Origin of the sequence: Streptomyces sp. NPDC005551 (assembly GCF_042871785.1) — a bacterium.
GTDB lineage: Bacteria > Actinomycetota > Actinomycetes > Streptomycetales > Streptomycetaceae > Streptomyces.
Genome location: NZ_JBIAJE010000010.1, coordinates 1 through 111605 on the forward strand (window position 1 = coordinate 1; position 111605 = coordinate 111605).

Below are 111605 nucleotides of genomic sequence, written 5' to 3' on the forward strand. Positions count from 1 at the left end.
ACCCCACCCCCCCCCCCCCCCCCCCCCCCCCGCGGGGCGGGCCCCCCCCCCCCCCCCGGGGGGGGCCCCCCCCCCCCCACCCCCCCCCCCCCCGGCGGGCCCGCGGCGGGGGGGGGGCCCCCCCCCCCCCGGCGCCGGTGCGTGCCCACGGCGGACGTCCGGCCGTCACGGAGCGTTCCGGCACCTGGTCCGTACCGGCCTCCACCGACGCCGAGCCGCTAGGCTCGGCCCCCCATCGGCGGGCGCCCGCCCGACTTCAGGCCAGGGAGCGAAACGTGCTGATCACCCACGACACCCGGTGCGCGCTCGACACCGTGGTGGATCTGGTGAACACCGCGCCGGAGGACGACGCGGCGGACCGCCTCCCGGACCTCGCCTCCCTCGAGGACTTCGTGCGCAACCACGACATCAGCGACGTGGGGGTGCTGACGGAGCAGGATCTGGCGGCCGTGCGCCAGGTGAGGGCGCGGTTCACGGGCATCTTCGCGGCCGACGACGCGCGCGCCGCGGCCCTGCTCATCAACGAACTGGTCGCCGCCGCGGGAACCACACCGCGCCTCACCGACCACGACGGCTACGACTGGCACGTGCACTACTTCGCGCCCGGCGCCTCCGTCGCCGACCACCTCGCGGCGGACTGCGGGATGGCGCTGGCCTTCTTCGTGGTCGCCGGGGAACAGGAACGGCTGCGCCGCTGCGAGGCACCGGACTGCCGGCGTGCCTTCGTCGACCTCTCCCGCAACCGATCCCGCCGGTACTGCGACAGCCGGACCTGCGGAAACCGCCTGCATGTGGCGGCCTACCGGGCGCGGCGCAAGGAAGCGGCCGGCTGACGGAGCCCTCGGCGGGTGGCGCCAGGGGCTCCGTGTACGGCTCAGAGCAGCAGCAGGTCGTGCAGCGAAGCCATGAGCAGAAGACAGCCGATCACCGCCAGAAAGATCATCAGCGGTGGCTGGGAAAGCGCGAAGAGACAACCTCGCCGTTCCTCGGGAGGGGCGGCGGTGTCGCTCTGTGTTGTGTCCAGCATCTCGCGGTGATGATGACCTACGGGACACCCCGCAGGCGATCAAGACACCCGAAATGACCGGGAGTTCACTGATCTTCGCGCAGCAGGACGCCGGAGGTGATCACTTCCGCGGGTGCATGTGATCACTTGAGCGCTGCCCGCCTACCGGCCGTCTCCGACCGGCTCCGTGCTCCGTGCTCTCTCAGATGCCGTGCTTCTTCAGGATGGCCTCGATGTCGCTGAAGTCCTCCTGCGGTGCCGCCGCCGGGCGCCGCGCGGGGGCGGGCCGCCCGGTGGGGCGCGCGTTCTGCCCCAGCGAGGGCGCGGACGCCTCGGGGGCCACCGCCGTACGCCGCGCGGCCCGCGCCGCCTTGCGCTCCTCGCGGGTGCCGCCGCCGCGGCGCTCCACGGCCCGGGTGGTCAGGAACAGCAGCCAGGCACCGCCCAGCACTGCGAAACCGGCCCACGCGGTCGGGCTGAAGGCGGTGTCCGCGGCCCAGCCGACGGCACCGGTCATCACCAGACCGACGGGCACCAGGGAGTAGGCGGCGATGCGGGCCGCGGCGAGGAAACGCTTGCGGTACGCCGTGACCACGGCGATACCCAGCCCGGCCGCGGACACGGCGGAACAGACGGTCTCGGCAATCATCCGGTCCTCCGGGCGGGGTGCGGGCGGGCGGGAAGGGCTACTGCGTCCCTTCCATCCTGCACCGAGCCCGGCCCGGCGTGCCACGGTCCGGGCGGACCTCAGGGACATCTCCGGGTCGGCGTCCTCCCCAGGTCCCGGTCGGGCACCGGCACCGCGGAGGCCCCGGTCGGGCACCGGCACCGCGGAGGTCCCGGTCGGGCACCAGCGCCGCGGAGGTCCCGGTCGAGCAGCGGCGCCGCGGAAGTCCCGGCCGGGCAGCGGCGCCGCGGAGGTCCCGGTTGGGCAGCGGCGCCGCGGCTGGAAGACTGGGGACCATGAACGACTCCTCCGCCGCCCGCCCCGCCACCCCCGTCCTGGACCTCTGGTGCGAACTGCAGTGCCCCGACTGTCGCACGGCCCTGGACGACCTGCGCGCCCTGCGCGCCCGCTACGGCGACCGGCTCGAACTGCGGCTGCGGCACTTCCCGCTGGACAAGCACAAGCACGCCTTCGCCGCCGCGCAGGCCGCCGAGGAGGCCGCGGAGCAGGGCAGGGCCTGGGCGTACGTGGAGGCCGTGCTCGGCCGCGTCGAGGAACTCGACGGCGGAGGTGAGCGGTTCCTCGTCGAGGTGGCCCGTGAACTCGGCCTGGACGCCGAGGAGTTCGACACCGCGCTGATCGACGGCCGGCACATCCTGATCGTCGACGCCGATCAGGCCGAGGGCAAGGCCATCGGCGTGACGGGCACGCCCACCTACGTCATCGGCGGGGAGCGCCTCGACGGCGGCAGGAGCCAGGAGGGGCTGCGCGAGCGCGTCGAGGAGATCGCCGACCGGCTGCTGGCGGAGCAGGAGGCCTGATCCCGTCCGCCCCCTGCCCTACAGCAGGTTCTTGTACAGGTGGTGGGCGGTCGTCCGGTAGCCGAGGGACTCGTAGAGCCGCTCGGCCGGCGTGTTGCCCGCGAAGACGTTGAGGCCGATCACGGGCCGGCCGGCGGCCACCGCCTGCGCCTCGGCCAGCAGCATCAGCGTACGGCCGTTGCCCCGGCCGCGGTGGGCGGCGTCGGTCTCGACGTCGAAGACGAAGGCGCGGTCGTCCTGAAGCGCCAGCCACAGGGTGCCGACCGGAGCTCCCTCGTGCTCCAGGACGCTGATCAGCACGTCCTCGGTGTCCGTCCCCCGCGCCAGCAGCTCGTCGTGGTCGCGCCGCGACTTCTCGTACGCCTCCGCCTCGGGCACGCCGCGCTCGATCCAGATCCGCGCGTAGCTCTCCCTGGCCCGCGCCTCCCAAGGCCCGTACTCCTCCTGGGACATGGGGCGGGCGCGGCTGCCCGCGGGCAGCCGCGGGGGTTCGGCGCCGAGCCGCTTCTCCATGCCGCGGTTGCGTGTGACGTACCCCAGCGCACTCGTCAGCCTGAGGGCGGCCACGGCGTCGGCGGGAACCGACACCTCGATCCGCCGGCAGCCCCAGCCGCGGGCCACCTCCTCGACGGCGAGGGCGGCCACCGTGCCCCGCCCGCGCCCGCGGTCCGGCTCGTCGATCCACAGGTCGGCGGCCCGGGCGACGCCGGATCCGAAGAGCGCGTGGGTACTGAGGTGTATCGCGCCCACGGGACGGCTGTTCACGCACACCTGGTAGCGGCGCGAACGCGTCCCGTCGGCGTGGTGCTGGAGCGGCTCGGTCGGCCGCAGGGTGGTGGTCATCAGGGGTGTTGTACCCGCCCGGCGGCCGGACGTCATCCGGATTTGCCGGCGGTTCGGCTACGGGTCGAGGTCGTTCCCGGCGTGCTCCTCGAAGATCCGCATCGCCTTGGCGGTCACCGGGCCCGGGGTGCCCGGCAGTTCACGCCCGTCGACGCGGTGCACCGCCTGCACGTCCCGCAGCGTGGACGTCAGGAAGATCTCGTCGGCGCGCTCCAGGACGTCGAACGGCAGGTCGGTCTCCCGGGCGCCCGTCCACTCGGCGGCGAGGGCGCGGGTGATGCCGGCGAGGCAGCCCGAGGCGACCGGCGGAGTGTGGATCTCGCCGTCGAGGACGACGAAGACGTTCGACCCCGTGCCCTCGCACAGCTGCCCCGCCGTGTTCGCGAACAGCGCCTCGGATGCGCCCTGTTCGCGGGCGCGGGCCAGGGCGACCACGTTCTCCGCGTACGAGGTGGTCTTGAGGCCGGTGAGGGCGCCGCGCTCGTTGCGGGTCCACGGCACGGTGACGACGGCGGTGGAGTCGGGGCGGCGGGCGGTCCCGCCGAGCGCGACGATCAGTGTCGGGCCGTGCTCGCCGCGGTCCGAACCGAGCGGGCCGTGGCCGCCGGTGTAGGTGATCCGCAGGCGGCCCAGCGCCATCGGGTTGGCTTCGACGACCGCGGCGCAGGCGCGGCGCACCTCGTCGAGGTCGGGGTCGGGCAGGCCGAGGCCGCGGGCCGAGCGGGTCAGCCGGTCGAGGTGACGGGTCAGGGCGAACGGCCGCCCGTCGGCCACCTTCACCGTCTCGAAGATGCCGTCGCCCACGGTCAGTCCGTGGTCGAGGACGGAGACGCGGGCGGACTCGATGTCCTGCAGCCCGCCGTCGAGCCAGATCTTCACGAAAGGGTCCCTCCACTCGCCTCGTACGTCCCCGACGCTACCGCGAGCAGTCGCGACGCCTTCAGCTCGGTCTCCCGCCACTCGCCTTCGGGGTCCGAGCCCCAGGTGATGCCGGCCCCCGTGCCGAACCGCAGGACACCCTCGGCGCGGTCGATCCAGAAGGTGCGTATGCCGACGGCCAGCTCCCCGGTGCCCCGGTCGGCGTCGACCCAGCCGACGCCGCCGCAGTAGGGGCCGCGCGGCGCGGTCTCCAGGGCGTCGATGATCCGCAGGGCGCTGGACTTGGGGGCGCCGGTGACGGAGCCGGGCGGGAAGGCCGCGGCGAGCAGCTCCGGCCAGCCCGCGTCCTCGCGCAGTTCCCCGCGGACGGTGGAGACGAGGTGCACGAGTCCGGGGTGCTTCTCGACGACGCACAGGTCGGGGACGGTCACGGTGCCGGTGGCGCAGACCCGCCCGATGTCGTTGCGGACCAGGTCCACGATCATCACGTTCTCGGCGTGGTCCTTCTCCAGGAGGTCCGCCTCCGTCCGCCCCGTTCCCTTGATCGGCCCGGATTCGACGGTCCGGCCGTCGCGGCGCAGGAAGAGTTCCGGGGACGCGGTGGCGATCTCGACGCCGTGGGCGGGCAGGCGGATCGTCCCCGCGTACGGCGCGGGGTTTCCGCGGGCCAGCAGCGCGGTGAGCGCGTCCACGTCGGCGCCGGGGGCGACGGGCGCCGAGAGCACCCGGCAGAGGTTCGCCTGGTACACCTCGCCGGCCGCGATGTGCTTCCGGATCCGCCGTACGCCCTCGGTGTACGCGGTGCGGTCGAGGGACGACGTCCAGTCACCGGCCGCCGGCCCCCGCCACTCCCCCGGCACCGGCGCGGGCACCTCTTCGGGCCGTACGTCGCCGAAACGGGCGCAGGTCAGCCGGCCCTCGAAGTCGGCCGCCACGGCCCAGAAGCCGGTGGATTCCAGGGCCGCGGGGTCGCTGGTGACGTCCAGGAGGCGGGTCGCCACGAGGCCGCCGAAGCGGGCGAGAGCAGGGAGGTCGTGCACGCGGTCGAGTCTAGGGCGGGTGACCTGCGGGTGGGCCCGGCCGCGTCCCGGCGCGGACGCACCGCAGCACGCTGCACAAACGCGTTTTTGTACTGGCCCGGGAATCCGCTAGAGTTCAACACGTCGCCGGGACGCGTGAGCCGACCGGAAACGACACGCGGACGTAGCTCAGTTGGTAGAGCGCAACCTTGCCAAGGTTGAGGTCGCCAGTTCGAACCTGGTCGTCCGCTCGTAGGAAGAGGGGGATCTTCCCGAACCCCCGCACTCCTGGTGGAGTGGCCGAGAGGCGAGGCAACGGCCTGCAAAGCCGTCTACACGGGTTCAAATCCCGTCTCCACCTCCAAGGACGATTAGCTCAGCGGGAGAGCGCTTCCCTGACACGGAAGAGGTCACTGGTTCAATCCCAGTATCGTCCACTGGATCTTGTCGAAGATCCGATCCCGCGCGATTAGCTCAGCGGGAGAGCGCTTCCCTGACACGGAAGAGGTCACTGGTTCAATCCCAGTATCGCGCACGCAGTACACCGCACCATGTCCCGCGCGATTAGCTCAGCGGGAGAGCGCTTCCCTGACACGGAAGAGGTCACTGGTTCAATCCCAGTATCGCGCACCAGCCGAAGCCCCCGGCCGTCTCGACGGCCGGGGGCTTCGTCGTGCCCCGTCTCCGGCCGGGGACGGCGAAGGGCCCTCCCGCGCGGAGGGCCCCTCTTCGGTTCAGGACGAGAAGAGCATGTGCCCGAAGCTCTTCTGGCGGTGGTGGCCGCCGTAGTGACCGCCGTGGCCGCCGTGGCCGCCCTGCGGAGCGCCCCACGCCGGCGCGGGGGCCGAAGGGTACGCCTGCGGGACGCCCGGGGGCGGCGGAGCGGGCTGCGACCACTGGGACTCCAGGCGGGTCAGGGACTCCAGCTCGCCGTAGTCCAGGAAGATCCCGCGACAGCCGCTGCACTGCTCGATCTGGACACCATTGCGGTTGTAGGTGTGCATGGGCGCGTGGCACTTCGGACACTGCATGCTCGGCTCAACTCCTCGTCGTCAACGCTGCTTCGCTCTCCATCAGGACAGACACTGCCCGGCCTGCGGTCGGTTGCACCCTACTTCGCGTGATCACGTGCGGACTCCGGCGGGCGGGGGGCCATGCGGTCGCACGCGTCGACCACGGCCTGCTGAACCTCGTCCAAGGGGCGCCCCGCCGCCACGGACTTGGCGATCGCCAGCGCCGCGGTCTGCACGGTGAGCGCGCGGGCCGGCACGTCCAGCGCGGGCCACGGGTCGCCCTCGGCGGGAACCGCCGGGCCACCGGCCTGCCGATAGGCGGTCAGGAAGCGGGTCCACTCGTCGGGCGGCAGGAGACCGCAGGCGTACCAGGCGGCCGGGCGGGCCAGGTCCCAGGCCGGCACGCCGTGGCCGAGGTCGTCGACGTCGATGAGCAGCCAGGGGCCGGTCGCCGCCGGGTGGCGCACGAGCTGGCCGAGGTGGAGGTCGCCGTGGCAGAGCGCGGTGGGCGCGGCCGGCATCGGGGCCTCGGCGCGGGCCCAGGGCGGCAGGCCGGCCCAGGCGCGCAGGACCGGTTCGGCGGCGGGGTGCGGGCCGGCCGCCGTGAGCCTGCCGATCGCCCGGGCCGCCTTGGCCGGGCCGCGCATCACGGGCAGTCCGGCCGGCACCGGCGTGCGGTGCAGCCGGGCCAGCAGGACGGCGGCCTCCTCCCAGGGGGCCGCCTCCGGAGTCTCCGGGTCCACCGGCGTGCCGTACGGCCAGAAGGTCACGGGGCGACCGTGCAGGGTCACGGGGGCCGGGTGCAGGGGCGGCAGCAGGACACCGGAGAGGCCGGGGTGCGCGGCGACGGCCAGACGCCGGGAGAGCTCCCGCGGGTCGGTACCGGAGTCGTGGGCCTTGGCGACGGTGTCGCCGTGCCGCACGACGGTGCCGTCCGCCCGGTCGGCGAGGACGGCTTCGGCGTGTGCGCAGGCGGCGCCCCCGGGGTGGGCCGCGCCGCGCGCCCGGGCGGTCAGGGCGGGCAGCACGTCTGCGGTCACGGGTCCCCCTCGGATGCGTTCGGTTCGAACTGAGCGTACGCAGACGCCGGGCGGCTCGGGACAGGGCGGTGCGTCCCTGGCGGCGGTAGCCGTGCGCCGCTGGATCGGTTCCCAGGGCGGCAGCCCGGTCCCGGCGGTCGCGCGCCCACGGCGGCGGCCGCCCCGGACACGGCGGCGCGTCGCTCACGGGGGCCGCCCCGTCACAGCGGCGCATCCCCTACGACGGGGGCCCCGGAGGGCGTGGGTCAGGGCGTTGGTCCCGGTACCGCGGTGCGCTTCAGGGTGGGGCCCGCCCCTGGCGGCCGGTGGGACGTGGGCATGGCAATGCCCGCGCAGCTCCCCAGCTGCGCGGGCATCTGTGCCGTCCGCCGCACCCCCGTCCCCACGGGGTTTCCTGGCCGGATGTCCCCGCCCGGACCGCTCTTCCGGGCCCGGGGCGCCGCTCAGCGCCCCAGCATCACGCCCACGGACGACGCTTGTGTGACCACTGCTTCCCAGCCGCCGAACACGACCACGAGCAGGGCCGCCAGGGGAAGGACCATCGCTGTCGCCACCAACGGGTGGCGACGGCCCGGGCTGCCGCCGAACGCGGCGTACGCCTTGCGTCCCTGCGTGCGGATCGCCGTCCGCGGTGCCGTATGGGCCATGGTCCCTCTCCTGACCGAGTTTCTGTCGTTCTTGACGGCGGCGGGTGGCTGACCTCGGGGGACGAGTGCTGCACCCGCCGCTTGACCTCAAATCTAGGGGCCCGGCGGGTGCCGGTCGTCATGCCCTCGTACCGATTGCCGGGCCTCCCGGAGGATGAGCGATGACCTGCGACGTACTCCCCTGGGTGGAGATGAGGTCCTAGGTCTCAGGGTCTTCCCGGAGGGGACGTCCGGTGTGTCCCTACTCTTCCGAGGTGTCCTCTCTCGGGATCGGCTGCTCGACGAGGGCCAGCACCCGATTGGCCATGAAGCGCGCCGTGCGCACCACTGATCCACTTCGGGTGACTTCGCTCACTTCCACGACACCCCGGCGCACCGCCGTCTCCACCCGGCGACCCGCCCTGCTCGCCACCACCTCGTACGTGCGCGTCGTGTCCCCGGCGTCCACGACTATCTCCACACGGTCACCCTTCACGGGTTCAATCCCCCTTCTGCGACGGATGGTTGGGACCCCAGGCAGCTCGAAGCCGGCCTGGCCGCGCGTTCCCTGACCACCTTTCAAGTTTCCCACCCGGCACTGACAATCGATCGGGTCGCGAGGGCGCGGCCTATGCGCGCGCCCGGCCGTGGAAACGTAAGCTGTGGCTCGTCAAACGGACCGGGCAGCGGGGATGGACATGGCGATGATGCGCCTGAGGCGCGAGGACCCGCGTGTCGTCGGCTCGTTCAGGCTTCACCGACGGCTCGGCGCGGGCGGGATGGGCGTTGTCTACCTGGGCTCCGACCGGCGTGGCCAGCGGGTCGCACTGAAGGTGATCCGGCCCGACCTGGCGGAGGATCAGGAATTCCGGTCGCGGTTCGCGCGCGAGGTCTCGGCGGCCCGGCGGATCAGGGGCGGCTGCACGGCGCGGCTCGTCGCGGCCGATCTCGACGCGGAGCGGCCGTGGTTCGCCACGCAGTACGTTCCCGGCCCCTCGCTGCACGACAAGGTCGCCGAGGAGGGACCGCTGAGCGCCGCCGACGTGGCGGCCGTCGGCGCCGCCCTGTCCGAAGGGCTCGTCGCGGTGCACGAGGCCGGTGTCGTCCACCGCGACCTGAAGCCGTCCAACATCCTGCTGTCCCCGAAGGGCCCCCGGATCATCGACTTCGGGATCGCCTGGGCGACGGGTGCCTCCACGCTCACGCACGTCGGTACGGCGGTCGGGTCGCCGGGGTTCCTCGCGCCCGAGCAGGTGCGCGGCGCCGCCGTCACTCCGGCGACCGACGTCTTCTCCCTGGGTGCCACGCTCGCCTACGCGGCGACGGCCGACTCGCCCTTCGGGCACGGCAGTTCCGAGGTGATGCTGTACCGCGTGGTGCACGAGGAGGCCCAGCTGCACGGCGTTCCCGACGCGCTGGCCCCGCTCGTGCGGGCCTGCCTCGCGAAGGATCCCGAGGAGCGGCCCAGCACGCTGCAACTGTCGTTGCGCCTCAAGGAGATCGCGGCCCGGGAGGCGCAGGGACTCGCGGACGTACGGCCGCCCGCCCCGCGCACGGACCCGGCCCGGCCGAGCGGCCGGCTCGCCGAGCAGTACGCCGAGCAGCGCACCCAGCGCCGCCCGCAGGGCACACAGGGGTCACGGGGCACCTCCCAGCCCCGCACGGGCGGCGGCTCGCGGCCGGGGTCGCGCCCCGCGCCCTCGCGCGACACGACCCGCTCCGGCAGGCGGCCCGCTCCCCGCAGCGGCGCCGGCCGGCCGGGCCCGCGTACCACCGGCACCGGTCGGCGGCCCGCCAATCCGCGGCTCCTGCGGCAGCGGCTCTTCGTGTTCGTCGTGGTGACGCTGCTGGTGGCGCTGGGCATCGCGGTGGCCCAGGGCTGCCAGGGTCCGGCGCGGGGACTCGAAGACGGGGACGCCCGCACGGACGTACGTCACGAGCTGTCGTACGCGCCTCCGGACGGCGGACACCGGATCGCCCCGAGGTAGCGGGACGCGCCTCGGGCGGGACCCGCGTCGGGCGGGGCGCGCGGCCGACGGGACGCTCAGGCAGGCGGGCGACCCGTCGCCACGGCGTAGAAGGCGACCGCCGCCGCCGCGCCGACGTTGAGCGAGTCGACACCGTGGGCCATCGGGATGCGCACCCACTCGTCGGCGGCGACCAGTGCCCGGGTGGACAGGCCGTCGCCCTCCGCGCCGAGCATCAGGGCGACCCGGTCCATCCTGTGCGGCGCGGTCTCGTCGAGGGTCTTGGCCTTCTCGTCGGGGGTGAGCGCGAGGAGGGCGAAGCCCGCCTCGCGCACCGACTCCAGGCTCCGCGGCCAGGAGTCGAGCCGGGCGTACGGAACCGAGAAGACGGCGCCCATGGAGACCTTCACCGAACGCCGGTACAGCGGGTCCGCGCAGTCCGGGGAGAGCAGCACCGCGTCCATGCCGAGGGCCGCCGCCGAACGGAAGATCGCACCGATGTTGGTGTGGTCGTTGACCGACTCCATGACGACGACCCGGCGGGCCGACCGCAGCAGTTCGTCCGCCGTCGCCAGCGGTTTGCGCTGCATGGAGGCGAGGGCGCCGCGGTGCACGTGGTAGCCGGTGACCTGCTCCGCGAGCTCCGGGCTGACCGCGTACACCGGGGCCGGCAGCTCGTCGATGACGTCGCGCATGACGTCGACCCACTTGGCGGAGAGCAGCATCGAGCGCATCTCGTAGCCGGCGTCCTTCGCGCGTCTGATGACCTTCTCGCCCTCGGCGATGAACAGGCCCTCGGCCGGTTCGCGCTTGCGGCGCAGCTCCACGTCGGTCAGGCCCGTGTAGTCACGCAGACGCGGGTCGTCGGGGTCCTCAATGGTGATGAGATCGGCCACAGGGTGATACTGCCTTGTCCTGGATGCGGTGCCAACGGCTCGGAACGGGTGCGTTACCCGCGGTTACGTGGAGTGTGCTACTCGGTGAGCCCGGGGGCCGGGACGTCGGACGGCCCGGAGGACGCCGCTCCGAAAAGGTCCGTGAGCAGTCCCGCGCCCGCGTTCACGACCTCCCCGACGACGATGACCGCCGGGGGCCTCACGTCCTCGGAGCGTACGGTCTCCTCGACCGTCGCGAGGGTCGCGTCGACCCGGCGCTGGGCGGCCGTCGTGCCTTCCTGCACCAGGGCGACCGGGGTGTCGGCGGACTTGCCGTTCTCCATGAGCGTGCGGGCGATGGCGCCGATCTTGTCCACGCCCATCAGGACGACCAGCGTGCCGCGCAGCCTGGCGAGCGCCGCCCAGTCGACCAGGGAGCGTTCGTCGTCGGGGGCCACGTGACCGCTGACCACGGTGAACTCGTGGGCGACCCCGCGGTGCGTGACCGGGATGCCCGCGGCGCCCGGGACCGAGATCGAACTGGAGATGCCCGGGACGACCGTGCACGGGATGCCCGCCTCGGCGAGCGCCTGGGCCTCTTCCATGCCCCGGCCGAAGACGAAGGGGTCGCCGCCCTTGAGCCGGACGACCGCCTTGCCCTGCCTGGCGTGCTCGATCAGCGCGTTGTTGATGGCCTCCTGGGCCATGAACCGGCCGTACGGGATCTTCGCCGCGTCGATCACCTCGACGTGCGGGGGGAGTTCGGCGAGCAGGTCGCGCGGGCCGAGACGGTCGGCGATGACCACGTCGGCCTCGGCGAGGAGCCGGCGGCCGCGCACCGTGATCAGGTCGGGGTCGCCGGGGCCGCCGCCGACGAGGGCGACGCCCTGGGCACGCTTGCGGTGGTGGGGCGCCACGAGGGTGCCGTCGCGCAGGCCTTCGACGACGGCGTCACGGATGGCGGCGGTGTGCCGGGGGTCGCGGCCCCGCGCGTCGGTCGTCAGCACGGCGACCGTGACGCCCTCGCTGTGGCCGGTGGCCGGGGTCCAGGCGGTGGCGGCGTCGGCGTCGTCGGAGCGGACGCACCAGACGCGGTGCCGTTCGGCCTCGGCGGAGGCACGCACGTTGGCCGCGGTGTCGCTGGTGGCGATCAGGGCGTACCAGGCGTCGGTGAGGTCTCCGTCCTCGTACGGCCGCCGCGTCCAGCTGATCTCGCCCGCGTCCGCCATCGCCTCGACGGAGGGAGTGGCGTGCGGTGACACGAGGTGGACGTCCGCGCCTGCCGCGATCAGGGCGGGGAGGCGGCGCTGGGCCACCTGGCCGCCGCCGAGGACGACGACGCGGCGGCCGGCGAGGCGGAGGCCTACGGGGTAGGCGGGGTGTTCGGCCATGGGAGGTCGGCTCCTTGCGGGGCGGTGCGAGACGGGCCCCCTGCGCCTTCGGAGCGGGCCTGACGTGCGGATTTTAAGCTGCGGGTCCGTGTGGTGGCGCGGGTGGGTGCGGATTTCCTCCCCGCACCCTGGCCCGCCCGAAACGGGGGCGGTGTCCGGGCGGGGCGGTGTCCGGGGTGTCCGGGGGTGGCGCTCGGTGCCGGGTCGGCGGCCCGGGGCGAAGCTTTGGTACCGGGTCGGTGTTCGGGGGTCCCGCTTTGCTACGGGGTCGGTGTCCCGGGGGGTGCCGCTCGGTGCCGGGTGGGCGTCCAGAGTGGCGAGCCGGGGCCGGGCCGGTGTCCGGGGGTGTCGAGCCGGCTCCGGGCGGCCGTGCCCTTCCCGTACCGCCCATGCGAGGGGGCAGGACAGGGCACGGCGCCCCCGGTGCTACTTCTCGGTCACCCCGGCGGAGTCGAACGTCGCCACTTCGTGCATCGCCCGCGCCGCGCTCTGCACCACCGGCAGCGCCAGGAGCGCGCCCGTGCCCTCCCCCAGCCGCAGGTCGAGGTCGACCAGGGGACGCAGGCCCAGCTTGTTCAGGGCCGCCACGTGGCCGGGTTCGGCGCTGCGGTGGCCCGCGATGCAGGCGGCGAGCACCTCGGGGGCGACCGCGCGCGCCACCAGGGCGGCCGCACCGGCACTGACCCCGTCCAGGATCACCGGCGTTCGCAGGGACGCGCCGCCCAGCAGCAGGCCGACCATGGCGGCGTGCTCGAATCCGCCGATCGCGGCGAGGACGCCGACGGGGTCGGCCGGGTCCGGCCGGTGCAGCTCCAGGGCGCGGCGGACGACCTCCGTCTTCCGAGCCAGGGTCTCGTCGTTGATGCCCGTGCCGCGACCGGTCACCTCGCCGGGGTCGGCGCCCGTGAAGACCGAGATCAGGGCCGCCGACGCGGTGGTGTTGGCGATGCCCATCTCGCCGGTGAGCAGCGCCTTGTTGCCGGCCGCCACGAGGTCGCGGGCGGTCTCGATGCCCACCTCGATGGCCGCCCTGGCCTCCTCGCGGGTCATCGCGGGACCCGTGGTCATGTCGGACGTGCCGGCACGGATCTTGCGCGGCAGCAGACCCGGGGTCGCGGGCAGGTCGGAGGCGACACCCACGTCGATGACGCAGACCTCGGCGCCCACCTGGTTGGCGAAGGCGTTGCACACCGCGCCGCCGCCCAGGAAGTTGGCCACCATCTGGGCGGTGACCTCCTGCGGCCAGGGAGTGACGCCCTGGGCGTGCACACCGTGGTCCCCGGCGAAGATCGCGACGGCCGCGGGCTCCGGGATGGGCGGCGGGCACTGGCGGGACAGTCCCGACAGCTGCGCGGAGATGATCTCCAGCATGCCGAGTGCGCCGGCCGGCTTCGTCATCCGCTTCTGGCGCTCCCAGGCCTCGCCGAGCGCCTTGGCGTCGAGGGGGCGGATGTTGGTGACGGTCTCCGCGAGCAGGTCGTGCGGCTCCTCGCCGGGCAGCGCGCGACGGCCGTACGTCTCCTCGTGGACGACCCACGACAGCGGGCGGCGCTTGGACCAGCCGGCCTGCATCAGCTCGGGCTCGTCCGGGAACTCGTCGACGTAGCCGACGCAGAGGTAGGCGACGACCTCCAGGTGCTCGGGCAGCCCGAGGGCGCGGACCATCTCACGCTCGTCGAAGAAGCTGACCCAGCCGACGCCGAGGCCCTCGGCGCGCGCGGCGAGCCACAGGTTCTCGACGGCGAGCGCGGAGGAGTACGGGGCCATCTGCGGCTGCGTGTGGCGGCCCAGGGTGTGGCGGCCGCCGCGGGTCGGGTCGGCGGTGACGACGATGTTCACCGGGGTGTCGAGGATGGCCTCGATCTTCAGTTCCTTGAACTGCTTCGCCCGGCCCTTGGGCAGCGACTTCGCGTACGCCTCGCGCTGACGCGCCGCGAGTTCGTGCATCGAGCGGCGGGTCTCGGCGGAGCGGATCACCACGAAGTCCCACGGCTGCGAGTGGCCGACGCTCGGCGCGGTGTGGGCGGCCTCGAGGACGCGCAGCAGCACGTCGTGCGGGATCGGGTCGCTGCGGAAACCGTTGCGGATGTCGCGGCGCTCGCGCATCACGCGCAGCACGGCCTCGCGCTCGGCGTCGTCGTAACCGGGCGCGGCGGGGCCGGTGGACTCCCTCACGTCTTCCACTGCGGCCGTGCTCTCTTCCTGGTCGGCGCCCTGGGTGTCCAGGTCGTCCGCCTGCTGTGCGACTACGAATTCCGGGTCCGCGGCGGGCGGCTCCGGTACGGGGGACGCCTCGGTCTCGCGTGGGGCGGGCACGGCGGCGTCGGGTTCCGCGGCCGCCGCGGGGGCGGTGGCGGGCTGCGGTTCGTCCGTCGGCTCGGGGGCCGGGACCGGGGCCTCCGGGACGGGCTCGGCCGCCGCGGGCTGTTCCACCGGTGCTTCGGCTTCGGCGGCCAGGGGCTGGTCCGCCTCGGCTTCGACCGGTTCCCCGGTGAGGGGCTCCTCGGTCGGTGCCCAAGCGGGTGCGGTCACCGCCGGAGCGACAGGTGCCGGCTCCGGGTCGGGGGCCGGGGCCGTCTGCTGCTCCTGCGGGGGCAGGGGCGGCACCGTCATGGCGTGCGGGGGTGTCGGGGCCAGATGCGGCGTCGTCGGCACCGAACCCTCGACGGGGACGAACTCACCGACGAGCCGGTTCGCGTGCCTGCCAACGCTGTGTTCCCGGTGGTCCGCGGCGGGCACAGGCTCCGGGAACACGACCGCTTCGTCCGGCAGGACCTCGCCCCGCGCGTGACCGGCCGGGCCCTGACCCGGGACGGCGTGGGGCGCGCCGACGCCCGCCGGGACGGCGTGCGGCTGTTCCGCGACGGGTTCGGGGATCTGCTGGACGTACGGCGCCGCCGGTTCGACGTCCGCGACCGGCTCGGCGTACGCCGCGTCGACCGCGGGCACGGGGTCCGTCCCGGCCGGCGGCTGCGGTGCCTGCACGGGCGGCTGCTGCGGGTCCCCGGCGGGCCCCGCGTCGACGAACGGGGCGGCGGCGTCCGTGTCCGGGGCACCGGCGTCCGGCAGCACGGCCCCGGTGGGCGGAGCGGCCCCCGTGTCGGCCGCGTCCGTGTCCGGCGCCGCCGGTTCGGTGGTCCGCGGCTGTACGGGGGGCGCGATCCGGGGCTCGTACGCGGACGAGGCGTCGTGCGAGTTCAGGAGGGCCTGCGGATCCGGGAGGGGCTGGAGGTCCGGGGCGGGCTGGAGGTCCGGCGCCGGGTGGGGGTGCCCGGACTCGGCGTGCCGCGCGAGCTCCAATTCCTCCCCCTCAGGGGCGGACGGCTCGGCAACGGCGGGTCCGTGCAGGTCGGCCTGCACCGGCGGCAGCGGCTGCCCGGTCCCGACCTCGGTCACGTGCCCGGCGTGCGGGTCCTGCGGGTCCGGCGAGCCGTCGAGGTTCTGCGGGATCGCCGGTGCGTGCGGGTCCTGCAGGGCGGGCGACCCGTCGGTGAGGACGGCACCGTCCAGGGCCTGCTGGTGCAGATAGTTCTCCGGCGCGAGCGCGGCTTCACCGGCAGGCACGGCTCCGGTCTCGGGTGCCGGTACGGCGTCGAGGACCCCCGACGTGTCGATCCCTGCGGGCTCAGCGGTGCCCGCGGAATCGTCGGTGCCTACGGGCTCAGCGATGCCAGTGGGCGCGTCGATGCCTTCCGGCGTCTCGGTGCGTTGCGGCGATTCGAGCACCGGGGCCGCGTCCGGAGCGGCCTCGTCCGGAGCGGCCTCGTCCGGAGCGGCCTCGTCCGGAGCGGGCTCGGCGTGCACCGGCTCGGCGGGCGCGGCCTGGGGCGCCTCGATGTCGTCCGGGGCCTGCGCGGCTTCGGTGCCGTCCGGGGCCTGGGCGGTCTCCGCGGGCGGCGCGGTTTCCGGCTCCGGGGACGCGTCCGCGACCTGCGCCGGTTCCGGCGCGGGCCCGGCCTCCGCGGTGGGTGCCGCCTCCGGGACGACCGTTTCTGCGGGGATCCCCCCGGTGGCCGGCTGCGGCGCGGCACCCCAGGGCGCGCCCTGCTGCGGGACGTCCCCGAGCTGCGGGACGTCGGGGTACTCGGACCCGTTGGCCGGCGGGCCGGCCCGGCGTACGGGCGCGGGGGCGGCCGGCGCACCCGCCGGGCCGCGGTCCGCGAGCGAGCGCACGGGGCTGGACGAGCCGTCCGGGGTGGGCGGACCGAGGTGCAGGGGACGGCGGGGCGGCGCCGGCTGGGACGCCGGAGCGGCGGCCGTCCGGACACCGCCGAGATCGACCGACCCGCTGTCCCGGCCGCCCGTCTCGTGCGGACCGGGCTCATGCGCGGCCTGCGGGACGAACAGCGGGTGCGGCTCGGGGGGGAGGGGCATCGGGGCGGGTGGTGCCACCTCGTTGCCCCACGCACCCTGTGCGCCCGGCATGAGAAGCAGATCGTCGTCCTCGGCGGGGACGCCGGAGGGGTCGAGGTAGGTGTACGCACCGAGCGAGGAGACGCCCGGCTGCTCCACCATGCCTGCGTTCTCAGGCAGTCCCTCGCCCGGGACCTGGCCGGTGTCGGTCATGCGTACCCCTCGCCCATCGGTTAGTGCTCCTACGACCAGCTCGCCCGGAACGGCGCACCGACCGCCCCCCGCAGAGAAGAACGAGCGTGCGTGCCCAGCGGCACGAACGACCCGCCCGCAAAGGAGACAAAGCCATTAACTGGCATTGTCGCGGTCGTCCCGCCGTCGCGACAGCTTGATCCGCCACGGTCCACTGTGGACTGCGCCACGTTGCGCGTCCTCCGGTCGACGCCGTACCACACCCGACCCAAAAGGGGCGCGTTTTCCGGACATTGGCCGACGAAGCGCCGGGCACAAGTGCGGTACCACGATCGGCCAGCCTACCGCGCGCGGTATGACAAGCGGATCACGGGGCGCGGTCGGGCAGACGCCCGGTGAGCAGGAACGCGACGCTCCGCTCCCTCTCCGTCCAGGCCCGCGTGTCGAGGTCGACGGCCTGGAGAAGGGCGCACTCGACCTGGTAGCCGTGCTCGCCGAGGTCCCGGCCGATGAGTTCGGCGGCGTCACGGGTCGCCGCGTGGGTCACGATGCGCTGCGGTCGGCGGTCGGCGACGGCGGAGACCACCGCCGCTCCCCCGCCTCCGACACGGACGACGTCGGGTTCGGGGAGGTTCTCCAGGATGTGCGGGGCGGTGCCGGGCACGACCTGGACCTGGACGCCGAAGCGGCGGGCCGATTCGTCGGTGCGCGCGCAGGCCGCCGGGTTCCGGTCGACCGCGATGACCGCGGCGCCGGTGCGGGCGGCCTCGGTGGCGAAGGCGCCGCTGCCGGATCCGATGTCCCACACCAGGTCACCGATGCGCGGTCCGAGTCTGGCGAGTTGCGCGGCGCGCAGCAGGTCCGCCTCGCCCTCGCCGAGTACACCGCCGTACGCCGTCGCCGGCAGCGCCCAGCCGCGCGGGCCCGCGCCCGGCTCGCGTCCGGCGATCCAGCCGCCGCCCTCGGCCGCGGCCACGAAGCCGCCGATGACGATGACGACGTTCGGATCGCGCCAGGTGTGGTCGGCGGCCTTGTCCGAGGTGACGACGCTGACCTGCTCGCGGCCGGTGCCGAGCTCCTCGCAGATGACGAAGGTGCGGTGGACTCCTTCGAGGAGCAGACCGAGTTCCGCGGGGCCGGCGCCGGGTGAGGTGAGGACGGCGACCTTGGTGTGGGCGCGGCATACGTTGACGGCGCGTCGCAGCGAGCGGGGGTGTGCCACGACCACGTGGGCGTCGTCCCAGGGCATTCCGGCGCGGGCGAAGGCGGTGGCCACGGAGGACACGGCGGGGACGACTTCGACCTCGAGTCCGAACTCGGGAGCGCGCAGGGTGCGGACGACTCCGAAGAAGCCGGGGTCCCCGTCGGCGAGGACGACGGCGGTACCGCGGTGGTTGGCGATGCGGCGGGCGGCCAGGGCGACGCTGCCGAGGCGGACGCGCTCGGCGGTCGCGGGCACTTCGGGGAGTTCGAGGTGGTGGCCGGCTCCCGCCACCAGCGTGGCGGCACGGAGAGCGGACTGCGCCGCGGCGGTCAGCGGCGAGCCGTCCCAGCCGATCACCGTGACCCGGTCGGCCATCGTCGTCAGTCTCCAGGTGGTTTTCGCAGCGTGTCGGGGGGCTGCCCGCGCACGGGCTCCGTGAGGGTACCCGGTGGACCTGGGCGGTGCGGCGACGGCCCCCGCCACGGGTGGGAGCGGTCCCGCGGTTTCAGTTCCAGTCGGAGTACGACGTGAAGCCGGTCGTCTCGGCGAGTTCCTCGGCGACGCCGTCGAGGTCCTCGGGGAGCAGGCTCCACACGATGAAGTCGGTGCGCAGGTCGGCCCACGTGCCGTCCTCGGTGCGGGTGCGCGCTATGCAGGCGTTGCGCAGGACGCCCTCGCTGATGCAGCCGATCTTCTGGGCGACCTGCTGGGAGGCCGTGTTGTCGGCGGCTGTGCGCAGCTCGATGCGCTCGAACTCCTGGTCGCGGAAGAGCCATTGGGCGGTGGCGAGGGCGGCTTCGGAGGCGTAGCCCTCGCCGCGGGCCCAGGGCGCGATGATGTACGACAGTTCGGTGGAGCGAACGTGCCAGTTGGTTCTGCCGAGTTGGACGATGCCGACCAGCCGCTGGGTGAGGAACTCCGTGACGGCCAGGTCGAGTCCGCGGCCCGCAGCGCGTTCGGCGGGCGCGTACTCGGCGATCCAGCGGCGGGCGCCGTCCTCGGTGAAGGGCTGCGGTACGGAGGTCCAGGCGGCGACCAGTTCGTCGTTCATCATCTCGGCCAGGGCCGGGACGTCGTCCTCTTCGAGCGGGCGCAGCACCAATCGCTCCGTGCTGATGGAGATGCCGGGGAAGGTGCTCGTCATGCGCCGCTCCGTAACCTTCGGAAGCTGTCGGGCCGTCGGATGTCGTCCGGCCTGCTGAACTGCCCAGCATGCAGCATGGAAGCACCGAACCGCATCACGGGGTCCACTCCCGGTGAAGAGCGGACCCCGTGGGGTGACCGGCGGGCCCGGCCGGGGGCGACCGGCCGGGAGCGGCCCCGTGTCGGGGATCAGAAGGACGGCAGGACGGACCCGGCGTACTTGTCCTCGATGTACTTCTTCACCTCGGGCGACGTGAGGAGCTTGGCGAGCTTCTTCACGCGCGGGTCGTCCTCGTTGCCCTTCTTCACGGCGAGGAAGTTGCCGTAGGGGTTGTTCTTCGCCGACTCCAGGACGAGGGCGTCGTCGGCGGGCTTGAGGTCGGACTCGATGGCGTAGTTGCCGTTGATCACCGCGGCGTCGACGTCGTCCAGGGAGCGGGGCGTCTGGGCGGCCTCGAGCTCCTTGAACTTCAGGTTCTTCGGGTTCTTGACGATGTCGCCGGGGGTCGCCTCGTTGCCCACACCCTTCGCGAGGGTGATGATCCCGTTGTCGTCGAGGAGCTTGAGCGCCCGCGCCTCGTTGACCGTGTCGTTCGGGACGGCGACCGTCGCGCCGCTCTTGAGCTCGTCGGCCTTCTTGACCTTGTGCGAGTACAGGCCGAGCGGCTCCAGGTGCACCGTGACGACGGGCACGATGTGGGTGCCCTTCTTCTTGTTGAAGTCGTCGAGGTAGGGCTGGTTCTGGAAGTAGTTGGCGCCCACGGACCCGTCCTCGGTCGCCGTGTTCGGCGTGACGTAGTCGGTGAACTCCTTGACCTCCAGGTCGAGTCCCGCCTTCTTCGCCAGGTGGTCCTTGACGTAGGTGAGGATCTCGGCGTGCGGGGTGGGGCTCGCGGCGACGATCAGCGGGCCGCTGGTGTCGGAGGCGGAGTCCTTCTCCGAGCCGCAGGCGCTGAGGCCGAGGGTGAGGGCTCCGGCGGCGAGGACGGCGGTGGTGATCTTGGCGGTGTTACGCACGAAAAGTGCCTTTCCTTATGGGTGAAGCGGCCCCGTCTGGGTGGGACGGGGAGTCCGGGGTCAGCTCTTCCTGACGGCGTCGGTCGCGACCGTGCCGGGGAAGATGCCACTGAAGGGGCGGAAGAGCAGCAGGGGGCCGGTCCTGGCACCCCTGCGGTGCAGGGCGCGCGCGGCGAAGTCGCCGCCGAACTGGAGGAAGGAGATCGCGACGGCCAGGACCGCCACGGTGATCCACATCAGGCCGGTCTCGAAGCGCTGGTAGCCGTACCGGATGGCGATGTCGCCGAGTCCGCCGGCGCCGACCGTGCCCGCCATGGCGGAGTAGCCGATGAGCGCGACCACCGTCGTGGTGGCGCCGGAGATCAGCGACGGGAGGGCCTCGGGCACGAGGACGCTGCGTACGGTCTTCCAGGTGCTGCCGCCCATCGACTGCACGGCCTCGACCAGTCCGTCGTCGACTTCGCGGACGGACATCTCGACGAGCCGCGCGTAGAAGGGGATCGCGCCGACGGCGAGCGGCACGATCGCCGCCTCCCGGCCGATGGTCGTCCCGGTGACCGTGCGGGTGAAGGTCATCAGGGCGACCATCAGGATGATGAACGGCATCGAGCGGGCGATGTTCACGACCTGCCCGATCACCTTGTTGGCCACGACGTTCTGCAGCAGTCCCCCGCGGTCGGTGAGGACGAGCAGCAGGCCGAGCGGCAGGCCGCCGACGATCGCGATGAGCGTGGACCAGCCGACCATGTAGAACGTGTCCCAACACGCCTGGGTCAGCAGTGGCTGCATCTCCGACCAGGTCACTTGGCACCTTCCTTCACGAGCGCGGACTGCTGGTCCGCCTGGCCGACGAGGTCGATCTGCAGGCCCTGCTCCCGCAGGAATCCGATCGGCACGACGTTCTCCTCGTAGGGGCCGGGCAGTTCGATGCGCATCCGGCCGACCTGCTTGCCCGCGACGGTGTCCATCGCGGCGCCCAGGATCGATATGTCGATGTTGTAGGTGCGCGAGAGCTGGGAGATGACGGGCCGGGTGGCGGCCTCGCCGTGGAAGGTGACGTCGATGACGGTGCGGTCGTCGGCGGAGGCGTCGCCGCTCACCGGGAAGAGGGCCGCGGCCATCTCGGAGCCGGGGGTCGCGAGCAGCTCGGTGACCGTGCCGGACTCGACGATGCGGCCGTTCCGCATGAGGGCGGCCGAGTCGCAGACGGTCTTGACGACGTCCATCTCGTGGGTGATGAGCAGGACGGTCAGGCCCAGCTGCCGGTTCAGGTCGCGCAGGAGCTGGAGGACGGACCGGGTGGTCTCGGGGTCGAGGGCGCTGGTGGCCTCGTCGGAGAGCAGCACCTTCGGGTCGCCGGCCAGGGCGCGGGCGATGCCGACGCGCTGCTTCTGTCCGCCGGAGAGCTGCGCCGGGTAGGCCTTCGCCTTGTCGGAGAGGCCGACCAGGTCGAGCAGGTCGAGCGCCTTGCGGGAGCGCTCCTTGCCGGAGACGCCGAGGATCTCCAGGGGCAGTTCGACGTTGTCCTGCACGGTGCGCGAGGACAGCAGGTTGAAGTGCTGGAACACCATGCCGATGTGGCTGCGTGCCCTGCGGAGCTCCCGGCCGGCGCGCGGGCCGCGGCCGGCGAGGGCGGTGAGGTCCTGCCCGGCGACGGTCACGGTGCCGGCGGTGGGGCGCTCCAGGAGGTTGACGCAGCGGATGAGGGAGGACTTGCCGGCGCCGGACTGGCCGATGACGCCGTACACCTCGCCTTCGCGTACGTGCAGATCGACGCCGTCGAGGGCGGTCACCTCACGGCCGCGCGAGCGGTAGACCTTGGTCAGGCCCGTTGTCGTGATCACTGGGTTTCCGTCACTGTCGTGTGCGGGGCGTGGGTGTGCCCCGGCACGGGTGCATGCGGTCGGGAACGCGGCACGGTTCTCGCGAGGGGCGGTCGAACCGGGGAGAACGTGTGCGCGGGGGCCGGCTCGGTCACGCAGGAGCTACGGACACGGCACAGCCGTCTCGCTTCGGGGCGCGAGGCTCAGGGGTGGTGCGGGGGCCCTCAGAAGGCGCACATTCGACACATACAACGAGCACCGGGCGTCGTGGTCGCCTCGGTCGCAAGGATGCGGCTGCTCGTCGTGGTCATGCGATCAGTAAAGCAGACGTATGCCTGGGGACCCGCACCGCTGTCCGAATAGCGGACAGCCGTGGACGCCGGACGCACCCGAGGGCGCCGGGCGCTCCGCCCGCGCGTGACCAGCGCGGACGCGACGGACGGCCCCCGCGCCGAGCCCGAACCCGGCCCGCGTGCGGCACGGCTGTGGCCAACACCACGGAGCCCTGCCGGGGCTCCCCCCTTCCCGTGGCACGCCGGGGGCGGGGGCATCGGGCCTTTTGGCCCGTAATAGGGTCGCGGCATGCTTGATGCCCTGACGGTCGCGACCGCCGTCGCCGCACTCCTGCTCGCCGCCTGGTGCGGCTGGGCCGCCTACCGCGATCAGCCCACCAAGGACTGGCACTTCATCGGCATGGCCGTGGTGTCGTCGCTCGCCCTGGTGCAGCTGGTCGTCGGCATCGTCCAGCTGTCGCGGGGCGAGAAGCCGGAACAGGGCACGACGATCTTCGTGGCGTATCTGCTCGGCGCCCTCGCGTGCGTCCCCGTCGCGGGGTTCATGTCGCTGGCCGAACGCACCCGCTGGGGCTCGGTCACGGTCGCGGCCGGTGGCGTGGTCCTCGCCGTGCTCGAAGTGCGGCTCTATGACATCTGGGGAGGCTGAGGTGCCGGCCGCCGACGAGAACGGGAACGTGCCCCCGCCCGAGGCGCCGGCCGGGCGGAAGCGGGTCCGGCTCATCCGCGGGCCCGGCATGCTGCTGGTCTGGCTGTACGGCGTGATGGTGGTCGGGGCGGTGTCGCGTTCCGCGGTGCAGATCTCGACGGAGTTCGACAAGGCCCCGCTCGCCTACTCGCTGTCCGCCGTCGCGGGGCTGGTGTACGGCTTCATCACGTACTCGCTCGTCCGGGGCGGCGAGACGGCCCGCCGGGCGGCGCTGGTGTGCTGCGCCGCCGAGCTGGCGGGCGTGCTGATCGTCGGGACCTGGACGCTCGTGGAGCCGTCCGCCTTCCCCGACGCCACGGTGTGGTCGGACTACGGGATGGGCTACCTGTTCATCCCGGTGCTGCTGCCGCTGACGGCGATGTACTGGCTCCGCAGGGCCCGCAACGCTCCTGATCAATACACCTAGGCGCTGGCGGCGAAGGCGCTCGCGTCGGCGTCCTTCGCCAGGGTGATGAGGGTGAGGCGCTCGTCGACGCGCCTCGTGGAGACCGGGGCGTAGCCGTGCTTGCGGTACAGGCGCAGGTTGTGCTCGCTGCGGTGACCGGTGAACAGCTGGTAGGACTTGGCGGCGCCGTCCGCGCCCAGCCGGGTCTCGATGGCGGAGAGCAGGCGGCCGCCCAGGCCGTGGCGCTGCATGCGCGGGTGGACGATGAGCTTGCCGATGCGTGCCGTCCCGTCGGCGTCGACGGTGCCGCGCACCGAGGCCACCACCTCGTCCCCGAGCCGGGCCACCAGCACCGCGCCCCGGGCCAGTTCGTCCCTGAGCGAGTCCAGTGACTGGGTGAGGGGTTCGATGCGGTAGTCGCCGTACAGCTCGGCCTCGCTCTGGTAGCAGAGGTACTGCAGCTTGAGGATCTGTTCGGCTTCCTGGTCGGTCGCCCCCGAGATGGTCACGCTCATGCCCATGTGTGCATGCCTCCCGCTCACCTGTTTACCGGTTGTCCCCCACTCCTATCCCCGTGCTTCGTGGGCCGCAACCTCCGGGGAGAGCAATCGACGCAGACATCCCAGGCATCTGGAACGTTCCGGTCCCAGGCTCCCCTGTGAGATACCCAACTCGCCTGCGATCTCCCGGTAGGTCAGGTCCCGTGGGGAGAGCAGCGCCGCCATGAGGCGGGGGCAGCGGCCGGGCAGCCGCCGGACGGCGTCGTGGAGGGCGCGGTGCCGGGCCGCGCTGAGGGTGTGCTGTTCCGGGCCGGGCCGCCGGTCGTCCGCGGGTTCGGCTCCGTACGGCCTTTCGAAGCGGGCCGTACGGCGGCTGCGGCGGGTCTCGGCGCGCACGGCGCGGCGCAGCCACCGCTGCGGGTCGGCGGGCGCCCCGTCCGTGCCGAGGCGCTCCAGGAGCCGCACCCAGACCGCCTGTTCGAGGTCGCCCGGCTCCGCTCCGGTCGCGTGCGCCTCGGCCGAGGCCTCCGCGGCGAGCAGCGGGCGCAGGGTGGCAACCATCTCGTGTGTCATGTGCGGCACGACGCGGCCGCCCCGGCGCGAGGTTGCCGGGGCGGCCGGGTGTCACCCCATCCGGGGTGGGACGCTCATCCGTTGACGAAGTCCTCGCGGGCGAGGAGTGCGGTGTCCGGGTTGTCGGAGAAGACGCCGTCGATGCCGGTCTCGAAGTACGTCCGGAAGGCGCCGAAGGCGTCGCCGTAGGCGTTCGGGTCGGTGCCCTTGCGGAAGTTCGCGGGCAGGAAGGTGTTCTCGTTGCGCATCGTGTACGGGTGCAGGATCAGGCCCGCCGCGTGCGCGTCGCGGACCAGTGTGGTCGGCGTGGTGAGGTTGCCGCTCGCGTCCTTCGGGATGATCAGGTCGAGCGTGGGCCCGATGCCCTGTGCGTACGACGCGATCTCCTTCAGGCCCTCGGGCTTGACCAGGTCGGCGACCGTGCGCGGGTCGCCCGTGTCGACGAAGTCCCAGGGGCGGCTGCCGGCGCCGGACAGGAGCACGGCGAGCGGGTTGCCGACGAGCTTGTTCATCCGCTGGATGCTGGTCGGCTCGAAGGACTGGATGATGACCGGCGAGTTCTTCCTGTCCTTGCCGTGCTTGCGCAGCAGCCTGGCGAGCCGTTCCTCGGTGCCGAGGCCCAGTTTGCGGAAGTAGGTGGGGTGCTTGAGCTCGGGGTAGATCCAGACCTGCTTGCCGCGCTTGCGGGTCTGCTCGTCCTGCCAGCGGAGCACCTCTTCGAAGGTGGGGATGTCCCAGCGGCCGTTGTAGAGGGTGTTGCGCTGCCGGGTGCTGGGGATGCGTTCGACCGCGCGGAGCGTCTTCAGCTCGGCGAGGGTGAAGTCCTCGGTGAACCAGCCGGTGGTGGTGACCCCGTCGAGGCTCTTGGTGGTCCTGCGGTCGGCGAACTCGGGGTGCGCCGAGACGTCGGTGGTGCCGCCGATCTCCGGCTCGTGGCGGCACACGAGGTGTCCGTCCCTGGTGGGCACCAGGTCGCCGGCCTCGACGACGTCCGCCCCCAGGTCGAGGGCCAGCTCGTACGAGCCGAAGGTGTGTTCCGGCCGGTAGCCGCTGGCCCCCCGGTGTCCGATGACGGTCGGCCTTGGCAGGTTCCGGTAGCCGCCTCCGTGCCGCTCGCCGGCTCTCGCCGTGCCGGGCAGCCCGAGGACCGCCCCGCCCGCTCCGAGCACCGCCGCGCCGAGCAGTGCCCGTCGCGCCGTGCCCCGCTCCTGCTCGTCCGATTCCTGCGTCCCCATGAGCACTCCTCCGCCGTACCGTGCCGCACCTGTTCGAAGCGGGACGATCGTAGGTGCCCGCGGGTGACGGGAGGGAGACCCCGGACGGAACACGTGGGTGACTCCGGATGTCCTGCGGGGTGCGTGAGTTGACGGTTCGCCGGGTTGGGGGCCGCGGGCACGGGTACCCGGTCGGTGGCTGCCCCGGCGGTGCTGGTCGCGTGGGGCGGCCGAGTCCCGGGGTTGCGGGTGGGGCCGGCGGCGGCGGGTGTCACCACGGGGAGTCCCGCGCCTCCCGGGTCGCCCGGGGGGCGGCGACTCGCGCGACGTCCGTCACATGTTTTCCCGCCCGGCGGCCCTTCCCGGGGCGCCACCCGCAGGTAAACATGCGTCAACACCGCGTATCCGTTCGGTGAACCCGATGTGCAATCACCGGGCGGCCACGAGTATCGTCCTCACCTGCACATACTTCATACCGATCCCTTGACACAGGAGGGCCCGTTGTCCCGCTTCGTGCTCATCAAGGCAGTGCTCGGACCGATCATGCGCCTGATGTTCCGCCCACGGGTGGAGGGCGTGGAGCACATCCCCGGCGACGGTCCCGTCATCCTGGCCGGCAACCACCTCACGTTCATCGACTCGATGATCCTTCCGCTGGTCTGCGACCGGCAGGTGCTGTTCATCGGCAAGGACGAGTACGTCACCGGCAAGGGCTTCAAGGGCCGGCTGATGGCCTGGTTCTTCACCGGCGTCGGCATGATCCCGGTCGACCGGGACGGCGCCAACGGCGGCGTCGCGGCGCTGATGACCGGCCGTCGCATCCTGGAGGAGGGGAAGGTCTTCGGCATCTACCCCGAGGGCACCCGCTCCCCCGACGGCCGTCTCTACCGCGGCCGCACCGGCATCGCCCGGCTGACCCTGATGACCGGCGCTCCCGTCGTCCCGTTCGCGATGATCGGCACCGACAAGCTGCAGCCCGGCGGCGCCGGCATCCCGCGCCCCGGCCGTGTCACGGTCCGCTTCGGCGAGGCGATGGAGTTCTCCCGGTACGAGGGCATGGACCGCGACCGCTATGTGCTGCGGGCCGTGACCGACTCGGTGATGACCGAGGTCATGCGCCTCTCGGGCCAGGAGTACGTCGACATGTACGCCACGAAGGCGAAGGCCGCGTAGCCGCTCGGCTCATGAAAGGGGGCCGCACCCGCCGGACGGCGGGTGCGGCCCCCTTTCATATGCGTCCCGGAGATGCCCCTGCACAGGCGTCCCGGGAGGTGCGCCGCGGCCCTACGGCGTGCTCTCCAACCGCTGGCCGCGCAGCAGGAACCAGGCCGCCGCCGCCGCGGCGAGCAGCACGGCGGCGCCCACACCCGCCGCGAGGGTCAGCCCCTCCACGAAGGCACCGCGGGCCGCCGACATCATCGTCCCGGCGGTGTCGGCCGGCAGTTCCGCCGCCGCCTCGGCGGCGCCGCCGAGGGATTCGCGCGCCTCGGCCGGGGTGCCCGCGGGACCGGTGAAGTCCCGGTAGACACCCGTCACGATCGAGCCGAGCACGGCGATACCGAGGGCGGCGCCGAGCTCGTACGCCGTCTCGGAGACGGCGGACGCGGCGCCCGCCTGTTCCTTCGGCACGGAGGAGAGGATCACGTCGGCGGTGACGGTGAACGAGAAGCCCGCGCCGATGCCGACGACCAGGAGTGCGGCGCCGATCAGCGGATAGCCGGTGGACTCGGTCAGCAGGGTGAGGGCCGCGAGTGCCAGCCCCACCGCGGCGAGGCCGCCGGAGACCACGGCGCGCACCGAGAACCGGCGGGCGAACGTGCCGGCGACCAGACCCGCCGCCACCGCGCCGACGGCGGCCGGGACTTCGGCGAGGCCTGCCTCGAACGGTGCCCTGCCCTGGACGAGTTGCAGGTACTGGGAGAGGAAGAAGACCAGCCCGGACAGGCCGAGGATCGTCAGCAGGTCGGCGAGGACGGCTCCGGAGAATCCCCGGTGCCGGAAGAGCCGCATGTCCAGCAGCGGCGCGGGCAGCGTGAGTTGGCGGCGCACGAACCGGAACAGGGCGGCGGCGCCGAGCAGGCCCACCACCGCCGGCTGCCAGGTGAACCCGTGCGTGGCCGCTTCCTTGACCGCGTACACGATGCCGATCATGCCGACCAGCGACAGGACGACGCTGGCGAGGTCCCAGGGGCCCGGGGCCGGGTTGCGCGACTCGGGCAGCAGCCTGCTGCCGACGAGGACGAGCACGATCATCACGGGCAGGTTGATGAGGAAGACCGAACCCCACCAGAAGTGCTCCAGCAGGAAACCGCCGACCACCGGCCCGACCGCCGTGCCCGCGGAGGCGGTGGCGCCCCAGATGCCGACGGCGAGGCTGCGTTCGCGCGGGTCGTGGAAGAGGTTGCGGATCAGGGCGAGGGTGGCGGGCATCAGGGTGGCGCCCGCGACACCGAGCAGTGCCCGCGCAAGGATCAGCAGCTCCGGTGTCGTCGCGTAGGCGTTGAGCACGGATATCGCGCCGAACGCCGTGGCGCCGACGAGCAGCAGCTTCTTCCGTCCGATGCGGTCGCCGAGGCTGCCCATGGAGACGAGCAGGCCGGCGATGACGAACGAGTAGACGTCGCCGATCCAGAGCAGCTGGGTGCCGGAGGGCTGCAGGTCTTCGCTGATGTAGGGCGTGGCGAGGCCGAGGACGGTCGCGTCGACGGCCACCAGCAGCACAGCGAGGACGAGGACGGAGAGGGCGAGCCAGCGCCCGGGGCGCCGTCCCACCTCCGCCGCGACGGCCTGCTGTTCGGTGCTGGTCATGGTTCCACTCTCCGTAGTGCGCCGCCGAGCAGCAGCTCGACGATCATGAACTGGAAGTCGTTGGCGGCCACCCGGCCGTCCATCACGGCCCAGGCACCGGATCCGACGAGCCCGTAGAGGGCCTCGGTGAGCCAGGCGGGGGTCAGGTCGATGCGGAACTCGCCGCTGTCCTGGCCGCGCCGGAACAGCGCGGCGATCCTGGCGTCGAGCCGGGCCCAGCCCTCGTGCCGGGCGTCGCCCTCGAACAGCTGGTTCTCGGTGACCAGGAAGGCCAGCAGCCCCGCCACCGGCTCGATCTCCTTCACCAGCCGGCGTACGGCGTCGCTCGCGGGCCCCTCGTCCAGGCGGGCCGCGTCCAGCGCGGACTCGCACTCCCGGATGCCCAGGTCTTCGAGGGCGCGGACCAGCGCGTCCCGCCCGGCGAACTGGCGGTGCAGCGTGGCCCGGCTGATCCCGGCCGCCCTGGCGACCTCGTCCATGGTGGCGGTGGCCTTGCGGGTCAGCAGGGCGGCGGCGCTGCGGAGTACGTGCTCACGGTCGACGGCCATGAGACAAGAGTAGACCATGTGAGACATTCATGTCTCACCAGAGGCATGTGAAGCTCACCGCATGGGGCCGGCGGTGAGCGGGGGCTCAGTGCCAGGGCAGCTGTCCGCGCCGCTCCCAGTAGGCCCGGGGGTCCTCGGCGAGGGTGTCCAGGCGGGCGAGCCGGTCCTCGTCGAGGTCGACGACGGCCGCGTGCAGGTTGGAGGCGAGCTGCTCGCTGGTGGCGGCGCCCGACAGGACGACGCCGGCCCAGGGCCGGTGCAGCACCAGGGCGAGGGCGACCGCGTCGGCGGTCAGGCCCGTCTCCCGGGCGATGTCCAGGAGCACGCCCGGCGCGTGCGGCGCGGCCAGCCGGCCGTTGGCCATGCCTTCCTTGACGATCACGGTGAGTCCGGCCGCGTGCGCCTCGGCGAGCGCGGGCCCTGCCGACGTCTCCAGCACGTTGTACGTGGCCTGGACGGTGCGGAAGAGGGGCTCGCCGCCGACCGTCACGGTGAGCGCGGTGCGGATGGCGTCGGCCTGCGCGGGCCCGCTGGTCGAGAACCCGACGGAGACGCCCTGCGCCGCGGCGTCGGCGAGCCGTGCGTGGAGTTCCTTGTCGGTGAGGGCCGGGCTGTCCGGGGTCACCGAGTGGATCTGGTAGAGGTCGAGACGGTCGCCGAGCAGCTCGGCGCTCTCCGCGCGCTGCCTCTCGTACGTGGCGAGGCTGTGGTCCTTGATCTCGTGCGCGTCGGCGTCGGTGCGCCAGTCGGCCGTGTAGGTGTAGCCCCACTTGCTGCCGACGACGACGTCGTCTGCGTCGGGCCGCGCGCGCAGCCAGCCGGCCAGGAACTCCTCGGAGCGGCCGTAGGAGCGGGCCGCGTCGAAGTAGCGCACGCCCTGCGCGTACGCGGCGTCGAGGAGCTCGTGGGTGCGCGCACGCAGGGCGTCGACACTGCGCTCCGCCGGGAGGTCGCGGTCCCGGCCGAGGTTGATGTAACCGGGGCGGCCGACGGCGGCGAGGCCCAGGCCGAGGTGGGCGGTGGGCGTGGTCGCCGAGGCGAGTCGGGCGAAGGGCATCGCGGGCTCCATGGGGTCGGCTCCTTGATCGGCTCCGGCCAACGTAACCCGCGACGCCCTCGCCGAACGCGGGGTGCCAGTGCCTGTCGTTGGATCAGCCGGCTGTGACCGGCGGTTCGTCCTGACGGACCGGCCTGAGCCAAACGACAGGCCCTAGTTCTTCGCGGTGGCCCACGCGTGCTGCGCCGCCACGTCCGCCCTGACCTCGGCGAGCTGCACGGCGACCGCGCTCGGTGCCGTACCGCCGCGCCCATTGCGCGAGGCCAGCGCGCCCGGCACGTTCAGGACGCTGCGCACCTCCGGCGTCAGGTGCGGGGAGATCTTCGCGAACTGCTCGTCGGTGAGCCCGTCGAGTTCGACGCCCCCGGCTTCGGCGACCTTCACGCACTCGCCGGCGACCTCGTGCGCGACACGGAACGGCACGCCCTGCCTGACCAGCCACTCGGCGATGTCGGTGGCGAGCGAGAAACCGGCCGGGGCCAGCTCCTCCATGCGCTCCCGGTGCACGGTCAGCGTCGCCATCATGCCGGTGAAGGCGGGCAGCAGCACCTCCAGCTGGTCGCAGGAGTCGAAGACCGGCTCCTTGTCCTCCTGGAGGTCGCGGTTGTACGCCAGCGGCAGGGCCTTGAGCGTGGCCATGAGCCCGGTCAGATTGCCGATCAGGCGGCCCGACTTGCCGCGCGCCAGCTCCGCGATGTCCGGGTTCTTCTTCTGCGGCATGATCGAGGAGCCGGTGGAGAAGGCGTCGTGGAGGGTGACGAAGGAGAACTCCTTCGTGTTCCAGATGATGATCTCCTCGGCGATGCGGGAGAGGTTGACCCCGATCATCGCCGTGATGAAGGCGAACTCGGCGGCGAAGTCGCGGGAGGCGGTGCCGTCGATGGAGTTGGCGGAGCTGCCGTGCTCGAAGCCGAGGTCCCTCGCGACCGACTCGGGGTCCAGGCCGAGGGAGGAACCCGCCAGCGCGCCCGAGCCGTACGGCGACACGGCCGTCCGCTCGTCCCACTGACGCAGCCGCTCGGCGTCCCGGGACAGGGCCTGGACGTGGGCGAGGACATGGTGGGCGAACAGGACGGGCTGGGCGTGCTGGAGATGGGTGCGGCCGGGCATCGCCACCTCCGGGTGGGCCTCCGCGAGGCCGATCAGCGCGTCCTGGAGGTCGGCGATCAGGCCGCCGATGATCCGCGCGTGGTCGCGCAGGTACATCCGGAAGAGGGTCGCCACCTGGTCGTTCCGTGACCGGCCCGCGCGCAGTTTGCCGCCGAGGTCGGGGCCGAGGCGCTCCAGCAGGCCGCGTTCCAGGGCGGTGTGGACGTCCTCGTCGGCGATGGTGCCCACGAAGGCGCCGGACGCCACGTCCTGTTCGAGCCGGGTGAGTCCGTCCAGCATCCGCTCCAGCTCGTCGGCCGTCAGCAGACCGGCCTTGTGGAGCACGCGGGCGTGCGCACGCGAGCCGGCGATGTCGTACGGCGCGAGCCGCCAGTCGAAGTGGACGGACGCGGACAGCTTCGCCAGGGCCTCGGCGGGACCGTCGGCGAAACGGCCGCCCCAGAGCCGTACGTCACCGCTGTTGCTGCTCACTCGCTGTGCTCCTCAAGACTGTGGATGTGCCGCCGCCTCCTCGACCGCGCGGGCGGCCGGGCGGCTTCACGCTATCGGTCGGCGAAGTCCCACCCGGCGGTGATCTTCGACGACAGGCCGGGGGCGGAGGTGTCCGGGGGCGCCCGGTCCGCACCCGGTCTCGGGTTCTTCTCGTCCCCGCGATCCCCGTCGCGGATCCCCGCCATGCATGAGTATGCAGAACTCTGCATGATTCGTCAATCGAGCGGCCGGGCGGGGATTGATCGGACTCCCTTGAACGATGGAATGCGCTTTCTCGTATGTCTCGGCAGACGCAGGCGCCGCGTTGGCATCACAAGACAGCAGAGAAGGAACAGGCATCCCGGACGACCGCCGGGCGGCCTTCACCCCGAACCCGAATGAGGCTTCCGCATGTCCAGGGCTCTCCCCAAGTACCGCAAGCGCCGTACCGTGATCATCGGCGGCGCCGCCGCGGTGGTGCTGTCCGGAGCCGTGATCGCCGGCTCCGCCCTCGCCGGCGAGACGGACAGGAGCGGCGGTGAGGCGGCCAGGACCCTGGCCTCCCCCGGCACGGTGAAGTGCCCGGCCGTCGCGCCGAGTCTCCCCGCCATCCCCGCCTCCGCCCGGGCCGAGGTCGACCGCAACCTCGCCCTCCTCGACACCCAGATCGGCGAGGCCGACAAGCGCATCGCCGACACCGTCGGCCAGGGCGGACCCAACTTCGTCCAGAACGCCATCCTCGGCCCGCTGGAGGACAAGCGCATCGCCACCATCAACCGCATCGCCACCGCCATCGGCCGCACCGCCGCCAAGCCCCAGGGACTGGACGCCCTCGCGCCCTGCGTGCTGAGCACGGCCGGTGGCGGCGCGGCGGCGACCGCGGCACCGAGCGCGACCGCCACCGGGGAGGCGGGGCAGGACGCGGGCGGGAACGGCTCGGACGCGGGTGAGCAGACGGGCGGGAACGCGGACGACGCGAGCGGTTCCACGGCCGCTGGCACGGTGAACTGCCCGGCCGTCGCCCCGAGTCTCCCCGCCATCCCCGCCTCCGCCCGGGCCGAGGTCGACCGCAACCTCGCCCTCCTCGACACCCAGATCGGCGAGGCCGACAAGCGCATCGCCGACACCGTCGGCCAAGGCGGACCCAACTTCGTCCAGAACGCCATCCTCGGCCCGCTGGAGGACAAGCGCATCGCCACCATCAACCGCATCGCCACCGCCATCGGCCGCACCGCCGCCAAGCCCCAGGGACTGGACGCCCTCGCGCCCTGCACTCTCAACAAGTGACGGGCACCGTGGCCGCCCCGCGCGCCGGCCGGGGCGGCCACGGACCGGCACGACGGCTTCCGCATCCGGCCGAGACGGATGACCGGTTCGTCGGACAGGCAAAGAAGCCTGCCCGATAATCGTTAGGCATGGGAAAGACTTATGAGCGCCTGGACGGCAGACTGCGCACGTTCATCGAGGCGCAGCCGATCTTCTTCACCGCGACCGCACCCCTGTCCGGGGACGGCACGGTCAACCTCTCGCCCAAGGGGCTCACCGGCTCCTTCGCGGTACTCGACGAGCTGACCGTCGCCTACCTGGACTTCGCCGGGAGCAACGCCGAGACCATCGCGCATCTGCGCGAGAACGGCCGCATCACCCTCATGTGGTGCGCCTTCCAGGGGCCGCCGAACATCGTGCGGGTGCACGGCCACGGGGAGCCCGTCTTCCGGGACGACCCGCGCTTCGCGGAACTGCTCACGCACTTCCCGGACATCGACCCGGCGCAGCACGGTCTGCGCGCCGTCATCGTCGTGTCGGCCGAGCTGATCCGCGACACCTGCGGCTACGCGGTGCCCTTCATGACGTACGACGAGGATCGCGATCTGCACGGCAAGCGCTTCGCCCGGGAGGACGACGCCTCGCTGGACGCGTACTTCCGCAAGAAGGACCACGTGGCGACGAGCCTGGACGGCCTACCGGGGCTGCCGTTGCCCCTGCCCCCCACTACCGTCTGAGCCATGCGCCTCGCTGCCGCCGCACTCGCGTCCGCGTCCCTGTTCGCCCTGGCTCCGGGCTGTCCGCCCGCACTTCCGGAGCGGATGGCGGACACCGGCGGCGGCAGCCAGCTGATCACCGCCCAGGCTGCGCGTCCGTCCGCCAGGACCGGCACGGTCACCTGGTGGGAGCGGCGCCACGGGCGCTGGGTGAGGGCCGGTTCCGCGGCGGCCCGTTTCGGCGCGCGTGGGCTGACCGAGGGCTCCTCCCGCCGGCAGGGCACGAACACGACCCCGACCGGTCTGTACGACCTGCCGTACGCGTTCGGGATCAAGGCGGCGCCCGACGGCACGAGGACGCCCTACCGCCGGATCCACCGGGACTCCTGGTGGTGCCAGGACAACGGCTCCCGCTCCTACAACCGCTGGACCGAGCCGCGGCCTTCCGACTGCCGCGCCCCGGAGTCCGAGCACCTGATCTCCTACCGGGCCCAGTACGCGCACGCCCTCGTCATCGGGTTCAACTACGACCGGCCGGTGCGGGGGCGGGGCGCGGGCATCTTCCTCCATGTCAACGGGCGTGGACCGACGGCTGGTTGCGTCTCCGTCTCCGCATCCGCGATGCGGCAGATCCTGACGTGGGCGGATCCCGGGCAGGCCCCGCACATCGCGATCGGGACGGCGGGCGGGGCGACCGCGATCGCTCGGTACTAGCCGGGCCGGTCCATGGTGTCGGCCCCCCTCTGAACGCACGGCCGTCGCGGAACGTATCTCTGGGCCAGGGGGCCACTCCCCTTGCCCCGTTCCCCACAGGAACACGGAGGAACCGTGTCCACGATCGCCGGCGGTCGCGCCGCGCGGCGCCAGACCATGCGCCGCATCCGCCCCCGACGCTCCCCCGCCGTCCCGCTGCTGCTCGCCGTCTGGGCGGGCGCCGCCGGGGTGATCTGGCTGTGGTGGAGCAACACCCCGTCCATCGCGGACGACAACAGCAAGATCCTCAACGCCGGCCGCATCACCGGGCTGCTCGCCGGCTACCTGATGGCGCTCGTCGTGCTGCAGATGGCACGGGTGCCCGCGCTGGAGCGCCGGGTGGGTTCGGACCGGGTCGCGCGCTGGCACGCGATGAGCGGCAGGTACACGCTGTGCCTGGTCGTCGCCCACCTGGTGTTGATCATGTACGGGTACGCGCTGCAGGCGGGCCGTACCTTCAGCGGCGTCGTCCAGCAGACCGTCGACTCCGTCAACCAGCTCCCGGACATGGGCAAGGCGGCCATCGGGACGGGTCTGCTGCTGCTCATCGGGCTCATCTCCATCGGCCCGGTACGGCGCAGGATCCCGTACGACCTCTGGTACCACGTGCACCTGCTCACCTACGCCGCCGTGTTCCTGACGTTCTGGCACCAGCTGTCCACCGGCAACGACTTCGCTGTCGAGCCGACCGCGAAGACCGTCTGGTACGGGCTGTACGGGTCGGTGACCGCCCTGGTCCTCTGGTACCGGGTCTTCGTGCCGGTCCGGCTGAACCTGCGGCACCGGATGCGGGTCGAGGCGGTCATCGAGGAGACGCCCGGGATCGTGTCCGTGCTGATCCGCGGCCGCAGACTGCACCGCATGGGCGCCGAGGCGGGGCAGTTCTTCCGCTGGCGCTTCCTCGCGCCCGGGATGCGGCTGAGTTCCCACCCGTACTCGCTGTCGGCGGCCCCGCGCCCGGACATGCTGCGGATCACCGTGAAGGCGATCGGTGACCACAGCGCCGCGCTGCGCGACCTGGAGCCCGGTACCCGGGTGTGGGCCGAGGGGCCGTACGGGGCGCTGACGGCCGCCCGGCGCAGCCGCGGCAAGGTGCTGCTCGTCGCGGGCGGGGTGGGAATCACCCCGATGCGGGCGCTGTTCGAGACGCTGCCCGGCGCGTCCGGCGACCTGACGCTGCTGTACCGGGCCAACAGCACCCAGGACCTGGCGCTGTGGGACGAGCTGGCGATGATCGCCGAGGAGCGCGGCGCACGGCTGATGTACGCGGTGAACAGTCCCGAGGGGGAACGCCCGGACATCTCCGCGGAGACCCTGCGGCGCAAACTGCCGGACATCGACCAGCACGACGTCTTCCTGTGCGGTCCGCCCGGTTTCGCGCAGCAGGTGTACGAAGCACTGCGCGGCACGGGGGTTCCCGCCCGCCGCATCCATCACGAGTCGTTCGAGATGTGAGCGACGGGAGTCAGGAGCGATGAAGAAGAGCCACCCCATCCGGCGTGTCGTGCTCGCCACGGCCGCCACCGTGTCCGGGATCGTCCTGCTGCTGTCACTGAAGCCCGCGTCGGACCCCGCGGCCGCGTCGGCGGGCGGGACCGTGCCCCCGCGGTCGGCGGCCGGGCAGGAGTCGCCGCAGGGCGGCAGCTCGCAGCAGTCGTCGCAGGCCCGTACCGTCACCGGCAGTGTCTCGCAGACCCAGTACGGGCCCGTCCAGGTACGCCTCACCCTCACCGGCGGCAAGATCACCAAGGCCGAGGCCGTCCAGGCACCCAGCGGCGGACGCAGCACCCAGATCACCGACAACGCCGTACCCGAACTCAACCAGCAGGCCGTCACGGCCGGGACCGCCGACATCGACACCGTCTCCGGAGCCACCTACACCAGCGCCGGATACAAGGAATCCCTCCAGGCCGCCCTGGACGAGGCCGGTGGCTGAGCCCGCGGCTGCGGCCGTCCTGCGGCATGCGGAGGAGGTCATGGGCACGGTCTTCTCCTTCGACGTGCGGGGCGGGGAGCCCGCTGCCGTGCGGGCCGCGCTCGACGAGGCGGTCGTCCAGCTCCACGAGGTGGACGAGATGTTCAGCACGTACCGCCAGGACAGTCAGGTCATGCGGCTGGCGCGCGGCGAGCTGAGCGTCGGGGAGTGCGATCCGCAGGTCGCCGAGGTGCTCGCGCTGGGCGCCGAGGCGGAGCGGCTGAGCGAGGGCTGGTTCAGCACGACGTACGAGGGACGGCTCGACCCGACGGGGATCGTGAAGGGCTGGGCGGGCGAGCGCGCGGCACGGCACATCGCCGCGGCGGGGGCGAGCGGGGTGAGCGTGAACGGCGGCGGCGACGTGCAGCTGTGCGGCGTCCCCGGTCCGGCGCGTCCGTGGCGGGTCGGCGTGTCCGACCCCCTGCGCCCCGGTTCGCTGGCGGCCGTGGTCTCCGCCGCCGGTGCGGACGAGCTGGCGGTGGCCACCTCGGGCACGGCTGAGCGCGGCGCCCACATCGTGGATCCGCGCACCGGGAGGCCCGCGGTCACCGACCTGCTGGCCGTGACGGTGGTGGGGCCACGGCTGACCTGGGCGGACGCCTGGGCGACGGCGGCCTTCGCGATGGGCTCGCGGCAGGCGCCGGCGTGGCTGGAGTCGCTTCCCGGCGTGGAGGCGCTGCTGATCACGGCGGGCGACGAGGTCCGGTGCACCGACGGTCTCGCCCGGCTGCTGGGCTGAGGCAGGCTACCCGCCGGCCCGGACGGCCCGAGGAGGTGGACGGCTCCCGTGACCGCGGGCCCGCCACCCTCCTACACCTCAGTGGTCGTTCTGGGCCAGCCGCAGCAGGTGGTCGGCGAGCGCCTGGCCCCCTGTGGGATCACGGCTGATGAGCATCAGCGTGTCGTCGCCCGCGATGGTGCCGAGGATGTCGTGCAGCTCGGCCTGGTCGATGGCCGAGGCGAGGAACTGCGCGGCACCCGGCGGCGTCCGCAGGACCACGAGGTTCGCGGACGCCTCCGCGGAGATCAGCAGCTCGGCGGAGAGCCGCCGCATCCGCTCCTCCTTCGCCGACTCGCCCAGCGGCGCGCGCGGGGTGCGGAAACCGCCCTCGCTCGGTACCGCGTAGATGAGGTCGCCGTCGTTGTTGCGGATCTTCACCGCGTTCAGCTCGTCCAGGTCCCGGGAGAGCGTCGCCTGGGTGACGGTCAGCCCGTCGTCCGCGAGAAGTTTCGCCAACTGGCTCTGGGAGCGCACCGGTTGCCGGTTGAGGATGTCCACGATCCGGCGGTGGCGTGCGGTGCGGGTATGCGGCACGGCAGGCCCTGCGTGCTCGTGCTCCTGCGCCTGACTCATCGTCGTCTCATTCTCCGGATCGTCCGTCCCCGTCGACAGCGTCGAGGACACCGGGCAGCGCCCGGAGGAACGCGTCCACCTCGTCGTCGCCGAGGTTCAGCGGAGGCATCAGCCGTACGACGTCGGGGGCGGGCGCGTTCACCAGGAGGCCGGCGTCCTGAGCCGCCTGCTGCACCCGGGCGGCGAGCGGCTCGGTGAGCACGATACCCAGCAGCAGGCCCGCACCCCGGACGTGGTCGATCAAGGGGTGCCCGAGTGCCTCGATTCCGTCGCGCAGCTTCTCGCCCGCGCGCTTCACGTTCTCCAGCAGTCCCTCGGACCCGATCGTGTCGAGCACGGCGAGTCCCGCCGCGCACACGACGGGGTTGCCGCCGAAGGTCGTGCCGTGGTGGCCCGGCTTCAGCAGTTCGGCGGCGCGGCCGAAGGCGACGGTCGCGCCGAGCGGGAGCCCGCCGCCCAGTCCCTTCGCGAGGGTGACGACATCGGGCAGGACCCCCTCGTGCGCCTGGTAGGCGAACCAGGAGCCGGTACGCCCGATCCCGGTCTGCACCTCGTCCAGGACCAGCAGGCTGCCGGTGGCGGCGGTGATGGCGCGGGCGGCCTTCAGATAGCCCGGGGGCGGCACGACGACGCCGTTCTCCCCCTGAATCGGCTCGATGATCACCAGCGCGGTGTCCTCGGTGACGGCCTCGGCGAGGGCCTGCGCGTCGCCGTACGGGACGTGCGTGACGTCGCCGGGCAGCGGCAGGAACGGCTCGCGCTTGCCGGGCTGGCCGGTGAGGGCGAGCGCGCCCATGGTCCGGCCGTGGAAGCCGCCGTGCGTGGCGACCATGTGGGAACGTCCGGTCAGCCGGCCGATCTTGAAGGCGCCCTCGTTGGCCTCGGCCCCCGAGTTGCAGAAGTAGACGCGGCCGTCGCGCCCGAAGTGCTGGAGCAGCCGCTCGGCGAGCGCGACGGGCGGCTCGGCGACGAAGAGGTTGGAGACGTGGCCGAGGGCGGCGATCTGGGTGCTCACGGCCTCGACGACGGCCGGGTGCGCGTGTCCGAGCGCGTTGACCGCGATACCGCCGACGAAGTCGAGGTACTCCGTGCCGTCGGCGTCCCACAGCCGGGTGCCCGCGCCGCGCACGAGCGGCAGCCGCGGGGTGCCGTAGTTGTCCATGAGCGCGCCCTGCCACCGCTGCGTCAGGTCCTGGTTGGCGGTCATGCGGCGTCCCCCTCTTCGTCGTCCGGCACGACCATCGTGCCGATCCCCTCGTCGGTGAAGATCTCCAGCAGGATCGAGTGCTGGACCCGGCCGTCGATGACGCGGGCCGTGTTGACGCCGTTGCGGACGGCGTGCAGACAGCCTTCCATCTTCGGCACCATGCCGCTGGCCAGCTCCGGGAGGAGCTTCTCCAGCTGGCTCGCGGTGAGCCGGCTGATCACCTCGTCGGAGTTCGGCCAGTCCTCGTAGAGGCCCTCGACGTCGGTGAGGACCATCAGGGTCTCGGCACCAAGAGCCGCAGCGAGTGCCGCAGCCGCCGTATCAGCATTGACGTTGTAGACATGTCCGTCGTCCTCGGAGCGGGCGATCGATGAGACGACCGGGATCCGGCCGTCGGCGAGCAGGGCCTCGATCGCGCCCGTGTCGATTTCGGTGATCTCGCCGACCCGGCCGATGTCGACGGACTCGCCGTCGATCAGCGGCTGGTGCCTGGTGGCGGTGATGGTGTGGGCGTCCTCGCCGGTCATGCCGACGGCGAACGGCCCGTGCTGGTTGAGCAGTCCGACCAGTTCGCGCTGCACCTGCCCGGCCAGGACCATCCGTACGACGTCCATGGCGTCCTCGGTGGTGACGCGCAGGCCCGCCTTGAACTCGCTGACGATGCCGTGCCGGTCGAGGGCGGCGCTGATCTGCGGTCCGCCGCCGTGCACGACGACGGGCTTGAGGCCGGCGTGCCGCAGGAAGACCACGTCCTGCGCGAAGGCGGCCTTCAGCTCCTCGTCGACCATGGCGTTGCCGCCGAACTTGATGACGACGGTTCTGCCGTGGTGCCGGGTCAGCCAGGGCAGCGCCTCGATGAGGATCTGCGCCTTGGGGAGCGCCGTGTGCTTACGAGTGGTGCTCATGAGGAGTACGCGCTGTTCTCGTGGACGTAGTCGGCGGTGAGGTCGTTGGTCCAGATCGTGGCGGTCGCGTCGCCCGCTGCGAGGTCGGCGACGACGTGGACCTCGCGGTAGCGCATGTCCACGAGTTCGCGGTCCTCGCCCACGCCGCCGTTCTTGCAGACCCAGACGCCGTTGATGGCGACGTTCAGCCGGTCCGGCTCGAAGGCGGCGGTGGTGGTGCCGATGGCGGACAGGACGCGGCCCCAGTTGGGGTCCTCGCCGTGGATGGCGCACTTGAGGAGGTTGTTGCGGGCGATGGAACGGCCCACCTCGACGGCGTCGTCCTCGCTCGCCGCGTTCACGACCTCGACCCTGATGTCCTTGCTGGCGCCCTCGGCGTCCCGGATGAGCTGCTGGCCCAGGTCGTCGCAGACCGCCCGGACGGCCTGAGCGAACTCCTCGTAGCCGGGGGTGATGCGGGAGGCGCCGGAGGCCAGGAGCAGCACGGTGTCGTTGGTGGACATGCAGCCGTCGGAGTCGACGCGGTCGAAGGTGACCCGGGTGGCCGCCCGCAGCGCCCTGTCCAGGGTCTCGCCGTCCACGTCCGCGTCCGTCGTCAGGACGACGAGCATGGTGGCGAGGCCGGGGGCGAGCATGCCGGCGCCCTTGGCCATGCCGCCGACGGTCCAGCCGTCGCCCTGGCGGACCGAGGTCTTGTGGACGGTGTCGGTGGTCTTGATGGCGATGGCGGCCTTCTCGCCGCCGTGCGCGGAGAGCTGAGCGGCGGCCTGCTCGACTCCGGGGAGGAGCTTGTCCATCGGGAGCAGCACGCCGATGAGGCCGGTCGAGGCCACGGCGACCTCGCCCGCGTTCACGCCGAGGGTCTCGGCGGCCTTCTCGGCGGTGGCGTGCGTGTCCTGGAAGCCCCGGGGGCCCGTACAGGCGTTGGCGCCACCGGAGTTGAGGACCACCGCGGAGACGAGACCGCCCTTGAGGACCTGCTCGGTCCACAGTACGGGGGCGGCCTTCACGCGGTTGGAGGTGAAGACGCCGGCGGCGGCCAGGCGGGGCCCGTTGTTGACCACGAGGGCCAGGTCCGGGTTGCCGTTCTCCTTGATCCCGGCGGCGATGCCCGCCGCCGTGAACCCTTGTGCTGCCGTGACGCTCACGGTGCGACTCCGATCGTGGAAAGACCCGCGTCCTCGGGAAACCCGAGGGCGAGGTTCATGCTCTGTACGGCACCGCCCGCGGTGCCCTTGGTGAGGTTGTCGATGGCGCTGATCACGATGATCCGGTGCACGGCGGCGTCGTACGCGACCTGGATCTGAACGGCGTTGGAACCGTGCACGGACGCCGTGGCGGGCCACTGCCCCTCGGGCAGCAGGTGCACGAACGGCTCGTCCGCGAACGCCTTCTCGTAGGCGGCCCGTACGGACTCGGCGGTGACGCCGGGCAGGGCCTTCGCGCTGCACGTGGCGAGGATGCCGCGGGGCATGGGCGCGAGGGTCGGCGTGAACGAGACGGACACCGGCGCCCCGGCGGCTGCGCTCAGGTTCTGGATCATCTCGGGGGTGTGCCGATGGCCGCCGCCGACGCCGTACGGGGACATCGAGCCCATGACCTCGCTGCCCAGCAGGTGTGCCTTGGGTGCCTTGCCCGCGCCGGAGGTGCCCGAGGCGGCGACGATCACGGCCTCGGTCTCGGCGAGCCCGGCCACGTAGGCGGGGAACAGGGCCAGCGAGACGGCCGTCGGATAGCAGCCGGGCACCGCGACGCGCTTGGACCCCTCCAGCGCGGCGCGGGCACCCGGCAGTTCGGGGAGGCCGTAGGGCCAGGTCCCGGCGTGCGGGGAGCCGTAGAAGCGCTCCCAGTCGGCCGCGTCCCGGAGCCGGAAGTCGGCGCCCATGTCCACGACGAGGACGTCGGGGCCGAGCCGCTCGGCGACGGCGGCGGACTGCCCGTGGGGCAGCGCGAGGAACACGACGTCGTGGCCGTCGAGGACGTCGGGGGTCGTCTCCTCGAGCACCCGGTCGGCGAGGGGCAGCAGATGGGGCTGCAGCGTGCCGAGGCGCTGGCCGGCGTTGGAGTTGCCGGTCAGAGCGCCGATCTCGATCTCGGGGTGGACCAGGAGCAGACGCAGCAGTTCCCCGCCCGCGTATCCGCTCGCTCCCGCCACTGCCGCACGTACCGCCATGAAACCCTCCTCCTGGATGGCATGACTATACGTTTCGTTGCACGTTTATGCAATCCGTTCGGGTTCCGCCGGGGCGGCCGGGCTAATGTGACGCAGCGCACATCGCTCCGGGCGATGACTCTACCGATCTCCGCCGGTCGTATGAACGACACCACATGGACGGCGCGCAGACCGCCCGAACAGGAAACGAGGACACCATGACCGCCGCAGTGAAGGGTCCCGCCAGCTACTTCCCCTCCATCGAGAAGAAGTACGGCCGCCCGATCGCCGAATGGAAGGAACTCATCCGCACCTCCCCGCTCACCGGGCACATGGACCTCGTCGGCTGGCTCAAGTCCGAGCACGGCCTGGGCCACGGGCACGCCAACGCCCTCGTCGCCCACACCCTCGCCGAGGACGCCGGCAAGTAGCCGGGCACGGGCGCCCGTCGGGGTCTCCCGGCGCGACGGAGTTCCGGCCCGTCGAGGTGGCGCCCGCGTCACCCCTCGTCGCGCAGCCGGAGCAGGTACACCGCGGTCAGCGCGACGGCGCGGTCCTCGTCGTGCGACAGCGCCTTGAGGGCCTCGGCCGCCTTCGCCCCCGGTACGGCGGCCAGCGCCTGAGTCAGCCGTCCGCGGGCGGGCGCCTGCGTGGCGCCGTCGGCGAGACGGTCCACGAGCCCGGTCGCGATCCGGTCCGCCGTCGCGGTGTCGCGGGCCAGCACGCTCAGCGCGTCGGCCGCGTCGGTGTCGTTCCTTCCCTCCACGATCATGTCGACCAGGGTCGGGACCGCGTCGGCCGCTCCGCGTGTCCCGAGTGCCAGCGCCGCATGTCCGCGGACCACGGCGTCGGGGCTCGCGAGGGCCTGCCACAGCCGCGCGGTGGCCTCCTCGCCGGGCATCCCGGAGAGCGCCCTGACGGCACGTTCCCGCACCGCGGCGAGCGGTGAGCCGAGGCCCTCCGCCAGCAGGGCCGAGCCCTTGTCGCCCGATCGCGCCAGCGCCCATCGAAGGGTTCCGGCGACGTTCGGCTCCGCCTCGCCCAGGACCGCCTCGACCAGGGCCTCCACCGGCACCGGCACCAGGTGGACCGAGGAAAGGGCCGCGCGCTGGCGCGCGTTGGCGCTCTTCGAGTCCAGCGCCTGGAGGAGCGCGACGACGTGGAGGACGTCCTCCCAGCCCGTGGGGTCCGCCGCATCGATCCGGCGCAGCCGCGTCAGCAACTCGGTCTCGGCGGCGATGCGTTCGTGGGTCCGGCGGACGAGGTCGCCGACGAGCGCCGCGGGCGTGAAGCCGGGATCGTCGAGAGCGCGCCCGATCTCGCGCAGCGACAGCCCCAGCGACCGCAGGCTCTCGATGTGGAAGATCCGCCGGATGTCCTCCCCGGAGTACTCCCGATAGCCCGAGCCCGTCCGGCCGGAGGGCCGCACCAGGCCGAGCGACTCGTAGTGCCGGAGCATGCGGGCACTGACCCCGGACCGTCGCGCCACCTCACCGATCAACACGTTCTACGGTCCCTTCTCACCGAACCCGTCGAGAGCCACGACACGCTTCGCCTCCTCGACCGCGAACCCGAAGTCGGCGTCCGGGTCGGCCAGCAGCCGCTGGGTGGCCAGCGCGTGCGCGCGCACGTGCGGGTCCGGCGCCGTCGCCGCCGTACGCAGAGCGGGCCCGACCGCTTCGCCCAGCGCGACCAGTGCCCGGCTGAGACTCCGCCGTGTCTCCATGACACCGCGCCCCAGCTGCGTCGCGAGCAGCGCGGCCAGCGCGGGCTCCTCCCCGTACGGCACGAGGACGACCGCGGTCCGCCAGGCGCTGCGCGCCACCTCGTCGTCGGGGTCGCAGAGCAGCGTCCGCGTGATCGCCGGCCACGCCCGCCGGTCCCCGATCTTGGACAGCGTGTGCAGCGCCTGGCTCCGCGCCTGCGCGCTCTCCGAGCGGACCTCGCGGACCAGCGGGGGCAGTGTCAGGGAGGCCGGGTGGCGGGTGAGCGCCCACGTCAGCATGTCGCGGACGAAGAAGTCGGGCTCGACCGCGCATCGTTCGACGAGTTTGCCGACGTAGCGCGGGTCGGGCGCCGAGCCGGCTGCCAGCGCGGCCCGCAGCCGCACGGACGAACGGCCGTCCTCCAGCCCCTGGAGTGCTCTCAGCACGTCCGTGTCCTGCTTGGTGATCGTCATCGAGACCACCTCCTCGTCGGACAGTGAAGACCTTGTCACCGTGTCAAGGTCAAACAGGGCCGCGCGGCGCACGACGGGGCGGTCCCGGTGTGCGGGCCGGCCGGGCACGGCGGGCGCCCGGAGCCGGGTCATCCGCGCAGCCGGACCCGCAGCGGGCCGGCCGGCCGGAACCCGTGGCGGATCGCGGCCGCCAGGCCGTGCGAGCGGCTCATCGCCGCGCACCCTTCGGCGTTGTTGCGGGCGGCGGCCTCGACCAGGAGCTGCTGGGGCGTCGTCACGAGTGCGGATCCTGTCCCGTACCGGCCGCTCCCGTCGACCGGTTTCCGGATCTCCCGGCGCTCACCGGGCCGGACGTACGGCACCGGACCGAGCCGGACCTACGGCACCGGACCGAGTCGACGGGGGCAGCGGACCGAGCCACCGGGGTCGGCGGCCGAGCCGACGGAGACGGCGGACCGGACCGATGGGTCCGAGCCGCCGGGGACGGCCGGCTCGGCCCGCCGGGGACGGCGGGCCGGGCCGGTGGTGGTCAGGCGTCGAGGACGGCGAGCTCCAGCCGGCGCAGGCGGTCCGGCTCCGCGATCACCTCGATCTCGGTGATCCCGCCGTCCGCGACGACGAAGGCGAGCACCAGGCGGAGGCGGCCGAGCGGTGCCATGACGAGACCCACGCGTCCGTCGACCAGGGCCACCTCGGTCGCCCCGGCGCGGTCCATGGCGGCCATGGCTCCCCGGGCCACGGCGCGGGCGCCGGTGACGAGGACGGGTTCCGGGCTGGGGACGACGGCCTTGTCGGCCCGGAGCACGACATCGGGGTGGAGCAGGGCGACCAGCGCGTCGAAGTCCCCGCCGCGCGTGGCGGCGAGGAAGGCGTCGACCGCCGCGCGCCGGCGGGTGAGATCGGCGGCCGGCTGCGGGCTGCCGCCCTTGACCCGGCGGCGCGCGCGGCTCGCGAGCTGTCGCGTCGCGGCCGTGGAACGCTCGATCAGCGGGGCGATCTCGTCGAACGGCACGGAGAACATGTCGTGCAGCACGAAGGCGAGCCGCTCGGCGGGCGCCAGCGTGTCGAGCACCACCAGCATCGCGAGACCAACGGAGTCGGCCAGCTCCGCCTCCCGCACGGGATCGTCCCCGGACTCCGGATGGACGACCGGGTGCGACACCTGTCCGTCGGGCGGGAACTGTCCGTCGAGGGGGTCCTCGCGGCGGTGTTCCCGCGCGCGGAGCATGTTCAGGCAGACCCGGGCCACCACCTTGGTCAGCCAGCCGCCGAAATTCTCGACGCTGCCGGTGTCGGCACGGCCGGCCCGCAGCCAGGCCTCCTGAAGCGCGTCGTCGGCCTCGCCGAGGGAGCCGAGTATGCGGTACGCCACCGCCCGCAGGTGGGGCCGCTGTTCCTCGAAACGCACCGTCAGCGATTCGTGTTCGTCCACCGTGTCACATTCCTTCGTCGCCGGGTGTCAGAACAGTAGATCCACTCAACGCAGCCGAGCGTCCCGGGAGTACGGCTTCCGGACCGAACACTTCAGGAGTTGCCATGAAGACCTCCCCGATCCTGGTCACCGGCGGCACGGGCACCCTGGGCCGCCACGTCGTCCCGCTGCTGCGGGCGGCGGGCCGCGAGGTACGGGTGCTGAACCGCAGCGGGGGCACGTCCGGTGACGGTGTCGAGTACGTCGCGGTCGACCTGCTCAAGGGTGAGGGCGTCGAGCCGGCGCTGGCCGGGGTGGAGACGGTGGTGCACCTGGCGGGCGGCAACAAAGGTGACGACACGGTGGCGCGGAACCTGGTGCGGGCCGCTCAGCGCGCCGGTGTGCGGCACCTCGTGCACATCTCGGTCATCGGAGCCGACACGATGCCGCTGGGCTGGTTCAGGACGCAGTTGGCCGCGGAGCGCGCGATCACCGACTCGGGGATTCCGTGGACGATGCTGCGGGCCGCCCAGTTCCACGACCTCGTCCTCACGATGGCGGAGAAGATGGCGAAGATGCCGGTCGTCCCCGTCCCGGGCGGCCTGCGGTTCCAGCCCGTGGACTCGCGCGAGGTGGCCGCCCGGCTGGCCGAGCTGGCCCTCGGACAGCCCGCCGGCCTGGTGGCTCCGCTCGCGGGTCCGACGGTCTACCCGCTGGGCGATCTGCTGCGCGACTACCTGGAGGCGCGCGGCAAGCGGCGTCCGCTGCTGCCGATCCGGATGCCGGGAAAGGCCGGCCGGGCCTACCGCGCCGGCGAGAACCTCGCCCTCCGGGGCAACGACGTCGGCAAGCTCACCTGGGAGACCTTCCTCGCCGAGCGGGTGGGCTGACGCGCCGGGCGGCCCGGGGGCACCGGGGAACATCCGGGGCCTCGGGAGTCCGGGGGCCCGGTCGCCCCCGCCGGGCCACGGGCCGGTGACCCGTCGTCCGGCAGGGGCGTCCGCGCCCTCGGCGCCTACCGCGTCCTGATCCTCAGGAAGGTCACGGAGTTCGCCGGGAAGGTGTACGTGAACCTGTCGGCGACCCCCTCGAAGGTGGACGTCACGGGCGCGACGGCGGTCGCGGTCTCGCTGTTCACCGCGTCGGGCGAGGCGGCCAGCGTGGTGACCTTCGCCCTGGAGGCGACCTTCGCGCCGCCGAGGCCGACGGCCGTACGGGCGTCCGCCGACTGGGCGTTGACGACCTTGACGATCAGGTCACCGCTCTTGGCGTCGCGTGTGACGACCTGCCGGAACGGCTCGGCCGGTTTGTCGTCGGTGAAGGTTCCCCACTTCTCGCCGTCGAGGTAGAGGGTGACCTGGCGCCCCCGCACCTTGATGTCGACGTCGTAGGCGCGGCCCGTCTCGATCGAGCCGGGCTTGGAGAGCAGGGTCGACTTGCCGCCGTCGACGGCCTGTTCCACGGCCGACGTGGTGTTGTTCCAGCCGCCGAGGTTCCACCAGTAGTAGTTGCCGGTGTCCTTGACGCCGAAGGCGACGAGGAAGCCCTCCTTGCCGGACTTCTTGGTGGCCTTCACATGCAGGTCGTAGTCGTGCCAGGCGGGGTCGCCCGCCGAGACCATGGTGTCGGTGGCGGCCTCGTCGGTCTGCACGTACTGGCCGTCCTGGACGCTCCAGCTGCCGGTGCCCGTGTGGGTCCACCGTCCGGCATCACCGCTGAAGTCGTCGTCGAGCAGGGTGGTGCCGTCCGCGCCGGTGACGCGGACGTCGTCGTACGCGGCCGTGGTCGCCCATGTCGACAGGCCCACCGCGCCGGAGAGGGGCCCGCTCACGTCCGGTGTGCCGCTCGCCGTGGAGGGCACCACGCGGTCGCCGACGTTCCGCATGAAGAGCTTCTGCACCTCGTAGTCGGCCGATCCCCAGGAGGCGTGGTTGTTGAACCAGATCATGTCGGGCCGCCACTGGACGTAGTCCTCGTTGGCGAGCAGCGGGGCGTACGAGGCCAGCTTCACGACGTCCGCGTTGCGTTCCAGGCCGGTCATGTAGGCGGCTTCGGCGAGGGCGTTCTTGAACGTGTTGCCGCCCGAGGCGTACTCGCCGAGGAAGACCTCGGGTCCGCCGCGGTCGTAGGAGTCGTAGCGGTCGTTGTTCTGCAGGAACCACCGCGGGCTGTTGTAGTAGTGCTCGTCGACCATGTCGACGTCCGCGTCCTTGTTGAGCTTCCAGGCCGTGTCGAAGACCGGACCGCTGTCGTCGGGACCGGAGTTGGAGATCACGGTGATGTCCGGGTACTCGGCCGCGATGGCCGCGCGGAACTTCTCGAAGCGGGCGAGGAACTCGGTGGGCAGGTTCTCCTCGTTGCCGACCTCGAGGTGGGTGAGGCGGAAGGGCCGGGGGTGGCCCATCGCCGCCCGCTTCGCTCCCCATTCGCTGGTGACGGGCCCGTTCGCGAACTCGATCAGGTCGAGGGTGTCCTGGATGTGCCGTGCGAGGAGGGCGTCGTCGTCCGTGGCCCGGTTCTCGCCGCAGCCGGTGACCAGCGCCGGCACGACGGGCAGCGGCATCGCGCCGACGTCCTCCGAGAACTGGAAGTACTCGTAGTATCCGAGGCCGTAACTCTGGTTGTAGGCCCAGAAGTTGGAGTTCGTCGCGCGCTGCTCGACGGGGCCGACGGTGTCCTTCCACTGGTAGGAGCGGCGGCGCTCGTAGCCCGAGGCCTCGTCGTATCCCTCCATGCTGCCGGTGTTGACCAGACAGCCGCCCGGGAAGCGTACGAAGCCCGGGTGGAGGGCAGCGATCTTCTCGGCGAGGTCCCTGCGCAGACCATGGCCCTTGTAAGTGTCCCGCGGCATCAGCGAGATCATGTCGAGCGCCGCGGGACGGCCGGCGGCCACGGTGAGGCGGCCGGTGCTGCTGGTACGGCTCGCGGTGAACTTCGCCGTGTACTCCGCCCATCCGCCGCGCACGCCGACCCGGCGGGCGCGGGCGAGTGTGCCGTCGGCGTCGTGCAGCGTCAGGGTGAGGGAGGTGGCCGCTTCGGCGCGGGCCCGGACCGAGAAGTCGTAGACCTTGCCGCGTTCGACCCTGATCCCGGTGTTGTAGCCGGAGTTGGTGACCGAGGAGTCGCCGCCCAGGGTGAGATAGCTGCGGTTGCGAGCGTTGAGGCGTCCGCCGTCGTTCACCACCCGGGCGGTGCCGCTGGTGTCCCAGGAGGTGAGCGGGGTGTAGGACGCGTTGTCCGCGGTGCTGTACTCGAAGGAGCGGTTCTGGACGAGCTCGGCGTACAGCCCGCCGTCCGCGGCGCGGTTGATGTCCTCGAAGAAGACGCCGTACATCGTGTCGTCGATCTTCGCTCCCGAGCCCTTCGGGTCGACGGTGATCGAGTAGTCGGTGACGTCGGCTGCGTTCGCGGGGCCGGGCACGACGGCCGAGGCCACCAGGAGCGCGGCGGCCGTGAGACCGAGTCTCCAGCGGGTGCGGGTGGGTGACATGGATACTCCGCGGCTCTGTAGTCTGAACTTGTTCGAAATCTCGGACAGTGATCAGTACTTCGAACGGCAAGATAGGGAGGTGGCCGAAGCGCGTCAATGGGTTGCGCAGCATCGGATGTGCGCGGGTGCGTACCGGGGTCGGAAGTGACGGAGAGCAGGGCGGGATGGGCGAGTTCAGGCCGGTGGCCGACACGCTGGCTTACCTGGCCGGGAGCTGGCGGGTGGAGCGCCGGGTGGCGGATCTCGCGGCCGGCGCCGAGGGGCGGTTCACCGGCACGACGGTCTTCTCACCGCCCGAGGACGGCAGCGACGGCCTCCTGCACCACGAGTCCGGGACCTTCCTCTGGCAGGGCACTCCCCGTCCCGCCGAGCGGACGCTGTGGTTCCGGCCCGGGGACCGCGCGGGTACCGCGGCCGTACGGTTCTCCGACGGCCGCTTCTTCCACGACCTCGACCTGTCCACGGGCCGCCATGTCGCCGTCCATCCCTGCGCGGCGGACCTCTACCGGGGCGAGTTCACGGTCCACGACACGGACCACTGGCGGACGGTGTGGCGGGTGGGCGGCCCGGCCAAGGACCTGGTCCTCACCACCGACTACGTCCGCCTGCCGGAGACGGACAGTCCCTAGACGCGCTCGAGCCCGGATTCCAGGCGCAGGTTCCAGCGCCCCTTCTGCCCGGTGACGGTGACCGTCGACAGGGGTCGGACGTCGATGTTCCAGTACGCGGACGGCTGGGCCTTCAGGGCATGGACGAGGGCGGCCCGGACGACGGAGGGTTCGACGACGGCGACAATCCGGCCGCCGTCGCCGGCGGGCCGGGTGTCGAGCCAGTCGCCCACCCGGGAGACGAAGGACGCCAGCGACTCCCCGCCGTGCGGGGCGGAGTGCGGGTCGGCGAGCCAGGCGTCGACGGCGTCGGGTTCGCGGGCCATCGCCTCGCCGAGCGTGAAGCCGCGCCAGCGCCCCATGTCGCAGTCGCGCAGCGCGACCTGGACGAGCGGCGCATAGCCGAGCGCGTCGCCGGTCGCCCTGCTGCGCGGGGTCGGCGAGCAGTAGCGCGACTCGGCGGCCGATGGCGGCACGAGTCCACGTGCGGCACGCTGCGCTTCGTCCCAGCCGGCCTGGTCCAGCGGCCGGTCGTCCTCGAAGCGCTCGGCGAGCAGCGCGGAGCTGCGCGCGGCAGCGACGAAGGTGACCCGAAGAGGCATGCGGTGATGGTGGAGCGCGAAACTTCGCAGGTCAAGAGGTGTAACTGAGGGTATTGACGGGATCACCCCGGGGGCGCGTACCTGGAAGCGGCGGCCCGGTCCACGTCATCGATCCCCGGTCCGCCGGAGCACCTCGTCGCACGCCGCGCGCAGTCGCCGTACGCCCTCGGTGATCTCTCCCGGGCCCGCGACGGCCGCGAAGCTCAACCGCAGATGTCCGGCGGGCGGTTCGGCGCTGAAGTAGGGACGGCCGGGCGTCACGGCCACCCCCGCCCGCAGGGCCCCCGCGACGAGCGCGGCCTCGTCCGTGCCGTCGGGCAGGCGCGCCCAGAGCTGGTAGCCGCCGGACGGGATGTGCGGCAGGGCGAGTTCGGGCAGGTGGAGGCGGAGCGCCGAGGTCATGGCATCGCGCCGGTGCTTCAACTCGGCCGAGAGGGAGCGCAGATGGCGCGGCCAGGCCGGCGAGCCGACGAGTTCCAGGGCCGCTTCCTGGAGGGGCCGCGGCACGAAGAAGGTGTCGACGACCTGGATGGCGCGCAGCCTTTCGAGGACCGGGCCGCGGGCGGCGAGCGCGCTCACCCGGAAGCTCGGCGAGGTGGCCTTCGTCAGGGAGTTCACGTGCACGACCACTCCGTCGGGATCCTCCGAGGCGAGCGGCCGGGGCAGCGGCCCGGCGTCCTCGTGCGCGAGCCGCCGCACGAAGTCGTCCTCGACGACGAACGCCCCCGCCTCCCGGGCGATACGCAGTACCTCGCCGCGCCGCTCGGGCGCGAGGACCGCTCCGGTCGGGTTCTGGAACAGCGGCTGGCAGACGAAGACGCCGGCGCCCGTCGCCCGGAACGCGTCGGCGAGCAGGGCGGGTTGCACCCCGTCCGGGTCCACCGGCACCGGCACGGGACGCAGCCCCGCGGCGCGGGCGATCGCCAGCATCCCCGGATAGGTGGGCGATTCGACGAGGACCGGCGCACCCGGCGGAGCGAGCGCGCGCAGCGCGGTGGTGAGCGCCGACTGGCCCCCCGCGGTGATCAGCACCTCCGCCGCGGAGACGGCCCCGCCGATGTACCGGGCGAACCACTCCCGCAGCTCCGGGAGGCCCTCGACGGGCGGCCGTCCCCAGACGCCGGGCCGCCTCCCCGCCCTGGACAGGGCGGCGCCCATCGCCCGCTCGGGCTGCAACGAGGGATGGAGGTAGCCGCCGTTGAACTCGATCACGCCGGGCGGCGGGGCGGCCAGTGACACCAGCACGCCGGAGGCGTCCACGGTGCGGGGTACCAGTTCGGTGGCGGCGTCCGCGCTCAGCGACACCGTCTGCCAGGCGGTGTCCCCGGCCGAGACGGGAGCGGTACGCGCCGCGGCCCGGAAGGCTCCGGCTCCCGGCCGCGTCACCACCAGCCCCTCCGCGGCCAGCTGCGCCAGCGCCCCCGACACGGTCACGGGGCTGACCCGGAACCGCTCCACCAGGGCCCGACTCGACGGCAGCTTTCCACCGGGAGAGTAGCGGTTCAGTTCCCGCCGCAGCTGATTCGCCAGTTCACCAACGCTGCTACGCTCATGCATGACAGCACAGGATAGCGCTACCGCTCGGACCGCGATAGCGGTCAGCACGCCCGGCAGCTCGCACACCGGCCCGCTGGACACCCCCGGCAGCTCGCACACCGGCCCGCCGGACTCCCCCGGCAGCGCCCGCTCGGACCACCGGGGCGACGTGCGGCAGCGGGGCGACGCCCGCACGGGCACCCTCCTGGCCGCCCTCGGCGTCACCGCCTTCTCGCTCACCTTCCCCGCCACCGCCTGGGGCCTGGAGGGTTTCGGCCCCTGGTCCCTCGTGGCGGTCCGCAGCGTCCTCGCGGCGCTCGTCGCGGGCGGCTGTCTGCTGGCGCTGCGCGTCCCGTTGCCCGGGCGGCGGCACTGGACCGGGCTCGCCGTGGTCGCCGCGGGTGTCGTGCTCGGGTTCCCCCTGCTGACGACCCTCGCGCTGGAGACGGCCACCACGTCGCACGCGGCCGTCGTGGTCGGTCTGCTGCCGCTGACGACCGCCCTGCTCTCCGCGGCGCGCACCGGGGCCCGGCCCTCCCGGACCTTCTGGGCCGCCGCGTTCGCCGGGGCGGCCGCGGTGATCGCGTTCACCGTGCAGCAGAGTGGCGGGAGGCTGACCGGCGCGGACGCGTATCTCTTCGGCGCCCTGCTGGTCTGCGCCGCCGGCTACACCGAGGGTGGCCGGCTGGCCCGGGTCATGCCGGGGTGGCAGGTCATCGGGTGGGCGCTGGTGCTGTGCCTGCCGCTCTCCGTGCCGGGCGCGCTGGTCGCGCTGTCGTACGAGCCCGTCCACCTCACGGCGCACAGCGTGACCGGACTGCTGTGGGTCGCGGCCGGTTCGCAGTTCCTCGGCCTGGTGGTCTGGTACCGGGGCATGGCGGCGATCGGCGTCCCGAAGGCCAGCCAGTTGCAGCTGGCACAGCCGCTGCTCACCCTGGTGTGGTCGGTGCTGCTCCTCGGGGAGCACCTCACCCCGGCCGCACCCCTGACAGCCGCGGCCGTGCTGGTCTGCATCGCGCTCACCCAGCGGGCACGGGGCTGACCTCCGGCCACGGACCGTGTCAACGGCAGCCGTCGGCCGTAGACTTGTCGCACGGACCAAATCCGGCACGTGACGAGGAGGACCTCACGATGCGTGCAACCGTGGGCGACCAGCTGGTGACGCACGGCAGGATCGTCGGCCAGCACGACAAGGTCGCGGAGATCACCGAGGTCATGGGGGCGGAAGGCACTCCCCCGTACCGTGTGCGCTTCCAGGACGGGCACGAGGCAGTGATGTCGCCGGGCCCCGACTCCGAGATCCGCCACAGGGACACCGTGGTCCAGCCGCTCTTCCCGCGCTGACCGACCCGGCACCCGGCACCCGGCACCCGGGGGCCGAACGGCGGGGTGGCCGCGTCCGGCGGGCGTCGGCCGGCGCCGGTGCGCCGTCGTCGGCGGCACGGACGCCGTCGCGGCACGGGCGCCCGCTACCGGGCCGGTCCCGGCCGTCCGTAGTGATCGGCGACCACGCGTGCCATCGCCCCGATCCGGTCCACGGACACCTCCCTGGCCGAGAAGAAGACGTGGCCGCGCACCTGAGGGTGGCCCTGGGCGAAGGTGAGGTGGCGGGACAGCTCGGCCGGGTCCTGCCAGGCCGCGGGCTGGGCCGGATCGCCGGCCTTGTACAGCGCCTCACCCACGTACAGCCGCACGCCGGTGCCCCGGACGACCTCCGCCCACCACGGCACCAGCTTCGCGTAGTCGGCCGCGGCGAAGCCGATGTTCCAGTACACCTGCGGGCAGATGTAGTCGATCCAGCGCCTGCGCACCCATGTCCGGGTGTCCGCGTACAGATCGTCGTACGTCTGGACGCCGGCCCGGGTGTCCGAGCCGAGCGGGTCGGTCGCCACGTTGCGCCACACGGCGAAGGGGCTGATCCCGAACCGGGTGCCGGGCCTCACGCGCCGCACGCGGGCGGCCGTCTCCCGCACCAGCAGGTCGATGTTGTGCCGCCGCCAGGCGGCACGGTCCGGGAAACCCGCGCCGTGGGCCGCGTACGCCGCGTCGTCGTCGAAGACCTGGCCCGCCACCGGATACGGGTAGAAGTAGTCGTCCCAGTGCACGGCGTCGATCGAGTACCGGCGCACCGCGTCGAGCATCGCGTCCTGCACGAACGCGCGCACTTCGGGCAGACCAGGGTTGTAGTACAGCTTCCCGCCGTACGGCACGGCCCAGTCGGGGTGCAGCCGGGCGGGATGCGAGGCGATCAGCCGCGTCGGGTCGGTGTGGTTGGCGATCCGGTACGGGTTGAACCACGCGTGCAGTTCGAGCCCCCGGGCGTGCGCCTCCGTGACCGCCGTGCCGAGCGGGTCCCAGCCGGGGTGCCGGCCCTGGACGCCGGTCAGGTACTGCGACCAGGGCTCGTAGGACGAGGGCCACAGCGCGTCGGCCGTCGGGCGCACTTGGAAGATCACGGCATTGAGGCGGCGGCTGACCGCCGTGTCGAGGTGGGCCAGGAGTTCGGCGCGCTGCTCGGCCGCGGTGAGGCCGGCCCGCGAGGGCCAGTCGCGGTTGGCGACCGTCGCCAGCCACATGCCGCGCATCCCGCGCGCCGCACGCCTCCGCGCGCCCGCGGCACCGGCGCCCCGCGCACCGGGAACGCCCGCCGCGTCCCCCGCGGCCGGCAGGCCCGACAGCGTGGCCAGCGCCGCCACCGCGAACGCCCGACGTGACACCCGCCCCATCCGTGCACCCCCATACGCTGCGGATCCGCCCCGTCACGGATCGTCTCCCGGCCCAGCATGCCCGACCCGGACGATCGATCACCGGCACTTCCGGAGTAACGTGCTCGATCGGAGCAGGCACCGGACAACGGGGGACCTGCGGGCACGATGACCAGCGAAAGGGACGATGTGACCGACATCGAACGCGTCGGAGTGGTGGGCTGCGGCCAGATGGGGGCGGGCATCGCCGAGGTGTGCGCCCGTGCCGGCCTTGACGTCAAGGTCGCCGAGACCACCGGCGAGGCGTTGGAGATTGGCCGTACCCGGCTTTTCAACTCCCTCTCCAAGGCGGCCGAGCGCGGAAAGATCTCCGCGGACGAGCTGCGGGCGACGCAGGACCGGCTCACCTTCACCACCGACCTCGGCGAGTTCGCCGACCGTGACCTGGTGATCGAGGCCGTCGTCGAGAACGAGCAGGTGAAGACCGAGATCTTCCAGGTCCTCGACCAGGTGGTGACCCGGCAGGACGCGATCCTCGCCTCCAACACCTCCTCGATCCCGCTGGTGAAACTGGCCGTCGCCACCTCGCGTCCCGACCAGGTCATCGGCATCCACTTCTTCAACCCGGCGCCCGTGCAGCAGCTCGTCGAGCTGATCCCCGCGCTGACCACCTCCGAGGGGACCCTCAGCCGGGCGCAGGTACTCGTCGAGAAGATCCTCGGCAAGCACGCGATCCGCGCCCAGGACCGCTCCGGTTTCGTGGTCAACGCGCTCCTCATCCCCTACCTGCTCTCGGCGATCCGGATGTTCGAGTCGGGCATCGCGAGCCGCGAGGACATCGACAACGGCATGGAGCTGGGCTGCGCCCATCCGATGGGTCCGCTCAAGCTGTCCGACCTGATCGGCCTGGACACGGTGGCCTCGGTCGCGTACTCGATGTACGAGGAGTACAAGGAGCCGCTGTACGCCGCTCCCCCGCTGCTCCAGCGCATGGTCGACGCGGGCCGGCTCGGCCGGAAGACGGGCTCCGGGTTCTACACGTACTCCTGAGCCGGGTTCCCGCCTCGTCCCCGTTACCGGGCGAAGGCGCTCGATCCGGCCAGCCGCGTCCGGTCTCGGCCATGGCGGCGCGATCACCCCGCCTCACTCGCGCCTGCGAACACGCTCCGTCACCATCGGACGGGAAACGGGCCCGGCTCGCCTTCGCGCGCCGGGCCCGCTCCATTCACACACCGTGTGCGCGCCGGGCTCGCATATGCCCTTCGCACACGCTCCCCGCGCACCCACCAGGCGAGTTGACTTTCCGTGCGCAGGAAAGGGATGTGATGACTACGCAAAGGAGCGATCACGTGACCGTCGACCGGGAGCATCCCGTGGTCCAAGGGGAACTCGCAGAGTTACGGCGCCGCCTCGACGTGGCGCACGCGCGCGTCGAGGGAGGGCTGGCTCTGCTGAGTCACCGTGCCGAACAGACCGCCAAGGAGCTCGACGACCTGAGCGCACGGGTCGTCGCCCTCGAACACTCCCGCTGGCCGCTGCCCGCGGTCGCGGCCGTCACGGCCGTGGGCGCACTCGTCGTGGCGATCTGGCAGGCCCTCGGCCACTAGGCCGTGTCCGCAAAGTCCCGCCTGTTCCGCGACGCCTGGCACGCTCCCCCACTGCCCTGAAGGCGTGGGAGGTGCCCCCACTCGCCGCACCGGGCGAAGCCCCAAGTACGTCCAGTACGAGGGTCTCCGCCCGGCACTCCCCCAGCCTCCGGCCGGGGGGACCCCCAGAGCACGCACCAGACGCCGCGGAACCCGCCCTCCGGGCGGACGACGGGACTTTGCGGACACGGCCTGGAGCCTGCGGGTCGCAGGACGCGCGGGGGATCAGGGCACGGCGTCCTGCCCGAGCCTCAAGTGGTGCAGGAGAAGCAGTGCGGCCGCCATGTTGGCGGCCGGGACCTCACCGCGGGCGACCATGTCCGGGACGAGTTTCAAGGGAACCCATTCCCGGCGGTCCGATTCGAAGTCGTCCACGGGGTGCCCGATGTACGTGCCTTCGTCGGCCCAGTAGATGTGGTGCCTGGCGTCGGTGAGCCCGTTGCAGGGCTCGACGCTCATCAGACGGCGCAGGGGTCCCGGCCGCCAGCCGGTCTCCTCCTCCAGTTCGCGGGCCGCCGCTACGGCGATGTCCTCGCCGTCCTCGACGACGCCCGCCGCCAGCTCCCATCCCCAGCTGTCGGTGATGAAGCGGTGCCGCCACAGGAGCAGTACCTCGTTGGCCTCGTTCACCACGGTGGCCACGGCCACGGGCCGCAGCCTTATCAGGAAGTGATCGAGATGCCGGCCGTCCGGCAGCTCGACATCTGCGAGATTGACGCTGAACCAGCGGTTTTCATACACAGTTTGTTCGTTCTGTTTCGTCCACTGCACGGTTCTGCCACCTTCCGCCGAGTAGATGGCAATATCGCAGCAGGAGCGTCGTGGCAGCAGGCTCGCGGCAGTTGGCTCACAGCGCGGCGGCAGGCGCGGTGTGCCGCGCGGGGACGGACGGCCCGTCTCCCCGGCACGGCATGAGGTGTTCCCACGGGTTCCCCGCGGGCGTGCGGCAGGGTCGTCCGGGTCTTCTACAGCGGTACGCGCAGGGCCCCGTCGATGAGTTCGGCGGCCTCGGCCGTACCGGCGCAACCGCTGGTCACCAGGTGTTCGCGTACCGCCCGCAGTCTGTCGCGCAGGCGCTGGGACTCCATCCCCCGCGCCTGCTCGGCCATCTGGACGGCGGTCGCCACCGCCTTGTCGGCGTTGCCCTGGCGCAGCTCGATCTGGCTGAGCATCGCGAGCCGGTGCACCCGCCCCCGGTCGTGCGCGGGGGTGTCCACCGCCGCCGCGGCGTGCTCGGCCGCGGCCACCAGGTCCCCGAGACTGAGCAGCGCCTCCGCCACCTGTACGTTCACCAGGCCCGGTTGGACATAGCCGGTCTCGTCGGGCTCGTAACCGCGCCGGATGCGATCGGCCGCCAGTTCGGCCCGTCGGATGCAGGACAGCGCGCTGCTGCCGTCGCCGAGATGCGCGTACGCCTTGGCCTGCATCGCGTAGAGGTCGGAGGCGAGCGCCGGGGTGATGTGCCGGCCCGCGGCACGCAGCGCGGCCTCGGCGAAGGCGACGGCCTGCCGGTACTCCCGCATGAACAGCGACTGGTTGACGAGCAGTGCTATCACGTAGGCACCAAGTCCCCGGTCCCCACTGGCCTTTGCCAGGCGCAGCGCCTGATGGAAATAGCGCTGGGCGAGTCCGTGCGCGTCGGAGTCATAGGCGCAGATCCCCGCGACGGCCACCAGTCCGCCGGTGGCGCGGTGGAGTTGACGGCCGGTCTCGTCGGTGTAGCTGCCGCGCAGCAGGGGCGCGGTCTCGGAGTTCAGGAAACCGACGATCCGGGTGCGGGTCGCGACGCCGCCCGCCTTGCGGTACATCTGCTCGTAGTGGGCGCGGGCCGCGCGGAGCATCTCGATGTCGGCCATCTTGACCCGGTGGCGCCCGCCGCGCGAGACGTCGACGTCCTCGGGCGGGTTCTCCCACTCCCACACGGGCATCACGGCGGGCGTACCGGTGACGGCCGGGGCGCCGAGGATGTGCGGCCGTTGCTGCTCGTCGGAGCGCCACAGGGCCGTGGCCCGTTCCACGAAGCCGGAGAGCGAGGTGGCGTGCGGGACGGAGGGCTCGCCGGGGACTCCGAGACCGATGTCGTCGAGCGTGACGGGCCGGTGCAGCCGGCCCGCGAGCACCTCGCAGATCAGGTCGGGCACCTGACCGCGGGGGCGCTGTCCCTTCAACCACCGCGCCACGGCGGTGTGTTCGTACCGCAGCGCGAGGCCGCGCGCCCGGCCCGCCTGGTTGACGTGCGCGGCGAGACCCGCGTGGGAGATCCCGGCCTCGTCGAGAATCGCGTCGAGCAGAGTGTTGGGCTGCATGGAGGCCCTCCGATGACTCGGTGTCGACAGCGTAGTGCGTCCGGCTTCACACGGGGTGTGATCGGAATGCCCGAATCCGCGCAGTGCACGCGCTGTTGCGGAGCGTTTCGGGCCGCTTGACTGAATTGCCTCGCAAGAGGCCGGGCGGGCCGCCGGCTCCCCCTCGTACAGTGCGGCGGCCCGCTTCCGCGCCGTCCGCCCGGCCGCCTGCCCGGCACTCCGCGGCGGGGCGGACGGCGCGCCGAACTCACACGACGGGGTGTGCGCGGTGCCCCACGGGCTCGCCCTGGTGGTGGGCGGGTTGACGGGCGTTGTGGAGGACGAGCAGCGCCGCGTCGTCGGTCGGCGGGCCGCCGCTGTGGCGCCGCAGCCCGGAGAAGACGGCAGCCAGCACGGCCTGGGGTGAGACGGGCCGCGTACGGACGCACCCGGTGAGCGCGGCGGACAGCGAGAAGAACCGGCCACGGGCGTCCCGCGCGTCCTCGACCCCGTCGGTGTGCAGCACGAGGGCGTCACCGGGCAGCAGCCGCCCGTGGGCTGACGGCGTCAGATCGGCCGGGAGCGGGAACGGGCCGAGCGGCGGCAGCGGTTCGCCGCACGAGAGCGGCTCGACCCGGACGGCCGCTCCGCCCGGGGCCGGGTCGGCGCGCAGCACATAGGGCCAGGGATGACCGCAGTTGAGGACGCGCAGCTCGCCGTCGCGGCGGATCTCCAGGAGCAGTACGGTGACGAACTCCTCCGCGACGGGACTGTCGGGCTCGGTACCCGCCGAGGGATGCCCGGCTCTCGCCCGCTCCCGCAGATGCCGGGCCAGCGCGCGGTCGAGCCGCGTGAGCACCCGGGTGAGGTCGGGCTCGTCGTGCGCGGCCTCGCGGAAGCTGCCGAGGACGGCGGCGGCCGTCGTGAGGGCGCCGAGGCCGTGGCCGCGGACGTCCCCGATCACGGCCCGCACCCCGTACTCGGTGGCTGTCACGTCGTACAGATCGCCTCCGACGACGGCACCGCGCTCCGCGGAGAGCTGGGCCGCGGCGATGTCGAGGCCGCCGATCCGCGGCGGCGGCGGACGCAGCAGGACACTCTGCGCGGCACCGGCGACCTTGCGGACCTGCCGGAGCTCGCGCAGCAGGGTCCGCCGGACGTGGACCACGAGCCCCGTGCCGACGACGAAGAACACGGCGCTGGTGACGATCCGGGCCCCGAGCCCGGTCTGCTGGGCGAGCGGGCAGCTCAGCTTGTACGTGACGGCGCCCGCGCCCCAGAGCATGGGGGGCCCCATCGACAGGGCACGGCGCACGGTCCGGCGCGCGGGCAGCCGGTCGGTCCGGCGGACCGCGCGCGTCAGCCGCGCTCGTGGCCCGGCCCGGCGGACCGCGCGCGTCAGCCGGGTCCCCGGCTCGTCCCGGCGGCCCCGCGCCGGGAGAGCCGTCCGTCCCGACGGCCGGGAATGCCTCCGGGGCCACACGTCGCGGACCGCCCCAGCCTTGATACGGATCATGCCGACGGCCCCCCATCAGGCCCTGACTGCGCAGAATGGCCCGGGGTGTCCGTCGACGACACCCCCGGGGCCGGTCCGATTCTTTCGACCGCATGCCCCGATCGGACCAGATCGCCCGCAGTTGTCACCCGAACGAGTGAGGGGCACATCCGACAATCCGGACGTGCCCCTCACTCGTCGTCAACCTGGGTCACCAGCGGTGACCCGGCACGGTCACGCCCCGCGCAGCACCGCCCCGGTGCGCTCGGCCGCCAGGGCGACGGCCGCGTCACGGGCCGCGGAGGCCTCGTCGACGGTCAGGGTGCGGTCGGCTGCCCGGAAGCGCAGCGCGTAGGCCAGGGACTTCATTCCCTCGCCGAGCTGCTCGCTCTCGTAGACGTCGAACAGCCGGATGGACTCGAGGAGTTCACCGGCGCCCTCACACAGCGCCGCCTCCACGTCCGCGTGGGGGACGAACTTCTCGACGACCAGCGCGACGTCCTGGGTGGCCACCGGGAACGACGAGATGTGCGGGCCCTTCGGGAGCCCCGCGCTCGCCTGCTCCAGCGCGTCCAGGTCCACCTCCGCCGCGCAGGTGCGCGCGGGCAGGCCCAGCGCCTTGACGACCCGCGGGTGCAGCTCGCCGGCGTACCCGACGACCTGCTCGGCGCCGTCGATCACCACGGCGAGCTCGGCGCAGCGGCCCGGGTGCCACGGTCCGTACTGGCCGGTGCGGACGAGGAGTTCGGTGCCCGCCTCCCGGGCCAGGGTGCGTGCCGCCTCGACGGCGTCGGCCCAGTCGGCCGGCCGGCCCTTGCCCCACCAGCCGGCCTGCTCGCGGGCGCCCGCGAGAACGACGGCGGCGTGCCGGGGCTGGACGGGAAGCGCGGCGGTCAGCGACGCGATCTCCTCGTCGGTGGGGCGGCGGTCGACGGGCAGCCGCACTGCGACGCGCTGCTCCTCGCGCGGGTGGAAGACGAGACCGGTCTCGAACAGCGCGAGGTCGTGGCTGCCCCGGCCGTCGTTGCGGCGCAGCGCGCCGAGCAGGCCGGGCAGCAGCGTGGTGCGGAGCGCCGGCTCCTCGTCGGAGAGCGGGTTGGCCAGCTTGACGACCTTGCGCTTGGGGTCGTCGGCGTCCAGTCCGAGCTGGTCGAAGACGTGCTCGCCGAGGAAGGGGTAGTTCGGCGCCTCGACGAATCCGGCGCCGGCCAGCGCGCGGCCGAACCGGCGGTGCATCCGCTGCCGGTCGGTGAGACCGCGGCCCGCGGGGGGCTTGGGCAGGGTGGAGGGCAGGTTCTCGTAGCCCTCGAGCCGGATGACCTCTTCGGCGAGGTCGTTCGGGTCCGTGAGGTCGGGACGCCAGGAGGGCACGGTGACGATCAGCTCGTCCTGCCCGTAGACGTCGCAGCCGACCTCCTGGAGGCGGCGCACGACGCTCTCGCGGCCGTACTCGACGCCGGCGACCCGGTCCGGATGGTTTGCCGGGATCGTGATGGTGTGCGGCGCGGACGGGGCGATGATCTGCGTGACACCCGCGTCGGCGGTGCCGCCGGCGAGGAGGACGAGCAGGTCGACGGTGCGCTGCGCGGCGGCCGCGGCGGCCTCCGGGTCGACGCCGCGCTCGAAGCGCCTGGACGCCTCGGAGGCCAGCTTGTGCCGGCGGGCGGTGCGGGCGATCGAGATCGCGTCGAAGTGCGCGGCCTCGACGACGACCTCGGTGGTGGTGCCCTCGGTGTCGTCGATCTCGGTGTCGGCGCCGCCCATGACACCCGCGAGGCCGATCGGCCCGCGGTCGTCGGTGATCACCAGGTCCCCGGCGTCGAGCGTGCGCTTGACGCCGTCGAGGGTGGTGAGCCGCTCGCCCTGTTCGGCCCGGCGCACACCGATCGCGCCCTGGATGCGGGAGCGGTCGTACGCGTGCAGGGGCTGGCCGAGTTCCAGCATCACGTAGTTGGTGATGTCGACGGCGAGCGAGATGGGGCGCATCCCGGCCTTCTGCAGGCGGCGCTGCAGCCAGATCGGGGAGCGCGCCTCGGGGTCGAGGCCGGTGACCGTGCGGGCGGTGAAGCGGTCGCAGCCCCGCGGCTCCAGGACGCGCACCGGGTGCCCGAACGCGTTCGGCGCCGGCACGTCGAGCAGCGCCGGGTCGCGCAGCGGCAGCCCGTACGCGATGGCGGTCTCGCGGGCCACGCCGCGCATCGACAGGCAGTAGCCGCGGTCGGGCGTGACGGCGATGTCGAGGACCTCGTCGACGAGCTCGAGCAGCTCGATGGCGTCGGTGCCGGGCTCGTACTCGGGCGGCAGCACGATGATGCCGTGCGAGCCGTCGTCGCCCATGCCCAGCTCGTCGCCCGAGCAGATCATGCCGTGCGAGGTCCTGCCGTACGTCTTGCGCGCGGCGATCGCGAAGTCGCCGGGGAGCACGGCGCCGGGGAGGACCACGACGACCTTGTCGCCGACGGCGAAGTTGCGGGCGCCGCAGACGATCTCCTGGGGCTCGCCGGTGCCGTTGGCCCCGCCGACGTCGACGGTGCAGAAGCGGATGGGCTTCTTGAAGCCCTCCAGTTCCTCGATGGTCAGCACCTGGCCGACGACGAGCGGGCCCTTGAGGCCGGTGCCGAGCTGCTCGACCCTCTCGACCTCCAGGCCGGCGGAAACGAGTTTGGCCTGCACGTCGCGGCCGGTCTCGGTGGCCGGCAGGTCGACGTACTCCCGCAGCCAGGAAAGCGGGACCCGCATCAGATCTCCATCCCGAACGGCCGGGTGAACCGGACGTCACCCTCGACCATGTCTCGCATGTCTTCCACGTTGTGACGGAACATCAGCATCCGCTCGATGCCGAACCCGAAGGCGAATCCGCTGTACTTCTCCGGGTCCACGCCGCAGGCGACGAGGACGCGCGGGTTGACCATGCCGCAGCCGCCGAGTTCGATCCAGCCCTCGCTGGAGCAGGTGCGGCAGGGCCGGTCGGGGTTGCCGACGGACGCGCCCCGGCAGACGTAGCAGAGCATGTCCATCTCGGCGGACGGCTCGGTGAAGGGGAAGTAGTTCGGCCGCAGCCGGGTCTTCATGTCGGCGCCGAAGAGCGACTGGACCATGTGGTCCAGGGTGCCCTTGAGGTCGGCCATGGTCAGGCCCTCGTCGACGGCCAGCAGCTCGATCTGGTGGAAGACCGGGGTGTGCGTGGCGTCCAGCTCGTCCGTGCGGTAGACCCGGCCGGGGCACACCACGTAGACGGGCGGCTCACGGTCGAGCATGGCGCGGGCCTGCACCGGCGAGGTGTGCGTGCGCAGCACGACACCGGACTCGTCGCCGTCCGTGCCCTCGGGGCCCTGGACGAAGAAGGTGTCCTGCATCTGCCGGGCCGGGTGGTCGGGCGTGAAGTTCAGGGCGTCGAAGTTGAACCACTCCGCCTCGGCCTCGGGGCCTTCCGCGATCTCGTATCCCATGGACACGAAGACGTCCGCGACGCGCTCCATGAACGTGGTCAGCGGGTGGCGGGCGCCGGCCGGTACGCGGTCGTACGGCAGGGTGACGTCCACCGCCTCCTCGACCAGGACCCGGGTGTCGCGCTCGGCCTCCAGCTCGGTCTGGCGGGCGGCGAGGGCCTTGTTCACGGCGCCGCGGGCCTGGCCCACGCGCTTGCCGGCCTCGGCCTTGGCGTGCGGGGGCAGCGCGCCGATCTCGCGGTTGGCGAGGGCCAGCGGCGAGGCGCCGCCGGTGTGGGCGACCTTGGCCTCCTGGAGCGCGTCGAGGTCGCCGGCGGCCGCGAAGGCGGCGAGCGCCTCGTCCCGCATGCGCTCGATCTCTTCCGGTTTCAAGGCCTCGACCTCTACAGGGTCGTACGACTTATTCGGTGCCGACATCTCTTCCCGTGCTTCCGGTTGGCTGGCGGATGGTCCCCGTCCCGACTCGGGGGGACGCATCGTCCCTGAAACGGGGACGCAAAGGTGCCAAAGGCCGAGTCTAACGGGGGTGGGAGCCTCTCCCCGACTGGGCGTCCGGGCGGGCTCGCTGCGGCTGCGCCCGTGGGGCCCGTGCGGCGCTAGAGGAGATACGCCGGGGTGCCCACGGGCAGCGTAAATCGGAACTCGGCGCCGCCGCCGGGCGCGCGGCCGACGGTGATGGTGCCGCCGTGGGCCTCGACGATGCCCTTGACGATGTAGAGCCCGAGCCCGGTGCCGCCGCGCTTGCTGCCCCGCCAGAAGCGGGTGAAGACGCGGTTCATGGACTCCTCCGGGATGCCGGTGCCCTCGTCGCTCACGGTGACCGACGTGGCTGCGTACGCCGTGCCGTCGTCGTCCGCGCGGTCGCGCGGGGACGCCGAGGGCGTGACGTCGATGGTGACGGTTCCCTCGCCGTGGCGCACGGCATTTTCCAGGAGGTTGCTGAGCACCTGGTCGACCTTGTCGGGGTCGGCCCACAGGTCGGGCAGCGGATGCCGGATCCGCAGCAGGAAACGGTCGGCGGGCTGGCCGGCCGCGACGTACGCCTGGATGTGGCGGCCGACGGCGGCGCCGATGTCGACGGGCTGGCGGCGCACTTCGAGGCGCCCGGAGTCGATCCGGGAGATGTCGAGCAGTTCGGCGATGAGCCGGGTCACGCGGTCCGCGTCGGCGTCCACCGTCTCCAGCATCAGCTTCTTCTGGTCGTCGGTGAAGCGCTCCCATTTGGCGAGGAGGGTCGCGGTGAACCCCTTGACCGAGGTGAGGGGGGAGCGCAGCTCGTGGGCGACGGTGGCGATCAGCTCGGCGTGACTGCGCTCGGTGCGGCGGCGGGCCTCGGTGTCCCGCAGGCAGACGATGACGCGGCGGACGGGGCCGGTGGGCCGGGTACGCACGTAGCGGGCGGAGACCAGCACTTCGCGCCCGCCGGGCAGCAGCAGGTTCCGCTCGGGCTGTCCGACCCGGATGGCGAGGCCGCCGTACGGGTCGGTGAGCTGCCACCAGCGGCGGCCTTCGAGGTCCTCCAGCGGCAGGACCCGCTCCAGCCGGCGCCCGAGGGCGTCGGCGGCGGGCACCGCGGTGATCCGGGCGGCGGCGGCGTTGAAGCAGATCACCTGGCCGTGCTCGTCGGCGACGACGAGTCCGTCCGGCAGGTCGTCCGGGCCGATGCCCGGCTCGGCTCCCAGTTCGGCGAGTTCACCGCGCCGGGCCGCGGGCGTGCCGCGCAGGTCCCGTGCCCCCGGTGCTCTCGTCGTGCCGACACCCATCCCCGTACCCCACCTCTCGTCCGGCGCAGTGGGCCCCCGAGCCCGTCACCCTACTAGCTCTCGGTGACGGAGCGGCACCCTCCGGAGGCGCGCTGTGCACGGGCGGACGCGTAGAGACATACGGCCGCGGCGGTGGCGAGGTTCAGGCTCTCGGCCTTTCCGTGGATCGGGACGCGCACCACGGCGTCCGTCAGTGCGCGGGTCTCCTCCGGGAGCCCCCAGGCCTCGTTCCCGAACACCCAGGCGGTGGGCCCGCCCATGGTCCCCTTGTCCAGCTCGTCGTCGAGGTCGTCCTCTCCCGCCCCGTCGGCGGCGAGGATGCGCACCCCGGCGTCCTTGAGCCCCTGGACGGCCCGCTCCACGGGCACGCCGACGGCGACGGGCAGGTGGAACAGCGAGCCGACCGAGGCCCGTACGGCCTTGGGGTTGTACAGGTCGACGGACGCGTCGGTGAGTACGACGGCCTCGGCGCCGGCGGCGTCCGCGCAGCGCAGGACGGTCCCGGCGTTCCCCGGGTCCCGCACGTGGGCCAGTACGGCGACGAGCTTCGGCCGGCCGGCCAGGATCTCCTCGAAGGGGGTGTCGAGGAACCGGCAGACGCCGACGAGCCCCTGCGGGGTGACGGTGGTCGAGATGTCGGCGATCACGTCCTCGTCGGCGAGGTGCAGGCGGGCGCCCGCGGCCCGGGCGTCCCCGACGATGTCGGCGTACCGGTCGGCCGCCTCCACGGTGGCGAACAGCTCCACGAGGGTGGCGTCGCCGCCGGGCCGGTGCGCCGCCGCCTCCCGCACGGCCTGCGGCCCCTCGGCGAGGAACAGCCGCTCCTTGCCCCGGAAGTTCCGCCTGGCCAGCCGCCGGGCGGCGGACACACGCGGCGAGCGCGGAGAGATCAACTCGGTGGCGGCGGGCATGGGTTCACCTTCGGGATTCATGGAGGGTGCGGAGTCTTCCCCGGCCGTGCGGGGTCTCCCGGCCGCGGCGGTGAACCCGGCGGTGCCGGACCGGCGCGCCCGGGGCGGTCGCGGCGGCTCCGGACGCAGTCGGACCCGCAGACCGTGACGGCCTGCGGGTCCGATGCACTACCGGCTCACGCCAGCGCCAGGTGTCAGGCGGCCTTCGGCGCGTTGACGTCCGACGGCAGCGCCTTCTGCGCGACCTCGACGAGCGCGGCGAACGCGTTGGGGTCGTTGACGGCCAGCTCGGCGAGGATCTTGCGGTCCACCTCGATGTTGGCGGCGTTCAGACCCTGGATGAGGCGGTTGTACGTCATGCCGTTCTGGCGGGCCGCAGCGTTGATGCGCTGGATCCACAGCCGACGGAAGTCGCCCTTGCGCTTCTTGCGGTCGTTGTAGTTGTAGACCAGGGAGTGGGTGACCTGCTCCTTGGCCTTGCGGTACAGGCGCGAACGCTGACCGCGGTAGCCGGAGGCCGCCTCGAGGATCGCCCGGCGCTTCTTGTGGGCGTTGACTGCCCGCTTGACGCGTGCCACTTTTTAACTCCTTGTAGCGGGGCCGTGGATGTGGTCACACGGCCCGAAATCGATAGGGTCCCGGTCCAGACGCGGGGCGCGTGAGCGCCCGTACGTCACTTGCCGAGAAGCTTCTTGATCTTCTTGGCGTCGCCCGGGGCCATCTCGGCGTTGCCGGTGAGGCGGCGCGTCAGTCGGGACGACTTGTGCTCGAGCAGGTGGCGCTTGCCGGCACGCTCGCGGAGCACCTTGCCGGAGCCGGTGATCTTGAAGCGCTTGCTGGCACCGCTGTGCGACTTGTTCTTCGGCATAGCGCCGTTCTCTCCTCGTCAGTGGCGCTCCGGTGCCCGGTCGCGAAACCGGGCACGTCGGAACGTCATATGTATGGATTGACATCCCTGGACTGCCGTCCCTGGGCCCCCCGGACTCTCGTCCTGGGTGCCCCGGGGCCGTCGCCCTGGGATCAGGCCTCGGCGGGTGCCTCGGCCGGAGCCTCGTCGGTCTCGACGTCGTCGGTGAGGTCCTCACCGTCGATGTCGCTCTCCGCGGCGTTCTGCGACTTGCCCGGATTGGCCTTCGCTTCCGCCTTGCGGGCCGCCTGGGCCTCGCGGGCCTCGGCCATCGCCTCGGTCTTCTTCTTGTGCGGGCCGAGAACCATGATCATGTTTCGGCCGTCCTGCTTCGGGCTCGACTCGACGAACCCGAGGTCCTCGACGTCCGAAGCGAGACGCTGCAGCAGTCGGTAGCCGAGCTCCGGCCGGGACTGCTCGCGACCACGGAACATGATCGTGATCTTGACCTTGTCGCCCTGCTTGAGGAACCGGACGACGTGACCCTTCTTCGTGTCATAGTCGTGCGGGTCGATCTTCGGCCGGAGCTTCATCTCCTTGATGACCGTGTGCGCCTGGTTCTTGCGCGCCTCACGGGCCTTCATGGCCGACTCGTACTTGAACTTCCCGTAGTCCATGAGCTTGCAGACGGGCGGGCGAGCTGTCGCCGCCACCTCGACCAGGTCGAGGTCGTACTCCTGAGCAAGCTCAAGGGCCTTGGCAAGCGGAACAATCCCGACCTGCTCGCCGCTAGGACCGACAAGTCGCACTTCGGGAACGCGAATCCGGTCGTTGATGCGGGGCTCGGCGCTGATGGATCCTCCTCGGTAGCACCACACGGCGGTCTGGCGGACAGCCGCGTATGTCTCTGATGACACTGGGACCAACCATCGCGGGACATGAAAAATGCCCCGGACGGGACACAGGCGGGGCTCCAAGCACTACCGGAGCACCGCCGCGGTCAACCGCGGGGCGCGCTTCGGGCGACTCCATCGTCCGTACGGAACGATGGGGGCCGCCTGACCGGGTGACCCGCCGTCCCGGGGGACGGTCGGGTGGGAGTTCGGAGCCTCCACTTGTGGGCCGGAACACAGGAGTGTCCGACCGGTCGTTACACAAGGTTAGCAGCTCCGCCGGGGCACGGCTAACCGGGGCGGCGGGGGCGGCGTCGGGAGCACGTCCGGCGTGGACCTATCGTGTGAGGTATGAGTGACACCCCTCCCCAGAACCCCGACTTCGACACCATGACCCGCGACATCGCGGAGGTCCCCGCGGTCGAGGTGATCGTGACGGTCGCCGTCAACCTGATGAGCGCCGCCGCCGTGAAGCTCGGTCTGACGGAGGAGGGCGAGGAGCACAAGGACCTGGACGAGGCGCGCAAGCTGGTGCACGCGCTGGCCGGACTGCTCGACGCGAGCGCGACCGAGATCAGCTCCTTCCACGCCGCGCCGCTGCGCGACGGCCTGAAGTCGCTCCAGCTGGCGTTCCGCGAGGCGTCGCTCGTCCCGGACGAGCCCGGCCAGGGCCCGGGCGAGAAGTACACGGGTCCGGTCTACGGCTGATTCACGCGTCCCGCACGTACAGGGGCTCGCCCGGAAGCGTAGCCTCGGCCGGCACCAGTGCCAGGTCGAGACCGTGCACCAGGCGGGCCCTTAGTGTCTCGTCGGCCGCCAGCCGCCCGGCGATCGCGCGGACGGCCCCGGCGGGCGCCGCGGAGGGGTCGAGGACGAGGGCGAGGGTGCCGTCCCCGCCGCCGGGCCCCAGGTGCGCGCGGAGCACGGCGGGCTCGGCGGCCAGCGCCGTGCGTACCGCCTCGGCGACGGCCGGGTCGCGCAGCGGGTCCGTGGTCGTCCGCCCCTCCGCTAGCGCGAGCAGCGCGGGGCCGGTCAGCTCGTAGGGCACCGGTCCTGCGAGGTCGAGCAGCAGCGTGTCGGCCTTCTCGTGCGCCGCGGCCCGCAGCGCCTGGTGCAGGGGTACGGCGACGGGGCGGGCCTGCGGGTCCCAGCGGGCGAGCGACTCGGTGGAGGTGAACGCGGGCAGGGCCGTGCGGTTCCCGGCCTTCAGGGTCGGCACCGCCATGTCGCTGGTCTTCTCGTGGCGCAGCCCGTTCTCGTCCTGCTCGACCTCGCCGAGGACGGCCACCACGGGCACGAGCAGCCGGGCGCCCTTGAGGGCCTCCAGGACCGGGGTCACCGCGGTGCGGTCCTCGGCCCAGGCCGCGAGCGCCGCGCTGAGCCGGGGATCGGCGGAGCCGTCGTCGTCGGAGAAGCCGGGGTCGGGAATGTTCTTGTTCGCCACGGTCACGACCCTATCGGTGGGGTGGGGCCGGGAATCCGCGGCCCCGGCGCCCCCGGCGCGAGCGCGCTCACGTGTTTCTCAGTCTTCCCTGACGCGTGTCTCACTTCCGTCCCACGGTGTGCACAGGCCCGGCGCCCAGCATCGCGGGCATGGACTCCCACAGAGCTCGCCCGCGTGTCCGGCCTGGCGGACGCCGCCGCTTCCTCTGCACCGTGCTGGCGTCCGCCGTGCTGGTGGGTGCCACGGCGGCGGGCACCGCCCGCGTGAAGGCCCAGGCGCACGCAGACGCCGGGGTCGTATCGTCTTCGGCGTCATCCACGGCGTCGCCGGCGACCGGTGAGGAGGTGTCGGTGGCAGTTGCGTCGGAACCCTCGGCGGACCGGGACGCACTCCTGGCCGGGGCCATGCGGTCGGTGACCGTCGAGGACGGTGCCGACGTCTCGGTCGCCGTGCTGGACATGGCGTCCGGTGCGGGCGCGGCGTACGGGGACGGCGCCTTCGACACGGCCAGCATCGTCAAGGTGGACATCCTCGCGGCGCTGCTGCTCCAGGCGCAGGACGCGGACCGGCGGCTGACGGCGCGGGAGCGGACGTACGCCACCGCGATGATCGAGGACAGCGACAACGCGTCCGCGACGGCGCTGTGGGACGCCATCGGGGGCTCGGCCGGTCTCGATGCCGCCAACCGCCGCTTCGGGCTGACCGGGACGACGGGCGGGGACGGCGGCCTGTGGGGGCTGACGCGGACCACGGCGGCCGACCAGCTCGTCCTGCTGCGGCAGGTGTTCGGGGACGACTCGGAACTCGGCAGTGCCTCGCGGACGTATCTGCGGACGCTGATGGGCCGGATAGCTACGGGGCAGCGCTGGGGTGTCTCGGCGGCGGCCTCCGTCCCCGAGTCCGGGTGGGCGCTGAAGAACGGGTGGCTGCCGCGCAGCACGACCGGACTGTGGGACGTCAACAGCATCGGACGGATCACGGTCGACGGGCGCGACCGGCTGGTGGCGGTGCTGTCGTGCGGCAGCACGACGAAGGCCAGGGGTGTCGCGCTGGTGGAGGCGGCGGCGAAGGCGGCGGTCTCCGCGATCCGGGACACGGACGCGTAGCGCGGGGCGCGGGGCGCGGTGTCCCCGTAGCCAGACGCCGTACCCGGACGCCCCCCAGCCGTCGCGGCCGGACGCTGCCCGTACTAGGCGTCGTACCCACGCGAGCCCCTGCGTCCGCGCCACAGGACGACCGATGCGGCGAGCAGTGCCGCGCCGAGCGCGCCGGCGAGCGGCCCCACCCAGCTTGCCGAGCCGTCGTCCGCGACGTCGTCGGGACCCGGCCCGAAGTACTCCTGGCCGTACGCCGCCGGGCGCAGTCCCTCCGGTGCGAGCCGGCCGCCCGCCTCGATGGCGGCGGCGGGGTCGACGAAGCCGAAGCCGCGGGAGTCGTCGCGGCCGCCGGCGGGGGTGTTGCGGGCGGTGTCCTCCAGGAGCTGTTTGATCTGGGCGGGGGCGAGGCCCGGGTGCGCGGCCCGGACCAGGGCGACGGCCCCGGAGACGAAGGCGGAGGCGGCGCTGGTGCCCCAGCCCTCGTAGTACTTGTCGTCGGGGTCGGCGATCACGACGTCGACGCCGGGGGCGCTGACGGTGGCGTACCAGCGGCGGGTGGAGAAGGATGCGCGGGCGCCGACCCGGTCGACGGCGGTGGCGGCGATCACGCCGGGATACGCCGCGGGATACGATATGTGGTCGCCCTTCTCGCCGCCGTTGCCGGCCGAGGCGACCACCACGGCGCCCTTGTCGAGCGCGTACTGGACCGCCTCGTCCTCGGCGGGCTCGGGGTGGGCGGACTTGGAGTCGTCGCCCAGGGACAGGTTGATGACGTCGGCGTCGTGGTCGGCGGCCCAGCGGATGCCCTCGGCTAGGGCGTTGCCGCGGGTGTTGCGGGCCTTGCCGCGAGCCGAGTCGCCGTCCTCGAGGATGACCCGGACGGGGAGGATCCTCGCCTCGGGGGCGATGCCCATGACGCCGTCGCCGTTGCCCGTGCCGTGTCCGTGGCCGGCGATGATCCCGGCCATGGCGGTGCCGTGCCTGGCCCAGGCGCGGTCGCCGCGGCGGGCGCCGAAGCCGACCATGTCCTTGCCGGTGAGGACGTTGCCGGCCAGGTCCGGGTGCTCGGCGTCGACGCCGGTGTCGAGGACGGCGACGGTGATGCCCGCGCCCCTGGTCGTGCGCCAGGCCTGTTCGGTGTGCAGGGCGTCGAGGGCCCACTGCTGGGCGCGGATGCCGTCGGCATGGGCACTCGTGGCGGGCAGCACGGCCAGGGAGCCGGCGAGGAGCACCATGAGGAGCCGGGCACCCAGGCGGTGGTTCATGACGGGCTCTCCGTCGCCGGGGCGACCCTCTTGCGCAGGCTGCGCTCGACGCGGTCGGCGAGGCCCTGTGCCTCGTGGCCGAGGCCCGCCTGGGCGGGGGCCGTGGTGGCGCCGGACCCGGTGGCGTCCGCGGCGGGCTGCGGGGTCGCGACGGTGCGGCCGTCGGCGAAACCGGAGACGGCGAAGACGACCACGGGGGCGTCGGTGAGGACCGACACCGTCCAGGACGCGCGCTGCGCATCGCCGAAGCCCGCGGCGAGGGTGTTCTTCGGGGCGTACGAGCGGGGCATGAGGTCGGTGCGCCGGTCGAGTCCCTCCCGCCGGAAGCGGTTCTTCAGGGAGGTCATGGCAGCGGCGTCCGCCTTGGTGAACAGCAGTCCGACGGTGGTGACGTGGCTGCGGGTCGCGTCCGTGTAGGTGGCGCGCAGGAGCCGCAGGCAGCCGGCGGGGGCGAGGGCCTTGCGCAGCAGCGGGTCGAAGGCGTCCGCGCAGCCGCCGTCGGGCGCGACGCCTATCCGCGTCCAGGTCCGGTCGGCGCCGCCGGGTCCCGCGCCCTCGCCGTTCACGGTGGGCGGGAAGAGCCGGTCGACGGGGACGCTGTGCCACATGCCGCCGGCCGCCGCGAAGGCGCCCGGCGATCCGGCCTCCGCGGCGCTGTCCCCGGTCAGCCAGCTGCCGGTGGCCGCGCCGCCGATGAGCCCGAGGCCGAGGACGACGCAGGCGGCGGCCGCGAGGGCGCGGGGCCGGGTCCGCCGGCCCGCCGGGCGCGCGGAGTCGTCGTACGTCTCGGGCTGCCCGAACGACACGAAGGGGCGCGGGGTCGGGGCCTCGCGGAGGACCTCGTCGCGCACGGGGCGCAGCCGCCTTGTGGTCTCGCCCGAGGTCTCCTCGGGTACGGCGGTGCGACGGGGCGGTTCCGCCGGGCGGGCCGGGGTGCCGTGCCCGCGGAAGTCGCCGGTGCCGGTGCCCGTCCCCGGAGTGCCGGCGGGCGGCGCGTCGGGGAAGCGGGCCGAGGCCGGTGGCGGGGGCGGGGCCGACGCGGCGCCGGTGGCCGGTGCCTCCGGACGGCTCCGGGGCGCCGGCGGCACGTCCGCCGGGGGCACCGGGCGGACGTGCCGCCGGGGCTCCGTGCGTCCCGTCGGCACCCTCGGCTCGTCCGCCCACGCGCGGCGTCGGGAGTGCGCGGGTTCTCCCGGGGTCCTGCCGGGGCCCTCCTGCGGGGTCGCCCTGCCCGGGGCGGGCGTCGGGCGGGCGGGGGCCGCCGGCCGCCGGTGCCCCGGCCCGTCGAACCAGCCGGCGGCAGGGTCGCCTCCCGGGGTCCTCGCGGGGACGGACGGCTGCGCCTGCTCCGGCGAAGTCACTGTGCCGGACGCGAAGGCGGACGCCTGCTCCGGAGCAGGCGTCCGCCCCGGCCGACCCTCACCGGGAACCCGTGCCGGCGGCTGGGACTCGTGGAGGGACCGGCCCGCCGTAGCGGGCACAGCGGCAGCCGCCTCCGCCTCGGAGGCAGGCGTGCGCTGCCCGGGTCGCAGCTCGCCGGGGGCCGGCATCGGCCGCCGCGGCTCGTACGGGGGCCGGGGCGGAAGGGCCGTCGGGGGGCGGTGCGGGGGCACCGGTGGGACGGCGGGCGCGGAGGCGTGGCCGGGCCGCGGTGCCGGGGTGTCGTCGGCGGTGAAGTCCTCGCCGGGAGGGGACGGCGGGCGCGGCGGAATGGACGCGCGGCGCGCTTCCGTGCTCATGCACCCCCCGTTCCTCGTCCCGGGCCGTCGGCCCGCGTCGGAGTTCGTGCGGGTCGCTGCACACGTGCGGAGAGGATTGCGTCCGATCCGGGCAGGCATACCCGTGCGGACGCACCGTCACCCGGCCGCGACCGGCCCGGCGAGGTCGTTCCTCCCTGCGTGCGCGTCACTCTACGGGTTGACCCGGGCCCGGCGGGAACCAGTACGCAGGCCCGGGGCATCTGCCCGGAACGTCCCCCTACCCTGCGGTAATCCTGTCTGGCAGGCTGCGTTCATGACTGCCCGCGCCGCAGACCGGGCCCGCTACGACCGGGCCACCGCTCACCTCGACGCCCCTGTCGCGATCGTGGACCTGGAGGCCTTCGACGCGAACGCCGACGACCTCGTCCGCCGCGCCGCCGGCAAACCGATCCGGCTCGCCAGCAAGTCCGTGCGCTGCCGTGCCCTGCTGGAACGGGTCCTCGGCCGCGACGGATTCGCGGGCCTCATGTCCTTCACCCTCGCCGAGTCCCTGTGGCTCGCGCGCTCCGGCTTCGACGACGTCCTGCTCGCCTACCCCTCGGCCGACCGCGCGGGTTACGCCGAGCTGACCGGCGACCCCAAGCTCGCGGCGGCCGTCACCGTCATGATCGACGACCCCGCCCAGCTCGCCCTGATCGACGCGGCACGGCAGGGCGGCACCGAAGTCGTCCGGGTCTGCCTTGAGTTGGACACGTCGTTCCGACTGCTCGGCGGCCGGGTCAGGGTCGGTGCCCTCCGTTCCCCGCTGTACTCGGCGGCCCAGGTCGCCGAGTTGGCCCGCTCGGTGGTCCGGCGGCCCGGCTTCGAGCTGGTGGGCATCATGGCGTACGAGGGGCACATCGCCGGCGTGGGCGACTCGCTCGCCGGGCGTCCCGTGCGCTCGCGCGCCATCCGGCTCATGCAGGCCGCGGCCCGCAGGGAGTTGGCGCAGCGCCGTGCCGACGTGGTGCGCGCGGTGCGGGCCGTCGCGCCGGGCCTGGAGTTCGTCAACGGCGGCGGCACGGGCAGTGTGCAGCACACCGCGGCCGAGGACGCGGTGACCGAGATCGCCGCCGGGTCGGGACTGTACGTGCCGCGGCTCTTCGACAACTACACGTCGTTCACCGGCCGTCCGGCGGCCCTGTTCGCCCAGCCGGTCGTCCGCAGGCCGGGCGTCGGGGTCGTCACGGTGCTGGGCGGCGGATATCCGGCGTCGGGCGCCCCCGGCCGCGACCGGCTGCCGGTGCCTCACCTCCCCGAGGGGCTGAGGTACGACCCGCAGGAGGGACCGGGCGAGGTGCAGACGCCGCTGCTGGGCTCCCCGGCGGACGACCTGCTCATCGGGGACAAGGTGTGGTTCCGGCACGCCAAGGCGGGCGAGCTGTGCGAGCGGTTCGACACGCTGCACCTGGTGGAGGGCGACGCCGTGACGGCGGCCGTCCCGACGTACCGCGGTGAGGGCCGGACCTTCCTCTGACCCGGTGGGGCCCCGCTCGCGGGGTTCGCCCGCCCGGGCGTCCGCGCGCCCCTGCCGCGCCGGGTGCCGGGGCCCGGCGGGGCCGCCTACCGGCCGGGCGGCCCGATGCTGCTGCCCACTCCCCCGCCGGTGTCCGCGTCCCCGACCGGACGGATCCCCTCGGTGATCCTGTCCATGTCGGACACGGGCGGCCCCCCGTCCCCGGCGTCGAAGGCGAAGCGGACGATGACCGGCGACTGGGAGCCGACGCTGGAGGGGAAGGCGAGCGACTCGACGTAACCGCCGGGTCCCACCCCGGTCCTGACCCGCCAGCGCACGAAGTACCCGGCGCGGCCCGCGACGGCGACCGAGCCGGCCTTCACCAGCCGGTGCGAGGTGATGCCCCGGTAGGGACGGGCGTCGAGCAGGTCGCGGTCGTAGGCGCTGTTCGCCGCGTCCTCGATGTCGTTCTCGGCGAGCGCCCTCGGGGACTTCTCGTCGTTGGCCGTGACCGTGCGGGAGGAGACCCTGCCGTGACGGCACAGGCCGGGATCGCCGGGGCAGTCGTACGTCCCCGGTGTGGTCATGACGACGTCGTCCTCGGCCACGTTCTCCGCTCTGACCCAGCCGTCGGCCAACGGCAGTGTGATGCCGTTGAGTTCGTCCACGACCACGGACGGGTCCTCGGACGGGCGGCCGGAGGCCGACGCGGTGACGGTCGGCCGGGGCGCGGGTGAGGAACCCCCGGGCGCGGTCCGCGTCTGCGTACGGTCGCCGTCGTCGTCCCGGTCGAGGAGCACGGCGCCCGTCACGACCGAGGCGACGAGGACGGCCCCGGCCACGGTGAGCGTGACGGCCTTCGCGCGCCGGGAGTCACCGGCGGCGGGCCGCGGCGGCTCCGGGGGGCGGGGCGCCGCCTCGGGCTGACGCCGGTGGTCGGTCCACGCGGTCCCGTCCCACCAGCGCTCGGTGAGCGGGTAGGACGGGTCGCGGTACCAGCCGGGCGGGGGCGTCGTGCTCATCCCGGCACTCTAGGACGTCACGCGAACACCAGTACACGGGGCGGGTTCAGTGGACGGTGTCCGGCCGGTCGGGCACGACGGAGCCGTCGGCACGCCGGACGGGCGCCCTGCTGCCGTCGGGTGCGTTGTACGCGCCGGTCGAGCACGGGTAGGGGTCCGGCTTCGGCGGCAGCGGGTCGATGAACATCGGGTTCACCAGCCAGCGCCCGTCGGCGTCGTCGTACGCCCGGCACATGATCTCGCTCTTGTTGCGGTTGAGGACGAGGTGCGCGCCGGTGGCGTCGGCCACGAAGGTGACGTCGGTGTCGGCGTCACCGCCGGCGATCGCGGGGCGGTGCCGCCGGTCCTGCCGGTCCCAGGCAGCCGCGCCATCGACACCGTAGATCTGCTGGTTGATCCAGCACCGCTTGCCGTCGATGTAGGGGATGGCCTCTCCGCGGTTCACCGGTACGCCGCCGCAGCCCTGGTTCCGGGTGGTGATCCGGCCCCGCCGGTCGAGGACCGACCGGATGGCGACGGTGTGCCGGGCGTCGATGCCGACACCCCGCGCCCAGACCTCGGTCACGGGTTCGGAACCGGCGGAGACGATGTAGACGTCGAATCCGGCCCGCCGCAGGGTGCCGATCAGGTCGCGCTGCTGGTCGTAGTAGCGCACGTACGCCGGGACGGTGTGGGTGCCGAGGGTGCGGGTCGCGCCCAGGGGTGCCGCCAGGGCCTCCGCGCGCGCCTCGCGGGCGTACGAGGAGAGTTCGGCGACGGTGTGCCCGGCGAACAGCCGGGGCACCCACGCGTACTGCGGGACGGTGCGCCGGTGGTTCCACTGCCCGGCGAAGGCGGCGGCGCCGCTCACCGTCCTGCCGTTCTCGCGGATCTCGAGGATCTCGTCGGTGCAGCGGGGTCGGGTGGACGTCGGCAGGGGTGCGCCCACCGGCACGTCGGTGCCGCAGGCGTCGGTGAGGGCGGTGCCGGCCGCGTCCGTGAGCCACGCGCTGGTGTCGCGCCAGCTCGCCGGGCGCAGGATCTGGTCGTGGCGCAGGGCCCAGGAGATCGTCGCGTCGGTGACGTCGTTCCTGGTGACGGTGTTGTCCCAGTCGAAGACGGCGACGGGGCGGCCGCCGCGCCCGGCGCAGCTGCCGCGCTCGTCGACGACCTGCTGGAGGTGGGCGCGGTTGTCGCCGTACCAGTCGAGCCGCTGGGAGAGCCGCGGGCAGGACGGACGCCGTTCGGCCGGTGCGGCGGCGGGCGCGGCCGCCAGGGCGGCTGCCACGACCGTGGTCCACGCGAGGACGCGTCGGTATCGCATGGAACGTGGACCGTACACCGGCCCGGCTTCCCCGCTAGAGAGGCGTGACGTACGCCCCCGAGATTCCGCCGTCGACCAGGAAGTCGGTGGCGTTCACGAAGGAGGAGTCGTCGCTGGCGAGGAACGCGACCGCCGCGGCGATCTCGTCCGCCTCCGCGAAACGTCCGACCGGGATGTGCACGAGCCGGCGCGCGGCCCGCTCCGGGTCCTTGGCGAACAGTTCCCGCAGGAGCGGGGTGTTGACCGGGCCCGGGCACAGGGCGTTGACCCGGATGCCCTCGCGGGCGAACTGCACGCCCAGTTCGCGGGACATGGCGAGGACGCCGCCCTTGGACGCGGTGTACGAGATCTGCGAGGTCGCCGCGCCCATCCGGGCCACGAAGGACGCCGTGTTGATGATGGATCCCCTGCCCTGGCGGCGCATGTAGGGGAGGGCGGCCTTGCAGCACAGGAAGACGGAGGTGAGGTTGACCTCCTGGACCCGCTTCCAGGCCTCCAGGCCGGTCTCCAGGATGGAGTCGTCGTCGGGCGGCGAGATGCCCGCGTTGTTGAAGGCGACGTCGACGGAGCCGTAGGTGTCGTGGGCCGCCTGGAACAGCGCCTCGACCTGGTCGGCGTCGGTGACGTCGACCTTCACGAAGATCCCGCCGGCCTCCTCGGCGGCCGCCCGGCCACGGGTCTCGTCCACGTCGCCGCAGACGACGTGGGCCCCCTCGGAGGCGAGCCGGCGTGCGGTGGCGAGGCCGATGCCGCTGCCGGCGCCGGTGACGACGGCGGTGCGGCCGACGAGACGGCGGCAGATGGGGTCTGGTGTCACTGTGCGGGGCCCTCCGTGCTGATGAAGACGTTCTTCGTCTCGGTGAAGGCGGTGAGCGCGTCGGGGCCGAGTTCACGGCCGATGCCCGACTGCTTGAAACCGCCGAAGGGGGTCCAGTAGCGGACGCTGGAGTGGGAGTTGACGGACAGGTTCCCGGCGCGGACGGCTCCGCAGACGCGCAGCGCCCGGCCGACGTCCCGCGTCCAGACGGACCCGGCGAGGCCGTACTCGGTGGCGTTGGCGAGGCGGATCGCGTCGGCCTCGTCCTCGAAGGGGAGGACGACGGCGACCGGCCCGAAGACCTCCTCGACGGCCACGCGGGCGTCCGGTGCGACGCCGGTGAGGACGGTGGGCGGGAACCAGAAGCCGGGTCCCTCGGGCGCCTTGCCGCGGATGCCGGGCGCGTCGTCGGACACGTACGAGCGCACGCGGTCCAGTTGGGCGCGGGAGATCAGCGGGCCCATCGCGGTCCGCTCGTCGGCCGGGTCGCCGACGACGACGGACTCGATCGCGGGGGCGAGGAGTTCGAGGAAACGGTCGTGGACGGAACGCTGGACGAGGATGCGGGTGCGGGCGCAGCAGTCCTGGCCGGAGTTGTCGAGGAAGGACATGGGGGTGGAGGCCGCGGCGGCCTCGATGTCGGCGTCGGCGAAGACGATGTTGGGGCTCTTGCCGCCGAGTTCGAGGGTGACGCGCTTGAGACGGGCTGCGCCCTTCGCCCACACCTGTCTGCCCACGGCCGTCGACCCGGTGAAGACGATCTTGGCGACGTCCGGGTGCTCGACCAGGGCGTTGCCGGTGACCGGGCCCGCGCCGGGCAGGACCTGGAAGAGGTGCTCGGGGAGGCCTGCGTCCAGGGCGAGTTCGGCCAGGCGCAGGGCGGTCAGCGGTGTGGTCTCGGCGGGTTTGAGGACGACCGCGTTGCCCGCGGCGAGGGCGGGTGCCGCGCCCCAGGCGGCGATGGGCATCGGGAAGTTCCACGGCGCGATGACGCCGACGACGCCGATCGGTTCGAGGATCGTGACGTCGAGACCGCCGTGGACCGGGATCTGTCGGCCCGTCAGCCGCTCGACTCCCCCGGCCGCGTAGTCGAGGAGGTCGCGGACGTTGCCCGCCTCCCATCGGGCGTTGCCGAGGAGGTGCCCGGCCTCGCGGACCTCCAGCCGGGCCAGCTCCTCCACGTGTTCGTCGACGACGACGGCGAACCGGCGCAGCAGCCGGGCCCGTTCGCCGGGCGCGAGGGCGGCCCAGCGGGTCTGCGCCCGGGCCGCCCGGGCGACGGCCGCGTCGACGTCCTCGGGTGTGGCGGCCGGGACGGTGGCGACGGCCTCGCCCGTCGCGGGATCGAGGACCTGGAGCGTGTCCTCGCCTGTGTGGTGGTCGGACAAGGAAGGCCTCACATGCGTTCGAAGGAGCGGCGCAGCTCCCAGTCGGTCACCGCGGCGTCGAAGGCGTCCAGCTCGACGCGCGCCATGTTGCGGTAGTGCGCGACCACCTCGTCGCCGAAGGCGGCGCGGGCGATGGGGCTGTTGTCCCAGAGTTCGGCGGCCTCGCGCAGGGTGGTGGGGACGTGCTCGTACTCGCCGGCGTACGCGTTGCCCGTGCACGCCGGCGGCAGCTCCAGCTCGTGCTCGATGCCGTACAGGCCGGCCGCGACGAGTCCGGCGACGGCCAGATGCGGGTTGACGTCTCCGCCCGGCAGCCGGTTCTCGAACCGCAGGGAGCGGCCGTGGCCGACGACGCGGAGGGCGCAGGTGCGGTTGTCGTGGCCCCAGGCGACGGCGGTCGGCGCGAAGGAGCCGGGCTGGAACCGCTTGTACGAGTTGATGTTGGGGGCGTAGAGCAGCGAGAAGTCCCTGAGCGCGGCCAGCTGGCCGGCGAGGAAGTGCCGCATGACCTGCGACATGCCGCCGGGCCCGTCCCCGGCCATGACGCTGTCGCCGTTCTCGCCGGTGAGCGAGAGGTGGATGTGACAGGAGTTGCCCTCGCGCTCGTCGTACTTGGCCATGAAGGTGAGCGAGACGCCCTCCTGGGCGGCGATCTCCTTGGCCCCGGTCTTGTAGACGGCGTGCTGGTCGCAGGTGACGAGTGCCTCGTCGTACCTGAAGACGATCTCGTGCTGGCCGGGGTTGCACTCGCCCTTGGCCGACTCGACGGTCAGCCCCGCGGCCTGCATCTCGTTACGGATGCGGCGCAGCAGCGGCTCGATCCGGCCGGTGCCGAGGACCGAGTAGTCGATGTTGTACTGGTTGGCGGGCGTCAGGCCCCGGTAGTGGGCGTTCCAGGCCTGCTCGTAGGTGTCCTTGAAGACGATGAACTCGAGTTCCGTGCCGGCCTGCGCGGTGTAGCCGAGGGCGGCCAGCCGGTCGAGCTGGCGGCGCAGGATCTGGCGGGGAGCGGCCACCACGGGTGAGCCGTCGTTCCAGGCGAGGTCCGCGATGAGCAGGGCGGTGCCCTCGTTCCAGGGGACGCGCCGCAGGGTGCTCGGGTCGGGGCGCATGGCGAAGTCGCCGTAGCCCCGGTCCCAGGAGGACATGGTGTAGCCCTCGACGGTGTTCATCTCGGTGTCGACGGCGAGAAGGTAGTTGCAGCCCTCGGTGCCGTGCTCCAGGACCTCGTCGAGGAAGAAGCGGGCGGCGAACCGCTTGCCCTGGAGCCGCCCCTGCATGTCGGGGAAGGCCAGGACGACCGTGTCGATCTCGCCGCCCGCGACGAGGGCGTGCAGTTCCTCGACCCGGAGCGGGGGTGTGCGGTCTGCCACGGGAAGTGCCTCCTTCGGTCAGCCGGAGCCATAAGGTATTGCCGAGAACCATTGCTTGGGAAGGGGGCACGACCGGATGCCGCAGACGGATGCCGGCGGAGAGGCGGGCGGTTCCGGGGACCGGCTGGCACCGGTCCTGCGGCCGGTCCGCGCGGGCAACGGCTTCGAGGAGGCACTCGAACAGATCCTCCAGGTCGTCCGGCTCGGCCTGGTGCCGGCCGGCGGGCGGCTGCCCGCGGAGCGTGAGCTGGCGGAGCGGCTGGGCATCAGCCGGGTGACGCTGCGCGAGGTGCTGAAGGTGCTCCAGGACGAGGGGCTGGTGGAGTCCCGGCGGGGCCGCTACGGCGGCACGTTCGTACGGCCGAGGTCCGACGCGGGCGGCCAGGACGAACTGCGCCGGCGCAGCCGGGCGGTCGACATCGAGGACGTCCTGCGGTTCCGCGAGGTCCTGGAGGTGGGCGCGGCCGGGCTGTGCGCCGCCCACGGCCTCACCCCGGAGCAGGCGGCCCGGCTGCGCGGCGCGCTGGCCGCCACGCACGACGCCCCGCTGACGGAGTACCGCCGCCTGGACACCCTGCTGCACCTCACGCTCGCCCAGCTGTGCGGGTCGCCCTCACTCGCGGCCCGGTACGCGGCCGTACGGGCCGGCCTCAACGACCTGCTCGACTGCATCCCCCTGCTGGTGCGGAACCTGGAGCACTCGCAGCGCCAGCACATCGCCCTGGTCGAGGCCGTCCTCGACGGTGACGCGGACGGGGCGCGGGAGATGACGCGCGAGCACTGCGCGGGGACGGCGGCGCTGCTGCGCGGGTTCCTCATGTGACCCGCCGGTCTCCTCGGGGGAGTTGCACTGTCCTCGGTCGTCCCGCAAAGGTATGAGTGCGCTCCATTGAATCCCGGAGCGGGGACGCACCACGGCACGAGGGAGCGCGGCGTGAACAGACCGCTGATCGGCGTGAGCACGTATTACGAGCCCGAGGTCCGCTGGGGTGTCTGGACCCTCGACGCGGTGCTGCTGCCGGCCGGTTATCCCCGGCTGGTGCAGCGGGCCGGCGGACTCGCCGTCATGCTGCCGCCGGACGATCCCGCGCACGCGGCCGGTGCCGTGGCCCGCCTGGACGGCCTGGTCGTGGCGGGCGGCCCGGACGTCGACCCCGCGCGGTACGGCGCCGAGCGCTCCCCACGGACGGGCCCGCCCGCACCGGAGCGGGACGCCTGGGAACTCGCCCTGATCCAGGCCGCGCTGGCGTCCGGGACACCGCTGCTCGGGATCTGCCGCGGGATGCAGCTCCTGAACGTCGCGCTCGGCGGCACCCTCGTACAGCACCTCGAAGGGCACGTGAAGGACGTCGGCGTCTTCGGGGAGCACGACGTGCGGCCGGTGCCGGGAACCCGCTACGCACGGGCGGTGCCGGAGCCCACCGCCGTACCGGCGTACCACCATCAGGCGGTGGAGCGCCTGGGCGAGGGCCTGGTCGCCTCGGCCCACGCGGCGGACGGGACCGTCGAGGCGGTCGAACTGCCCGGCGGTTCCTGGGTACTGGGAGTGCAGTGGCACCCCGAGATGGGCGAGGACCCCCGCGTCGTGCGGGCCCTGGTGCGAGCCGCCTCCTGAGCCGCTTGTTCAGGCGCGGCTGCGGGTCAGGGCCAGCAGGTCCCTCGCCGGACCGGTCGGGCGGTGCCCCGTGGGCCAGACCGCGCGGAGGGACCGGTGGAGCCGGACGTCGGCGAGCGGGATGCCGACCAGACGGTGGGAGGAGAGCTCCTCACCGAGGGCGAGTTCGCTCAGCACCGCGGGGCCCGCGCCGCTCACCGCGGCGGCCTTGACCGCCGTCGTCGAGGACAGTTCGAGCAGCGGGAGAGCCAGACCGCCCAGGGCGACGTCCAGGACCTGCCGGGTGCCCGAGCCCGTCTCGCGGAGGATGAGGGGAGTCACGGCCAGCTCGGCCGCGGCGAGCGGGGCCCGCCGCCGTGCCCAGGGATGACCGGGCGCCACCACGACGATCAGGTCGTCGTGGGCGATCACCACCGAGTCCAGCCCGGCGGGCGCCGACAGTCCCTCCACGAAGCCGAGGTCCGCCTCGTCGGCCAGCAGCCGTTCGGCGACCGCCGCCGAATTGCCCGCCAGCAGCGACACCGCCGTGCCGGGGCGCTGGGCGCGCAGCGCGATCAGCCAGCCCGGCAGCAGGTACTCGGCGATCGTCATGCTCGCCGCGACCCGCAGCCGGGAGTCACGGCGGCCCCGCAGCGCCTGCGCGCCCGCGTCGAACGCCTCCGCGGCCTCCACGATCCGCCGCGCCCAGTCGGTGACCAGGACCCCGGCGTCGGTGAGCCGGGAACCGCGCGGGGAACGGTCCACCAGGGCCACCCCCAGCTGCCGTTCCATGGAGCGGATCCGGCTGCTGGCCGCCGGCTGGGTGATGCCCACCTCCCGGGCGGCCCGCCCGAGGCTCCCGAGCCGGGCCACGGCCAGCAGCAGCTCCAGCGCGCCGAGGTCGGGCACCCGGTGCGCGATCCCCGCCGGCTGCCCCGCTCCGTTCGCGGGCTCCGGATTCTCAGTCACCGCGACCACGACCACACCATGCCCATAAGCTCAGCTTATGCCCTCATAGAGCCATACTCCCTGGTGGGGGCCCGGCCGGGGCGGGACCGTGGCCGTATGGTCACCGCAGCCCAGCCCCTCGCGCTCCCCGGCACCCGGGCCCGCCGTCCCCACGCAGCCCTCCGGCACCTCGGCCCGAACTGGTACGCCGGCGTGATGGGTACGGCGATCGTGGCCACGGCGGGAGCGGGACTCCCCCGGGACGTTCCCGGACTGTCCACCGTGTGCGCGGCCGTCTGGGCCCTGGCGCTGACCCTGCTCGCCGTGCTGCTCGGCGCCCGGACCCTGCACTGGGCGCACCACCGCGACCAGGCCCGCGCCCACCTCCGCGACCCCGCCGTCGCGCCCTTCTACGGCTGCCTCGCCATGGCCCTGGTCGCCGTCGGCGGCGGCGCGCTCGTCGTGGGCGAGGCCTGGATCGGGACCCGCGCGGCGCTGGCCCTGGACGTCGTGCTGTTCACCTCCGGTACGGCCGTCGCGCTGACCGCGGCCGTGGCGGTGCCGTACCTCCTGGTGACCCGGGCCCCGGCGGGGGCCGCGGCGGCCACGCCCGTGTGGCTGCTGCCCGTGGTAGCACCGATGGTGTCCGCCGCCGCGGGTCCCCTCCTCGTCCCGCACCTTCCGCCCGGGCAGGCCCGGGAGAGCCTGCTGCTCGCCTGTGTCGCGATGTTCGGGCTGAGCCTGCTGGCCACCGCGCTGATGCTCCCCGCGATCTTCGCGCGGCTGCTCACCTCGGGCCCGCTCCCGGCCGCCCTGACCCCGGCCCTGTTCCTGGTCCTCGGCCCGCTCGGCCAGTCCACGACGGCCACCGACAAGTTCGCGCGGTACGCCCCCGGTGTCGTCCCCGACCCGTACGCGCAGGGCTTCGGGGTCCTCGCCCTCCTGTACGGCGTGCCGGTCATGGGCTTCGCGCTGCTGTGGCTCGGCCTGGCCTGCGCGATGGTGCTGCGGGCCCGGCGCCGGGGCATGGGGTTCACGATGACCTGGTGGGCGTTCACTTTCCCGGTGGGCACCTGTGTCACCGGCGCTGAGGGGCTCGCGCGACGCACCGGGCTCGCCGCGTTCGACGGTCTGGCGGTCGTCCTGTACGCGGTGCTCGTGGCCGCCTGGGCGGTGGCCGCCGTCCGTACGGGCCGTGGTCTGCTCAGCGGCGAGCTGCTCGCAGCGCCTCGCCGATGACCCGCGGGGCCTCCACCAGTGACGGCCCGTACCAGGTGAGATGACGTCCGCCGACGAGCGCGCAGGGCGTCCCGGCGAACGCCTCGGGCCCGTCCCCGGCCGTGAAGCGGTAGGGCTCGTCGGGCAGCACCACGAGATCGGGTGCCGCGGCCCGCAGTTCCTCCAGGGGTACGCGCGGATAGCGTTCCGGGTGCGCCGCGTACAGGTTGTCCACGCCGAGGCGGGCCAGCACGTCCCCGGCGAAGGTGTCCCGGCCGAGCACCATCCAGGGCCGCCGCCAGACCGGCACGACGGCGGTCGTACGGGGAACGGGGCCGACGGCGGCCGTGCCGTGGGCGGGTGGGACGGCGGTCGCGCCCCCGGAGGGGCCGGGAGGCCCGCCCGGTCCGGGCTCGCGAGCGCCGGGGGTGCGCGGAGCGTCCGGCCCCGGCAGCGCGGACCACGCCGCCTCGGCCTCGTCGAGCCAGCGCGGTCGCCCCGGCGCCCCGCACGCCCGCAGCACCCGGTCCAGCTCGCGGAAGGCTCCGGGCACGTCCCGTACCTCGGTGACCAGGACTTCTACGCCCGCCGCGCGCAGGGCCGACAGGTCGGGCGCGCGGTTCTCCTCCTCGTTGGCGACGACCAGGTCGGGGGCGAGCCGCAGGATCGCGTCGACGTCGGGGTTCTTGGTGCCGCCGATCCGGGGGACGTCGAGGTCCGCGGGGTGGCTGCACCAGTCGGTGGCGCCGGCCAGGACGCCGGGCAGCGTCACCGCCACGGCCTCCGTCAGCGAGGGCACCAGCGAGACCACCCGTCGCGCCGTGCCGTGCGGACCGCTCATCCCGGCGTCCTACTGCCGTGGTCGCGGAACGGGAGGACGGCGGAGGGAGCGGCCGGGTCAGCGGCCACCGAAGGCGTGCCGGTCCTCCACGGCGTCGATGTGGTCGGCGACGGCGACCACGACGACCCGCGTGTCCGGCACGGTCGCGCGCCACCGGTGCCGCACCCCGCCCGTCAGGTACAGCGTGTCACCCCGCCCGAGGCGATGGGCGCGGCCCTCCGCCTCGACCTCGACGGCACCGTCTGCGACGTACATCACCTGGTCGTTGCGGTGCTGGAGTTCGCGGCCCGCGTCGTGGTCACCGGTGAACTCCGTGGCGTGCAGCTGGTGGTGCCCGCGCACCAGGGGGCGCACCTGGGCCTCGGGAGTGGTCTCGCTGCCGTCGGCGCGCACCACGTCGACGCTGCACGCCGGGTCGGCCGCGGCGAGCAGTTCGCCCGCGGTGGTGTCGAGGGCGGCGGCGACCCGCTCCAGGGAGCGTCTGCTGGGACGGGCCCGCTCGTTCTCGACCTGGCTCAGGAAGGGCACCGACAGGCCGCTGCGCTCGGCCACGACGGCGAGGGTGAGCTCCAGTGCCCGGCGCCGCCGCCGGACGGCCGCGCCCACCCGCAGGGGCTGTTCTTTGTGGTCGCCCATAGCTCCGGCTCCCTCCCTCGCTCGTCGGTCCGCTGATCCCGGCCGCTTCTTCACCGCGCTGCGGCTGATGAGTTCTCTGCACCCTACGCATGTTCGGCAAACCGTTTCACGCGGCCGTCACATCGGTGTCATTCCGTGGGACGGCCGGGGTTGCGGTTCGCGCCAGCCGACGCGTTCTCCGGCCCCGCCCGGCGCGGCCTCCGCCCGTGGGACGAAAGCGCTGACCAGTTGTACCGGACGGCCCGCCGGGGCGGTGATCAGCAGCGCCGCAGGGTTCGTCCCGGCGGCCGCTCACGGCGATGTGGTTGGCCGGATCCTTTTCGTGGGCGAGGCCGGGCGCCGCGGGAACGGCGCGAGGGGTGGGCTACTGCGGAGTCATCCGCTCCACCATGTCCGGGTGCTGCTTCAGCCACGCGGCGACGGCGTCCTCCTCGTGCCCCTGGCCGCGCTTCTTGATCTCGCTCTCCAGGCTGCCGAGCTCGTCCTCGCTCATCCTGAAGTTCTTGATCCACTTCGTGAGCTGCGGATACCGCTGCGGGAACTCCTTGGCGGCGATGGTGCGGATGGTGTTGCCCTCACCGAACAGCTTCTTGTCGTCCTTCAGCTTGGTGAGGCGGTACTCGCTGTAGGCCCAGTGCGGGGACCACAGGACGACGGCGACCGGCTCCTTCTTGGCGTACGCGCGCCTCAGCTCGGCCAGCATGGCGGGCGTGGAGCCGTCGACGACCTTGTACTCCTTGTCCAGGCCGTAGCCCGGCAGGACCTTCTTCTTGAGCAGGTTCATCTCGCCGGTGCCCGGCTCGATGCCGATGATCTTCCCGTCGAAGGTGCCGGCCCTGCCCTTGAGATCCGCCAGGGACTCGACTCCCTTGACGTACGAGGGCACCGCGACCTCCAGCGACGTCGGCTTGTACCAGGTGCCCAGGTCCTTCAGGTCGTTCTTGTGCTTGTCCCAGTAGTTCTTCTGCGCGTACGGCAGCCACGCGTCGAAGTTGACGTCGAGGTCGCCGCTCGCGAGTCCCGTGTACACCGGGCCGACGTCCATCTGCTTGAGGTTCAGCGTGTAGCCGCGCCGGGCCAGGACGTTCTTCCAGAGGTAGGTGACCGCGACGTCCTCGTCCCAGGGGAACCAGGCCACGTTCACGTCACGCTCGGCCTCCGCGGGGGCGGCCGACGCGCTCTTGACCGGCGCCAGCTTGTCGACGACACCGGGGTTGCGCTTCAGCCAGGCCCGCACGGCGTCCTGCTGCGCGCCCTTGCCCGCCTTGTTGATCTCCGCCTCGAGACCGGTCAGCTGCTTCTCGTTCATCCGGAAGTTCTTGAGCCACTTCCCGACGACCGGGTTGTCCTCGGCGAAGCCCTTGCGGGAGAGCGTGTGCACGCCGTCGCCCTTGCCCCAGGCACCCTTCGGGTCCTTGAGCTTCTTCAGCTCGTAGTCGCTGTACGCCCAGTGCGGCGACCACAGCGTGACGACGACGGGCTTCTTCTCGGCGTACGCGCGCTTCAGCTCGGCCAGCATGGCGGGCGTGGAGCTGTCGACGACCTTGTACTCCTCGTCGAGCCCGTACTCCTTGAGCACCTTGCTCTTGAGCAGGCCCATCATCCCGGCGCTGGACTCGATGCCGGTGATCCTGCCGCCGAACTCGTCCGCCCGGCCCTTGAGGTCCGCCAGGGAGTCGACGCCCTTCAGGTAGGAGGGCACGCTCAGCTCCAGGGACGTCGGGCCATACCAGGAGCCCAGGTCGTCCAGCTGCTTGCCGTACTTCTTCCAGTACTGCTCGTGCGTGGTCGGCAGCCAGGCGTCGGTCTGGAAGTCGACGCTGCCCTGCGCGAGGGAGGTGTAGAGCGGTCCGGCGTCGAACTGCCTGGTGTCCACCTCGAAGCCGCGCTCCTCGAGGATCTCCTTCCACAGGAACGTGGAGGCGACCCCCTCGTCCCACGGGATGTAACCGATGGTGACCTTCTTGCCGTGGCCGACGTTCTCGCCGTCGGACGCGGCGGTGGTGCTGTCCGCTCCGCCGCCGAAGACGCCCATTCCTCCGGCGACCAGCGCGAGCACGACCACGCCGATGACGGCCACGGCCGGACGGGGACGGTAGGACCGGATCGACAGCCCCTGCGCGGCCCGGACCTTGGCGGCGGCGCGGCGGCCGAGCGGCGACACCTGGGTGCCGAGCGCGCTGGTCATGCGGTCCAGGTAGATCGCGAGGATGACGATGGCGACACCGGCCTCGGAGCCGAGGCCCACGTTCAGCTGGCCGATGGCCTCGTTCACGTCGCCGCCGAGACCTCCGGTGCCGACCATGCCCGCGATGGCGGCCATGGACAGTCCGAGCATGATGACCTGGTTGACGCCGGCCATGACCGTGGGCAGCGCCAGCGGCAGCTGGATGCGCAGCAGCGTGTTGGCGGGTGTGGTGCCGAACGCGTCGGCGGCTTCGACCAGTTCCCTGTCGACCTGGCGGATGCCGAGTTCCGTCATCCGCACGCCGGGTGCCAGCGCGAAGATCAGGGTGGCCACGATGCCCGCGGGGGCCCCGGTGCCGAAGAAGAGGATCGCCGGGATGAGGTAGATCATCGCGGGGAGCGTCTGCATGAAGTCCAGGACCGGCCGGACCAGTCCGCTGACCCGGTCCGAGCGCGCCGCCCAGATGCCCACCGGCACCGAGATCACCAGCGCGATGAGTGTGGCGACGAGGACGAGCGAGAGGGTCACCATCGCGTCCTCCCACAGTTCGAGGGAGTCGATGAAGGCGAATCCCAGGAAGGTGAGGACACCGGCGGAAGTGCCGCGCAGCCAGAAGGCGATCACCGCGAAGATGCCGGCGAGGAGGAGCGGTTCGGGAGCCTGGAGGACGGCGTCGATGCCGTCGAAGGCGCCCAGGAAGACGGTCTTGAGGAAGTCGAAGAGCCACGCCATGTGGTTCAGCAGCCAGTCGACCGTGGCGTTGACCCAGTCGCCGAAGGGGATCCTAGGCACCGGCCTGCACCGCCTCGACGCTCCGGTCGCGCGGCGTGCCGCACGCCACGGGTTCGCCCTGCTCGTCGCCGAGGAAGGCGACGAGCCGCTGCCGGGGGACGACGCCGACGAGTTCGCGGTGCTCGTCGAGCACCGCGACCGGATGCGTCAACCGGGCACTGATGGCGCACAGTTCGGTGAACGAGGTGTCGGGGGCGGCGGTCTCGCAGGAGCAGTCCGCCTCGTCGCCGCGTACATCGGTGTCCATGACGGACTCCGCGGTGAGGACCCGGGTGCGGTCCACGTCCTGGGTGAAGGAGGCGACGTAGTCGTTCGCGGGGCGCACCAGGATGTCCTCGGCGGTGCCGGTCTGGACGATGCGGCCGTCGCGCATGACGGCGATCCGGTCGCCCAGCCGCATGGCCTCGTTGAGGTCGTGCGTGATGAACACGATGGTCTTCTTCAGCTTCTTCTGAAGCTCGATCAGCTGGTCCTGCATGTCACGGCGGATCAGCGGGTCCAGGGCACTGAACGACTCGTCCATCAGCAGCAGATCGGCGTCGGTGGCGAGCGCGCGGGCCAGGCCCACGCGCTGCTGCATACCGCCTGACAGCTCGTCGGGCCAGGACTTCTCCCAGCCGCCCAGACCGACCAGTTCGAGCGCTTCCGCGGCCCGCTTCCTGCGCTCGGCACCCGGCACGCCCTGGACCTCCAGGCCGTAGGCGGCGTTCTCGCGGACGCTGCGGTGCGGGAAGAGCGCGAAGTGCTGGAAGACCATGCTGATCTTCTTCGAACGGACCTCGCGCAGCGCCCGGGGGCTCAGCGCCGTCAGATCCTGTCCGTCGAAGCGCACGTGTCCCGCGGTCGGCTCCAGCAACCCGTTGAGCATGCGCAGCAGCGTGGACTTGCCCGACCCGGACAGGCCCATGACCACGAAGATCTGGCCCGGTTCCACCGTGAACGACGCGTCGATAACCGCCGCGGTGGTGCCGCCCTCACGCAGTTCGTCGCGGCCGGCTCCGGCCCGGAGCCGTTCCACCGCGTCTTCGGGTCGTCTGCCGAACACCTTGTACAGATGTTCCGCTTCTAGCCTGGATGCCACGGGCGCCTCTCGTCTTGGAACCACGACGGCCCGCCTCCCCCGCCGCGGGCCGTGGAGCGAGGCGGGTTCTGTCCGCTCGGCCGGATGGCATTCGTCGCAAGATGTTGAAGATACGACCGGCTTCGCTCCGGCCCGGCACCTGCCCCTTTGCCCCTGGGCCAAACGCCGGAGTGGTTCAGTTCACAGCGCGTTCACGTCCCCGCCGGGCACGGCCCTTCGTCCCACGTCAGGAGGGTGCGACACCCCGGGCGGGCCACGCACTCCCACCGGCCGGAGACTGTCGGTGCCGTACGGCATGATGCGCAGGGTGACCAGACGCCTGATGCTGCTCGACACCGCCTCCCTCTACTTCCGGGCCTATTTCGGGGTCCCCGATTCGGTGAGGGCCCCCGACGGCACGCCCGTGAACGCCGTGCGCGGACTGCTCGAATTCATCGACCGCCTGGTCAAGGACCACCGGCCCGACAACCTGGTCGCCTGCATGGACGCCGACTGGCGCCCGCAGTGGCGGGTCGACCTCATCCCCTCCTACAAGGCGCACCGCGTCGCCGAGGAGCGCGCGCTGGGCCCGGACGAGGAGGAGGTGCCGGACACCCTGTCGCCGCAGGTGCCCGTCATCGAGGCGGTGCTCGACGCACTCGGCATCGCGCGCGTGGGCGTCGAGGGGTACGAGGCGGACGACGTGATCGGCACCTTCGCCGGGCGCGCCACGGGCCCGGTCGACATCGTCACCGGCGACCGCGACCTGTACCAACTGGTCGACGACGAGCGGGAGATCCGCGTCCTGTACCCGCTCAAGGGCGTCGCCTCGCTCCAGCTCACCGACGAGGCGTGGCTCCGCGGGAAGTACGGGGTCGACGGCGCCGGGTACGCGGATCTGGCGCTGCTGCGCGGAGACCCCAGCGACGGACTGCCGGGCGTTCCCGGTATCGGCGAGAAGACGGCCGCGAAGCTGCTCGCCGAGTTCGGCGACCTGGCCGGGATCATGGCCGCCGTCGACGACCCGAAGGCCCGGCTGACACCGTCGCAGCGCCGGCGCCTGGACGAGTCACGGCCGTACCTGAAGGTGGCGCCCAAGGTGGTGCGGGTCGCGGGAGACGTGCCCCTGCCGGACGTCGACACCGCGCTGCCGCACGCGCCGCGCGACCCGTCCGGCTTGGCGGAGCTGGGCGCGCGGTGGAGTCTGGGTGGATCCCTGCAGCGACTGCTCGCGACACTTCAGGCCTGAGGTGTTAACTGGGGGCAGCTGCTAACTTAGGTATGCCTAAGCACCTACTGGGAGGCCGTCATGGCAGAGCGTCCGGCACGCAGGACCCCGAAGCCCCATTCCGCGCGTGTCGTGCGGACCGAGCGGCTGACCCCCCACATGCAGCGGGTCGTGCTCGGCGGCGACGACCTCGCCGACTTCACCGTGGGTTCCTGCACCGACCACTACGTGAAGCTGCTGTTCGGGGCCGAGGGCGTCACCTACCCCGAGCCCTTCGACGTACAGCGGATCCGCGAGGAGTTCCCCCGCGACCAGTGGCCCGTCACCCGGACGTACACCGTGCGCCACTGGAACGCGGAACTGCGCGAGCTGACCCTCGACTTCGTGGTGCACGGCGACGAGGGGCTGGCCGGCCCCTGGGCCCTGCGCGCCCGGCCGGGCGACGTCGTACGGTTCCTGGGCCCCGGCGGTGCCTACGCGCCCGACGCGAGCGCCGACTGGCATCTGCTGGCCGGTGACGAGAGCGCGCTGCCCGCCATCGCGGCCACCCTGGAGTCCCTGGCCGCCGGGGTGAAGGCCCGGGCCTTCGTGGAGATCTCCGGGCCCGAGGAGGAGCAGAAGATCGACTCCGACGTGGAGGTCGTCTGGCTGCACCGGGGGGCGCGGCCGGTGGGCGCGGCCCTGGTCGAGGCGGTGCGGGCCCTGGAGTTCCCGGAGGGCCGGCTGCACGCGTTCGTGCACGGTGAGGCGAGCTTCGTGAAGGACCTGCGCCGTCTGCTGCGCGTCGAGCACGCGATCCCGCGCGAGGACCTCTCGGTCTCCGGTTACTGGCGGCTCGGGCACAACGAGGACGGCTGGCAGGCCGCCAAGCGGGAGTGGAACGCCCAGGTGGAGGCCGAGCAGGAGGCGGCGTCCTCCTGAACCGGCGTCCTCCTGAGGGCGTCCTCCCGAACCGGCGTCGAGGGTCCGGCCGGCGGCGGCCACCGGTCCGGCCCCGGGCGACCGCGGCGACCGGGACGGACCGCGCCTCGTACGATTGACCGCGATGAGACGCAGGCCCCCGATTCCGCCCTCCCCCCTGCCGCAGCGCGACGGGGTGGACCCCGTGCGGATCAGGCTGCCGCAGGGCGGAAGCTGGAGAACCGTGCGTGAGCACCTGGTGGAGCGGCTCGCGGCGGGGCCCGGGGTGATCGACGGGATGCTCGGCGACGGACTGATCGTCGGAGCGGACGGGCGGCCCGTACGGCCGGACACGGCCTACCTGCCGGGCATGTTCGTGTGGTTCCACCGGGAGCTGCCCGACGAGGAGCGGGTGCCGTTCCCCCTCGACGTCGTCCACCACGACGAGCACATCGTGGTCGCCGACAAGCCGCACTTCCTCGCCACCACCCCGCGCGGCAGCCATGTCGCCGAGACCGCGCTGGCGCGGCTGCGGCGGGAACTGGGCATCCCGGCGCTGAGCGCCGCGCACCGCCTCGACCGGCTCACGGCCGGGCTCGTCCTGTTCACCGTGCGGCCGCAGGAGCGGGGCGCGTACCAGACGCTGTTCCGCGACAGACTGGTCCGCAAGGAGTACGAGGCGGTGGCCCCGTACTCCCCCGGTCTGGCGTTGCCGCGGACCGTCCGCAGCCGGATCGTCAAGGAACGCGGCGTGCCGGCCGCCCGGGAGACCGAGGGCGAGCCGAACGCCGTGAGCCGGATCGAACTCGTGGAGCAGCGGTCCGGTCTCGGCCGCTACCGGCTCACGCCCGAGACCGGGCAGACCCATCAACTCCGGGCCCACATGAGAACGTTGGGCGTGCCGATCCTCGGCGACCCGCTGTATCCGGTGGTGAGCGGCCCCGTTCCGGTCGGTGACTTCCGGCGCCCGCTGCAACTGCTGGCGCGCGCACTGGAGTTCATTGATCCGCTGACGGGACACGAGCACCGGTTCGCCAGCGACCGGGTGCTCGGCGCGTGGTCCGCGTACGACGACTGGGCTCAGTAGCCGCGCCACCAGCGCAGCAGGCGCTGCCAGGCGCCGGGGTGACGGGCCGGATCCGCACCCGGCCGCGCCTCCTGCGGGGCGGCGGGCCCGGCGGGCGGCGCCACCGGCTGCTGTGGCGACGGCGCGGTCGTGACCTGCCAGTCCGGCCGCGGCGCCGGCAGGGGGTGTGCGGCCGGGCGCTGCTCGACGTCCTGCTGGGGCTTGGGCGCGAAGTGCACCGGCAGTTCGACCAGGTGGCGCGAGGCGATCGAGGACGTCCAGCGCAACTCGTGCTCCGCGCAGTCCAGTTCGACGTCCGGCAGGCGCATCAGCAGCGCGTCGACACCCGTGTCGGCGATGGCACGGCCGATGTCCTGGCCCGGGCACTCGTGAGGCCCGCCGCCGAAGGCGAGGTGGGAGCGGTTGCCCTGCATGTTCGCCGCGAGGTCGGGGCGGACGCGCGGGTCGACGTTGCCGGGGGCGATGCCGAAGAGGAGCCCGTCGCCCCGGCGGATGCGCTGACCGCCCAACTCCGTGTCCTGCTTGGCGAAGTAGGCGAAGACCGTGCTGAACGGCGGCTCGTCCCAGAGGGACTGCTCGACCGCCTCGGGGACCGTCATCTGGCCGCCGTTGAGCTGGGCCCGGAACCGCGGGTCGGTGAGGACCATGCGCAGCACGTTGGCGAGGAGGTTGGCGGTGGCCTCGTAGGCCGCCATGAGGACCAGCCACAGGTGCTTGGTGACCTCGTCGTCGGTCAGCCCCGCAGGGTGACTGATCAGCTGGCTCGCGAAGTCCTCGGCGGGATGTTCGCGGCGGCGTTCGGTCAGTCGCTGGAGGGCGTCCAGGACGTACGCCTGGCTGGCGATGGCCGTCTCGGTGCCGCGGAGCATGTCGCGGGCGGCCTGCACGATGCGGTCGTTGTACTCCTCGGGCATGCCGAGGATCTCGCACATCACGGCCATCGGCAGGTGCTCGGCGAACTGACCGACCAGTTCGGCGGTGCCCCGCTCGCAGAACCGGTTGACCAGGACCTGGGTGAAGCGGTTGATGTGGCGGCGGATACCGCGGTGGTCGATCGTGGACATGGCGCCGGTGACCGCGCCGCGCAGCCGCAGGTGCTCGTCGCCCTCGGCGTGGGAGCAGATGGGCTGCCAGGTGATGTGCGGCGCGAGCGGGTGGTCGGGCCCCGCCGTGCCGTCCTGTACGGCGGTCCACAGCCGGCTGTCGCGCGCGTACTGCGAGGGGGTGCGCACCATGTGCAGGTTCTCGGTGTGCCCGAGCACCACCCAGACGGGCACGTCGTTGTGGAGCAACGCGGGTGCCACCGCGCCGTGTTCGGCCCGGAGCTTCTCGTACAGGGCGGACAGGTCCTCGGCTTCGGGACCGTACAGCCGGCGCAGCCCGCCCGGGCCGAGTCCGCGGGCGGGGCAGCCGGGCGCGGGTCCGAGGGTGGGCTCGTCCATGCCGGTCAGGGAGTGGGGTTCTGGCGTCACGGTGGTGGCTCCGAGGCTGAGGTGGATGTGCTGTCTTGGGGTGGAGCGGCCCTAAGCGGACGTCGGCGTCATCGCCAGCGAGTGCAGGAAGCGCATCAGCGTCATGAGGACGTCCCGGCTGGAGGCACGGCGCCGCGCGTCGCACTTCACGATGGGGATCTCCGCGGACAGGTCGAGTGCCGTGCGCAGGTCCTCGACCGGGCAGCGGGGGGCGTCCGGGAAGTCGTTCATGGCGATCACGAACGGCACACCGCGCTCCTCGAGGCGGCCGATGACGTCGAAGCTGACCTCCAGCCGCCGGGTGTCGACCAGGACGACCGCGCCGAGCGCGCCTTCGAAGAGGCCGTTCCACAGGAACCAGAAGCGTTCCTGGCCGGGCGTGCCGAACAGGTACAGCACCAGCTGCTCCGTGATGCTGATGCGTCCGAAGTCCATGGCGACGGTGGTGGCCGTCTTGGTCTCCGAGCCGTAGTCGTCGTCGACTCCGATGCCGGCCTGCGTCATGGTCTCCTCGGTGGTCAGCGGCCTGATCTCGCTGACGGAGCCCACCATGGTCGTCTTGCCGACTCCGAAGCCGCCCACGATCACGACCTTCACGGCGGCCTGTGCCGTGTGCGGCAGATGGTCCGCGGTGCGAGGGCCCGTGATGGTGTCAGAGCTTTTGAAGTCCATGCATCACCGCTTCGAGGAGGGAACGGTCGGGGAGCGCCGAACGGACGATCGGGGCGCGCGCCTGTACCAGTTCGGCCGCCAGCAGCTCGGTGAGCAGCACGGTCACCACGCTGAACGGCAGATTCAGATAGGCCGAGATCTCGGCCACGGACAGGGGGGCCGCGCAGAGCCGGAGCAGCGCCGACTGTTCCGGCTGGGAGTTGGGCGGGGGCGCGCCGACGTTCGCCACGACCAGGGTGACCAGGTCGAGCGGGGCGCGCTCACCGCCCTCACCCCCGCCCGTGAGTACGTACAGCCGCTCCGGGATCCTGTCGTCCTGACCCGTTCGGGGCGGTTCCGCGGGCTGCTCCTGCTCGGGGTGGCGCCGTCGGCGTCGCGGAGGAGTCATACGGTCTGCCCGTTGCGCCGCGGCGGGCTGGTCAGATGCGCTCCGATCCGTACGACCAGGTCGCGCATGCGATTGCTCATCAGTCCGGCGTCCACGGTCCGGTCGGCGAGCACCGCGAGGTAGGCGTTGGCGCCGGCCGACATGAGATAGAAGTAGCCTCCGTCGATCTCGATGATGACCATGCGCATCCGGCCGTCGCTGTCGGGGATCTCACCCGCGACCGCTCCGGCCAGGCTCTGCAGTCCCGCGCAGGCGGCGGCGAGGCGGTCGGCGGCGTCCGGGTCGCCGCCGTAGCGGGCGATGCGCAGCCCGTCGGCGGAGAGCACCACGATCTGCCGGGTGCCCGGGACGCCGTCGGAGAGCTCCTTGAGCATCCAGTCGAAGTTGGCTCGCTGCTGCCTCACTTGAGGTCCCCCTCGTCGTCGGCCTCGACGCGGGCCGGCTGGTTGCTCGTGGCCGGGGCGCCCGGTGCGGGGTCGCCGCCCTTGAGTCCGTTCATGAACGCCTCGACCCACAGGCCCGGTTCGGGCTCCTGCCGCTCGGGGGCCGGGTCGGGCGCCCAGACGGGTGCGGTCGCTCGGGCCGCCTCCGCGGCGGCCTCGGCGGCCCGGGCCTCGGCGATCCGCTGGGTGAACGAGACCTTGACGCGGCTGCGGCGCTGGGGCAGCCCGTTGGGCGCCCACTCGGTCACCTCGGGGGCCTCGTCCTCCAGGTGGCCGTCCATCGGGGCCGGGACGCGGGGTCCGGTGGTGGGGCGGCGCTTCTTGGGCTTGCGGGCGGGGCCCTCGACGCCGCCGGTGTCCATGCGCGGTACGGCGGCGGCGCCGACGCCGTGGGCGAGGCCCGGGGCGGGCTCGGTGGTGAGCATGGCGTGCGGCACGACGAGGACGGCGCGGACACCGCCGTACGCGGACTGCCGCAGCGAGACCTGCATGTCGTACATCTGCGAGAGGCGGCCGACGACGGCCATACCGAGGCGGGGGGCCTCCCCCAGGTCGTTGAGGTCGATGCCGGCCTGGGCCAGCCGGAGCATGTTCTCGGCCCGGCCGCGGGCCTCCTCGCTGAGGCTGACGCCGCCGTCCTCGATCTCGATGGCGATCCCGGTCTGCACCTCGACGGCGGTGACGTGCACCTTGGTCTGCGGGGGCGAGTAGCGCGTGGCGTTGTCGAGGAGTTCGGCGCAGGCGTGGATGAGCGGTTCGACGGAGATGCCGTCGACGGCGACCTCCGCGATCGCATGCAGTTCGATGCGGCGGTATTCGAGGATCCGGGACATCGCGCCGCGCAGCACGCTGAACAGGGGTACGGGCGCGGGCCACTGGCGTCCGGGGCGGCCGCCGCCGAGCACGGCGATGGAGTCGGCGAGGCGGCCGATCAGCGCGGTGCCGTGGTCGATGCGCAGAAGGTCGTCGAAGACCTCGGGGTTGCGCCCGTGGTCCTCCTCCATCTCGCGGAGTTCGTTGGCCTGCTGGTGGACGATCGCCTGGACGCGCCGGGCGATGTTGACGAAGGCGCGCTGGGCGGAGTCGCGCAGCGCGGTCTCGTGGTCCACGATGTCGAGCACGGCCCGCGTCAGGACGCGCTGCGCGTCGGAGAGTTCGCGGTGGGCGGGATCGGCGTCGATGAGCGTGCGCATCACGCTCGAGACGGGCTCTCCGCCGCGCAGCCGGTGCAGCGCGGCCGGCAGCAGTTCGGTGCCGAGGCGCACGATCTCCTGGTCGTGGCCGGCCAAGCGCTGTTCCAGGCAGGCGTTCCGGTGCGCGAGGTCGGCGCCCAGGGCGCGGGCGGCACGGCCGCGGCGTACCGCCTCCGCCGCGGTCGCGATCACCAGGAGCGTGGCCACGGCACCGCACCAGCCGACGGCGGTCCTGGCCGGTTCCGTCACCATGGCGACGGCGGCCCCGGACACCGCGGCCATCAGTATGGCCGGCAGCAACAGCACCCGTGCGTAGGGAAGTTCGCGGCCACCGGGAGGCGATTGAACACTCACCATGTATGCCCTCTGAGACAAGTCGGCTGGAGTGGGGGGATCGTTCTGGACTTTTGGAACCCTTATGAACAAACGCACGAATTCATCTCAACTCGGTGCGCTGCGGGCGAGCTTAGTCCGACCGGATCATCCGCCGTGTCATGTTCGGCAAGCCCCTGAAATCGCCCATGGGGCAGGAGTACTCTCGACCCCATTTGCACGCTCAGGCTTCGTTCGCACACGGTGCGTGACGGCACACGGGCGTGCGAAAGCACCGTTCTGCCCGGTGCGGCACCCCCCGCCGCGTGCCTGCCGGCAGAATGCCCTGCACACACAGGTGCGCCGCCCCCTGCCGGGGACGGCGCACCTGATCGGAACGGACGGGACCCGCTACCCCACTGAGGAGTAGGCCACGACACCGCGCAGCAGCCCGTCGACCGCCTTGCGGGCGTTCTTCGCGACCGTCGAGGTCTGGCCGGAGACCGGCGCGGCGGCCGAGATCTGGCCCAGCACGTCGATGACCTGCTTGCACCAGCGCACGAAGTCGCCCGCGGGCATCTCCGCCTCCCGGAGCACCTCGTCGAGACCCTTTCCCGACGCCCACTGGTAGGCGGCCCAGGCGAAACCGAGGTCCGGCTCGCGCTGGCCGACCCCCTCGGTCTGCCTGATCCGGAAGTCCTCCTCCAGTGCGTCGAGGCGGCCCCAGATGCGGACCATCTCGCCGAGCGCGTCCTTGGCCCTGCCGGACGGCACCTTCGGCGCCATGGCGTCGTCGCCGACCCGGGACTCGTACACCAACGCGGAGACGCACGCGGCCAGTTCGGCCGGGCCGAGTCCTTCCCAGACGCCTGCGCGCAGGCACTCGCTGGCGAGCAGGTCGAGTTCGCCGTAGAGCCGGGCGAGCCGCCTGCCGTGCTCGGTGACCTCGTCGCCGCGCAGGTAGTCCAGCTCGGTCAGAAGCGCGACGATGCGGTCGAAGGTGCGGGCGATCGTGTTCGTCCGGCCCTCGATGCGGCGCTCCAGCTGCGAGGTGTCGCGCAGCAGGCGGTGGTAGCGCTCGGCCCAGCGGGCGTGGTCCTCGCGGTCGCTGCACCCGTGGCAGGGGTGCGCCCGGATGGCGGTGCGCAGCCGGGCGATCTCCCGGTCGTCGGCCGCCGCGGACCGCTTCTTGTGCAGCCGGTCCGGGACGATGTGCCCGGCCTTGGTACGCAGCGCGGAGGCGAGGTCCCGGCGGGACTGCGGCGAACGCGCGTTGAAGGACTTCGGGATCCGCATCCGCTCCAGCGCCTCCACGGGCACCGGGAAGTCCATCGAGGCCAGCCGCTTGACCTGACGCTCGGCGGTGAGCACCAGCGGGCGCGGGCCGTCGACGTGCTCGAAGCCCCGGTGGCCGTTGGACCGGCCGGCGGGCAGCCCCGGGTCCAGCACGAGCGCCAGCCCCGCGTACTTGCCCGTCGGAACGTGGATCACGTCGCCGGGCTTGAGCTTCTCCAGGGCGACGGCCGCCTCGGCCCGGCGCTGGGCCGCGCCCTGCTTGGCCAGCTCGGTCTCCCGGTCCTTGAGCTCACGGCGCAGCCGCGCGTACTCGTCGAAGTCCCCGAGGTGGCAGGTCATGGACTCCTTGTAGCCCTCCAGCCCCTCCTCGTTGCGCTGCACCTGCCGGGAGATGCCGACGACCGACTTGTCCGCCTGGAACTGGGCGAACGACGTCTCCAGCAGCTCGCGCGAGCGGTGCCTGCCGAACTGCTCCACCAGGTTCACGGCCATGTTGTACGACGGCTTGAAGCTGGAACGCAGCGGATACGTCCGGGTGCCCGCGAGTCCCGCCAGGTGCTCGGGGCTGCTTCCGCGCTGCCACAGGACGACCGCGTGGCCCTCGACATCGATGCCGCGGCGGCCCGCGCGGCCGGTGAGCTGCGTGTACTCGCCGGGAGTGATGTCGGCGTGCTGCTCGCCGTTCCACTTGACGAGCTTCTCCAGCACCACCGACCGGGCCGGCATGTTGATGCCGAGCGCGAGGGTCTCCGTGGCGAACACGGCCTTGACTAGACCGCGTACGAAGAGCTCCTCGACGACCTCCTTGAACGTCGGCAGCATGCCCGCGTGGTGGGCCGCGATGCCGCGCTCCAGTCCCTCCAGCCACTCGTAGTAGCCGAGGACGTGCAGGTCCTCCGTGGGGATGGAGGCGGTGCGCTCCTCGACGAGTTCGCGGACGCGCGTCCGTGCCTCGTCGTCGTTCAGCCTGAGGCCCGCGTGCAGGCACTGCTGGACGGCGGCCTCGCAGGCCGCGCGGCTGAAGATGAACGTGATGGCGGGCAGCAGGCCTTCCGAGTCGAGCCGCTCGATGACCTCGGGCCGGCTGGGCGTCCACACGCGCGAGCGCTGCCGGCGCTCGCGCTCCCGGTCCGCCTCGCGCATGGCGCGGCCCCGTCTGCGGTCCTGGTAGGACGGACGGCTCGCCTCCATCCGCGCCAGGCGGGTGAGGTCGGGGTTGACGGCCTTCTTGTGGCCCTCGCCCTCCTCGAAGAGGTCGTACATCCGCCGTCCGGCGAGCACGTGCTGGAAGAGCGGCACGGGCCGGTGCTCGGAGACGATCACCTGGGTGTCGCCCCGCACCGTGTCCAGCCAGTCGCCGAACTCCTCGGCGTTCGACACGGTCGCCGAGAGCGACACGAGGGTCACCGACTCGGGGAGGTGGATGATCACTTCCTCCCAGACGGCGCCCCGGAAGCGGTCGGAGAGGTAGTGCACCTCGTCCATGACCACGTAGCCGAGGCCGCGCAGGGTCTGCGAGCCGGCGTAGAGCATGTTGCGCAGCACCTCGGTGGTCATCACGACCACCGGGGCGTCGGAGTTCACGCTGTTGTCGCCCGTGAGCAGGCCGACCTTGTCCGCGCCGTACCGGCGGGCGAGGTCGGCGTACTTCTGGTTGGAGAGCGCCTTGATGGGGGTCGTGTAGAAGCACTTCTTGCCCTGCTGGAGGGCGAGGTGGACGGCGAACTCGCCGACGATCGTCTTGCCCGAGCCGGTGGGCGCGGCCACCAGAACGCCCTTGCCCGCCTCGAGCGCCTGACAGGCCTCGATCTGGAAGGGGTCGAGGCCGAAGTCGTACATCTCGCGGAAGGAGGCGAGCGCGGTGGCCTGCTCGGCAGCGCGCTTCCGTGCTGCCGCGTACCGCTCGGCCGGTGAGAGGTCCTCTGTCATCGTGCTTTCGAGCCTACCGGCAGCCACTGACAACAGGACGATCATTATCGGGATCCGCCGGCCCGGGACCCGGATCCGCCCAGCTCAGCAGGTCAGGGAGCGGCGACGCGGACCGCTGCGGGCACGCACTCCGCGGTCAGCGGCAACGGCCCGAGCGGCTCGCCGTCCGCGTACCCGGTGATGCCGTCGGCCACCAGCTCGACCCGGGCGGCCCGGTGGACGGTCACCTTCGGATGGCCGAGGTGCGTGCCCCGGTACACCTTCGGGAACACCTTGAGCAGCGTCGTACGGCTGCAGTCCCCGACGACGGTGACGTCGAACAGCCCGTCGCCGAGGTCGGCGTCGGCACAGATCCTCATGCCGCCGCCGTACGACGAGCCGTTGCCGACGGCCACCAGCGTCGCCTCGACCTCCCGGACGTCGCCGCCGTCCAGCGTGATCCGGTACGGGAACGGCTTGAAGGAGGCCAGTTCCGCGAGCATGGCCAGGTCGTACTTGAAGCGGCCGGCGGGCCACCGCATCCGGTTGCCCCGGTCGTTCACCCGGGAGTCGAAGCCGGAGGCGAGGACGGTGCCGAACCAGGTGCCGCCGACCCGCCCGAGGTCGACGTCGCGCAGCCGGGCGGACTTGAGGGCGTCGGCGATCTGCCGCCCCGCTGCCGCGGGGTCGCGCACCGGGAGCCCGAGGGCCCGCGCGAAGTCGTTCCCGGTGCCGACGGCGACCAGCCCGAGCGGCGTGCGCGTGCCGGCGACGGCCTGCAGGGCGAGGCTCGCCATCCCGTCGCCGCCGACGGCCACCAGGGCTCCGGTGCCCTCCGCGACGGCGGCACGCGCGCGTGCGAGCGCGTCCCCGGCGTCCGCGCCGAGGACCGTCCGCACCAGGAAGCCCGCCGCCCGCAACGCCGAAGCGGCCGGCTGCGCCGCGTGGGCGCCCCGGCCGCGGCCCGCGGTGGGGTTGACGAAGAGGGTGATCTCGCTGGTCACGGCCCGACCTTACGAGGTCCCGGTCCCCGTCAGGTCACGTCGTCATAACCGTTGACCCGGTCCGTGCTGGCCTGCTCGGGCAGCGCCCGTCCGGCCGGGACGGCTTCGATCTCGCCGATGTCCTCGGGAGTGAGGTCGAGCTCGGAAGCCTCGTCGTCGGCGGGGCCCTCGGCATCGCGCCGCCGCCTGCGCCGGTCGTTCAGGAGGGAGAAGAGCACGGCGAAGAAGTACAGGACCCAGATCGGGCCCGCGAGGGCCAGCATGCTCAGCGGGTCCGTGCTGGGCGTCGCGAGGGCCGCGAACAGCGTGATGCCCAGGATCATCCCCCGCCACCAGCCCAGCATGCGCCTACCGGTGATCATCCCCGTGAGGTTCAGGAAGATCAGCAGCAGCGGCAGCTCGAAGGACAGCCCGAAGACGACCACCATGCGCGTCACGAGGTCCAGCAGGTTGTCCAGCGGCAGCAGGTTGACCGCCCCGTCGGGCGTGAAGTCCAGCAGTACCTTCGCCGTGGTGGGCAGCACCTTGTAGGCGAAGTAGGCGCCGCCGAGGAAGAGCGGGGCGCCGAGGCCCACGAACCCGTAGGCGTACTTCTTCTCGTGCCGGTGCAGGCCGGGCGCGACGAACGCCCACAGCTGGTAGAGCCAGACCGGGGACGCCAGGACGACACCGGCCATCAGGGACACCTTCAGGGCCAGCGTGAACGGCATGAGCAGACCGCTGACCGTCAGCTGCGCGCACTGGTCCTTGGAGGACTTGGACAGTTCCTCGAAGGTCTGGTGGCAGCCGACCTTGCTGAGGATCGGCTCCGTGATGAAGTTGATGATGTCGTAGTAGAAGAACGCGGCCACGACGGTGACGGCGACGATGGCCAGCATCGCCTTCGCGAGCCGGTTGCGGAGCTCACGAAGGTGTTCCGCGAGGGGCATCCGACCCTCGGGATCCCTCTCCTTCTTGCGGGCAGACTTGAGCAACCCACGTCCTCATCTCGTGCGGCGGGCCGGAGGCCTCCGGCCCTGCGTCAGCGCTTGGTCGTGTCCGTCGGCTCGGCCACCGGGCGCGAGCTGGTCACGTCGCCGGGCGCGGCCTGGATGGTGCGCTGAGAGGGGGACTGCTCGTCGGTGTTCGGCGGGCCGGCGGGGGCCGGGTCGTGGCCCTCCGACTTCATGGCCTTGGCCTCGCTCTTGAGGATGCGGGCGGACTTGCCGAGCGAACGCGCCATGTCCGGAAGCTTCTTCGCGCCGAACAGCAGGATGATGACGACGAGGATGAGAATGATCTCGGGGGCGCCGAGCCTTCCGAACATAAGTCTTTACCTTCTCACCGAGGCGGCTGGATGGGGAGCTGTTCGATCGGTCGGACAGGTGCCCGATCGTCGCGCTGACAGCGATCGTAACGCTCAGGGGTAAACGCGAGGCAATCCCTGTGCGTACTCCCGGTTCGCGGCCCGCGCCTCGTTATCCGGGCCACAACACGCAGCGTACCCGGCTGCCCCGCCGCCTCGACAGGCCGGAAGCCCCTCGGACGCCCCGCAACCGCGACTCACAGGGTGTCCACGGAGCGGGCGGTGATCACGGCGACCCGCTCCAGATCCTCCGCGGCACGGTTGATCCGCTGCGCCGAATCGGCCACCTGCCGTCCCAGCCGCTGCGCCTCGAGGAAGACGCGGACAGCCAGCACGCCGAGCACGGCGATTCCCAGGAAACCCACAGCGATCGCGAACATCGGCCAGAACATGTCGTCGACCCTAGCGCCTGTCCCTCAGGTCCCGGAGTGCAGGCGCAGCGTCCGCACCCCGCCGCCGGTGAGCAGCTCGACGATCCGCTCACCGGCCGGCTTGCGCACGGCCTCCCCGCAGTCGGGGCAGGTGAACGAGTAGAACGTGGTGCGGCTGCTGGCGCCGACGGCCAGCCGCAGCGCCGCGGCGGAGAGCTCGAAGCGGCCCCGGCAGTCGGGACAGGCGGCTCTGAACAGCACGGGGGCGACTCCCGTCATCCCGGCGAACGCCGACGCCACCGCCATGTCATGTGCACCAGTGATCGCCGACGTGCTCACAGCCCCTGCTCCTGCCTGTCGTACAGCTCGTCCTGAACTCCGGGGGGCGCGGCCTGCCCGGCGGCCGGCCGGGGTGCGCCGAGCGCTCCGTGCGGCTCGGGCCCGTCGTACGCCGCGAGCGCCTCGCGCGCGGCCCGGCGGGCGCTGTCCGCGAGATCCTGCGGCGACACGATCCGGCCGTCTCCGCCGAGTCGCAGCGCGAGCCGGCGCAGCGAGGCCGGGTCGGGGGCCCGCAGCGTGATCCGCAGTCCGCCGTCGGGCAGTTCCTCGGCGGTGTCGTGGGGGTAGTACTCGGCGACCCAGCGACCGCCGGGGCCGACCTCGATCACCACCTCGGGATCCTCCGCGGCGGGCTGCACGAGGCCTTCGGACAGGTCCCGCAGCTCGATCTCGGGCGGTGCGGACGGCTCGTCCAGGATGCGGATCTCGGCGACCCGGTCCAGCCGGAAGGTGCGGCGCGCCTCGGAGCGGCGGCACCAGGCCTCGACATAGGTGTGCCCGACGCTGACCAGGCGGATGGGGTCGATCTCCCGCTCGGAGAGCTCGTCGCGGGCGGGCGAGTAGTAGCGGATCCACAGACGGCGCCGCTCGGAGATGGCCCGGTCGACGTCCGCGAAGACACCGCCCTCGGACTCGAAGGTGACCGAGAGCCGGGAGCTGGCGCCCGCCGCCTCGCCCGCCGCGGCCTCGACCTTGGCGGTGGCCCGCAGCAGGGCCTGCCGGTCGCCCTCGCGCAGTCCGGGCAGCGTGGAGACCGCGCGGGCGGCCACGAGCAGCGCGGTCGCCTCGTCGGCGGCCAGCCGCAGCGGCTCCGCGGCCTCGGCGCCGAGGGCGGCCGGGTTGTGCCACCAGATGCGGTCGCCGTCGGTGTCGATGTCGAGGAGGTCACCCCCGCGGAAGCTGGTCCCGCACAGCGGCAGCACGTCGAGGTCGGAGATCAGCTCGTCCTCGCTGATGCCGAAGGCGCGGGCGACGTCGCTGACACGCGCGCCGGGGCGCTCGCGCAGATAGGTCACCAGCGACAGCATCCGCCGGGTCTGGTCGATGGCGTTCGCCGGCTTGGCCGGTTTGCCTGCCACGTTGTCGTGTCCCCCTCAGCCCTTGGCCACGGCGCGCAGCCGGTCCACTACCTCGGCCCGCAGTTCGGCGGGCTCGAGGACCACCACGTCCGGCCCGAACTCCACCAGCCAGGCGTCCAGGCCGTGCCCGTACGGAATCTCCAACTCGTCCCACCCGTCGCCGAGTTCCCGCACGGAGGCGGCCTTGGCGCGCAGCGGGTAGCCGGCCCCCGCGCGCAGCCGGATCCGGGCGGAGCGGTCGGCGTTCTCCCCGGCCCAGCTCGCGACCGTCACCCGCACGGTGACGACGTCGGGCACCTCGGCCGTGAACTTCCCCGAGCGGCTGCGGACCTTGCCGGTGATCCGCGAGAGCCTGAAGACGCGTTCGGCACCGCGGTCGCGGTCCCAGCCGGCCAGGTACCAGTGGCCGCGCCAGCACTCCAGGGCCCAGGGTTCGACCGTGCGGGGTTCGGGCCGGGCGGCGGTGGCCTTCCGGTAGTCGAAGGTGACCGGGCGGCGGTCGCGGCAGGCCAGCATCAGCGGTTCGAAGGCCGCCTCGTGCACGGGGATGTGCGGCTCCAGGGCGCCGTGGACCTCGTACGGGTCGACGTCCTCGGGCAGGCCGGCGGCGCGCAGCTTCTGCAGGGCGCCGCTCGCCGCTCCGGCCAGGCGGGCCTGCTGCCACACCTTGGCGAGCAGGCCCAGGGCGGCGGCCTCCTCGGCGTCGAGCGTGATCGGCGGCAGCCGGTTGCTGTCGCGGCGGGCGAGATAGCCGATCTCGCCGTCGAGGTTCTCCACCGTCTCGATGACCAGGCCGAGTTCGCGCAGATCGTCCTTGTCGCGCTCGAACATCCGGTTGAAGGAGTCGTCCGACCCGGCCTCCAGATAGGCCTCGATGGACTCGCGCAGCTCGCGCTTGCTGAGCGGCCGCCGCGTCCCGAGCAGACACAGCGCGAGATTCATCAGCCGCTCGGCCTTGGCAATGGCCATCGACGCCCTTCCTATGGTGCTTCCGACCGATGACCGTACCGCTCAGGAGTGTCGCGGCAAAAGCCGAGGGCCCATGCCGGACAGGCATGGGCCCAGGTGATCGGGTCCGGTCGGATTTCGATCACACGGCGGACGAAGACCGGAGCACGATCCGTTTCCGACGAGCACCGGATCGGGTGGGGTCCCCTGATCGGCTCAGACCGAGACCAGGTCGCAGACGAAGATCAGCGTCTCGCCCGGAGCGATCCGGCCGCCGGCACCGCGGTCGCCGTACGCGAGGTGCGCCGGGATGGTCAGCTGGCGACGGCCGCCGACCTTCATGCCCTGCACGCCCTGGTCCCAGCCGGAGATGACTTGGCCGACACCGAGCTGGAACTGCAGCGGAGTGCCGCGGTTCCAGGAGGCGTCGAACTCCTCGCCGGTCGAGAAGGCCACGCCCACGTAGTGGACCTTGACCGTGTCACCGGCCTTGGCGACCGGCCCGTCGCCCTCCCAGATGTCCTTGATCTCGAGGTCCGCCGGGGGCTCGCCGCCCGGGAAGTCGATCTCGGGCTTCTCGATGCTCACTTCATTGCTCCTTGTTACGCGGCATGGTCCCGGACGGTGTCACTGACACCGCGGTCAGACCGTTCCGAGGATATCCACTACGAAGACCAGCGTGTTCTTGGCCAGCTCGCTCTGCGGGTTCGAGCCGTAGGCCAGCGAGGGCGGGATCACCAGCAGGACACGGTCGCCCACGTTCTTGCCGACGAGGCCCTTGTCCCAGCCCTGCACCACGGAGCCGGTGCCGATCTGGAAGCCGGTGGCGCCCCCGTGGTTCCAGGAGGAGTCGAACGTCTTGCCGTCCTCCCACTTCACACCCGTGTACTGGGCGATGAGGCCCTGGCCCGCCTTGACCTTCGGACCGGTGCCCTTGATGAGCACCTGCTCCTTGAGGTCCTTGGGCGCCTTGGTGTTCTTCGGGATCGTGATGACCGCCGCCTTCTGCGAGGGGGCCTTCACCACCGGCATGCCGGGGGCCGGGGCGGCCTGCTCACCCTTGACCTCCGCCTTGGGGTCGACGGTGGCGGCACCGGCCGCGTCGACCACCCAGATGAGGACGTCCTTCTTGGCGATGCCGGAGGACGTGTTCAGGTTCTCGCCGATCAGGTCGCCCGCGGTGCCCTGCACCAGCACGCGACTGCCCTGCTTCTTGCCCTTGACGGCGTCGAGCACCTTGGCGGGCAGCTGCTGGCTCTGCTGGCCGACGCGCTCCACGGCCTGCTGGCGCGGCGTACTGCCGCTGCTCGCCGAGGCCCAGGTACCGCCCAGCTCCTTGGCGCCGTCCCACTTCTCGACGGTCCAGTCCAGCCGGACGAAGTCCGACTTCTTGATCACCTTCCCGTCACCCTCGGACACGGTCCTGGTCACCGTCTTGTCCGCCGGGTCGCCCTTGGGAACGGAGATCTTGGGCTTCTGCCCGACCTCTCCCTTCACCACGGCGACTCCTTCCGCGGAGCCGCCCTCGTCGTCACCGTCCGATCCGCACGCGGCGGTGAACAGCAGGGCGGGTACGGCCAGCAGCGCGACGGCACGACGCTTCACGTTGTAGTTCATCAGTCCAACTGGGGATCGGAGGCGGGGCAATGGGCGCCACTCTACGGCGTACGCACATCGGTGCACGGATTGTCGCGACACACGCCGGTGCCCGGGCCGCGTGACACCCCGGTCACCCTCGCCCGCGCCCGGACCGCCCGAGGACCGCACCCGGGGCGCACCCGCGCCCGGACCGGGACGCGGAACGCCCGATGCCCGGAGGCATCACTGCCTCCGGGCATCGGGCGTCGCGCACCGGTGCGCCGCCGGCTCACATGCCGGCGATCAGCTTCTCCACGCGGTCGTCGACGGAACGGAACGGGTCCTTGCACAGCACCGTGCGCTGCGCCTGGTCGTTGAGCTTGAGATGGACCCAGTCGACGGTGAAGTCGCGGCGCTGCTCCTGGGCCCGCCGGATGAAGTCGCCGCGCAGCCTCGCGCGGGTGGTCTGCGGCGGCACGGACTTGCCCTCGAAGATCTTCAAGTCGTTGCAGATCCGGGCGGCTTGCCCCTTCTTCTCCAGCAGGTAGTACAGGCCGCGGCGACGGTGGATGTCGTGGTAGGCGAGGTCTATCTGCGCGACCCGCGGATTCGACATCGTCATGTTGTGCTTGGCCCGGTACCGCTCGATCAGCTGGTACTTCATCACCCAGTCGATCTCGGTGCCGATCCGGTCGAGGTCCTCGGCCTCGATCGCGTCGAGCGTGCGGCCCCAGAGCTCCAGGACCTGCTCGACGGTTCCCGTGCGGATGCCGCGGCGCTCACAGAAGTCCACGGCCTTCTCGAAGTACTCGCGCTGCACCTCCAGGGCGGAGGCCTCGCGCCCGCTGGCCAGCCGCACCTTGCGGCGGCCCGTGATGTCGTGGCTGACCTCGCGGATCGCCCGGATCGGGTTCTCCAGGGTCAGGTCGCGCATCACCGTGCCGGCCTCGATCATGCGCAGCACGAGGTCGGTGGCGCCCACCTTGAGCAGCATGGTGGTCTCGGACATGTTCGAGTCGCCGACGATGACGTGCAGCCGGCGATAGCGCTCGGCGTCCGCGTGCGGCTCGTCCCTGGTGTTGATGATGGGCCTGGAGCGGGTCGTCGCGGAGCTGACGCCCTCCCAGATGTGCTCGGCACGCTGGCTGACGCAGTACACGGCACCGCGCGGTGTCTGCAGCACCTTGCCGGCGCCGCACAGCAGCTGGCGCGTGACGAGGAACGGAATGAGAATGTCCGCGAGTCGGGAGAACTCCCCGTGCCGGGCCACCAGGTAGTTCTCGTGGCACCCGTAGGAGTTGCCCGCCGAGTCGGTGTTGTTCTTGAACAGATAGACGTCGCCCGCGATTCCTTCCTCGTGCAGGCGGCGTTCGGCGTCGACGAGGAGTCCTTCGAGAATGCGCTCGCCGGCCTTGTCGTGGGTGACCAGCTCGGTCACGTTGTCACATTCGGGTGTGGCGTATTCCGGATGTGATCCCACGTCGAGATAAAGGCGGGCACCGTTCCGCAGAAAGACATTGCTGCTGCGGCCCCATGACACGACACGGCGGAAGAGGTACCGCGCCACCTCGTCGGGAGACAGGCGGCGCTGTCCCCTGAACGTACACGTGACGCCGTACTCGTTCTCCAGCCCGAAAATGCGGCGGTCCATGACTGAACATTACGCCCGATCCCCTGCGCTGAAACGGGGTTCGACGGCACGGTTTGGATCATTTTCCGATGAGACCGCAACGACCTCGCCCGCGGCAGGAGCCGCCAGGACCCGCCCGGTGGCCAGCAGGACCAGCAGGGACACGGCTCCGGCGGCACCCGGCACCGCGAAGCCCCAGAAGGCTCCGCCCCACTGGACGACCGGCCCCGCGAGGCCCGTTCCGACCGACGCGCCGACGGTGAACGTCGTCACCAGCCAGGAGAACGCCTCGGTGACCGTGCCGCGCGGGGCATGCCGGTCGACCAGGATGAAGGCACAGGCGATGCACGGCGCGAGGAACACACCGGAGAGAGCCGTGAGGGCCGTCATGGCCACCGCGCCCGGCATCAGCATCAGCGGCAGGTAACACACCCCCAGAAGGGCGACCAGCCACCTCAGCCGCCCCTCCGGCTCCCCCGCCCACCGCCGCGCGCCGTACACGCTGCCGCCGACGAGAGCGCCGAGACCGAGCGCCGCCATCAGCCAGCCGTACACGGCGTCACCGCCGTGGTCGTCGGCGTACGACACCGCGGCGACCGTGATGGACCCGAGCGCCATGCCGATGAACAGGAACGCGCCGAGCAGGGCGAGCAGGCCCGGCGAGCGCAGCGCGCCCAGCCAGTGCGCCTCGCGCGGTGCCGAACGCCACGCGCGCGAGGGGGGCGAGAGCACCACGGAGAGGGCGCCGAGGAGCCCGATGACGCTCAGCACCAGCAGCGCGGCCCGGGCGGACCAGAGCGACACGCAGAGCGTCACGAGCAACGGCCCGACGGTGAACATGACTTCCTGCGCCACGGCGTCCATCGCGTACGCGGTGTGCACCTGCTCCTCCTTGCGCAGGACGCTGGGCCACAGGGCACGCAGGCCGCCTTCGAGGGGCGGCGTGAAGAGCCCGGCGACGGCCATGGAGGCGTACGCGACAGGCAGCGGGTCGGTGCCCGCGAAGGCGAACGCGGTCATGCCGAGGGCGGAGACGAGAGCCGCGGGCAACTGGACGCGCGGCTGCCCGCAGAGGTCCACGAGGCGGCCGAGGAGCGGCTGGCCCACCGCGTTGGAGACGCCGTAGACGGCCGCCAGCGCCCCGGCCAGGCTGTAGGTGCCGCCCTCCGCGCGGATGAAGAGCACGACCGCGATCGCGGCGGTGGCGTTCGGCAGGCGGCCCACCAGGGTGCCGGTGAGGAGCCGTGCGGCGTGCCTTGTCCTGAGGATCTCCAGGTATCCCGCGGCCATGTCGCCTTCTCTCCCGAGCACCGAGGCTGCCCGCACCTCAAGTTTTACGTATAACGTCCTCGGTCATACGTACCATGAGCCCAGTCCGGGAGTCCAGCAGAGAGACAGGTCGACGGTGCCACCGAGCAGCACGCGCCCCACGAGCCGGGACGTCGCCCAGGCCGCCGGGGTGTCCCAGGCGGCCGTCTCCCTGGTGCTCGGCGACAAGTGGCGGGGCCGGGTCTCCGCGACGACGGCCGACCGGGTCAGGGAGGCCGCCCGCGAACTCGGCTACCGGCCCAACCTCGCCGCCCGCAACCTGCGCCTCGGCCGCACCCGGACCGTGCTCCTCGTGGTGCCCGCCCTGACCACCGAGTTCTTCGCCGGCGTCTACACCGGCGCCGCCCGGGTCGCCGCCGAGCACGGCTTCGGTGTCGTCCTGTACCCCTCCCCCGAGGGCATCGGCCCGGCCCGCGACCCCTTCGGCTCCGCCCCCGCCGCCCTGGACGGCGTCCTCGCCTCCTCGATGGCCGCCGACGCCCTCACCGCCATCCGCGGCGACCAGCTGCCCCTCGTCATGCTGGACAGCGACCCCGCCGGCAGCCTGGGCGCGGCCACCGTCAACCTCGACATCGCGGACGGTGTGCGGCAGGTCGCGGAGCACCTGCTGGCCCTCGGCCACCGCCACATCCTGCACCTGGCCGCCGACATCGCCTCCTGGACGTTCGAGGTCCGGGCACGGGAACTCGGCACGCGGCTCGCCACCGTCCCCGGCACCCGGCTGCGGACCGCGCCCGCCCCCATCTCCATCGACGGGGCCCTGGCCGCCGCCCAGGCCGCCCTCGGCGCCCCCGGGCCGCGGCCGACCGCGATCGTCTGCGACGACGACAAGCTGGCCGCGGGCGCCTACAAGGCCGTGCGGCGGCTCGGTCTGCGCGTCCCGGACGACGTCTCCGTCACCGGCCTCGACGACCTGGCGCTCGCCACCGCCATCGACCCGGAGCTGACCACCGTCCGGCTGGACGCCGAACTCTTCGGCGAACGCGGCATGGCGGCCCTCCTGGCGGTCCTGGAGGGCCGCACGCCCGAGGCCGGCGACATCCCCGTCGAACTGGTCGTACGGGGCTCCACGGCCCCGCCCCCCGGACACCGCCCGGGGACGGGGTCCCCCTCCGCCGTCTGAGCAGCCCTGTCCCCGGCGCGGCCCTGCGCAGCAGAAGGAGGCAGGCACCACCGCGCGCCCCCGAACGGAACCGAGGACCCGCCG

106 protein-coding genes and 5 tRNA genes are annotated in these 111605 nt (G+C 72.7%); 34 read left to right on the top strand and 77 right to left on the bottom strand.

The window, feature by feature from the left end; all coding sequences use genetic code 11:
* The first annotated feature begins 275 nt into the window (after window positions 1-275).
* Window positions 276-833, top strand: coding sequence for a CGNR zinc finger domain-containing protein (locus ACFYP4_RS27130; RefSeq protein ID WP_358855264.1), 558 nt, complete (start codon window positions 276-278; stop codon window positions 831-833).
* Between the two features lie 41 nt (window positions 834-874).
* On the opposite strand, the gene ACFYP4_RS27135 is transcribed toward ACFYP4_RS27130, so the two are convergent.
* On the bottom strand, window positions 875-1027 hold the full coding sequence (locus ACFYP4_RS27135; protein WP_010988207.1) for a hypothetical protein: 153 nt from the start codon (window positions 1025-1027) through the stop codon (window positions 875-877).
* Window positions 1028-1208: 181 nt separating this feature from the next.
* Entirely contained in the window at window positions 1209-1655 is a 447-nt protein-coding gene (locus tag ACFYP4_RS27140; protein WP_358855265.1) for a hypothetical protein, read from the bottom strand.
* Between the two features lie 314 nt (window positions 1656-1969).
* Here ACFYP4_RS27140 and ACFYP4_RS27145 point away from each other — a divergent pair, with 314 nt between their 5' ends.
* Complete coding sequence (locus tag ACFYP4_RS27145) at window positions 1970-2494, top strand: DsbA family protein (protein WP_388788830.1); 525 nt, start codon at window positions 1970-1972, stop codon at window positions 2492-2494.
* An 18-nt stretch (window positions 2495-2512) separates the two neighbouring features.
* On the opposite strand, the gene ACFYP4_RS27150 is transcribed toward ACFYP4_RS27145, so the two are convergent.
* Genes ACFYP4_RS27150 through ACFYP4_RS27160 form a run of 3 tightly spaced genes read right to left on the bottom strand, consistent with a single transcriptional unit; the run spans window position 2513 to window position 5256 of the window.
* Window positions 2513-3337, bottom strand: coding sequence for a GNAT family N-acetyltransferase (locus tag ACFYP4_RS27150; protein WP_388788833.1), 825 nt, complete (start codon window positions 3335-3337; stop codon window positions 2513-2515).
* Between the two features lie 57 nt (window positions 3338-3394).
* Window positions 3395-4216, bottom strand: a complete 822-nt coding sequence (locus ACFYP4_RS27155; RefSeq protein WP_358855268.1) for an aminodeoxychorismate lyase — start codon at window positions 4214-4216, stop codon at window positions 3395-3397.
* Window positions 4213-5256: a chorismate-binding protein gene (locus ACFYP4_RS27160; RefSeq protein ID WP_358855269.1), complete on the bottom strand. Its 1044-nt coding sequence runs from the start codon at window positions 5254-5256 to the stop codon at window positions 4213-4215. Before ACFYP4_RS27160 ends, ACFYP4_RS27155 begins: the two co-directional genes overlap by 4 nt.
* A gap of 157 nt (window positions 5257-5413) precedes the next feature.
* On the opposite strand from ACFYP4_RS27160, the gene ACFYP4_RS27165 reads away from it, so the two are divergent.
* From ACFYP4_RS27165 to ACFYP4_RS27185, 5 genes are all read left to right on the top strand, one after another.
* Window positions 5414-5486: transfer RNA gene (locus ACFYP4_RS27165), tRNA-Gly, on the top strand.
* A 39-nt stretch (window positions 5487-5525) separates the two neighbouring features.
* Window positions 5526-5599 (top strand) — tRNA-Cys (locus tag ACFYP4_RS27170).
* A gap of 1 nt (window position 5600) precedes the next feature.
* Window positions 5601-5672 (top strand) — tRNA-Val (locus tag ACFYP4_RS27175).
* 26 nt (window positions 5673-5698) lie between these two features.
* Window positions 5699-5770 (top strand) — tRNA-Val (locus ACFYP4_RS27180).
* Between the two features lie 23 nt (window positions 5771-5793).
* Window positions 5794-5868, top strand: a tRNA-Val gene (locus ACFYP4_RS27185).
* 101 nt (window positions 5869-5969) lie between these two features.
* Here the strand turns inward: ACFYP4_RS27185 and ACFYP4_RS27190 are convergent.
* From ACFYP4_RS27190 to ACFYP4_RS27205, 4 genes are all read right to left on the bottom strand, one after another.
* Window positions 5970-6266, bottom strand: coding sequence for a zf-TFIIB domain-containing protein (locus ACFYP4_RS27190; RefSeq protein ID WP_388788836.1), 297 nt, complete (start codon window positions 6264-6266; stop codon window positions 5970-5972).
* 80 nt (window positions 6267-6346) lie between these two features.
* Window positions 6347-7288 carry an aminoglycoside phosphotransferase family protein gene (locus ACFYP4_RS27195; RefSeq protein WP_388788839.1) on the bottom strand — a complete coding sequence of 314 codons (942 nt, stop codon included), beginning with the start codon at window positions 7286-7288 and terminating at the stop codon, window positions 6347-6349.
* Between the two features lie 443 nt (window positions 7289-7731).
* A complete protein-coding gene (locus tag ACFYP4_RS27200) occupies window positions 7732-7935 on the bottom strand; it encodes a hypothetical protein (protein ID WP_358855272.1) in 204 nt (67 codons plus the stop codon).
* Between the two features lie 241 nt (window positions 7936-8176).
* Window positions 8177-8410, bottom strand: coding sequence for a hypothetical protein (locus tag ACFYP4_RS27205; RefSeq protein ID WP_358855273.1), 234 nt, complete (start codon window positions 8408-8410; stop codon window positions 8177-8179).
* A 196-nt stretch (window positions 8411-8606) separates the two neighbouring features.
* Here ACFYP4_RS27205 and ACFYP4_RS27210 point away from each other — a divergent pair, with 196 nt between their 5' ends.
* The gene (locus ACFYP4_RS27210) at window positions 8607-9902 is read left to right on the top strand and encodes a protein kinase (RefSeq protein ID WP_358855285.1); all 1296 of its coding nucleotides are present in this window, start codon (window positions 8607-8609) and stop codon (window positions 9900-9902) included.
* Window positions 9903-9958: 56 nt separating this feature from the next.
* Here ACFYP4_RS27210 and ACFYP4_RS27215 read toward each other — a convergent pair whose 3' ends face one another.
* The 8 genes from ACFYP4_RS27215 to ACFYP4_RS27250 all read right to left on the bottom strand — a co-directional run bounded on the left by ACFYP4_RS27215 (window position 9959) and on the right by ACFYP4_RS27250 (window position 21900).
* Window positions 9959-10777 carry an RNA methyltransferase gene (locus ACFYP4_RS27215; protein ID WP_358855274.1) on the bottom strand — a complete coding sequence of 273 codons (819 nt, stop codon included), beginning with the start codon at window positions 10775-10777 and terminating at the stop codon, window positions 9959-9961.
* A gap of 77 nt (window positions 10778-10854) precedes the next feature.
* The gene (gene cobA, locus ACFYP4_RS27220) at window positions 10855-12147 is read right to left on the bottom strand and encodes a uroporphyrinogen-III C-methyltransferase (protein ID WP_358855275.1); all 1293 of its coding nucleotides are present in this window, start codon (window positions 12145-12147) and stop codon (window positions 10855-10857) included.
* Between the two features lie 426 nt (window positions 12148-12573).
* Window positions 12574-16713: a nicotinate-nucleotide--dimethylbenzimidazole phosphoribosyltransferase gene (gene cobT, locus ACFYP4_RS27225; RefSeq protein ID WP_388788845.1), complete on the bottom strand. Its 4140-nt coding sequence runs from the start codon at window positions 16711-16713 to the stop codon at window positions 12574-12576.
* A gap of 346 nt (window positions 16714-17059) precedes the next feature.
* Entirely contained in the window at window positions 17060-18271 is a 1212-nt protein-coding gene (gene cbiE, locus ACFYP4_RS27230) for a precorrin-6y C5,15-methyltransferase (decarboxylating) subunit CbiE (RefSeq protein ID WP_388788848.1), read from the bottom strand.
* A gap of 130 nt (window positions 18272-18401) precedes the next feature.
* The gene (locus tag ACFYP4_RS27235) at window positions 18402-19040 is read right to left on the bottom strand and encodes a GNAT family N-acetyltransferase (protein WP_358855278.1); all 639 of its coding nucleotides are present in this window, start codon (window positions 19038-19040) and stop codon (window positions 18402-18404) included.
* Window positions 19041-19228: 188 nt separating this feature from the next.
* Window positions 19229-20056 carry a MetQ/NlpA family ABC transporter substrate-binding protein gene (locus ACFYP4_RS27240; protein WP_388788851.1) on the bottom strand — a complete coding sequence of 276 codons (828 nt, stop codon included), beginning with the start codon at window positions 20054-20056 and terminating at the stop codon, window positions 19229-19231.
* Window positions 20057-20116: 60 nt separating this feature from the next.
* Window positions 20117-20860: a methionine ABC transporter permease gene (locus tag ACFYP4_RS27245; protein WP_358855280.1), complete on the bottom strand. Its 744-nt coding sequence runs from the start codon at window positions 20858-20860 to the stop codon at window positions 20117-20119.
* Window positions 20857-21900, bottom strand: a complete 1044-nt coding sequence (locus tag ACFYP4_RS27250) for an ATP-binding cassette domain-containing protein (protein WP_358855281.1) — start codon at window positions 21898-21900, stop codon at window positions 20857-20859. Before ACFYP4_RS27250 ends, ACFYP4_RS27245 begins: the two co-directional genes overlap by 4 nt.
* 561 nt (window positions 21901-22461) lie before the next feature.
* Between ACFYP4_RS27250 and ACFYP4_RS27255 the strand changes: the two genes are divergently transcribed.
* Window positions 22462-22821, top strand: coding sequence for a hypothetical protein (locus ACFYP4_RS27255; RefSeq protein ID WP_358855282.1), 360 nt, complete (start codon window positions 22462-22464; stop codon window positions 22819-22821).
* Window positions 22802-23287, top strand: a complete 486-nt coding sequence (locus ACFYP4_RS27260) for a hypothetical protein (protein ID WP_388788855.1) — start codon at window positions 22802-22804, stop codon at window positions 23285-23287. Before ACFYP4_RS27255 ends, ACFYP4_RS27260 begins: the two co-directional genes overlap by 20 nt.
* Here the strand turns inward: ACFYP4_RS27260 and ACFYP4_RS27265 are convergent.
* From ACFYP4_RS27265 to ACFYP4_RS27275, 3 genes are all read right to left on the bottom strand, one after another.
* Window positions 23284-23787, bottom strand: coding sequence for a GNAT family N-acetyltransferase (locus ACFYP4_RS27265; protein WP_358855283.1), 504 nt, complete (start codon window positions 23785-23787; stop codon window positions 23284-23286). The two genes, ACFYP4_RS27260 and ACFYP4_RS27265, sit on opposite strands and share 4 nt — an antisense overlap.
* A gap of 45 nt (window positions 23788-23832) precedes the next feature.
* The gene (locus ACFYP4_RS27270) at window positions 23833-24339 is read right to left on the bottom strand and encodes a sigma-70 family RNA polymerase sigma factor (RefSeq protein ID WP_388788858.1); all 507 of its coding nucleotides are present in this window, start codon (window positions 24337-24339) and stop codon (window positions 23833-23835) included.
* 74 nt (window positions 24340-24413) lie between these two features.
* On the bottom strand, window positions 24414-25574 hold the full coding sequence (locus tag ACFYP4_RS27275) for a glycerophosphodiester phosphodiesterase (RefSeq protein ID WP_388788860.1): 1161 nt from the start codon (window positions 25572-25574) through the stop codon (window positions 24414-24416).
* A gap of 480 nt (window positions 25575-26054) precedes the next feature.
* Here ACFYP4_RS27275 and ACFYP4_RS27280 point away from each other — a divergent pair, with 480 nt between their 5' ends.
* On the top strand, window positions 26055-26726 hold the full coding sequence (locus ACFYP4_RS27280) for a lysophospholipid acyltransferase family protein (protein ID WP_358856030.1): 672 nt from the start codon (window positions 26055-26057) through the stop codon (window positions 26724-26726).
* A gap of 111 nt (window positions 26727-26837) precedes the next feature.
* Here ACFYP4_RS27280 and ACFYP4_RS27285 read toward each other — a convergent pair whose 3' ends face one another.
* The 4 genes from ACFYP4_RS27285 to argH all read right to left on the bottom strand — a co-directional run bounded on the left by ACFYP4_RS27285 (window position 26838) and on the right by argH (window position 31547).
* The gene (locus ACFYP4_RS27285) at window positions 26838-28361 is read right to left on the bottom strand and encodes an MFS transporter (protein ID WP_358854651.1); all 1524 of its coding nucleotides are present in this window, start codon (window positions 28359-28361) and stop codon (window positions 26838-26840) included.
* A complete protein-coding gene (locus ACFYP4_RS27290) occupies window positions 28358-28909 on the bottom strand; it encodes a helix-turn-helix domain-containing protein (RefSeq protein WP_358854652.1) in 552 nt (183 codons plus the stop codon). Before ACFYP4_RS27290 ends, ACFYP4_RS27285 begins: the two co-directional genes overlap by 4 nt.
* Window positions 28910-28994: 85 nt before the next feature.
* A complete protein-coding gene (locus ACFYP4_RS27295; RefSeq protein ID WP_358854685.1) occupies window positions 28995-29966 on the bottom strand; it encodes an aldo/keto reductase in 972 nt (323 codons plus the stop codon).
* 153 nt (window positions 29967-30119) lie between these two features.
* Complete coding sequence (gene argH, locus ACFYP4_RS27300) at window positions 30120-31547, bottom strand: argininosuccinate lyase (protein WP_388788865.1); 1428 nt, start codon at window positions 31545-31547, stop codon at window positions 30120-30122.
* 411 nt (window positions 31548-31958) lie between these two features.
* On the opposite strand from argH, the gene ACFYP4_RS27305 reads away from it, so the two are divergent.
* The 6 genes from ACFYP4_RS27305 (at window position 31959) to ACFYP4_RS27330 (ending at window position 36996) form a co-directional block, all read left to right on the top strand.
* Entirely contained in the window at window positions 31959-32834 is an 876-nt protein-coding gene (locus ACFYP4_RS27305; protein ID WP_388788868.1) for a hypothetical protein, read from the top strand.
* Between the two features lie 128 nt (window positions 32835-32962).
* The gene (locus tag ACFYP4_RS27310; RefSeq protein ID WP_358854656.1) at window positions 32963-33550 is read left to right on the top strand and encodes a pyridoxamine 5'-phosphate oxidase family protein; all 588 of its coding nucleotides are present in this window, start codon (window positions 32963-32965) and stop codon (window positions 33548-33550) included.
* 3 nt (window positions 33551-33553) lie between these two features.
* Window positions 33554-34243 carry a L,D-transpeptidase gene (locus ACFYP4_RS27315; RefSeq protein WP_388788870.1) on the top strand — a complete coding sequence of 230 codons (690 nt, stop codon included), beginning with the start codon at window positions 33554-33556 and terminating at the stop codon, window positions 34241-34243.
* Between the two features lie 156 nt (window positions 34244-34399).
* On the top strand, window positions 34400-35737 hold the full coding sequence (locus tag ACFYP4_RS27320) for a ferric reductase-like transmembrane domain-containing protein (RefSeq protein ID WP_388789194.1): 1338 nt from the start codon (window positions 34400-34402) through the stop codon (window positions 35735-35737).
* A 19-nt stretch (window positions 35738-35756) separates the two neighbouring features.
* The gene (locus ACFYP4_RS27325; RefSeq protein ID WP_388788873.1) at window positions 35757-36218 is read left to right on the top strand and encodes an FMN-binding protein; all 462 of its coding nucleotides are present in this window, start codon (window positions 35757-35759) and stop codon (window positions 36216-36218) included.
* A 40-nt stretch (window positions 36219-36258) separates the two neighbouring features.
* Window positions 36259-36996 (top strand): FAD:protein FMN transferase, encoded by a 738-nt coding sequence (locus ACFYP4_RS27330; protein ID WP_358854687.1) that lies wholly within the window; start codon window positions 36259-36261, stop codon window positions 36994-36996.
* A 78-nt stretch (window positions 36997-37074) separates the two neighbouring features.
* On the opposite strand, the gene ACFYP4_RS27335 is transcribed toward ACFYP4_RS27330, so the two are convergent.
* From ACFYP4_RS27335 to argC, 5 genes are read right to left on the bottom strand one after another with little or no spacing between them, the layout of a single operon-like run.
* Window positions 37075-37611, bottom strand: coding sequence for an arginine repressor (locus ACFYP4_RS27335; protein WP_358854659.1), 537 nt, complete (start codon window positions 37609-37611; stop codon window positions 37075-37077).
* 7 nt (window positions 37612-37618) lie between these two features.
* Complete coding sequence (locus tag ACFYP4_RS27340; protein WP_358854660.1) at window positions 37619-38818, bottom strand: acetylornithine transaminase; 1200 nt, start codon at window positions 38816-38818, stop codon at window positions 37619-37621.
* Window positions 38815-39723, bottom strand: a complete 909-nt coding sequence (gene argB / locus ACFYP4_RS27345) for an acetylglutamate kinase (RefSeq protein WP_358854661.1) — start codon at window positions 39721-39723, stop codon at window positions 38815-38817. Before argB ends, ACFYP4_RS27340 begins: the two co-directional genes overlap by 4 nt.
* Entirely contained in the window at window positions 39720-40871 is a 1152-nt protein-coding gene (gene argJ, locus ACFYP4_RS27350; protein WP_358854662.1) for a bifunctional glutamate N-acetyltransferase/amino-acid acetyltransferase ArgJ, read from the bottom strand. The genes argB and argJ overlap by 4 nt, the downstream gene beginning before the upstream one ends.
* Entirely contained in the window at window positions 40868-41896 is a 1029-nt protein-coding gene (argC, locus tag ACFYP4_RS27355) for an N-acetyl-gamma-glutamyl-phosphate reductase (RefSeq protein ID WP_388788876.1), read from the bottom strand. Before argC ends, argJ begins: the two co-directional genes overlap by 4 nt.
* Window positions 41897-42093: 197 nt before the next feature.
* On the opposite strand from argC, the gene ACFYP4_RS27360 reads away from it, so the two are divergent.
* A complete protein-coding gene (locus tag ACFYP4_RS27360; protein WP_358854664.1) occupies window positions 42094-42306 on the top strand; it encodes a DUF4287 domain-containing protein in 213 nt (70 codons plus the stop codon).
* A 68-nt stretch (window positions 42307-42374) separates the two neighbouring features.
* On the opposite strand, the gene ACFYP4_RS27365 is transcribed toward ACFYP4_RS27360, so the two are convergent.
* The 4 genes from ACFYP4_RS27365 to ACFYP4_RS27380 all read right to left on the bottom strand — a co-directional run bounded on the left by ACFYP4_RS27365 (window position 42375) and on the right by ACFYP4_RS27380 (window position 45486).
* Window positions 42375-43379 (bottom strand): MerR family transcriptional regulator, encoded by a 1005-nt coding sequence (locus ACFYP4_RS27365; RefSeq protein WP_358854665.1) that lies wholly within the window; start codon window positions 43377-43379, stop codon window positions 42375-42377.
* 3 nt (window positions 43380-43382) lie between these two features.
* A complete protein-coding gene (locus tag ACFYP4_RS27370) occupies window positions 43383-44054 on the bottom strand; it encodes a HEAT repeat domain-containing protein (RefSeq protein ID WP_358854688.1) in 672 nt (223 codons plus the stop codon).
* Between the two features lie 128 nt (window positions 44055-44182).
* Window positions 44183-44332, bottom strand: coding sequence for a hypothetical protein (locus ACFYP4_RS27375; protein WP_388788879.1), 150 nt, complete (start codon window positions 44330-44332; stop codon window positions 44183-44185).
* Window positions 44333-44583: 251 nt separating this feature from the next.
* A complete protein-coding gene (locus ACFYP4_RS27380) occupies window positions 44584-45486 on the bottom strand; it encodes a sigma-70 family RNA polymerase sigma factor (protein WP_388788882.1) in 903 nt (300 codons plus the stop codon).
* 104 nt (window positions 45487-45590) lie between these two features.
* Between ACFYP4_RS27380 and ACFYP4_RS27385 the strand changes: the two genes are divergently transcribed.
* Window positions 45591-46355, top strand: a complete 765-nt coding sequence (locus tag ACFYP4_RS27385) for an NAD(P)H-binding protein (RefSeq protein WP_358854668.1) — start codon at window positions 45591-45593, stop codon at window positions 46353-46355.
* A gap of 125 nt (window positions 46356-46480) precedes the next feature.
* On the opposite strand, the gene ACFYP4_RS27390 is transcribed toward ACFYP4_RS27385, so the two are convergent.
* Complete coding sequence (locus ACFYP4_RS27390) at window positions 46481-48955, bottom strand: alpha-L-arabinofuranosidase C-terminal domain-containing protein (RefSeq protein ID WP_358854669.1); 2475 nt, start codon at window positions 48953-48955, stop codon at window positions 46481-46483.
* 164 nt (window positions 48956-49119) lie between these two features.
* Between ACFYP4_RS27390 and ACFYP4_RS27395 the strand changes: the two genes are divergently transcribed.
* Window positions 49120-49584 carry a DUF6314 family protein gene (locus tag ACFYP4_RS27395; RefSeq protein WP_358854670.1) on the top strand — a complete coding sequence of 155 codons (465 nt, stop codon included), beginning with the start codon at window positions 49120-49122 and terminating at the stop codon, window positions 49582-49584.
* On the opposite strand, the gene ACFYP4_RS27400 is transcribed toward ACFYP4_RS27395, so the two are convergent.
* Together ACFYP4_RS27400 and ACFYP4_RS27405 are read right to left on the bottom strand one after the other, a co-directional pair.
* Complete coding sequence (locus ACFYP4_RS27400) at window positions 49581-50165, bottom strand: histidine phosphatase family protein (protein WP_388788887.1); 585 nt, start codon at window positions 50163-50165, stop codon at window positions 49581-49583. The genes ACFYP4_RS27395 and ACFYP4_RS27400 overlap by 4 nt on opposite strands.
* A 105-nt stretch (window positions 50166-50270) precedes the next feature.
* Window positions 50271-51722, bottom strand: a complete 1452-nt coding sequence (locus ACFYP4_RS27405) for a PLP-dependent aminotransferase family protein (RefSeq protein ID WP_388788890.1) — start codon at window positions 51720-51722, stop codon at window positions 50271-50273.
* On the opposite strand from ACFYP4_RS27405, the gene ACFYP4_RS27410 reads away from it, so the two are divergent.
* Both ACFYP4_RS27410 and ACFYP4_RS27415 read left to right on the top strand, forming a co-directional pair.
* The gene (locus ACFYP4_RS27410; protein WP_388788894.1) at window positions 51721-52743 is read left to right on the top strand and encodes a DMT family transporter; all 1023 of its coding nucleotides are present in this window, start codon (window positions 51721-51723) and stop codon (window positions 52741-52743) included. The two genes, ACFYP4_RS27405 and ACFYP4_RS27410, sit on opposite strands and share 2 nt — an antisense overlap.
* Window positions 52744-52832: 89 nt before the next feature.
* On the top strand, window positions 52833-53045 hold the full coding sequence (locus ACFYP4_RS27415) for a DUF1918 domain-containing protein (RefSeq protein WP_358854674.1): 213 nt from the start codon (window positions 52833-52835) through the stop codon (window positions 53043-53045).
* A 125-nt stretch (window positions 53046-53170) separates the two neighbouring features.
* Here the strand turns inward: ACFYP4_RS27415 and ACFYP4_RS27420 are convergent, their stop codons facing one another.
* On the bottom strand, window positions 53171-54427 hold the full coding sequence (locus ACFYP4_RS27420) for a glycoside hydrolase family 10 protein (RefSeq protein WP_388788897.1): 1257 nt from the start codon (window positions 54425-54427) through the stop codon (window positions 53171-53173).
* A 147-nt stretch (window positions 54428-54574) separates the two neighbouring features.
* On the opposite strand from ACFYP4_RS27420, the gene ACFYP4_RS27425 reads away from it, so the two are divergent.
* Window positions 54575-55456, top strand: a complete 882-nt coding sequence (locus ACFYP4_RS27425) for a 3-hydroxybutyryl-CoA dehydrogenase (RefSeq protein WP_358854676.1) — start codon at window positions 54575-54577, stop codon at window positions 55454-55456.
* Between the two features lie 299 nt (window positions 55457-55755).
* On the top strand, window positions 55756-56013 hold the full coding sequence (locus ACFYP4_RS27430) for a hypothetical protein (RefSeq protein WP_358854677.1): 258 nt from the start codon (window positions 55756-55758) through the stop codon (window positions 56011-56013).
* Window positions 56014-56277: 264 nt separating this feature from the next.
* Here ACFYP4_RS27430 and ACFYP4_RS27435 read toward each other — a convergent pair whose 3' ends face one another.
* The 10 genes from ACFYP4_RS27435 to infC form a co-directional block, all read right to left on the bottom strand.
* Window positions 56278-56823, bottom strand: coding sequence for an NUDIX hydrolase (locus tag ACFYP4_RS27435; RefSeq protein ID WP_358854678.1), 546 nt, complete (start codon window positions 56821-56823; stop codon window positions 56278-56280).
* 194 nt (window positions 56824-57017) lie between these two features.
* A complete protein-coding gene (locus ACFYP4_RS27440) occupies window positions 57018-58358 on the bottom strand; it encodes a transcriptional regulator (protein ID WP_358854679.1) in 1341 nt (446 codons plus the stop codon).
* A 247-nt stretch (window positions 58359-58605) separates the two neighbouring features.
* Complete coding sequence (locus ACFYP4_RS27445) at window positions 58606-59622, bottom strand: PP2C family protein-serine/threonine phosphatase (RefSeq protein ID WP_388788902.1); 1017 nt, start codon at window positions 59620-59622, stop codon at window positions 58606-58608.
* A 444-nt stretch (window positions 59623-60066) separates the two neighbouring features.
* On the bottom strand, window positions 60067-62571 hold the full coding sequence (pheT, locus tag ACFYP4_RS27450; protein ID WP_358854681.1) for a phenylalanine--tRNA ligase subunit beta: 2505 nt from the start codon (window positions 62569-62571) through the stop codon (window positions 60067-60069).
* Window positions 62571-63698, bottom strand: a complete 1128-nt coding sequence (gene pheS / locus ACFYP4_RS27455) for a phenylalanine--tRNA ligase subunit alpha (protein WP_358854682.1) — start codon at window positions 63696-63698, stop codon at window positions 62571-62573. The genes pheT and pheS overlap by 1 nt, the downstream gene beginning before the upstream one ends.
* Window positions 63699-63877: 179 nt before the next feature.
* Entirely contained in the window at window positions 63878-65044 is a 1167-nt protein-coding gene (locus tag ACFYP4_RS27460; protein WP_358854683.1) for an ATP-binding protein, read from the bottom strand.
* Between the two features lie 53 nt (window positions 65045-65097).
* Entirely contained in the window at window positions 65098-65955 is an 858-nt protein-coding gene (locus ACFYP4_RS27465; RefSeq protein WP_388788907.1) for a TrmH family RNA methyltransferase, read from the bottom strand.
* 194 nt (window positions 65956-66149) lie between these two features.
* Window positions 66150-66533 (bottom strand): 50S ribosomal protein L20, encoded by a 384-nt coding sequence (rplT, locus tag ACFYP4_RS27470; protein WP_358855979.1) that lies wholly within the window; start codon window positions 66531-66533, stop codon window positions 66150-66152.
* Window positions 66534-66628: 95 nt separating this feature from the next.
* Window positions 66629-66823 (bottom strand): 50S ribosomal protein L35, encoded by a 195-nt coding sequence (rpmI, locus tag ACFYP4_RS27475; RefSeq protein ID WP_003947156.1) that lies wholly within the window; start codon window positions 66821-66823, stop codon window positions 66629-66631.
* 152 nt (window positions 66824-66975) lie between these two features.
* A complete protein-coding gene (gene infC / locus ACFYP4_RS27480; RefSeq protein ID WP_358855985.1) occupies window positions 66976-67680 on the bottom strand; it encodes a translation initiation factor IF-3 in 705 nt (234 codons plus the stop codon).
* Window positions 67681-68046: 366 nt separating this feature from the next.
* Here infC and ACFYP4_RS27485 point away from each other — a divergent pair, with 366 nt between their 5' ends.
* Window positions 68047-68403: a DUF1844 domain-containing protein gene (locus ACFYP4_RS27485; RefSeq protein ID WP_358855980.1), complete on the top strand. Its 357-nt coding sequence runs from the start codon at window positions 68047-68049 to the stop codon at window positions 68401-68403.
* A 1-nt stretch (window position 68404) separates the two neighbouring features.
* Here ACFYP4_RS27485 and ACFYP4_RS27490 read toward each other — a convergent pair whose 3' ends face one another.
* Window positions 68405-69139: an SseB family protein gene (locus ACFYP4_RS27490; RefSeq protein ID WP_358855981.1), complete on the bottom strand. Its 735-nt coding sequence runs from the start codon at window positions 69137-69139 to the stop codon at window positions 68405-68407.
* Between the two features lie 149 nt (window positions 69140-69288).
* Here ACFYP4_RS27490 and ACFYP4_RS27495 point away from each other — a divergent pair, with 149 nt between their 5' ends.
* Window positions 69289-70245: a hypothetical protein gene (locus ACFYP4_RS27495; protein ID WP_388788911.1), complete on the top strand. Its 957-nt coding sequence runs from the start codon at window positions 69289-69291 to the stop codon at window positions 70243-70245.
* Between the two features lie 83 nt (window positions 70246-70328).
* Here the strand turns inward: ACFYP4_RS27495 and mycP are convergent, their stop codons facing one another.
* On the bottom strand, window positions 70329-71501 hold the full coding sequence (gene mycP / locus ACFYP4_RS27500; RefSeq protein WP_388788914.1) for a type VII secretion-associated serine protease mycosin: 1173 nt from the start codon (window positions 71499-71501) through the stop codon (window positions 70329-70331).
* Window positions 71498-72307, bottom strand: coding sequence for a hypothetical protein (locus ACFYP4_RS27505; protein WP_388789199.1), 810 nt, complete (start codon window positions 72305-72307; stop codon window positions 71498-71500). Before ACFYP4_RS27505 ends, mycP begins: the two co-directional genes overlap by 4 nt.
* Window positions 72308-73514: 1207 nt before the next feature.
* Between ACFYP4_RS27505 and ACFYP4_RS27510 the strand changes: the two genes are divergently transcribed.
* The gene (locus ACFYP4_RS27510) at window positions 73515-74717 is read left to right on the top strand and encodes an amino acid deaminase/aldolase (RefSeq protein ID WP_358855807.1); all 1203 of its coding nucleotides are present in this window, start codon (window positions 73515-73517) and stop codon (window positions 74715-74717) included.
* Window positions 74718-74803: 86 nt separating this feature from the next.
* Here ACFYP4_RS27510 and ACFYP4_RS27515 read toward each other — a convergent pair whose 3' ends face one another.
* Genes ACFYP4_RS27515 through ACFYP4_RS27535 form a run of 5 tightly spaced genes read right to left on the bottom strand, consistent with a single transcriptional unit; the run spans window position 74804 to window position 80599 of the window.
* Window positions 74804-75718, bottom strand: a complete 915-nt coding sequence (locus ACFYP4_RS27515; protein ID WP_388788917.1) for a DUF2510 domain-containing protein — start codon at window positions 75716-75718, stop codon at window positions 74804-74806.
* Between the two features lie 46 nt (window positions 75719-75764).
* Window positions 75765-77021: a haloacid dehalogenase-like hydrolase gene (locus ACFYP4_RS27520; protein ID WP_388788920.1), complete on the bottom strand. Its 1257-nt coding sequence runs from the start codon at window positions 77019-77021 to the stop codon at window positions 75765-75767.
* A 34-nt stretch (window positions 77022-77055) separates the two neighbouring features.
* Window positions 77056-77838 carry a 3-oxoacyl-ACP reductase gene (locus ACFYP4_RS27525; RefSeq protein WP_358855804.1) on the bottom strand — a complete coding sequence of 261 codons (783 nt, stop codon included), beginning with the start codon at window positions 77836-77838 and terminating at the stop codon, window positions 77056-77058.
* Window positions 77835-79226, bottom strand: a complete 1392-nt coding sequence (locus tag ACFYP4_RS27530) for an aldehyde dehydrogenase family protein (protein WP_388788923.1) — start codon at window positions 79224-79226, stop codon at window positions 77835-77837. Before ACFYP4_RS27530 ends, ACFYP4_RS27525 begins: the two co-directional genes overlap by 4 nt.
* Window positions 79227-79234: 8 nt before the next feature.
* On the bottom strand, window positions 79235-80599 hold the full coding sequence (locus ACFYP4_RS27535; RefSeq protein ID WP_358855802.1) for a glutamine synthetase family protein: 1365 nt from the start codon (window positions 80597-80599) through the stop codon (window positions 79235-79237).
* Window positions 80600-80675: 76 nt separating this feature from the next.
* Here ACFYP4_RS27535 and ACFYP4_RS27540 point away from each other — a divergent pair, with 76 nt between their 5' ends.
* Together ACFYP4_RS27540 and ACFYP4_RS27545 are read left to right on the top strand one after the other, a co-directional pair.
* Window positions 80676-81422 (top strand): FadR/GntR family transcriptional regulator, encoded by a 747-nt coding sequence (locus ACFYP4_RS27540; protein WP_388788926.1) that lies wholly within the window; start codon window positions 80676-80678, stop codon window positions 81420-81422.
* Window positions 81423-81533: 111 nt separating this feature from the next.
* Entirely contained in the window at window positions 81534-82214 is a 681-nt protein-coding gene (locus ACFYP4_RS27545) for a gamma-glutamyl-gamma-aminobutyrate hydrolase family protein (RefSeq protein WP_358855800.1), read from the top strand.
* A gap of 9 nt (window positions 82215-82223) precedes the next feature.
* Here the strand turns inward: ACFYP4_RS27545 and ACFYP4_RS27550 are convergent, their stop codons facing one another.
* Window positions 82224-83162, bottom strand: a complete 939-nt coding sequence (locus ACFYP4_RS27550) for a LysR family transcriptional regulator (RefSeq protein WP_388788929.1) — start codon at window positions 83160-83162, stop codon at window positions 82224-82226.
* A 96-nt stretch (window positions 83163-83258) separates the two neighbouring features.
* On the opposite strand from ACFYP4_RS27550, the gene ACFYP4_RS27555 reads away from it, so the two are divergent.
* Window positions 83259-84380, top strand: a complete 1122-nt coding sequence (locus tag ACFYP4_RS27555; protein ID WP_388788932.1) for a TDT family transporter — start codon at window positions 83259-83261, stop codon at window positions 84378-84380.
* On the opposite strand, the gene ACFYP4_RS27560 is transcribed toward ACFYP4_RS27555, so the two are convergent.
* The 4 genes from ACFYP4_RS27560 to ACFYP4_RS27575 form a co-directional block, all read right to left on the bottom strand.
* Window positions 84346-85200, bottom strand: coding sequence for a helical backbone metal receptor (locus tag ACFYP4_RS27560; protein WP_388788935.1), 855 nt, complete (start codon window positions 85198-85200; stop codon window positions 84346-84348). The genes ACFYP4_RS27555 and ACFYP4_RS27560 overlap by 35 nt on opposite strands.
* Window positions 85201-85257: 57 nt before the next feature.
* Window positions 85258-85836, bottom strand: coding sequence for an XRE family transcriptional regulator (locus ACFYP4_RS27565; RefSeq protein ID WP_358855796.1), 579 nt, complete (start codon window positions 85834-85836; stop codon window positions 85258-85260).
* A gap of 364 nt (window positions 85837-86200) precedes the next feature.
* Window positions 86201-88816, bottom strand: a complete 2616-nt coding sequence (locus tag ACFYP4_RS27570) for an ABC transporter permease/substrate binding protein (RefSeq protein ID WP_358854648.1) — start codon at window positions 88814-88816, stop codon at window positions 86201-86203.
* Window positions 88809-89897 carry a betaine/proline/choline family ABC transporter ATP-binding protein gene (locus tag ACFYP4_RS27575; protein WP_358854647.1) on the bottom strand — a complete coding sequence of 363 codons (1089 nt, stop codon included), beginning with the start codon at window positions 89895-89897 and terminating at the stop codon, window positions 88809-88811. The genes ACFYP4_RS27570 and ACFYP4_RS27575 overlap by 8 nt, the downstream gene beginning before the upstream one ends.
* Before the next feature lie 298 nt (window positions 89898-90195).
* Here ACFYP4_RS27575 and ACFYP4_RS27580 point away from each other — a divergent pair, with 298 nt between their 5' ends.
* From ACFYP4_RS27580 to ACFYP4_RS27590, 3 genes are all read left to right on the top strand, one after another.
* A complete protein-coding gene (locus ACFYP4_RS27580; RefSeq protein ID WP_358854650.1) occupies window positions 90196-91125 on the top strand; it encodes a 5'-3' exonuclease in 930 nt (309 codons plus the stop codon).
* Window positions 91126-91185: 60 nt separating this feature from the next.
* Window positions 91186-92025 (top strand): siderophore-interacting protein, encoded by an 840-nt coding sequence (locus ACFYP4_RS27585; RefSeq protein WP_388788940.1) that lies wholly within the window; start codon window positions 91186-91188, stop codon window positions 92023-92025.
* A gap of 124 nt (window positions 92026-92149) precedes the next feature.
* A complete protein-coding gene (locus ACFYP4_RS27590) occupies window positions 92150-93091 on the top strand; it encodes an RluA family pseudouridine synthase (protein ID WP_388788943.1) in 942 nt (313 codons plus the stop codon).
* On the opposite strand, the gene ACFYP4_RS27595 is transcribed toward ACFYP4_RS27590, so the two are convergent.
* From ACFYP4_RS27595 to ACFYP4_RS27675, 17 genes are all read right to left on the bottom strand, one after another.
* Window positions 93085-94563, bottom strand: coding sequence for a cytochrome P450 (locus ACFYP4_RS27595; protein ID WP_358854644.1), 1479 nt, complete (start codon window positions 94561-94563; stop codon window positions 93085-93087). The genes ACFYP4_RS27590 and ACFYP4_RS27595 overlap by 7 nt on opposite strands.
* A 51-nt stretch (window positions 94564-94614) precedes the next feature.
* Complete coding sequence (locus ACFYP4_RS27600; protein ID WP_358854643.1) at window positions 94615-95235, bottom strand: ATP/GTP-binding protein; 621 nt, start codon at window positions 95233-95235, stop codon at window positions 94615-94617.
* The gene (locus tag ACFYP4_RS27605) at window positions 95216-95623 is read right to left on the bottom strand and encodes a DUF742 domain-containing protein (RefSeq protein ID WP_358854642.1); all 408 of its coding nucleotides are present in this window, start codon (window positions 95621-95623) and stop codon (window positions 95216-95218) included. The genes ACFYP4_RS27600 and ACFYP4_RS27605 overlap by 20 nt, the downstream gene beginning before the upstream one ends.
* Window positions 95620-96027, bottom strand: a complete 408-nt coding sequence (locus ACFYP4_RS27610) for a roadblock/LC7 domain-containing protein (RefSeq protein WP_358854641.1) — start codon at window positions 96025-96027, stop codon at window positions 95620-95622. Before ACFYP4_RS27610 ends, ACFYP4_RS27605 begins: the two co-directional genes overlap by 4 nt.
* Window positions 96024-97616: an ATP-binding protein gene (locus ACFYP4_RS27615; protein WP_388788948.1), complete on the bottom strand. Its 1593-nt coding sequence runs from the start codon at window positions 97614-97616 to the stop codon at window positions 96024-96026. Before ACFYP4_RS27615 ends, ACFYP4_RS27610 begins: the two co-directional genes overlap by 4 nt.
* Window positions 97617-97982: 366 nt before the next feature.
* Window positions 97983-100841 (bottom strand): DEAD/DEAH box helicase, encoded by a 2859-nt coding sequence (locus ACFYP4_RS27620; protein WP_358854639.1) that lies wholly within the window; start codon window positions 100839-100841, stop codon window positions 97983-97985.
* A gap of 47 nt (window positions 100842-100888) precedes the next feature.
* Window positions 100889-101779: a diacylglycerol kinase gene (locus ACFYP4_RS27625; protein WP_388788951.1), complete on the bottom strand. Its 891-nt coding sequence runs from the start codon at window positions 101777-101779 to the stop codon at window positions 100889-100891.
* Between the two features lie 29 nt (window positions 101780-101808).
* The gene (gene tatC, locus ACFYP4_RS27630) at window positions 101809-102753 is read right to left on the bottom strand and encodes a twin-arginine translocase subunit TatC (RefSeq protein ID WP_358854637.1); all 945 of its coding nucleotides are present in this window, start codon (window positions 102751-102753) and stop codon (window positions 101809-101811) included.
* Between the two features lie 47 nt (window positions 102754-102800).
* A complete protein-coding gene (tatA, locus tag ACFYP4_RS27635; RefSeq protein WP_358854636.1) occupies window positions 102801-103085 on the bottom strand; it encodes a Sec-independent protein translocase subunit TatA in 285 nt (94 codons plus the stop codon).
* Window positions 103086-103321: 236 nt separating this feature from the next.
* Window positions 103322-103516: a hypothetical protein gene (locus ACFYP4_RS27640; RefSeq protein WP_358854635.1), complete on the bottom strand. Its 195-nt coding sequence runs from the start codon at window positions 103514-103516 to the stop codon at window positions 103322-103324.
* 24 nt (window positions 103517-103540) lie between these two features.
* A complete protein-coding gene (locus ACFYP4_RS27645; RefSeq protein WP_388789202.1) occupies window positions 103541-103801 on the bottom strand; it encodes a hypothetical protein in 261 nt (86 codons plus the stop codon).
* 29 nt (window positions 103802-103830) lie between these two features.
* A complete protein-coding gene (locus tag ACFYP4_RS27650) occupies window positions 103831-104913 on the bottom strand; it encodes a WYL domain-containing protein (RefSeq protein WP_358854633.1) in 1083 nt (360 codons plus the stop codon).
* Window positions 104914-104928: 15 nt separating this feature from the next.
* Window positions 104929-105882: a WYL domain-containing protein gene (locus ACFYP4_RS27655; RefSeq protein WP_358854632.1), complete on the bottom strand. Its 954-nt coding sequence runs from the start codon at window positions 105880-105882 to the stop codon at window positions 104929-104931.
* Between the two features lie 195 nt (window positions 105883-106077).
* Window positions 106078-106449 (bottom strand): FKBP-type peptidyl-prolyl cis-trans isomerase, encoded by a 372-nt coding sequence (locus ACFYP4_RS27660; protein WP_121404199.1) that lies wholly within the window; start codon window positions 106447-106449, stop codon window positions 106078-106080.
* A gap of 54 nt (window positions 106450-106503) precedes the next feature.
* Window positions 106504-107478, bottom strand: a complete 975-nt coding sequence (locus ACFYP4_RS27665; protein WP_358854631.1) for an FKBP-type peptidyl-prolyl cis-trans isomerase — start codon at window positions 107476-107478, stop codon at window positions 106504-106506.
* Window positions 107479-107728: 250 nt separating this feature from the next.
* A complete protein-coding gene (pafA, locus tag ACFYP4_RS27670; protein ID WP_358854630.1) occupies window positions 107729-109090 on the bottom strand; it encodes a Pup--protein ligase in 1362 nt (453 codons plus the stop codon).
* A 9-nt stretch (window positions 109091-109099) separates the two neighbouring features.
* The gene (locus ACFYP4_RS27675; RefSeq protein WP_358854629.1) at window positions 109100-110359 is read right to left on the bottom strand and encodes an MFS transporter; all 1260 of its coding nucleotides are present in this window, start codon (window positions 110357-110359) and stop codon (window positions 109100-109102) included.
* A 115-nt stretch (window positions 110360-110474) separates the two neighbouring features.
* Between ACFYP4_RS27675 and ACFYP4_RS27680 the strand changes: the two genes are divergently transcribed.
* Window positions 110475-111521, top strand: coding sequence for a LacI family DNA-binding transcriptional regulator (locus ACFYP4_RS27680; protein WP_358854628.1), 1047 nt, complete (start codon window positions 110475-110477; stop codon window positions 111519-111521).
* Window positions 111522-111605: the final 84 nt, after the last annotated feature.

Excerpts from the sequence above, each read along its gene's own strand:
- ACFYP4_RS27135 (WP_010988207.1), bottom strand. The coding sequence starts at position 1,027 with ATGCTGGACACAACACAGAGCGACACCGCCGCCCCTCCCGAGGAACGG.
- ACFYP4_RS27140 (WP_358855265.1), bottom strand. The coding sequence starts at position 1,655 with ATGATTGCCGAGACCGTCTGTTCCGCCGTGTCCGCGGCCGGGCTGGGT.
- ACFYP4_RS27145 (WP_388788830.1), top strand. The coding sequence starts at position 1,970 with ATGAACGACTCCTCCGCCGCCCGCCCCGCCACCCCCGTCCTGGACCTC.
- ACFYP4_RS27150 (WP_388788833.1), bottom strand. The coding sequence starts at position 3,337 with ATGACCACCACCCTGCGGCCGACCGAGCCGCTCCAGCACCACGCCGAC.
- ACFYP4_RS27190 (WP_388788836.1), bottom strand. The coding sequence starts at position 6,266 with ATGCAGTGTCCGAAGTGCCACGCGCCCATGCACACCTACAACCGCAAT.
- ACFYP4_RS27200 (WP_358855272.1), bottom strand. The coding sequence starts at position 7,935 with ATGGCCCATACGGCACCGCGGACGGCGATCCGCACGCAGGGACGCAAG.
- ACFYP4_RS27210 (WP_358855285.1), top strand. The coding sequence starts at position 8,607 with ATGGACATGGCGATGATGCGCCTGAGGCGCGAGGACCCGCGTGTCGTC.
- cobA (WP_358855275.1), bottom strand. The coding sequence starts at position 12,147 with ATGGCCGAACACCCCGCCTACCCCGTAGGCCTCCGCCTCGCCGGCCGC.
- cobT (WP_388788845.1), bottom strand. The coding sequence starts at position 16,713 with ATGACCGACACCGGCCAGGTCCCGGGCGAGGGACTGCCTGAGAACGCA.
- cbiE (WP_388788848.1), bottom strand. The coding sequence starts at position 18,271 with ATGGCCGACCGGGTCACGGTGATCGGCTGGGACGGCTCGCCGCTGACC.
- ACFYP4_RS27235 (WP_358855278.1), bottom strand. The coding sequence starts at position 19,040 with ATGACGAGCACCTTCCCCGGCATCTCCATCAGCACGGAGCGATTGGTG.
- ACFYP4_RS27255 (WP_358855282.1), top strand. The coding sequence starts at position 22,462 with ATGCTTGATGCCCTGACGGTCGCGACCGCCGTCGCCGCACTCCTGCTC.
- ACFYP4_RS27260 (WP_388788855.1), top strand. The coding sequence starts at position 22,802 with ATGACATCTGGGGAGGCTGAGGTGCCGGCCGCCGACGAGAACGGGAAC.
- ACFYP4_RS27265 (WP_358855283.1), bottom strand. The coding sequence starts at position 23,787 with ATGGGCATGAGCGTGACCATCTCGGGGGCGACCGACCAGGAAGCCGAA.
- ACFYP4_RS27270 (WP_388788858.1), bottom strand. The coding sequence starts at position 24,339 with ATGACACACGAGATGGTTGCCACCCTGCGCCCGCTGCTCGCCGCGGAG.
- ACFYP4_RS27275 (WP_388788860.1), bottom strand. The coding sequence starts at position 25,574 with ATGGGGACGCAGGAATCGGACGAGCAGGAGCGGGGCACGGCGCGACGG.
- ACFYP4_RS27285 (WP_358854651.1), bottom strand. The coding sequence starts at position 28,361 with ATGACCAGCACCGAACAGCAGGCCGTCGCGGCGGAGGTGGGACGGCGC.
- ACFYP4_RS27290 (WP_358854652.1), bottom strand. The coding sequence starts at position 28,909 with ATGGCCGTCGACCGTGAGCACGTACTCCGCAGCGCCGCCGCCCTGCTG.
- ACFYP4_RS27295 (WP_358854685.1), bottom strand. The coding sequence starts at position 29,966 with ATGCCCTTCGCCCGACTCGCCTCGGCGACCACGCCCACCGCCCACCTC.
- ACFYP4_RS27305 (WP_388788868.1), top strand. The coding sequence starts at position 31,959 with ATGTCCAGGGCTCTCCCCAAGTACCGCAAGCGCCGTACCGTGATCATC.
- ACFYP4_RS27310 (WP_358854656.1), top strand. The coding sequence starts at position 32,963 with ATGGGAAAGACTTATGAGCGCCTGGACGGCAGACTGCGCACGTTCATC.
- ACFYP4_RS27315 (WP_388788870.1), top strand. The coding sequence starts at position 33,554 with ATGCGCCTCGCTGCCGCCGCACTCGCGTCCGCGTCCCTGTTCGCCCTG.
- ACFYP4_RS27320 (WP_388789194.1), top strand. The coding sequence starts at position 34,400 with ATGCGCCGCATCCGCCCCCGACGCTCCCCCGCCGTCCCGCTGCTGCTC.
- ACFYP4_RS27325 (WP_388788873.1), top strand. The coding sequence starts at position 35,757 with ATGAAGAAGAGCCACCCCATCCGGCGTGTCGTGCTCGCCACGGCCGCC.
- ACFYP4_RS27330 (WP_358854687.1), top strand. The coding sequence starts at position 36,259 with ATGGGCACGGTCTTCTCCTTCGACGTGCGGGGCGGGGAGCCCGCTGCC.
- ACFYP4_RS27335 (WP_358854659.1), bottom strand. The coding sequence starts at position 37,611 with ATGAGTCAGGCGCAGGAGCACGAGCACGCAGGGCCTGCCGTGCCGCAT.
- ACFYP4_RS27340 (WP_358854660.1), bottom strand. The coding sequence starts at position 38,818 with ATGACCGCCAACCAGGACCTGACGCAGCGGTGGCAGGGCGCGCTCATG.
- argB (WP_358854661.1), bottom strand. The coding sequence starts at position 39,723 with ATGAGCACCACTCGTAAGCACACGGCGCTCCCCAAGGCGCAGATCCTC.
- argC (WP_388788876.1), bottom strand. The coding sequence starts at position 41,896 with ATGGCGGTACGTGCGGCAGTGGCGGGAGCGAGCGGATACGCGGGCGGG.
- ACFYP4_RS27360 (WP_358854664.1), top strand. The coding sequence starts at position 42,094 with ATGACCGCCGCAGTGAAGGGTCCCGCCAGCTACTTCCCCTCCATCGAG.
- ACFYP4_RS27370 (WP_358854688.1), bottom strand. The coding sequence starts at position 44,054 with ATGACGATCACCAAGCAGGACACGGACGTGCTGAGAGCACTCCAGGGG.
- ACFYP4_RS27385 (WP_358854668.1), top strand. The coding sequence starts at position 45,591 with ATGAAGACCTCCCCGATCCTGGTCACCGGCGGCACGGGCACCCTGGGC.
- ACFYP4_RS27390 (WP_358854669.1), bottom strand. The coding sequence starts at position 48,955 with ATGTCACCCACCCGCACCCGCTGGAGACTCGGTCTCACGGCCGCCGCG.
- ACFYP4_RS27395 (WP_358854670.1), top strand. The coding sequence starts at position 49,120 with ATGGGCGAGTTCAGGCCGGTGGCCGACACGCTGGCTTACCTGGCCGGG.
- ACFYP4_RS27400 (WP_388788887.1), bottom strand. The coding sequence starts at position 50,165 with ATGCCTCTTCGGGTCACCTTCGTCGCTGCCGCGCGCAGCTCCGCGCTG.
- ACFYP4_RS27410 (WP_388788894.1), top strand. The coding sequence starts at position 51,721 with ATGACAGCACAGGATAGCGCTACCGCTCGGACCGCGATAGCGGTCAGC.
- ACFYP4_RS27405 (WP_388788890.1), bottom strand. The coding sequence starts at position 51,722 with ATGCATGAGCGTAGCAGCGTTGGTGAACTGGCGAATCAGCTGCGGCGG.
- ACFYP4_RS27415 (WP_358854674.1), top strand. The coding sequence starts at position 52,833 with ATGCGTGCAACCGTGGGCGACCAGCTGGTGACGCACGGCAGGATCGTC.
- ACFYP4_RS27420 (WP_388788897.1), bottom strand. The coding sequence starts at position 54,427 with ATGGGGCGGGTGTCACGTCGGGCGTTCGCGGTGGCGGCGCTGGCCACG.
- ACFYP4_RS27425 (WP_358854676.1), top strand. The coding sequence starts at position 54,575 with ATGACCAGCGAAAGGGACGATGTGACCGACATCGAACGCGTCGGAGTG.
- ACFYP4_RS27440 (WP_358854679.1), bottom strand. The coding sequence starts at position 58,358 with ATGCAGCCCAACACTCTGCTCGACGCGATTCTCGACGAGGCCGGGATC.
- ACFYP4_RS27445 (WP_388788902.1), bottom strand. The coding sequence starts at position 59,622 with ATGCTCTGGGGCGCGGGCGCCGTCACGTACAAGCTGAGCTGCCCGCTC.
- pheT (WP_358854681.1), bottom strand. The coding sequence starts at position 62,571 with ATGCGGGTCCCGCTTTCCTGGCTGCGGGAGTACGTCGACCTGCCGGCC.
- pheS (WP_358854682.1), bottom strand. The coding sequence starts at position 63,698 with ATGTCGGCACCGAATAAGTCGTACGACCCTGTAGAGGTCGAGGCCTTG.
- ACFYP4_RS27460 (WP_358854683.1), bottom strand. The coding sequence starts at position 65,044 with ATGGGTGTCGGCACGACGAGAGCACCGGGGGCACGGGACCTGCGCGGC.
- ACFYP4_RS27465 (WP_388788907.1), bottom strand. The coding sequence starts at position 65,955 with ATGCCCGCCGCCACCGAGTTGATCTCTCCGCGCTCGCCGCGTGTGTCC.
- rpmI (WP_003947156.1), bottom strand. The coding sequence starts at position 66,823 with ATGCCGAAGAACAAGTCGCACAGCGGTGCCAGCAAGCGCTTCAAGATC.
- ACFYP4_RS27485 (WP_358855980.1), top strand. The coding sequence starts at position 68,047 with ATGAGTGACACCCCTCCCCAGAACCCCGACTTCGACACCATGACCCGC.
- ACFYP4_RS27495 (WP_388788911.1), top strand. The coding sequence starts at position 69,289 with ATGGACTCCCACAGAGCTCGCCCGCGTGTCCGGCCTGGCGGACGCCGC.
- mycP (WP_388788914.1), bottom strand. The coding sequence starts at position 71,501 with ATGAACCACCGCCTGGGTGCCCGGCTCCTCATGGTGCTCCTCGCCGGC.
- ACFYP4_RS27510 (WP_358855807.1), top strand. The coding sequence starts at position 73,515 with ATGACTGCCCGCGCCGCAGACCGGGCCCGCTACGACCGGGCCACCGCT.
- ACFYP4_RS27515 (WP_388788917.1), bottom strand. The coding sequence starts at position 75,718 with ATGAGCACGACGCCCCCGCCCGGCTGGTACCGCGACCCGTCCTACCCG.
- ACFYP4_RS27520 (WP_388788920.1), bottom strand. The coding sequence starts at position 77,021 with ATGCGATACCGACGCGTCCTCGCGTGGACCACGGTCGTGGCAGCCGCC.
- ACFYP4_RS27540 (WP_388788926.1), top strand. The coding sequence starts at position 80,676 with ATGCCGCAGACGGATGCCGGCGGAGAGGCGGGCGGTTCCGGGGACCGG.
- ACFYP4_RS27555 (WP_388788932.1), top strand. The coding sequence starts at position 83,259 with ATGGTCACCGCAGCCCAGCCCCTCGCGCTCCCCGGCACCCGGGCCCGC.
- ACFYP4_RS27560 (WP_388788935.1), bottom strand. The coding sequence starts at position 85,200 with ATGAGCGGTCCGCACGGCACGGCGCGACGGGTGGTCTCGCTGGTGCCC.
- ACFYP4_RS27565 (WP_358855796.1), bottom strand. The coding sequence starts at position 85,836 with ATGGGCGACCACAAAGAACAGCCCCTGCGGGTGGGCGCGGCCGTCCGG.
- ACFYP4_RS27580 (WP_358854650.1), top strand. The coding sequence starts at position 90,196 with ATGCGCAGGGTGACCAGACGCCTGATGCTGCTCGACACCGCCTCCCTC.
- ACFYP4_RS27585 (WP_388788940.1), top strand. The coding sequence starts at position 91,186 with ATGGCAGAGCGTCCGGCACGCAGGACCCCGAAGCCCCATTCCGCGCGT.
- ACFYP4_RS27590 (WP_388788943.1), top strand. The coding sequence starts at position 92,150 with ATGAGACGCAGGCCCCCGATTCCGCCCTCCCCCCTGCCGCAGCGCGAC.
- ACFYP4_RS27600 (WP_358854643.1), bottom strand. The coding sequence starts at position 95,235 with ATGGACTTCAAAAGCTCTGACACCATCACGGGCCCTCGCACCGCGGAC.
- ACFYP4_RS27605 (WP_358854642.1), bottom strand. The coding sequence starts at position 95,623 with ATGACTCCTCCGCGACGCCGACGGCGCCACCCCGAGCAGGAGCAGCCC.
- ACFYP4_RS27615 (WP_388788948.1), bottom strand. The coding sequence starts at position 97,616 with ATGGTGAGTGTTCAATCGCCTCCCGGTGGCCGCGAACTTCCCTACGCA.
- ACFYP4_RS27620 (WP_358854639.1), bottom strand. The coding sequence starts at position 100,841 with ATGATCGTCCTGTTGTCAGTGGCTGCCGGTAGGCTCGAAAGCACGATG.
- tatA (WP_358854636.1), bottom strand. The coding sequence starts at position 103,085 with ATGTTCGGAAGGCTCGGCGCCCCCGAGATCATTCTCATCCTCGTCGTC.
- ACFYP4_RS27640 (WP_358854635.1), bottom strand. The coding sequence starts at position 103,516 with ATGTTCTGGCCGATGTTCGCGATCGCTGTGGGTTTCCTGGGAATCGCC.
- ACFYP4_RS27645 (WP_388789202.1), bottom strand. The coding sequence starts at position 103,801 with ATGGCGGTGGCGTCGGCGTTCGCCGGGATGACGGGAGTCGCCCCCGTG.
- ACFYP4_RS27655 (WP_358854632.1), bottom strand. The coding sequence starts at position 105,882 with ATGGCCATTGCCAAGGCCGAGCGGCTGATGAATCTCGCGCTGTGTCTG.
- ACFYP4_RS27665 (WP_358854631.1), bottom strand. The coding sequence starts at position 107,478 with ATGAACTACAACGTGAAGCGTCGTGCCGTCGCGCTGCTGGCCGTACCC.
- pafA (WP_358854630.1), bottom strand. The coding sequence starts at position 109,090 with ATGGACCGCCGCATTTTCGGGCTGGAGAACGAGTACGGCGTCACGTGT.
- ACFYP4_RS27675 (WP_358854629.1), bottom strand. The coding sequence starts at position 110,359 with ATGGCCGCGGGATACCTGGAGATCCTCAGGACAAGGCACGCCGCACGG.